The following is a 115,343-nucleotide window of genomic DNA, read 5'->3' as shown; positions in this document are numbered from 1 at the left end:
AACCATAAACCTCAGCATTGCCCCCCACGCTAGCATTGCCATAAACCTTGCCATAAATTTTTGCACGGCTATTAACAACAGCATAATTATAAATCTTAGCATGGCTGTAAACACAGGCAGCCCCCGAAACCTGAGCATGCCCATAAACCCTTGCATAATTATAAACCCACGCATTATGAGAAAGGTGAGCATTGTCATAAATATGTGCTTCTGTATAAACACGGGCGCTCCCTCCCACATGGGCATTGCCATAAACATAACCAGCCACATGGGCAATGCCATAGACACAAGCATTGTCATAAATTTTTGCATTGTCACAAACACGGGCATGCCCATAAACCCATGCATCATCATAAACCCAGCAATTGCCCTCATGAGAGAGGTTGGCTTCCTTTTCAATAAAGCCGCCTAGATCACCAGCCTTAACATCTCCAAAGTCTCTTAAGGCTCTAATTCGAGTTAAGAAATGACCATCTATATATTCACAATCATCAATAAATTCGTATTTTTTTGCAGGCTCTTGTTTATTAACAGATGCGGTTTCATTTGAAATGTTAGAGGAAACGGGGGTGTTTTTTGATATAGAATTTTTCATTTTAAATTCTTTCTAATCGTAATGAAGTTTTCAATTGACGCGCTATAAAGGCGCCGGGCGTTGAAAACACGGCGATTAGTCCGTCGTCACACTTTTCCCATAAGGGTATTGCATGGTGTGACACACCCGACAAAATCATTATACGCTTTAATACGTATAAAAAACAGTCAGTATTTTAAAGACTTGGAAAGATTGTTTCGTAACCTATCCGCTAATCGTTAAGTGTTTTCAGCACTTGAATATTTCTATAACAAAATACGTATTTATTGTCAAATAATATTTTATCTTTTTTGATATTTTTTTGTATCTTTTAAATAGGTTATGTATTGATATTGTCATATGATTATCAATTGCTTCTTTTATATTTATGTGCTTTTAAAGCTATATTATAGGCTTTATGAAACGATTGCGTTATGTTTTGAATCTATACATTTATAATATTTAAAAACGCTCTCATAATGCGTATTTTTATCTTTATAACCTATCATTTTTTTTACTAAATGAATTTTAATTTTTTTGTGAATTTTGTTTATAAGGGGCCCTAATGTAAACAACCTATAAATACAACCTGTAATATATATTTTGTAGGGGTTTTGGGGGTATATGGGGTGCTTATACTTTTTTCAAAAATTAGGGAATTAAAAGCGTAAAGTAATATAAGTATTCACAACAAAGCTTTTGAAAACAATAAAGCTATCATTTTAGATTACGGTATAATCTTTTAAAGGCAATGTAAAAGAAGCGTATTCACTTTAAGATAGGGTTTCTTAAAAGTCTTAAAGCAATCTAAATAAGAGTATCTAAAAGTGCAAGTTTCTTCTTTTTAGAATAACGCATATAAACACTCCTTTTAAGATTGTATGTAAGTAATTTAACAAGAGAGGTATAGATTATGGTTATAAGACTCTATACCCCTTGTGAGTTTAGCAAGCCTATAATGTGAGCATGCTTTATAAGTTTATTCAGTTTCTCTAATTTCTAATTTTGGTAAATTCTTAACAATCTTCATTGTTTCTAAACTTATGGTAATAACTCTTTGAAATAACTCTAATGGATAAGCAGGGTTGCCAATGGTTTCAACAGCATAGTGATTGGCATCATTCACAATGCCGCTCTTTTTATCTGTCTTTACACATTGACGTTCCATAACCCATTCAAGAGCAGGCTTGCCATTAATGATATACTCATAAGCTTCAAGAGGAATGTTTGTTATTGTGATATTGCTATTATAAAAAACAATAGATTTATCTTTTATCTTATTTTTGCTAAAGAATTGCATTTCAGTCACGTAATAAAATTCCTCAGGATTAGAAATATCAGTCTGTTTTGGATTGCCTTTTTTAAAAGTGACTGGATAAGGCTCTACATCTTCATAGTTTACATGCAAATGACCCAATTTACGCCCTGCTGTAACAAATATCCAAAAATCTTCAGCGCTTTTTACACAAGGGATATGAGGCAATTCTTTAGAGAGGTTATCAGCATAACGAGCGCGATAATCTTCTGAATGTAAAAGACCATAAACGTAATAGAATAAATCATCTTTAGTGATAATCTCATTAGGATAAGCCGTTTTAAAATGTGCTAGCCCTTCATTCGTAATGGCATCACGCCTCTGTAAACCAGATGTTGTGTTTTCTTCTGTAGAAATTAAAAATAAATGAGATTGTTTCTCACTTTTATTTTTTGAAACCGGAGTGTCTTCATAAATATACCTTGGAAAACATTGACTAGTATCCATTGCATGAAAATCAGGTACTGTCTTAATCATGATGACAGAAAAATCTTTCGTTGCTCCTATGCCGGTAACTTGTATCACTCTATTTTCAACCGCTTCTCCTATCGGAAATATGCGCGGCATTTGATAAACTCTCTCATTGAAAGTACGATTATAATAAAGCCATTGTTGTGTAAAAGGACGATACAGACTTTGTGTAAGGCATGTATCTTCAAGTTCAAAAACTTTTCCTTTTACTAGTTCTTGCTTAACATTATGACTCCAACTGATTTTACTTCCATCAGAATTTACAAAATTGTTTATAGCATTTTTACGTATCCTGCGATCAACATGTCCATAAGCATCATTAAAACGTTCTACTTCACTATTATAGAAAGTAATCATATTGTGCATGTTTTTTGTGAGAGATACGCGGCTTGAATTATAGGTCCAAGCATCACGACTTGTTACTATACCACAAGAAAACGTTTCAAAGAGCTTTTTATTATGCCCCTTTTTATCACCTAAGGTTAGGAATGTTTCAAAATTGTTAGCACGTTGACCAAGCCAATCACCATGTCTGTCTGGTGTAATTATTTGCCAACTGTTTTCACGTGTAATACCGTTAATACTACCAAAATCCTTAATTGTCTTAAGCTTTTTTTCTCTTGTGCAGTAATCTTCCACAGCATGGAAATATATTTTCCCACGCTGTTGAGATTCTGGATTTTTTACAAGAATAGAGATAGCTATAGGCGCTCGAGATCCCTCACCAAAAATTCCACCACTTTCTTTCTTACGTTGTTCTCCAGAAGTCCGAGCATCCCCCCGCAAATGGAAAATATAAAGGCTATTAAATTCTTCAACGAGGCATTTTCGTAAGCCAGCCATAGCATTTGCATCTACAAAGCTTGCATTTGTGACAAAACCAATAACACCACAATCTTTTATACGGTCGCTTGCCCAACGAATAGCACGAATATAACTATCATACAGATTTCGTAGAAGACTTGCATTTGACCGAGCAGCATAAGTTTCACGAATACGGTCATTCAATATGGGATAGGGAGTGTTCTTTGCATTATCATTTTCACTTTTTTGCCCAGTTGAATAAGGAGGATTGCCAAAGATAATTTTGATATTTAGATTTTTCTGATGTTCTAAATATTCACTGTTTTCTTTAAATAACTCTTGCAACAAATCTTTCCTTTCAAGCATTTGGAATGTATCGGTTAAACCAATATGCTTGAAAGGAATATACTTTCCTTTCACCAAACTATGATAAGTCGATTCAATGTTGATCGCTGCTATGTAATAGGCAAGTAAGACAATCTCATTGGCATGGATATCATGACGGAACTTATATTCCATATCCTCTGGTTTTATGAGCTTTGATTGTAAAAGCCTTGTGATAAAGGTACCCGTTCCAGTAAAAGGATCAAGAATAGAGACACCACGTGACCCCAAGCTTTTTCCAAATTCATTGCGCAACACATCATCAACAGAATGAATGATAAAATCGACAACCTCTATGGGCGTATAAACAATCCCAAGCCTATCCGTTGTTTTCTTAAATGCCTTGGCAAAAAAATCTTCGTAAAGCTTGATAATAAGATTCTGTCTTGCCTGCGGTTCGGTAATGCCAGAGGCACGGAACTTTACGCTGTCATAAAACTCTTGTAATTCTTTGGATTCTTCCTCAATATTTGTTTTATCTAGTTCTCTTAAGATCTTTTCCATCGCTTGAGAGATAGCATTGTTTTGTACAAATTCATTGCCTTCAAACAAAGCTTCAAACACAGGACGCGTCACAAGATGTTGCGCTAACATCTCAATCGCTTCTTCTTGCTTTATCTCACTGTTTAAGTTGTTTTTTAATTCCTTATAAAACGCATCAAAGGCATGATAAGCTTCGCTTGTCTGATCAGAAAGCATAGTTTGAAGGCGTGTGATATGGTTTTGTGCAATCTCAGCAACATTGTTCGCCCAAATGCCCCAATAATCACTCATGGTAGATTTTTTAACAATCAGTGTTTTGAGAGCATTGGGAAACTCAACAAAAAAGGGTAATCTTCCTGTTACGCTATGACTATGTTGCGGTTCATGAGCTTGTGTCCCAATTTGAAGTCCGGATTGTTCCGATTTTTCGTGTAGCGGGATTTCGTCAATAACCGTGGTGACATTTTCTAATTCGGTCTTTTTAGAAACTGTAACAATGTCGATGATAGAGCTCACGTCTTGTCCTAAGACCATCTGGTTAAGGGTTTTGCTAAAATTCTCATCATGAGAATGTAAAGCATGCAAAACTTGCCAAACAACACGGTATCTCTTATTGTTTCGTAAAGCTTTTTTGGCTTCTAAGTGTGAAGGAATGATAATGGGTAAAATAATATAGCCCGTTTTCTTATTTGGAGCACGACGCATCACACGCCCCACCGCCTGGATTACATCCACTTGGCTATTGCGCGGGTGTAAAAACATGATTGCATCAAGAGCAGGAACATCAATCCCTTCTGAAAGACATCGAACATTGCTTAAGATCCGACAAACATTGTTCCCAGCATCTTGTTTCAACCAATCCAGTTCTTCATTGCGTTTTTTGACACTTTGTGTTCCGTCAATATGTCTTACTTCACAGTTCAGAAAGGGAACTGTTTGAAGAAAATCATTGATATGAGATTTGATAATTCTATTGAAGAGCTTTGTGATATATTGAGAGGTGTTGATGTCTTTGCAAAAAGCTAAAGCACTACGCATAGGCTCTGTATCATCATCGACAGCAGCTTCTTTATCTATTTTGGTCAGGGCTCTATAACAGCCAATAATTTTTGCCGCATCATCTAAATCAATTTCACGGTTTTCATTGGCAATAATCTCCTGTATGGCTGGTGTGATATAGGTTTCATCAATCCCCAAAACCACAATCTTGTAAGGGGTTAAAAGTTCATTATCGACAGCTTCTGCGAAGGTATAATGATGGAGTTGTTTGCCATAAAGCGTTTCATCATCCATAGAAGCTAGAACGGCATTGATCTCATCCGCACGCCTTTTAGCAGTGTCACTAAAAATCTTTGGCGTTGCTGTCATATACAGACGTTTTTTGCCTCGAATAATGCTGTTATCGTGAACCTTGATAAATTCAGATTCATTGTCGTCAGTTCCCAATGAAGCACCAGTGGTTCTATGCGCTTCATCACAGATGATCAGATCAAATTCAGGTAAACCATGGTCTTTTTGTGCATCCGAAATCACTTGAATGGAATGATAGGTTGAAAAGACCACCGTCATTGCCTCTGCGAGGTTTTCACAAGCTTCTTTGGCAAGTGCTTTCGCATCTGTTGTAGCAGGGAGCACAAGATCTGATGTTTCCATACCAACAATATCATCTTGGTTTTTACGACGCTTGCCTACTTTTGTATCCGAACACACAGCAAAAGAACGCAAGGGGACTTGTGCATCTGCTGTCCATTCTCGTATCGTTTGCGAGACTAAAGCAAGAGAAGGCACCAGAAACAAAACACGCTTGCCTTTTCCAGCTATGGTTTCTGCTATCTTAAGACTGGTGAAAGTCTTGCCCGTACCACATGCCATAATAAGCTTGCCACGGTCTGCTTCTTTTAAACCTTCACAGACTTTTCTCAAGAGCTTCTTTCTGATGAGGACGAGGCTCTTTTGTCGATTTCAGAACAACTTCTTTTTTCGTTGCAAATATTTGCCAATCTATACGACTGTTTTCCATATGACGAAGGTCAATGCGATAAACGGGTATCGCTTGTCCTTTGATCATAGCATTCACATTGTCACTTAATTCCACTTCCGTGGTATCGACAAGAAGGCGATATTTAAAGATGTCTTTTCCAGAGGCAGCGATAAAGCTATCAATATCTTTTTTACTGATCTGATGGTCTGCTTTATAAAACTTACATTGAATAGCCACATACCCCTCTTGATGACGAAGCTTTGCCACCAGATCAATGCCGATATCATTTTTATTCCAACCTTCACGCTCTTTAGCCCATTCAAAATAGCTTTCAACTTTTTCATATCGTCCATAATGGAGAGGGTCATGCATAAGATAAGCCTTCACAAGGTTTTCAAACAATGTTCCCAATTCACGGGGTGATGTTGCTCGTTGACGATAATATTCTAAGAGAGAGCGTAAAGTGACATGTTTATTATCAGAATGATGAGGGTGAAGTATATTATAACAGGGCTCCGTTTTCGTATGAGAGGGTTAATTCTTATCAAAAGAATCAAAACGAAGCTTATTAAATCCATTTTGAACGAATTGAGAAAAAATGCAGAAAAATGCTAAAAAAGCGGATAATTTTTTTCAAAAGAGTTTTTAAAGGCTGTTTATCCACAGCCCATGAGAGAGATCAGATCAGCAAAATAGTGGAATTTGCTGTTTATTTTATGGAAAAAAGACAAATGTAGCATGTGCTTTAAAATATCAGAATGAGTATTTTGAAGCATTTTGTTACTTTCTAAAATATAATTTTGTTTGTTAAAAGAACTGACAAAAGTGACAAAACTCTTTTTCTGAAGCAATTCAGATCATTTTCTTTGGAGAAAAGTTCCCTAATGCTCTGTAAAAGAGTTTTTTGTGGTTGTTTTGAAAGGTTCTCAAAAGAGATTTCTTTATTGTTTGCTAGCATGATTTTTTACCAAAGGATGAGATTGGTAGGACGATGTATCGTTTATTTAGCATGTCATGTTGAGTAGCTTAGAGAGGTTGAAGAGCGAGTTTATGGTCTTTTATTGATAAGGATATTGAGGCGTTAGGCATTGACTTTCCAAACAATTTTGGTTACAACTTTAATGGTGTAAATATGGGGGGAGAGATCTTCACACAATTACAATCAAGTTATTTTTGGGTGCCATTTGTCTTTGGTTACAGGGGTATGCGCTTTTGCTAAAAGCGTCATAGGGCCGTGGGTTTTGAGTGGTATTGTTAGAGATTTATGAAGCATTTTTAAATAATGCTTTTTGAATGATGCAAAGTGGGGGGCAATCTGTATTGTTTTCTGTATTTTTACGCCGAAGTTCTCTTTTAAGAATTTTTCTAGCCATTTTAGTGTTGTTTGGCATGTTTTCTGGCGTCACTGTTTATGCGCGTTCTTCGGCATTTTTATATCCACAAATACCAACAGATAATTTTGCCCGTGAGCATTTACGTGCTTTAACGCTTGGCAAAGTTTCTCTCTCTTTTGAAGAAAACTAGGGACCATTTTGAGAGGGAAAGATACAGCTTGCAATTCATTATATATTTTCTGGAGCACAGTTAAGCACAAGAAGCCTGGAACATTTTTAATGACATTAACAATGAATCTTTAAGCATATTATTGGGGAATACAAGCATGAGATATGAGCAGAGAGCAAAAAGAGCAACATGGTTTGAAGTTTTAGTCTCCAGTACGATGCTCAAAAAGGTTTTGCTAGGCGGGATTGGTTTACCTTTTCTTTTACAACCAGCAACACTACAGGCGCAAATTGCTGTTGACCCTAACGCAGGTGCCGCTCATCGCCCAGATATTGTGGCAGCACCCAATGGGGTTCCCTCGATTGATATTGTTACCCCCAATGGCAAAGGCTTATCACACAATAAATATTACGATTTCAATATTGGCAATCCAGGTGTCATTTTAAACAATCACGCGCAAGAAGTAGGACAATCGCAGTTGGGTGGCATTATGCCGGGCAATCCGCATTTGCGCTACTCTGGTTCGGCGAAAGTAATTTTAAATGAAGTCACCAGCAGCAAGCGCAGTGCGCTTCATGGTCCAGCGGAGGTTTTTGGGCATCAAGCCGATGTGATTATAGCCAATCCCAATGGGATAAGTTGTGATGGTTGTGGCTTTATCAATACGCCCCATGCGACCTTAACCACGGGTGTACCAGAAATTGATGGGAGTGGTTTTCTGAAAGGGTTTGAGGTTCAAGGTGGGGATATCACCTTTGGACCCCAGGGTGCGAATTTTTTCTCAAGCCAAGGGGCTGTTGATATTGTCGATATTGTCTCACGCACAGTGCATTTTGAAGGAGCTGTTGCGGGGAGGACAATTGGAGTGACAGCAGGGACCGGTCACTTTGATTATGCTTCTCGGCAGATGAAGGAGTTGACCGATATTACCGGCAAGCCGGAATATGCGATAGACGGTTCTGCGTTAGGGGCTCTACAAGCGGACAGAATAAAACTTGTGGCAACGGAAAAAGGTGTTGGGGTTCGCATGCGCCATGATATGGCAGCCAATGCGGGGCAGTTGCATCTTTCTGCTGATGGAAAAATCTCGTTGAAGGATGTTTTTGGTCATGATGGTGTTGTTCTTCAATCAAAAAGCGATACCCTTCATGCAAAGCACATTACGTCGAAAAAGCATGTTGAGATTGCAGCAAAAAAAGGTGTCACGTTAGAGACAGTTGGCGCGGATGGTCATTTGAGCGTAGATGCGCAGGATGGGCTTTTAACGATTAGCGGAAAAGCCACCTCTGGGAGCAATCTGGAGCTTTCTTCGCGCCATGCTCTGCAAGTTTCAGGGCTTGGCGCTGGCGCTGATGTGACCCTTGAATCTGGTGGCGCACTGAATATTGGTGGTACGGTTTTAGCGGGGGGCAATTTAAGGGCGCATGCCGGTGGTGATATACAAGCCTATTTTTTAGCTGGTGGGGTTGATATGGCAGCAACACAAGCTGCTGGTAGCCTTGTTTTGGGCAGCCATGGGGATGTTGATCTCCAAAGTGGAGGCGGGATCATTAATGCCGCAAATATTTATGGAGCAGGGAATGTCACACTTGTTGCATATCATGGGCTTTCTGTTTCTCAAACGATCCTATCGCATCACAATGTTGCCATTCATGTTGAACCTCATGCCGGCATTCATTTTGGGCAAGTTTTAGCCCATGGCAGAGCAGATATTCATGGTGGGGCGGTTGATTTTTCTACCATGATGACAGGTGATGATGCGGTTTTAAAGGTGGGAAGCCTTGATGCAGGCACATTGATGACAGGTTTAGATTTTGTTCACTCTCAGGTGAGCCCTTCGAACCCTACAGGTGATCTTGTTTTTCATGATAAAGGTTCTCTTTCTATTACAGCACAAAGGGGCGTAAAGGTTGGACATATTATCAGTGGTGGCAATATTGACCTTTTTGCTGGCAACGACATTTATTATGATCAGATCATAGGCTATGGCACAGCCACATTGACATCGGTATCAGGAGGGATCAGTGTTGAGAATGTGCTGTCTGCTAAGGGGGATGTGAGATTGACAGCCAACACTCTCGATTTGAGCAATAATCGTTCTCATATTTATACGCCGCAAACGCTATATTTAACTGCGGATCATATTTATGTTTCGGGCAGTACGCTGATTTATGGCGGTTTAGATTTTCAAAGCACCAATGTTCTTGATATTCACCATGCACGGCTACAAGCCGTTACCGATGAAGGCGGGACAGGAGATATTCTCTTTGTTGCTCCAGGCGTTATGGTGGATGAGGCCACATCGGTTTTAGCGGCACGAGATTTTGTCATCAAAACAGGGGAGCTTAAAAATAGCGGTCAATTGGCAGCAGGGCATAATTTAGCCTTTAGCGTGAGGGGTGATGCGAGGAACAGCAAAACGGGTTTAATTTATGTGAAGGGCAATGGTGCTTTACAAGTTGATGGGGCTTTGCGCAATGATTTTGGCGCCATTGTTGCAGAGGGTGATTTATCTTTCACCAATGCAGAAGGTACTGGAAAAAGCCTTTCCCTTGTCAATAAAGCGGGCTTTATTCAAGTTGGTGGAAACTTAAATATCCAAACCAACAGTCTGAAAAACGAAGCCGATAGCACACCCGTTATCACGGAAAAAACGGAAGAAGTCGCCATCGCATTCGAAAAACCAGAGGGTTTTGATTCAATTAAAAATGCGATTTTGTATCATACAACAAGTATAGCAAATGAGTTGGGGATGGAACTATGGGGCGTTTCCTATAAGGAAGCTGAATGTTCAGGAAACACATGTAATCTTCACATTAAAAATTCTTTGGCCAACAAAGAGGCAACTTATGGTAAGATAACTTTAGAAGATGGGATAGTATACAAGGCGTTTACTTGGAAGGAAGAGAATAAAAGTTGGCTTTTTTTTCAAGGGTACCGATGGAATAATTTATCTCACATGATACAGAAAACTGTCACGCAAGAATTTTCGCCTACTCGTCAAGGAATGATACAGTCTCACGGCAATCTCATCATTAACGCTGATACCATTGACAACCATTATAGCTCTATAGAAGCAGGGGGAAATGCCGATATCCACGCCAATGTGCTGACCAATTTGGGGGCAACAGCTTATAAAAATACCTATATGGGTTGTCAGGCTAATACGGATGCTTATTGTTATGCTTATAACGCTGATGGAAGCCGAAATGTTGCTTTAGATATAATAAATAATGATGGTTTTCGCCAAACTGGTTCAAAAGTTCTTGATAGCGTTTCTGGTCTTGTCCAAGCGGGTGGCACGTTGAATTTGGTGGTCGATCAACTCAATAACACGGCAGCGAAAGGTTCCATTACAGGAGATGCGCATTTTGAAGCAAAAACCGTTGAAGGTAATCCACTGGAGGACTTAAGTGGTTTAACTGGGGCTGGTGCTCTCTTTACACCAAAAGTAGATCTCAATAATGCAGGAGAACTTTCTGATGGGCTTCCTTTACCAAAGCCCCAATCGGGTGGGGTTGGGGGCACGCTGCCCAAGCAGAATTTTATTTATGAAACGCGGGCAGAATTCCTTGATGTTGGCAAGTTTTATGGTTCAGCCTATTTTTTGAATAGAATTGGTTACAATCCTGACAGAGAGATTTTTTTCTTAGGGGATGCTTATTTTGAAAAGCAACTGATTGAAAAACAAATGCGTGATCTTGTGGGGCAAGGTTTGGGCAAGGGCTCTTTCATTCCTGGAAGTGATGCCATTGAACAAGTCAAAAACTTGCTGGATGTGGGGGCAGATTATGCAAAAACACACAATTTGACTTTTGGTGAGCCTTTAAGTGAAGAACAACTTGCTTCTCTAGAAGCTCCGATGGTGATTTATGTACGCCAACAGGTCAAGGGCATGGATGTTTATGCGCCGGTGCTTTACATCCCCGAAAAGGAGAGAGCCTCCTTTGTTTCTGCTGGTGCCTTGATCATGGGGGATGATGTCAATATCACCAGCCAAAATACCAGCAATTCCACAATAACCAATTCAGGGCGGATTGCGGCAAACCACCAATTGCATGTGCATGGTGGGGATATCCTCAGTCAAGGAGGGCATTTTGCGGCGGGTGGTGATGCTTTTTTAGTTGCACAGAAGAATATTCGTTTAGATGCAGGGCGCACAACGGTTGACGGCGTGGAGACCGTATTAAACACCGATGCGCTTTCTGCTGGTGGCAATGCGAGCGTGATTGCCAAACAAGATCTCACAGCTTCAGGGGTGAGGATCACCACGAAGGGTGATCTTGCCATGGCCACAGAGCAGGGCAATTTAACAATAGGTTCAGCGCAAACACATTACCACAGCGAACAGGGTGATGCCACCATGCATCATAAATCGGAAGTCAATTCTGGGGGCTCAACGACACTTGCTTCTGGAAAGGATCTCAATGTTCTAGGCTCTGATGTTCAAACAAAGGATAAACTTCTCTTACAAGCTGAGGGCAATGTTTCGATTGATGCCACGCGCAACAGCATGGACAATCATACGCAGGATGGGCAAACCTCCCATGTCACCTTACACAATGGCTCTCATTTAAGTTCTGGAAAAGATACCACGGTCCTATCCGGTCAAGATATCCATATTGCTGCTTCTGATATAGATGCGAAGGGCAATGTTGCTCTTGGCGCACAAAGGGAGATAACAATAGGGGTGAGAAACGATGAAAGAGATTATCATTTTCAGGGCAGCGACTTTAGTATTGACAGGCAAGAGTCTATTTCTCTGGGCTCTTCGATAAAATCAGGGGGTGATACCACGGTTGTTGCGGGGCAGGATGGAAAGGCGCATGACCTTAGCATCACGGGCAGTTCTATTGCTGCTGAGGGCAAGGTGGGGTTGAAAGCCAGCAACGATATTCTCATCAACAATGCAGAGGATAGCTCACACCGTGAGATATCTAGCTACACAGATGGCGGTTTTTTTGGGGGAAGCTCATCCTATCATGAAACTTTTGGAGCTACCCAAGTGGTAGGTTCAAGTATAGCAGGAGAAAAAGGTGTTGCTCTTGAATCTGGAAACAATACGCAGATTGTAGCGTCGATGCTCACAGCAGGCAAGCCAGGGGAAATAACCGATCAGGCAAAAGCGGATATTACCATTCACTCTGGGGGAAAGATTACTATCAAAGGTATTCAAGAACACTACGACCAGCAAGAACAATCCTCAGAAAGTAGTTTTTTGCATGAGGAATCCTCCAATAGCTCTCAATCGCATAGCACAACGGTCTCCTCTATCCTTGGGGCAACGGGCAACATTATCACGCAATCAGACAAAGAGACTACAATCACAGCTTCTCATATGTTTGCAAATGAAGGTATTCATGTGACGGGAGAAAATGTGACGATTGATGGCATGACAGATCATCATAAGAGCCATTCAGAAACCCATGAAACAGGTTTTGGTGTGGGTTCAGGTAAGGGCTTTGTGTCGATATATGGGAGTGAGGGAAAAACAGAAAATGAAGAGAGTTTTGAACATCAAGGCTCTTCTCTGAATGCTGATGGCAATATCAACATCATTGCTAGGACAAAAGATGTGAACGTGGTGGGCTCTGATTTTGCAGGTGAGAATATTAACCTTTCGGCAGCGCATGATGTCAATGTGTCTGTTGGTCATGATCGTCATACTTCAAGCTCAAAAGAAGAGCGCTCAGGTTTTGGCATTCAGTTTGAAAAGAGCAGCAGTGGTGCTTCTGTGGGTGTTGGAATTGCAAGCGCCAAAGACACAGGGGATCAATGGGAAAATACTTCCGTACAATCACATTTTACGGCACGCCAAGATGTGCAGATTACTGCTGACAATGATGTGAATTTACAAGCGACAAATGTTTCGGCAAATCGTGATGTCAACATTGATGCTGGCAATACTATCACGCTTTCGGAAAGCTATGATACCTCTAACGCACAAGAAACCCATGAAAAGTCCTTTGCTGGTGTGACAGCTTCTGGTGATATCGGTGTCCTTGGCACGGTACAAGGACTAAAAGATGCCGCAGATCACATGAATAATAAGGATGGAAATAACACCGTTCTTAATGGCATACTTACAGGGCTCAAAATCAATCACCTCTTTAACAAAGGCAGAAATTTTGTTAATTGGCTGACTGGCAACACAGGGGAAAGGGGTAACATCACAAAAACACTGGGCAGCACATTAGGTGGTATGGGGGGCTCCACCAAGGATGCTCTTGCCAATATGGCTGGTGCATCTGGCAGTGTAACCGTGGGCTTTAAGACTGAAAAAGTGGAGGCATCTGCTCAGACATCTACTGCTGTAACCAATAGCATAGAAGCAGGGCGCGCTGTCAACATGCATGCCCATAATGGGAGTATTCATGGTGTTGGAAGCGATATTATCGCTGGTAGCAATCCTGTCTATGCACGGGGCAATGATGCGCAGAGCGGGAATATCACCTTGGAAGCGGGTAAAGATATCACCTTTGAAAGTGCGCAAAATGTGCAAAGCACACAAAACAGTAGTGAAAGTACTTCAATGAGTGTTGGCTACGGTTATGGCACGGGTAGCGCAGGGGCAACGGGCAATGCCGCTTTTAGTCAAGGGGAAGGTTCCAGTGAGGCGGTTCAACAAAAGAACGCTCATATTATTGGTATCGGCACGGTTCATACCACAAGTGGGGGAAATACCACACTGGCGGGAGCAGTGGCTTCTGGAGAGCGTGTAGAAATGGAAGTAGGGGGTGCTTTCACCATTACCAGCCGCAGTGATACGGGACAGACTTCTAGTAAGCAAAACTCTGTTTCTGTTGGCTTTGGTGCTGGACAAACGGGTGGTGGAGGCTCTATGAACGCCTCTTTCCAAAAGGATCAATCCTCTAGCGATTATCACAGTGTTGTGGAACAATCAGGCATCAAAGCTGGTGATGGCGGTTTTAAGATCAACGTTAAAGACAAAACAACGTTGACCGGAGGCATCATTGCCAGCACCGCGCCGGCAGACAAAAACAGCCTGACCACAGGAAGTATTACCACCAGTGACATCACCAACAGTGCCCATGCGCAAGCCAGCAGCCATGGTTTTAGCCTTTCTGGAAATGACACGATAAAAAACATTGCCAAAAATGTTTTAAATCACGGAAAGGTACACAATGGAGCGGAAGGGGAAACCAAATCTGCCATCAGTGATGGCAGCATCATTTTGACCGGTAGATCTAACCAGAGGGCAATGGTCCAAGATGCTGGACAAATCATCGATGCCCTCAACCGCAACACCGCAGCAGCCCACCAAGCCGTTGCACCGGTGGATGCCACATCGCTTGAGGGAGCAGTGCATAATCGCTTAGATATGATCAATGATTTATCGGATGAAGGATTTGGATACTGGGACAAAGTGCGTGAAGTCGCATATCTCAAAGAGCATCCCGTGGGTGAGGTTGTGCATGATGAAAATGGTAAAGTACTCTATGCAACAAATGAAAATGGAGAATATATCAAAGACAGCGATGGAAAGTATATCACTCTGTATCGCTATTTAACACCTGAGGAAGAGAAGTATTTACAAGCAGGGTCTGATGGCAATAGGCGTATGTTCTACAATGGTATTTTAAATACACCAGATGAGGCAGCCCGTAATGCGGTTCAGTTGGCTGATAATGAACATGAACCGCTTTATTTTACATATTTTCCAAAAGCTGAAGATAAGCTAGTAGAGCTCGGGGTAGCTTTTTATCAGGATTTTCTGGAAGGTAATTTTTGGGGGTTGAGTAATTCGACAAAGAAGTTTCAGGATTTTATGTATCGTTATGGCAACACAGGAGCGATTGTTGATGCGCATAGCCGTGGTAGTCTGACAGTGGGTAATGGAATGCGTGACTTTGCAAAGCATGGCATCCACGGTATAGGGTACAAAACAGATATCCGTTTTTTTGGACCAGCTGATAACGCTGCATCTATGGCAAATACGGTATATTTCGTAAGCGATGGCAAAAAAGATCATATTTATTTACAAAACCATCTACTTGACCCCGTTGGTATAAGCATTGGTCACAATCTGCCTACTTTTTATAAGGTACCCTTGAAGTTCCCCTATGTATTATTTCCACCAGCAATTCCAATAATAGAACAAGGGAGAGCGCTATTGGGCTATGATCCTAGCACCCATAATTGCTATGGAGATGCGAGTGATGCGTGTAAACATGCTTATGGAACACCTCATACTGCAACAATTTATTCATCTGATGCAATTTTAGATTATTTAGGTTTAGGTTATTTAAGGAAGAAAAAATGAATACACTGTTTAAATTATTGAGTGGGATAGTTCTATTAAGTATCACTGGATGTGACATATCAAAAATTGACAGCACTCCTACAGAGTACGTGAATATGTGGGAGAAGGCAGGAGCAGATTCTACTGAGGTAGGAAAAGCCCTATTAGAATGTGGAATGCCGAGTCTTATTGACCTTGAGTCAGAAAATAGAGAGAGAAGCAACAATGCAAGAGCAACAACTTATGCCTGTATGATCCAAGCAGGATTCCACTATAAAGATCAGAGAGGGGGGGGGTGGTGTTATACTTATAAAGAGGAAAACCTCCCCATTTGTCAGCCTGGTGCGGTCATTCCTCAACGAAGTGTTGAGAAGCGTTTAAACAGCCCGTTTTGTAAAAGAAGTCCAGTACAACCTGAATGCAAACCTTAATCCTTGCTGCTGGTGATGGAAACAATCCCCTTTTTGCTTTCGCTTGGAATGGCGGAATTGTTTCCTCAATCACATTATTTAACGCCTGAAGAAGAAAAGCATTTACACGCAGGTTCTGATGGCAACAGGCGTATGTTCTATAATGGTATTTTTACCACACCAGATGAGGCAGCCCGTTATGCAGTACAGTTGGCGGATAATGAGCATGAGCCATTTTATTTTACAGCTTTTCCAAAAGCTGATTCATGGGAAGTAGAGCTCGGGGTAGCTTTTTATCAGGATTTTCTGGAAGGTAATTTTTGGGGGCTGAGTAATTCGACAAAGAAGTTTCAGGATTTTATGTATCGTTATGGCAACACAGGAGCGATTGTTGATGCGCATAGCCGTGGTAGTCTGACAGTGGGTAATGGAATGCGTGACTTTGAAAAGCACGGCATCCACGGTATAGGGTACAAAACAGATATCCGTTTTTTGGGACCAGCTGATAACGCTGCATCTATGGCAAATACGGTATATTTCGTAAGCGATGGCAAAAAAGATCATATTTACTTACAAAACCATCTATTTGACCCCGTTGGTATAAGCATTGGTCACAATCTGCCTACTTTTTATAAGGTACCCTTGGAGTTCCCCTATGTATTATTTCCAGCAGCAATTCCAATGAGAGAGGTAGGGGGAGCGCTATTAGGCTCTTACCCTAGCACCCATAATTGCTATGGTAATGCGGGTGATGCATGTAAATCGCGCTATGGAACACCTCATACTATAGCAATTTATTCACCTTATGCAATTTTAGATTATTTAGGTTATTTATGGAGGAAAAAATGAACACACTGTTTAAACTATTGAGTGCAATGATTTTGTTAAGTATACCTGCTGGATGTGAGGGGTTTTTCGCGCCTCCTCCAGGATACATATACATGTGGGAGAAATTAGGTGCAGATAAGCTTGAGGTAAAAAAAGCATTGTTAGAATGTGGCATGCCAACACCTTATGATGAGGACTCAGAAAATAGAGAGGTGAGTATCAATGCGAAAGCAACAATTTATGCATGTATGATTCAAGCAGGGTTTCGCTATAAAGATAAAGCGGTGTCGAGGGCGGGGGGATGGTGTTATACTTTTAAAGAGGAAAACCTCCCCATCTGTCAGCCAGGGGCTGTCATTCCTCAACGAAGTGTCAAGAAGCGCTTGAATAGCCCTTATTGTAAAAAAAGTCCAGTACAACCTGAATGCAAACCTTAAGTCTTGCTTGTGATGGTCAACAATCCCTCATCTTTGCTTTCGCTTGGAATGGCGGGATTGTTTCCTCAATTGCATTATTTAACACCTGAAGAAGAAAAGCATTTACACGCAGGTTCTGATGGCAACAGGCGTATGTTCTATAATGGTATTTTTAACACACCAGATGAGGCAGCCCGTAATGCGGTTCAGTTGGCTGATAATGCGCATGAACCCCTTTATTTTACCTACCACCCCCAAGCTAAAGATAAGCTAGTAGAGTTCGGGGTAGCAATTTATGAGTATTTTGGGGGATGGAGTAATTCGACCAAGAAATTCCAAGATTTTGCCTCTCGTTATGGTAATGATGGGGCGATTGTTAGTGCGCATAGTCGTGGTAGCTTAACAGTAGGCAATGGACTACGTGACTTTGAAAAGCGCGGCATCCACGGTATAGCAGAAAAAACAGATATTTATCTTTATGGACCAGCGGATCATGCTCAATCGATAGCGAATGCATTATATGTCGTAAGCGATGGCAAAAATGATCATGTTTACTTACAAAGCCATGCATTTGACCCTATTAGTACTTTGTTTGGTTACAATGCACCTACTTTTTATAAAGTACCTTTAAATCTAGATGTTTCACTTTTGGAGAAAGGTATAAAAAATCCTTTATATATGACGCTGTTTGTAGGAAACAGTTTATTGACTACAGCAACCTCTCCATTGATAGAGGGAGGGAGGGCGTTAGGCGGTTATGATCCTAGTCCCCATAATTGTTATGGTGATGCAAGTAAAGCGTGTAAAACTAATTATGGAACATCTCCTACTAAACAAATTCATTCAATTTATTCGACTTTAGATCATTTATGGAAGAAAAAATGAGACAAATTTTAAAATTATTGAGTGGGATAGTTTTATTAAGTGTGACTGGATGTGACATATCAAAAATTGACAGCAGTCCTCCAGAGTACGTGAGTATGTGGGAGAAGGCAGGTGCAGATTCTACTGAGGTAGGAAAAGCCCTCTTAGAATGTGGAATGCCGAGCCTTATTGATGCTGATTCAGAAAATAGAAAGCTTAGTGTTAATGAGGATGCAACAATTTATGCTTGCATGGTTCAAGCAGGATTCCATTATAAAGGGAGAGGAAACTGGTGTTATACATTTAGAGAAGAAAACCTTCCCATTTGTCAGCTTGGTGCTGTCATCCCACAGAGAAGTGTCGAAAAGCGCTTAAACAGCCCGTTTTGTAAAAGGTATAAAAACGCGGATGAATGCCAGCCTTAAGTTTTTCTATTGGTGATGATCAACAATCCCCCTCCTTGCCTTCACTTGGAATGGTGGGATTGTTTCCTCAATTGCATTATTTAACACCTGAGGAAGAGAAGTATTTACACGCAGGTTCTGATGGTAACAGGCGTATGTTTTACAATGGTATTTTTAACACACCAGATGACGCAGCCCGTTATGCGGTTCAGTTAGTTGATAATGAGCATGAGCCATTTTATTTTACAGCTTTTCCAAAAGCTGATTCATGGGAAGTAGAGCTCGGGGTAGCTTTTTATCAGGATTTTCTGGAAGGTAATTTTGGGGGGTGAGTAATTCGACAAAGAAGTTTCAGGATTTTATGTATCGTTATGGCAATACAGGGGCGATTGTTGATGCGCATAGCCGTGGTAGTTTGACAGTGGGTAATGGAATGCGTGACTTTGCAAAGCATGGCATCCACGGTATAGGGTATAAAACAGATATCCGTTTTTTTGGACCAGCTGATAACGCTATATCGGTAGCGAATGCGCTATATTATGTGAGCGATGGCAAAAAAGATCATATTTACTTACAAAACCATCTACTTGACCCCGTTGGTATAAGCATTGGTCACAATCTGCCTACTTTTTATAAGGTACCCTTGAAGTTTCCCTATGTATTATTTCCACCAGCAATTCCAATAATAGAACAAGGGAGAGCACTATTGGGCTATGATGCTAGCACGCATAATTGTTATGGTAATGCAAGTAAAGAATGTATTGGGCGCTATGGAACACCTCATACTGCAACAATTTATTCATCTGATGCAATTTTAGATTATTTAGGTTATTCAAGGAAGAAAAAATGAAACAAATCTTAAAATTATTAAGTGGGATAGTCCTGTTAAGTATCACTGGATGTGATATTGAAAACATCGATAAGTCTCCTCCAGGTGAGGTATATTGGTGGGAGAAGCCAGGAGCAGATTTTACTGAGATAGGAAAAGCTCTGTTGGAATGTGGTATGCCGAGTCCTAATGATCTTGATTCAGAAAATAGAGAGGTAAGCAATAATGGATGGGCAACAATTCATGCTTGTATGATCCAAGCAGGATTCCATTATAAAGGGAGAGGTAACTGGTGTTATACTTTTAAAGAGGAAAACCTCCCCATTTGTCGTCCAGGCGCTGTTATTCCACAACGAAGTGTCAAGAAGCGCTTAAATAGCCCGTTTTGTAAACAGTATAAAAATAGTCGCAAATGCCAGCCTTAAGTCTTGCTGTTTGTGATGATCAACAATCCCTCATCCTTGCCTTCGTTTGGAATGGCGGGATTGTTTCCTCAATCACATTATTTAACGGATGAAGAAAAGTAGCATTTGCAAGCAGGCTCAGATGGCAACAGGCGTATGTTCTATAATGGTATTTTTACCTCACCCGATGAGGCAGCCCGTAATGCGGTTCAGTTGGCTGATAATGAACATGAACCCCTGTATTTTACAGTCTTTCCAAAAGCTAATTCATGGGAAGTAGAGCTCGGGGTAGCTTTTTATCAGAAGTTTCTAGAAGGCAACTTTGGGGGGCTGAGTAATTCGACAAAGAAGTTTCAGGATTTTATGTATCTCTATGGCAATACAGGAGCGATTGTTGATGCGCATAGCCGTGGTAGTCTGACAGTGGGTAATGGAATGCGTGACTTTGAAAAGCATGGCATCCACGGTATAGGATACAAAACAAAAATTGATACCTTTGGACCGGCTTTTAATATTCAAATTATGGCAAATACGTTAGATTATGTAAGTGATGGCCACCAAACCCATATTGGCTTGGAAAATCACGCAGATGACTTTGTAGGTGTAGTGTTTGGCCAAAATCCCACTACTTTTTATAAGAGACCCCCTGGTAGTGGTCCTTGGAAAGAAGCAGGGAAAATAATATGGAGTTATCCTAGCCCTCATGCTTGTTATGGTAACGCTGGGAAAAGATGCCAAAAGGCTTATGGTTCACCTCACCGTATACAAATTGATTCAAATAAATCAGGGAGGAAAAAATGAAACAAATCTTGAAATTATTAAGTGGAATAGTTTTGTTCATTATAGCTGGATGTAATTTTTTTAAGCCTTCTCCGGGGTACATATATATGTGGGAGAAGCCAGGAGCAGACTTTACTGAGGTAGGAAAAGCGTTGTTAGAATGTGGAATGCCAACGCCTTATGATGTCGATCCAGAAAGTAGAGAGCAGAGTATCAATGCACAGGCAACAGTTCATGCGTGCATGATTCAAGCGGGATTCCGCTATAAAAACGAACATGAGGGAGGGTGGTGTTACACTTTTAAAGAGGAAAACCTTCCCATTTGTCAGCCTGGCGCGGTCATTCCTCAACGAAGTGTCAAGAAGCGCTTAAATAGCCCTTTTTGTAAAAAATATAAAAATGCACTTGAATGCCAGCCTTAAGTTTTGCTGTTTGTGATGATCAACAATCCGCCCTCCTTGCCTTTGTTTGGAATGGCGGGATTGTTTTCTCAATCCAACATCTCAATATTGTATGTAAAGCAATATGGCGTAGAATGTACTTAGTAATCCTATAACCAGGTTGCGATACAAGACGGATTTTGTTATCTCTAGGTTGATGAGCTTGAGAAAGCCTTGTTCGTCTTTACGTAACAAGGTTTTCTTTTTATGCCGCGTCGTTATAACGTTGCTGTTTCGCTTGCTCGATGACATTGATAAGATCCGATTGTAACCAACGCGATAAAAAACCAAATTTTAAAGGTTTCGGGAGAGATCCATTGGTCACATGACGGCGGAATGTCGAAACACTCATATGAAGCAATTTTGCACTTTCACGGTCTGTCAAAAGAATATCATTTTCTGTCATACTAAAATCCTTTCTATCAAAAAATGAGAACAAATCATAACTATTTATTAACCATATTTTACATCATATGAAAGGTATTTAGTCTATAAAAAACAGTGTTTTATTATAGTTTTTCTGATGTGATAATTTATGAATCTTATTGAGATGATATGAGAGAACAGAGAGCTAAAGTTATCCACATATCATGGGGTTATGCACCCCATCTGTTAAGATTGACCAGTGACATATGCCGCCCATTTATCCATATAGATACGACGCTGTTCTAGATAGTCAGTACGACGATAGGCACGCTCTACTTGTCCTCCTACCGTATGACTGAGAATAGTTTCAGCGACCTCATAAGGAGCATCGGTTGTTTCAGCAAGCCAATCGCGTAGACTAGAGCGAAAACCATGGGGGCAGGCATCAAGTTTATTTTTTTTCATATATTTTGACATACAATTCTCAGCAAGGGGGCCCGACCGGAAAAAGACAGAATGAAATCACTTTTAGAGATATAATTGGCTTGTTCAATTACTTTTAGCGCTTCTGAAGATAAAGGGGTACGCGAAATTCTTTTGTCGTATCACGCCTTCCTTTCATATTCTCAGCAGGTATAGTCCATATATTCCCATCAACCTGATCCTTATGAATATGACGTAAGGAATGCGTACGAACTCCTGTCAAAATAAGCAAACGCAAAGCCAGTTGTGTGAGATTTGTTGTTTGGCAAAGTGTTTTATAAAAAGCTGGAACATCTTTCCAATCCATTGCTGGTCTATTAGTGATCTTATGACGTTGTTTTCCTAAGAGCGCGCGTGCTTTTTCTGTTGCTTGTAAATCAACATCTAAACCTAAGGCAGCCGCATGTTTGAGACAAAGTTTGAGACGCATCAATGCTGTCCGAGCAGCTCCAGCTTTTGTATGCCAAATAGGGGCAAGGGTATTGCGTATTTCTTTTTGTGTAATTTCTGAAACGGGAAGACAGCCTAACTTGGGGAGAATATGAAGTTTTAAAGGTAAAAACCAATCCCCAGCTTTACCATCTCCTTTTAATTCAGCTTTACGGCTTTCAAAAGCATCTAAAGCAATGTCTTTTAAATAATGGAGATTGCTTATTGCCTCACGCTTTTGTTTTTCACGTTCTTTAATGGGGTCACGTCCCTCACGTAAAACAGAACGCCACCCAGTTGCTAATTCACGGGCTTGTTTTAAAGAGACATCTCTCAAGGCACCCAAGCCCATTTCGCGACGGCGTCCGTGAATGGTATACCGTAAAATCCATTGAGCACCACCATCTTTACGCTTGTGAAGAAGCAAGCCGGCACCATCATTATATTTTCCAGCCCCCAATGTTGCGACAGCCCTTGCATTAAGACGGTTCATAAGAGCCATTTTTACTCCTTTCTTAAGTATTTTTATCCACACACTCATCCCGCTTATTATGTGCAAGTGAATGGTTTTGATTGATTCAAAATAAACAGGTCTGAAATGAGAGAATCTTAGGATATTCGGGTCTCTCATTCAATATGCAAAACAGTGAATTATCTTTATAAATCAAAGTGTTGCAGGGATGCTGAAGAGCAATTTTTGCCAAATGTGGATTAAAAACCACAATGGAATGCCATTCTGTTTTCTCTACTTTTTGATGGGTATTTTTATCTGTGTAGCTCTCAGAAGTTGCCATACGAAAGTTGACTACCTCACCACCAGATGGCATTGTTTTGCTTTCGGGATCAGCACCAAGGCGCCCGATTAACGTCACTTTATTTAGCATATTTGTAGCCCCATTAGATTTGCAATTTATACATGCAAAATCTTAGCATAATTTGCATATTTTTTCAATTATTTCAAAAGGATATTATTGTTTTTTAACATATTAAATTATATTTAATATGCAAAAAAACATAAATAGTTCAGTGTTCATTTAAAACTCTTGATATACATATATAAATGTATTAACATAAGATATGAAAATAAGATTTGAATGGGATGAAACTAAAGCAAAAAGTAATCTTAGAAAGTACCGTGTAAGTTTTGAAATTGCTGCTCGTGTTTTCGCAGATCCGTTCGCCATGGTTAAACAAGACCGTATTGAAAACGGGGAATATCGTTGGCAAACTTTAGGGCTTGTGGATGGCTTTTTACTGCTGCTCGTAGCGCATACTGTCCATGATGATAAAGATGGTATAGAAGTAATCCGTATTATTTCAGCGCGGCGAGCTAGCTCGAAAGAAAGGAAACGTTATGAAGAAGAAAGTTCGTTATGAAATTGATGTAAGTAACTTATCACCTTTGACAGATAAACAGAGAGTTGAAGTTGATAAACTGGCTGCAATGCCGGACAGTGCAATTGATCATAGTGATATTCCAACACTAGATGATGCATTCTGGAAAAACGCCGTTCGCAATCCATTCTATAAACCGACCAAAACTGTCACAACAGTGCGTGTGGATTCAGACGTTCTAGCATGGCTTAAAAGTCAAGGGAAAGGATATCAAACGCGGATTAACGCCATTTTACGTGACGCCATGCTTCGTTCAATGCGTTGACCTCTTTCCTGCTACAAAGAGTATCAAGCAGCTTCTGATAGTTTTTTTATTTCTTTGTTTATTTCCTCTATGAGGGGCTCGTAATTCAGAACGCTTTTCGGAACATTACCACCGTAAACCCATGCTTTTACTTGCGCTTTGGTGCTGAAATCTGCATTCTTAGGTGTTTTGTAATACTGACCACCATCAAACTTTTCACACTCTCTTGTGCCATCAGGATATTCGTAGAGGTTGTAAAAATACTCGGCCGCTCCGTCTCCCCAAGGGACATAACCAACAGCTGTTGCAACAAACTTTTTTTGCATTGGCTGTTTACGGTTTTTTAAGAATAGATCTTTTAATATTCTCATGCTTTTAGTCCATAATTTTACCAACTGGTTTATTTGACTCAAATTTGACCGTACAGAGCTGTTTTAATTCATAACATGTTTATCATAAAATATTTAAATCGCTCTCTACGGTGCCATTTTATCGATTTAAATGCATGTCTAATCGTAAAATGATCAGTACTTTTCACTATTTTGCTGTTTTCCTTCAATGTCCTTTAAAATTTCTTCAAGACCTCTTTGAAGCTTTTCCAAGCGGACTGATGTTAACGGTGTCTCTTGTGCTTTTTCCGTTCTCTCAGGTTTTTCAAGGTTCTTTAGAAGGCGATCTGCACGAAAGCGAATATCGCTTTCAAGCTTTTCGCAATAACGATAAAAATCTGCTGTTGATGGCATAAATGTTGGATTTAATCCCTCTGCTTTGCCTTTCAAAACGTTCTTTGTTGCTGTTTGCAATACCCAGCTGCTCACACCTTCAAGAGCGTAAAGATACGCAAGCGCTGTTGATTTTGCGTCTGATCCAAATTGGCTTTTGAGACCACTTGAAAGGACAAGATACGTCGTTTGGATTTCCTCTTCGCTCGCTTTTTTTCAAGCTTTTTCAACGCATCATTGACTAATGAAGTAACTCTCTCCGCTTCTGCAATCGACGGTTTTTGCCCCGCTTTCCAAAGGAATGGTGGTTCGGTTATCATCCTCGAAGAGAAATTTGTATGCACTATCTGAATTTTTGATATCGGACATGTACTGTGCAACGCGATAATTCCACCCGCGCTGTTGTCCTGTTTGGGAATTGGCTTGTGTTCCATAATTTTCTCCTTGTTTGTAACTTTTTGAATTTCTCACCCAGTTACACCATGTTGCTTGCCAATCGATTTTGGTTGCATTTGTTCCGGCTTTTGAACGCCAATAATCTCGGAATTTTGCAATCTCGACTTTCACGCGCTCCGGAGGCAAGCCCTCTGCAATGGCAAAATCGTAATCGGGTTCAAAATCCGCAGGCAATCGACAACCGCGATTAGCTTTCGCTCGTTTTGCTTTTTCTGGAACGCTTTCTTGCTCGTGAATGGGAGGTTGGTTGTCTAGTGAGGTTGCGATTTGCTCTGATGTGGTTTCAACAGCAGCAACCTCAGTTGGCTCATCAACCTGTTCGTTTGTTTCTAAATTTTCAGAACCAATTTCTTTTTTTGCTAAAACGATAGTTTTAGTTTTTTTATTATATATGTTATTGTTATTGTTAATGGCATAATTAAGCATTGCTTGTGCATTGCTAGCGTCATGTTTAGCATTATGCTTAGCATCCTTAAGCATTGCTTTAGCATCATGCTTAGCATCTTGATCATCACTAATTGTTTTTGCTTTATGATGTTTTGCCCATTTTGCTTGCGCTGCTTTCTGTGCTCTCTCTGAAAATTTATTTAAATTTTCGTTTGAGTTATTGAGTTCTTCCTCAACATCTGAACTCCACAAACGACGATCTTCTAAACAAATGATGTGTCCAGATCTAAATAAATACTCTAATGCCTTTTGAAATCTTTTTACTGAACAACAAGTAAAATGAGATAATATTCGTGAATCATTCAAAAGAGGCTCACGCGTGTGTAACATTCTTATCCGCCACTTCACATAAACATTGACTTCCATAGGCAGTAAATCAGAGAGTTTAAATAGCCACTGGTCTGTATTAAGTCTCGTCCATGGTATTTTACTGGACATATATACCCCCTTCTTTCATTAAATATAAAATTGCCAAAGCATCTGGTTCGTTGTCGTCTTTCGGATTGTGTCCTTTTGTACGCACTGCCTTAATCATTTCTTCTTTTGAGGCATTGCCTTTCCCTGTTGTTGCCTTCTTAATTGTACCAACGGGAATGCCTTCATATGGTATCTGATGATGTTCACACCACGCTGTTAAGGTTGCTAGAAAGCCCCCATAAATATGAGAAGCGTCTGTACCCACATGCCGGCGCACCTTTTCAAAATACACCGCGTCAATTTCATCAACAGATCTCTTTAGTTCAGTAAGCCACCGTTTAAAGCGTAAATAACGCATACCACCGCCTTCAAAACGGCGTGATTGAAAATGCTCTGTATCGCTTGTTATATGACCATCCGCACTGCATATCGCCCAGCTTGTCTTGGTCCCTAGATCAAGACATAAAATGGTTTGTGCGTTAGTGATCATACCCGCCCCTTAAGGCTCTACGTATTGATATGTGTGCTATGACAGAACGTGTTGTGATTGCTTGTCTTGCAAAAATGTTTTTGAAAAAGTATCCTCCCAATGATTCTAAAAAAGTGGGGGGAGTTATGATGCAAGAATGGATAAAGATATTTCTTACAGGTTTTGTATCATTTGTTGTGTCGCTTTCTGTAGCGCTTATTTTAAGAAATAAAGACCGTAAAGAAGCTGCTAAAATCCGCAAAGATGATTTAGAAAAAGCTGCAAAGAAACGAGAAGAAGATAGGGAATGGGCAACCAAGCAATTTGCAGAAAGCCAAAAACAAACAGCAGCTCTTAAAAAACAAGCTGATTCGACAAAAGACCTTGCCGAATCGTCAAAACGGTTATTATCTGATTCAAGAAAAGACTTAGAGATCATAGCGTCTTTAGAGCCACCAGAGCAAAGAAATGGTTTCTTATATAATGAGTTCGTATTGAAGATTACAAATCTAACAACAGGATGTATTGCAATAAGAAACATACAAATATCAGAAAACTGCCCCTTTGAATTTCTGGAAAACGCTTGTTGGTTTAAAGACGATCAGTCTGATCTATCAAAAGATTTCGTCGTCATTAAGAGAACAACTCCCAAACACATTTCTTTAAAACCCAAAGAGATCAAATCGAATGCTACAGAAGCGCTTGCTATAAGTTTATTTTGTATACCTTATAAAGAGTACAATTATTTTTACTTACGATTAAGTTTAAGCAAATCTGAATATAATTTGCACAACATTGTAAATGGTACTCTTAAATACACGTCACTCGACAATCCAGATGAATTAATCACTATTAAGTTCGGGGATATAGCACCACGTTTGGAACAGCGTCATGACGATGACTATTACGATTGCTATTACGAATTTTAATTAATAATCCTCATTTTTGGGATTAATGACGGCAAAATTAAAAGCATTCTCCTGAAAAAATAAAATCGATCAATCTTGGTTCTCCTTTTTTGTTGATTAAGTAAATTATTTTATTATTTAGTTTATCAATTAGCTCCATTTGTGAAGCCAACTTTAATCTTTGTTCATACAGTGTCTTACTTTTTTGCTTAATTAAAGAGGATAGGTTTTCAAGTACTACTTGCTGTTGTTCAATTGACTTATCTCGCTCTGCAAGAGTGGCTTCATGCCATCTCATCCAACTATCAAATTGTGACTTATGCCATTCTTCTCGTTTTTTAAGAATTGTTGTGTGAGTTTCGTGTCGTTTCACAAGATCTTCTACGCTACAGTCACGATATGGTATTTTTTTCCATTCTTCCACCAATCTATCTCCATTCTCAATTTTCGTATTACAACCTATTAATCTACAAATCCGTGTGTAGAGTTTCTTCAATATTCCGTTTCTCATGATCTTTCTTCTTTAAGAGTGTGAAGGGGTCTGTTGTAACATGCTGCGCTGTCTACACGCTTTCACACGAACAGGAGAACAATCAACGAATGCGGATGTTGAAGATAGTTTAGAGTCACATGATTGCGCCCTATAAAAAAACGAGAAAAAGTCTTCTGCCTTAATCGGTGCTCCAATTCTCTTGGCCTCATTCAAAAGAATTGGGATATGTTTTGTCGGAATTCTCCCACCAGTTCCACCTTTTGATACAGGACGGAGCCAGACGTACACGCGTGTTCTATGAACCCCAAGCAACTGAGATGCTCTACGAACCCCACCTAATAAATTTATTATTTCCGAAAATTGTTTCATAAGTCATATTGTAGCTTATTTAGGTACAAAATCAATAGAAAATGTAACGAAAATCACAAAAGATTTTTTTTCTAACAAAGATATAATGGAAATCATGAATAACATTATGAAAATTTGGCTAAGTGAAGCCTTACAAGAATCTGGATTATCTCAATCATCGCTTGCCAGACAACTAAGTGAGAAGGTGCATCGCCCTATCTACCGCTCTGCAGTCAATAAAATGCTGACAGGTGAACGAGGAATAAGTGCACAAGAAGGTATAGCAATTGAGGAAATCACAAAATACCCACTTCCACGAAAAAAAACTATACCGTTAATGGGTTATGTAGGAGCAGGTTCAGAAATTATCCCCTATGAAGATGGTTGGCTTGAAGAAGTGGAAATACCCCCGTATATTACAAAAGATACATACGCAGTAAAAGTTGAAGGCGACTCAATGGAACCTTTCATTGAGGATAAATCTATTTTGTTTTATTCAGAAAACATTTCTCCAAGTTTACTTCTTAATAAAAAAGCAATTGTCTATACGCAAGATGGACGTTGTTTTGTCAAAATAATAAAGCAAGGTAGTAAGTCTGGTTTATTTAATTTAGAGAGTTTAAATAGGTTGTATCCAGAAATAAAAGACATTGCATTAATTTGGGCTGCGCCTATAGACTGGATAAAGCCGCCGAGATTTTAAAATAATTAAATCATATGAGCATAATTTTCTTCTTATCGTATATTTCTGTTAAGGAGAGAATTATGCAAATATTTGCAAAATAATCGATTAGAATATTAAAATTCAATGTAGTTAGCATTACTAAAGCTCTAGCCATTCTAAACATATACCCCTTTTTTAGTAATTACAGTTTTAATTTTCTAAGTGACTTTTTATATTTATGTAAAAAATTTCTAAAATAGGTACATATGTATTAACACATATTCCTAAATACGCTACATTGATATCCATAAACCGCAAACAAACAATCGCCAAGAGGCGTTAGAGGGGGGTAATTATGGAAAAGCCAATTCTTATTAATTCTGATGAAATTTTATTAGTTGTCTACGGTGATGATCAACACATTGGAGAGTCAGGTCCACTTGATGAAAACCAAGTTTTAGAGATTGTTGATGAGGCAGATGATACCGTAAAAATCTTTCGTGTAAATCCTTCTGAGAAAAGTTGCGAAGATATCTCTGAAGAAATTGCAGAAGTGTACATACAAGAAAACGGCTGGTTTCTTGATCAAGATCGTTATGTTCATCCTTTTATACGCGAAAGTGATGCCTACGAAGGACTTTTAAATGATCTTTCAGACGAAAAATATAATGATGAGATGTTCGGTACCTATGAACAGCAACACCGCTTGCGCCTTCATGACGTGCTTTAAAATCTAAGGGCGTTTTAAAGACGCCCCTTTCAATCCCATCAATATGAGGTCTGTAATGGAAAAGCTTCTTGCTACTCAATACAATATTATTCAGCATCAAAAGGTTCAAACTATTAGCGCTCGTGATTTATATACCTTTTTAGAGGTAAAAACCGAGTTTAGAAAGTGGATAACAAACTGTATTAAAGAACTTAGCTTTAGAGAAGATGTCGACTTTGTACGTTCTACTAAAAAATTATCAAACTCCTCGCGTGGAAATCCTTTTAAAGATTATGCTCTCACTTTAGACACTGCAAAACACATTGCCATTTGTGAACCTGGTCTCAAAGGTAAACAAGTGCGTGAATATTTTCTGAAATGCGAAAAAAAAGCAAATTCAAAAATCAATTATTCAAATCCTGAAACATTAGAAGATTTCTTAAGACATCTAAGACAGCAAATGAAGCACAATGACAATGTTGTCACAACGAACGGAGTGAAGCATGCATAATTTTATCACAACATCTGAAAGAAATTTTCAAAACACAACAGTTCAAACGATGTCTAGTCGTGAAATTGCAGAGTTATGCGGTAAGCAACATAAACACGTTATGCGTGATATTAGCAAATGCTTGAAGAGCTGCACTCTAAAAGTACTGAGCCCAAATTTGGGCTGAGTGAATTTGTAGGTTTTTACAAAGATTCAACAGGTCGCACTCTCCCTTGTTACAACCTCCCTAAACGTGAATGCCTCATTTTAGTTTCTGGTTACAGTATGACATTACGTGCTAGGATTATAGACCGTTGGCAAGAATTGGAAAAGCAAGCAGTAATACCACAAATCGATTACTCAAGCCCTCAGGTTATGCTTGGTGTTTTAACTTATCTCAAAAATGAAAATGAACAAAAAGATAGCATTATTGCAAATTTAAAACCAAAGGCAATGGCTCTTGAAAGCTTACAGCGTCATGACGGACTCTTCGGTCTTACAGAAGCTGCTAAAATACTCGAGATGCAACCAAAACAGTTCATTCTCTTCTTACAGCAAAAAGGTTGGGTTTACAGACGAGCAGCAGGTGGAAATTTGCTTCCTTATCAAGACAAAATCCAAAAGCAACTTATGGATTGTCCAACCATCACACTTCAAACCGCAAGTGGAATAGAAAAAGTCATACCTTGCGCAAAGATCACAGCAAAAGGAATTGGTGTGTTGTCTCAAGAGATTAAAAAACAAAGCATGCATTAAGAGGAGGTTATTATGATAAAAAAGAAATACGAACTGACTGATGAGACAATTAAAGTTGATAGAATAACGCTTTACCGTATCCGTGCATTAAAAGACTTTGGAGATGTTAAAAAAGGTGATCTTGGTGGCTGGGTAGAGAGTGAAAGAAATCTTAGCCATGATGACAATTGCTGGGTTGGTGGTGAGGCATGGGTTTATGAAAATGCCAAGGTTCGTGGTAATGCTGGTGTTGAATACAATGCGCAAATCTTCGGTAATGCACAAATTTATGACAATGCACATGTTTATGGTCTTGTTTATGATAATGCTCGTGTTTTTGGAAAAGCCGTTATATGTAAAAATGCACACATTTCTGGAGATATTAGAATTCAAGATAAAGTATATGTTTTCGATAATATAGATATTTCTGGTAATTTTGAAATTCGTGGAGAAACTTCAATCATCTCCAAAAGTGAATATTCAACAATCTATCCAAGCTACATAAGCCGTTTCTAACCACACAAACAACTTTTAAACACAAGCGTGATTCACGCCACGGGGGAATTGCGCTCAAATAGGAGGAAATCAAGATGAGTGAACTAAGTACTACACAAACGGAATTAGTGAAAAAAACGAACGATTGTGAAATCAAACCTACAGCTATGGAGCTTATTTTAGAAAGAGCTTTAGAAAATGATGTCGATATGGATCGTCTCAAGCGTCTTCTTGAATTGCGAGAACAAGAGATAAAACGACAAGAGCGCCAAAACTTTGTCCGTGATCTTTCTGCTATGCAAATGGAATACAAACATATCGAACAAAACGCCATTAATACACATACTAAAAGCCTCTATACAACGCTTGATAAATATATTGATGCTATCAAAGGACCTCTTGCAACACATCACTTTGCCTTGTTCTCTCGTATCAAAGAGCAGAGTTCAAATAGCATAACTGTAGAAATGACTTTAAAGCATATATCAGGCAATGAAATATCAACAGAAGGAACATTTCCTTTTGATACTACAGGGAGCAAAAACAACATACAAGCGGTTGGCTCTACTCTCACCTACGCACGTAGATATCTCTTAGGCATGCTTCTTAATGTCGCAAGAAAAGAAGACGATACAGATGGCAACACGCTTCTTTCAGGTATCTCTCCTGAACAAATGAATGAAATCAAAGAATTAATTAAAAAAACACAATCTGAAGAAAGTAAGCTTATCTCTTTCGTAGGAACAAAAAATCTAACAGATATGTCTTATCAACAAGCCCAAATCGCTTTGTTTTCTTTGAAAAAAAGCAACGTTCACAAATGAATAAAGCACAACAATCCTTACCACCACAAGAGCAACAAACGGCGGTGTGAGATGGAGCAACGAACAGCAGAATGGTTTCAAGCGCGCTTGGGTAAAGTCACTGCTTCAAACGTTTACAACGTACTCAGTAAGATAGCAAAAGGATTACCTACAAGCAAATATGAAGACTACAAAATCAAACTCATTACAGAGCGCCTAATAGAAGGAATAAGCCAATCTTATATAACACCAGCTATGCAATGGGGCATTGAACATGAGGATGATGCCTTGAAAGTATATGCATTTATTTATGATGCCGAGGTCACAAGGTGCGGGTTTATCCAACACCCCACAATAAAAATGGCAGGAGCAAGTCCTGGTGGATTTGTTGGTGATGACGGTTTAGTTGAAGTTAAATGTCCACAATCGACCACGCATTTGCGCTTCTTTATGGATGGCAAAATCAAACCTGAATATATCGCACAAATGCAATTCCAAATGGCATGTACAGGACGCAAATGGTGCCATTTTATTAGCTATAATCCTAACTTTGTAGGCAGATCTACTGGTTAGAGAATGAAAATCAAACGCGTCAACCGTGACGAGGAACAAATTGAAGAGATTAATAAAGCGGTCGAAATCTTTTTAGGGGAAATAGATCAAGAGATGCAAAAGATTTTGACAAAAGCTGCTTAAACCTATGGGGGTGCTTCCCCCCAGCACCCCCGCCCATTTAATTAATATAAAAAAGAGAAAGGTAATGAGATGATATTTGATGATGGCGATAGATATGTAACGACACGTGAGTGTGCACAGCTTTTTAGTGTATCCACAACAACGATTCGCAATTGGGTGCTTCAGGGGTTGTTTCCGGAGCCATATAAGCTAGGAAGAGCAGTGAGGTGGAGAAAGAAAGAGATCTTAGCATTCACTCCAAAGAAAAATAAGGAGTAAATAGGAGTAAATTAGATAAAGTTGTATAAACCGTAAAGGGTGGTCTAAAAGGTGGTCTAAAAACAGCTTTTTAAAGAAAAAATCTATATATTTCAATACATTAAAAATAGAAGATGGTGCCCAGACGCGGATTCGAACCACGGACACGCGGATTTTCAGTCCGCTGCTCTACCAACTGAGCTATCTGGGCACGTTTCACAAAACACGTGAAACGTGTGCGGTTATAACATTAAAATTTTCTCTGTCCAGTCATCAAAAGAAAAATAATTGATTTTTTATAAGTTTATCTCCTTAATTCTAAGTAATTGTAATTATTCTTTCCATAAAATAAACTTGATAGGTATATTACGATACGTTAGTGTATGACCATCAGGATGCTGTCTTATCGTGGTGATGGCGCGAGGAAATCTTTTTAAAGAATCAATTTAGCAGCATGATTAAGGGGGTATTTTGCAAGGTTTCCGCGTATTTTAGCTTACGAAATAAAGAGAAAACATTTTTGATTTTTGTCTAAATGAGACTATTGGCACAGTCTTTGTACTAATTCGTTTTTCTTTAAAGAAATACAAGCCATATACAAAGGGGAGAAATAATAATGTTAAAAAAACCAAGTTATCGTCCAAATAATCCTAATTTTTCTTCAGGCCCTTGTAGTAAGCGACCTGGGTGGACTCCTGAGGTACTTAAAAATGCGTTAGTTGGCCGTTCACATCGCTCTAGAGCAGCAGAGCTAAAACTTGCTGAAGTTGTTGATTTAACTCGTGAGGTTCTTGAAGTGCCTTCTGACTATCGTATAGGGATTGTTCCTGCTTCAGATACTGGTGCTGTTGAGATGTCTCTGTGGTCTTTGTTAGGTGAGCGTGGCGTTGATGTAGCGGCATGGGAAAGTTTTGGGTCGGGATGGATGGCAGATGTTGTTGAGCAATTAAAGCTTTCTGATGTGCGTTGTTTTGAAGCTCCTTACGGTGAACTACCGGACTTAACACAAATTGACTTTGATCGTGATGTTGTTTTTACATGGAATGGAACGACTTCTGGTGTATGTATTCCTAATGCAGATTTTATTCCAGAGAAGCGAGCAGGATTGACAATTTGTGATGCAACATCAGCAGCTTTTGCACAAAATCTTGATTTTTCAAAATTAGATGTTGTTACTTTTTCATGGCAAAAAGTTTTAGGAGGAGAAGCTGCTCATGGTATGCTGATTTTAAGTCCTCGTGCTGTTGAACGACTAGAGAATTATGTTCCGGCTTGGCCTATGCCGCAAATTTTCTGTATGACAAAAGATAAAAAATTGAACGAAAGTATTTTTAAGGGGGTAACCATCAATACACCCTCTCTGCTGTGTGTTGAAGATTTTATTGATGCATTGAAGTGGGCAAAGTCACAGGGTGGTCTGCAGGCATTAAGGGCGCGTGTTGAGAAAAACTTTGCTGTACTTGATGCCTTTGTTCGTAAAACACCGTGGTTAGAATATTTAGCAAAAGATCCCCAAGTACGTTCTAGTACATCTGTTTGTTTAGATATTGTGGATCCAGTGATTACTGCTTTGGATACTGAAAAGCGAATATCTTTTATAAAAGCGGTAGTGAATCGTCTTGATGAGGAAGGGGCTGCTTATGATATTGGTTCGTATCGAGATGCTCCGCCAGGGCTTCGGATTTGGACAGGTATAACAATTGAGGCTTCTGATCTTGAAATTTTAACACAATGGCTTGAATGGGCATTTCAGGTTGAAAAAGCGCGACTTTAAGGTACTGTTGGTGATTTTATAACGTGTTTTTGCCCAAAAAAATTACGAGAGATATAATGATCTCTCGTAATCTTGTATCAGAAAACAATCTTCAATTGATGTTACATCTTGTAAAGAATTACGAGGGGCTATGAGTGATTTTTTTAGATGTTAGCAAGAGCAACAAGGAAAAGCTCTAAATATTTCTACTTTTTGCCGAAAAAATGACTGATTGGGCATGAAGATATGTAGTTTATCTTTTGGTTATTTTTTTGCCTTTATTATCATGATCTGAAAATTTAAGTACTTGAAGATTGGGAAAAAGCTGAAATGAAGAGTCGCACTTGCTCTAAGGTTTCGTTATAAGGGAGTATTTGTTTTTGAATACTGGTTTTATTTGACAAAACACGACGGAGAAAGTTATGACCAATGTAGTAGTTGTTGGTACACAATGGGGTGATGAAGGCAAAGGTAAAATTGTAGATTGGTTGTCTGAGCGAGCAGATATCGTAGTAAGATATCAGGGTGGTCATAATGCAGGTCATACATTGGTTGTTGATGGGGTTAGTTATAAATTATCGCTTCTACCGTCTGGTTTAGTTCGTGGGAAGCTATCAATTATCGGTAATGGTGTTGTTGTTGATCCCCATCATTTTGTAGCAGAATTAAAAAAGCTACGTGATCAGGGAGTGAAAATTACACCAGAAATTTTACGTATTGCTGAAAACGCCCCATTGATTCTTTCTTTGCATCGTGATCTTGATGCAACTCGGGAAAGTGGCTTATCTAGTTTAAAAATTGGTACTACAAAGCGTGGTATTGGTCCAGCTTATGAAGATAAGGTGGGACGCCGTGCTATCCGAGTAATGGATTTGGCGGAAGCTAATACGCTGATGGCTAAGATCGAACGACTTTTAGGACATCATAATGCTTTGCGTCGTGGAATGGGCGTTGCAGAAATTGATTCTCAAGCACTTTATGAGGAGTTGATGCGAGTAGCGGATGAAATTCTACCCTTTATGGATTGTACGTGGCGTCTTTTAGATGAAAGTTATCGAATGGGAAAGCGCATTCTTTTTGAAGGTGCACAAGGTGCTTTATTAGATAATGATTTTGGGACTTATCCTTATGTGACGTCATCTAACACAGTTGCTGGACAGGCATGTACTGGTTCGGGTATGGGGCCTAGCTCAATTCATTATGTTTTAGGTATTGCAAAAGCTTATACAACACGTGTTGGAGAAGGACCATTTCCAACAGAACAGATAAATGATATTGGCGAATTTCTTGGAATGCATGGTCGTGAATTTGGCGTTGTAACAGGCCGAAAACGTCGTTGTGGTTGGTTTGATGCTGTCTTAGTACGTCAGATGGTAACGGTTTGTGGTGTTCAGGGTATAGCACTAACAAAGCTTGATGTTTTGGATGGTTTGGATGAAATTAAAATCTGTATTGGTTATGAGCTTGATGGTAAAAGAATTGATTATTTACCCTCTTCCATGGGAGCTCAGACCCGTGTGAAGCCTATTTATGAGACATTAGAAGGTTGGAAGGAAGCAACAGCACATGCGTTGAGCTGGGAAGATTTACCAGTGCAGGCTGTTAAATATATACGTTATATTGAAGAAATGATCAATACACGGGTGGCTTTATTATCCACTAGCCCTGAGCGTGAAGATACTATCCTTATTACTGATCCTTTTGTAAATTAATCATTATTTTTAGGTTCCCGTAGAGTTTTTCACGTTGTTTCAGTATTTTTTGTATAAATAGAGACTTAAGAGCAGGTGAGGGAAAGGTACAAAAGAGCATTGTTTATTTTCCATATTCACTTTAAACTACAACGATAGTTGTATCAATGTAAATGAAAATCAATTTAGAGGACTGAAATAAAGACGTTTTCGTCCTTGCGGCTGGGATTTTTCTTCTCAGTTTGAGAAAGATTATAAAGGATATGGTAGATTTCGTTGGAATCTTAAAAAAGGCAATGGATGCGCAAAATAATGTTACACCACAAGTGCGCCAGAGAATTTATAAACGAGCTATCGAAACACTGGAACATCAGTTTGTCGCAGCAACAATACCACAAGCGATGGCAGATGAGCAAAGACAGACTTTGCAAAGTGCTATTGCAACTGTTGAAGAAGAATATTTAGCGATTGAAAAGGAGTTGCTTTCTTCAATTATTGGATGGAAATCTACGAGTATAGCTGAAAGTCATCAACACACAAAAAACTCTGTGCTTCCACACGATCATGAGTTTTCAGTTGTGGTAATAGAAGGAGCACGGGGTAGAATTACAAATTCAAAAGATAAAGAAGTATTTGGTGAGTCTGTCTCGGGATTGCCTGATGCTGAACCTGTCAATATGAATGCTCATTTTGCTTCTCAGCACTTTGACAAGAATACGTTAAAATCTTTACCTTTAGATTCTGCTCCGCAAATAGATAATCTGCATATTGTTTCGCATATTTTTTCTCAAGCTGTGCGACGTGCTAATCAGTCTTCGGTGCAAAAGCGTATCATGATAGGTGCTGCTATTGTAGCTAGTCTGGTCACTTTAATCATTGGTATTTATTTCGTTGGTGGGCGTATGTTTGTAACAAATAATGATCAGTTGTCGGAGGTGAATGTTCAAGTTTCTCATGTATTACCAAAAGCATTTTCGGTTAATAGAAAGTTAACGCAACGCTTGTTAGAAGATGGGAGCGAAGTTGATACAGGCTTAGACCAAACAGAAAATTCTTCAAATGAGAAAGAAATCTCAACAGTTGTTACCACAAATTTGCAGTCAACTGAACAAGTAGGTGAGGCTATCTTTTATCAGGCGCGTACAGATTATGATGCAGAAAAAGTTGCAATGGGGAGTGCTCGTTGGATGCTTATAAAGGAATCCCATATGAAGGGAGCTCCAGAAGAGTTGATTATACAAGGTGATATAACAATTCCAGATGAAGGGTTATCATTACGATTGATTCTACGTCGTAATACCGATCTGTCTCTTCCTGCTGCGTATATTATGGATCTTATTTTTAATCTTTCTGATAAATTTTCAGGGAAAGTTATAAGCAATGTTCAAACATTGGTTTTTAAGGCAAGTGAACACTCCATTGGGCAAGCTTTAGCAAGGACTGTTACAGCGAAGATTGGAGATAACTTTTTTCTTGTTGCATTGAGCGGTAATCATCCATTTCTTGACCGAAATCTACAACTGATGCGAGAATTAGATTGGGTGCGTTTGGTGTTGACTGATAAAAACGGACGTATAAATGAATTGACCTTTGCAAAAGGGCCAAAAGGTGAATCTATTTTTAATGAAGTTATAGGACAGTGGCTTGCACAATCAAATAAGTCGACACATCTTGATAAAAAAGAATAGAGCATTGATGGATATGAAGAAAAAGTCGTAACAAGCCCTTAATAAAAGGATCTAGCAGCTTAGCTTCAAGAACAAGAGCCAATATACGTTGGCTCTTGTTCTTTTCAAAAATACATCAACACACTGAATTTACATCCACCTTTGGGAGGTTTACACCTGATTTTGGGATAAAACAGAAGCTTTGATAGAATGCTGTATTTTTTCAAATGCACGCATTTCAATTTGTCTTACACGTTCCCGACTGATGTGAAATTCACTTGAGAGTTCTTCTAGCGTCAGCGGCTCATCACTTAAACGACGTGCTTTAAATATACGCTTTTCACGCTCATTCAAATTATCCATAGCATCTGTTAGCATGGAACGACGATTTTCCAATTCATTTTGTTCGATCAAAACTTGTTCTTGGTTGTCAGAGTGATCCACTAACCAATCCTGCCACTCACCATTTTCACCTTCTTTTGTGCGAAGAGGCGCATTGAGTGAAGTATCACCACAAAGTCGACGATTCATCGATACAACTTCATCTTCTGTGACATTCAATTTTGTTGAGATCTCTTTAATTTGCTCTGAATTGAGATCGCCATTATCAAGGGCTTGAATCCTACTTTTCAATTTACGAAGGTTGAAAAATAAGCGCTTTTGATTGGCAGTTGTTCCAATTTTTACCAAGCTCCAAGATCGCAATACATATTCTTGGATTGAGGCTTTAATCCACCATATAGCATAGGTTGCAAGACGAAAACCACGTTCCGGTTCGAAACGCTTAACAGCTTGCATAAGCCCAACATTGCCTTCCGAAATGACCTCCCCAATGGGCAAGCCGTAGCCTCGATACCCCATTGCGATTTTGGCGACAAGACGCAAATGACTTGTTACCAGTCTATGCGCAGCTTTTAGATCATTATGTTTACGATAACGTTGAGCCAGCATATATTCTTCTTTGGGCTCAAGCATGGGAAAATGACGCACTTCCTCTAGATAACGATTCAATCCTCCGTCACCTGTGGTCACTGATAGCAGATTCATATGGGCCATATAGCACCCTCCTTTTACACGAATTCCCTGATAAGGCAAATTCCATTTCTAGACATTATAAATATCTCTTTAGTTTTATTCTAGCATAATTTTCAATTTTGTTCAAAAAGAGATACTTTATTGTGAAATCCTGAGAAGGCTAAAAGTTTCAATTAATTTTTTTAAAATGATTGATAAGTTCAATCATATCTTGGGGGAGTGGTGAAGAAAAAGACATAACTTTACCTGTAGCGGGATGCTCAAAAGTAAGACTGGTTGCATGGAGTGCTTGTCGGTTAAATTGATCAATTGCATTTTTAATAATCGGATCGAATATATTTGATTTTGTTTTAAAAGCATTTCCATAAACAGTATCACCTACGAGTGGATGTCCTATATGGGCCATATGAACACGAATTTGGTGTGTGCGTCCGGTTTCTAGACGACATTCCAGAAGGCTAGCAAAAGATGTTGTATCTGTACTAATTCCATATTTTTCTAAGAGAGAAAAATGTGTAATAGCGTGACGAGCATGGAAGCTTTTGTTATGGACGACGGCTTGCTTCGTTCGGTTATGGGGAGAGCGTCCAAGAGCTGCATCAATTGTCCAAACATTACGGTTAGGAGATCCCCAAATCAAAGCATGATATCGTCGATCTAATGCGCTGGTACGCCCATGGTCAGAAAATTGGGCACTGAGGCTTTTATGAGCTAGGTCATTTTTAGCGACCACCATGACTCCACTTGTATTTTTATCGAGACGATGCACAATGCCGGGGCGTTTAACACCTCCGATACCAGACAAACTTTCACCACAATGATAGACAAGAGCGTTAACTAATGTTCCACTCCAATTGCCATTGCCGGGATGGACAACGAGACCGGCTGGTTTATTGATGACAATGACATGATCATCTTCAAAGAGAATATCCAATGCAATGGCTTCACCGCTAGGTTCTGCGTCACGAAGGACAGGTATCGTCAACTCTATAATTTGGTTAGGTTTTAATTTTGTTTTAGGCTCCTTTATTAATTGACCATCAATTTTAAGATAGCCTTCACGGATGAGGGTTTGCAGACGTGAACGTGACAGCACATTATGATATTGTTTAGCTAACCACTGATCGAGTCGTTGTCCAAGAGCATCTTCATCCGTTATTTGCTGTGTTATCATAAAATTCCTATAAAGCTTTGAATAAAATCCTTTTACCAGTATGAAATTGCTTTGGTATCGAGAAATTCCTTAATACCCCAGGGACCACCTTCACGAGCACGCCCAGAAAATTTTACGCCTCCAAAGTAACTACCACTGGGTAGTCCATGCCCGTTAACTTCTACCATTCCAGATCGTATTTGTGCAGCGATACGACGACATTTGCTGCGATCTTGCGATTGTATATAGTTTGTAAGACCGTATTCGGTGTCATTGGCCAAAGTTACGGCTTCATCTTCTGTATTAAAGGGAAGAATCGAGAGGACTGGACCAAAGATTTCTTCTCGAAAAATACGCATATGAGATTTCACATCAGCAAAGACTGTTGGGCGTACATAATAACCGCGTTTCATTCCTATTGGTAAACCAGTTCCGCCTGCGACAAGAGTTGCACCTTCATTAATTCCAGATTGGATAAGATCTTGGATTTTGTCGTATTGTTGTTTTGAAACTACGGGACCAATGTGATTTCCTGCTTGGTCCCCTGGCCCCACTTGTGTTTTTTCAGCAATATCTTTGGCTGTTTCGATGGCTTTGTCATAGATGGCTTGTTCCACAAGCATACGTGTTGGTGCATTACAGCTTTGTCCACTATTATAAAAGCAGTGTCGTACACCGCGTTGAATAGCGTCTGTATCGGCATCAGCAAAGATGATGTTAGCTCCTTTACCTCCAAGTTCCAGACAGACTCGTTTTAAAGTGTTGCTAGCATTTTTAGAAATATCTTTCCCTGCTCTGGTTGATCCGGTAAAGCTGATCATTTCTAGGTCTGGATGAGCAGAGAGGTAAGAACCAATGTTAGCACCATCACCGTTGATTAAATTAAAAACACCGGCTGGGAGGGCAGCTTCATCTAAAATTTCAGCAAAAAGCATAGCAGAAAGAGGAGCAATTTCAGAGGGTTTTAACACCATAGTACAGCCAGCCAAGAGAGCAGGAATAACTTTAAGAGTCACTTGATTCATGGGCCAATTCCATGGTGTGATCAACCCTACGACGCCGATAGGGTCATAATGAAGAATCGCTTGCTCATTTCCTTCTATTAAAACATCTTGGAATGAAAATTCTTTGTAAGCTTTGATAAAGTTGCGAATATGAGAACTGCCGGTTGCGGTTTGCGCATTGAGCGCCATATCAATAGGTGCTCCCATTTCCATTGAAATGGTTTTTGCCATATCACCTGAGCGTTTTTCATAGATTTCTAAAATTTTTTCAACGAAGCCCAGACGTTCACTAGGTTGGGTTGTTTTCCAAGTTTGAAAAGCTATTTTAGCCGCGTTAATTGCTTTATCTGCGTCTCTTATGCTGCCAAGGCTAATGATAGCACAAGCCTCTTCTGTTGATGGATTAATGACATGTAGATCGTGAGGAGTGCTTGGATCGTCCCATAGACCATTGATATAAAATTTACGCTTATTAAACATGATTCACTCCCTATTTTTCTCTATTTTTGTTTTATTAAAAATTTTTTCCATTTGAACCTTTTTAAATAAGAATAACAAGGATAATCTTATAAAAGGTAAAAAATTGATTTGTTTCATGACAATGAGGTTGGAGAGTTCAAAGAACGCTTCTTATATTAACTGTTTTTATGTAATGGAAAGGAAAGAGAACAATTGGCGATTTTTCTGTAATTTTTTATTACAGAATTTTCTTCGAAACAAATGGCTTACAGCTTATAGAAACTATGAATTTAGCAATTTGCCCAATATTTGTGGAGAAAGTCTCATTAAGAGAAATTATAGCATTATTTTTTATTAAAAGTGACAGCCAGCAAAAGGTTATTAACCTTCGTACTCTATAGTCTCTATGCATTCTTTTTGAAGAGGTAATTGTTCTTATTGTTATCAGTTTGTTGGGTGTCATGCATAATTCGAAAAAAAAATCTATTTCTACGCCTTCTTTTCCTGATGAGAGTGTACAAGATGCATCAGAAAGAAATTCATATACTAAGATTGCAGAGATATTTCCTTATCCGGAAGTATGGAAAAAGGCATTCACGCTCGGACAAAACGTGCGTTTTACACGAACACCAGAAGTTGAGATTTTGCGTCGTCGTATAGAAACAGATCCAGTTTTTGCCAAACAGTTTAAAGTTTTGATCAAGAAAGAGCAAAACAATCTTACGAATATTATACACTGTAACAAAAAAACAACAAATTCTCCATCAACCAAAAGGGTGATTAATCCTCAATCGCTAGAGAATAAAGCATCAATTTGTCATTCAACGGTTTTGGAGCATTTGTCACGGCAAGCTGTTAGTACGCCGCTTAAGGAGGATACACAGGAGCATAAATTACAAGTAGAAAATGTGGTGCAAAAAACAAAGCCTATTTTGCATCTTTCCGATGACGCATTTTTTGAGTGTGAATCCTTTATATTAGAACAGATGGACACTACACCTTCAGGAGAGGAGGTAACCCCGATTGAGTTCATGGGGAATGAAATTACATCCGATACTACTTCTGGATTCGATGAGTCAATTACAGCTCTTTATCGTGTTCTTGAATGCCGCTTTCCACAGTTTTTCGATTCAATATTATCCGAATCTCCAGAAAAAAGTACCCGAGGAATTGAGAAAATTTCTGCTTTAATGAATGTAAAGAGTGATTCTGTTAGAAAGCATCAAATGCGTCACTCTGAGATCGTTGTTGAAGATTCTACTGATACGTTAAGCGATGTAGGGGCTAGTGATGTCGAAATTCCTAAAACAACTAAAAATACCAAGAATATTACCGGTGGTAAAACAGAAGATGTCGCAAAGAGTTCAGAAGATTTTCTTGCAATAAAACAAAAAGGCAAAGCATTGCGGTCTGCTAACACGTCATTAGGCAATTATAATTCTGTTTTTATGTCAAACGTTCAATCTCTTGATGATGGCACTTATGAATGTCCTCCGATCAATTTATTGCAGGAACCTGTTTTTCATGAAGGTACGATAATTTCACAGGAAACATTAGAGCGTGGTGCTGGGCTTTTGGAAAGTGTTTTGGAAGATTTTGGCATTAAGGGTGAAATTATCCATGTTCATCCAGGACCAGTGGTGACAATGTACGAATTTGAGCCTGCAGCTGGAGTAAAATCATCGCGGGTCATTAATCTTTCCGATGATATTGCTCGTTCTATGTCTGCCATTTCTACACGTGTTGCTGTGATTCCTGGACGCAATGTTATTGGGATTGAGTTGCCAAATGCGGTTCGTGAAACAGTTTATTTACGGGAATTAATTCAAACAAGTTCTTTTCGTGAAAGCCAATTTAAACTAGCTCTTGCTTTAGGGAAGGGAATTAATGGTGAGCCTGTCATTGCAGAATTAGCGAAAATGCCTCATTTGTTGGTTGCGGGAACAACAGGGTCGGGGAAATCCGTTGCAATTAATACAATGATTTTGTCGATTCTTTATCGAATGACACCAAAGCAGTGTCGTTTGATCATGGTTGACCCTAAGATGTTAGAACTCTCTGTTTATGATGGCATTCCACATCTTTTAACGCCTGTTGTGACGGATCCCAAAAAAGCTGTAACAGCTTTAAAATGGGCGGTCCGTGAAATGGAAGAGCGTTACCGCAAAATGGCTAAATTAGGTGTACGTAATATTGATGGTTTTAACGCACGCGTCGCACTTGCGGCACAAAAAGGTGAAACAATCATGTGTACTGTGCAATCGGGTTTTGATAAGGAAAGTGGGGAAATGCTTTATCATGAAGAAGCAATGGATCTAACGCAGCTTCCTTATATTGTTGTGATTGTTGATGAGATGGCCGATCTCATGATGGTGGCAGGTAAAGAAATTGAAAATGCCATTCAGCGTTTAGCGCAGATGGCGCGTGCGGCAGGTATTCATCTTATTATGGCAACGCAGCGTCCTTCTGTGGATGTCATTACAGGTACGATTAAAGCGAATTTTCCTACCCGTATTTCTTTTCAAGTAACATCGAAAATTGATAGTCGTACGATTTTGGGAGAACAAGGAGCTGAGACGCTTTTGGGCCAAGGCGATATGCTCCATATGGCTGGGGGGGGGCGCATTGTACGCGTTCACGGGCCTTTCGTTTCTGACGAAGAAGTTGAATCCATTGTGGCACATCTAAAAATGCAAGGAAAGCCTGATTATTTAGCAACGGTAACGGATAGCGAAGATGATAACAAAGATGTTGAGCTTGCTGATTCAGTTGCTGAAGTTTCTACGGCAGAAAATCTTGGTGAGGATGGTGAAGAACTTTATATGCAAGCTGTAAAAATTGTTATGCGTGATAGAAAATGTTCGACATCTTATATTCAGCGCCGGCTTGCAATCGGTTATAATAAGGCAGCTTCTCTTGTTGAGCGCATGGAAGAAAAAGGTATTGTTGGAGCCGCTAATCATGTTGGAAAACGCGAAATTCTCATCAATGAGGTACAATAATCAGCAAGGCAATTTTAAAGATGCGTGACTTTTAAAATACCTAACGATTGTTATTTTAATGGTTAATACTTGCTTTATTTTATGAGAGCGGATGTTACCTCATGCTTGTTTTTTTACTGTGAAATATTAAAAATATTTAATGGGGAGGAAGAAAATAGAAGCGATATTTATTAAGCCTGCTAGTGTGTATTATAGGATGGTACAAAGAAGGATTGGAGAAGTCTTTACCATTTTTAGATTATCTGGAATGTAAAGAAATTAAACTAGCCTTCAGGTGAAGAAAGATAGCTTTTTTTGCTGATTATAAAATATGCTTTGGTTACATGCTACGGTGGCATATTGGGGGGGGATTTCTTCTGTAGCGGACATGATGAAAGAAAGCCCTTTTTTGATTAAGTAGAGCATCACGAGATAGTGAAAGATGTTCAATTGTGCAAGTTTTGTTGCGTTAGATGATTTAAAGCGCTACACTAAACTTTCTGTAGTTATCTCTTAAAGGTGTTTTTTTTGGAAGCTTTGCATGAAGAAAATATTTTTTTATTGCTGACTTGGATAGTGCAACAATATCTATTGCAGTTGTTGATGAACGTGCAATGTTGTTGGAGATTTCATCTCATTTTTGTTTTGTGGATGAAGCAATCAGATTTTTGCTACAGACGATTGGTAATGGGATGCCAATAAAAACTGTTTTATCTATAGTTAAGTGTTCGTAATTCGCTTAGAAGTAAAACCGGCAAGTTTTTTGTTTTATGCGTGCCACTAAATGCAGATGAGTTGAAGATTATGCAGAAACCTTTTCATTTTATGCTAGAACTTTTGCTACGACATTTTACTTGGAAAATGGATAACAACGGTCAGTTTTTTTATGTTTCAAAAGAGTTAGCTGAAATTGTTGGACTTATATCGTCTTCATATTTTAGAGTCTTACTTTCATGAATTCGCCAATCAATTTTATGATGAGCGGTATCAATTACTTAGTGGTTTTATTGAAGAAGCTGCGCTTTAGAGCAACAGATGGTTCAATGGCTTGTTGGTGATTGTCCACAATACCTTGGTGTTGAATTATCTGCTTTGCTAATTTTTTTATGCCAAACAGTGGCTTAAGGGTTTTCGTGGTTTGAAGATGCAAGAAAAAGTTCAAGAGAAAGTAGATAAAGAATCGGATACCAAAATGCAGAGTCTTTCGGAGATAGAGCGTTCAGCTTTTCGTGAGATCGCAGAACGATTGCGTGGAGAGTTGCATTCATCTGTAAGATGCGAGCACTTGGTTAAGGAAACGGCGGTTTTGTTGCCAAGTGCACAGACATTGACGGCAAATACTATAGAACAAACTCTCATAAAAGAGCCAGCAGTGGTTTTATCATTGTTGGATACAGCGATTAAAAGCGTTTTTTGGTTAGATAGACAGGGCTTTATTCAATCGGTCAGCAGTGCTGCTTTGGCATTAACTGGCTATGAAATAAATGAATTGCTGGCACAACCATTATCATCATTATTTACTTTGCAGAGCCAATTTTTAGTTGAAAAATATTTTAAATTGATCCGTGCAAAAGGAAAAAGTCGGATTTTCAATCGCGAAACAGCTGAGTTGGTGACGAAAAATCATAAAAATATAACAGTTTCTATGACGATTATACCTTTGGCACGGCAAGACAATTATGCTGTTATATTGCATGATATGACAGGAACAACTCCACCAATAGATAAAAAAGCAGAAGAGAATAAAATAGTTGGAGTTGTTCATGAAATGCGGACGCCTTTGAATGCTCTCATTGGTTTTGCAGAAATTATGAGAGATGGCCGTTTTGGTATGATAGACAATGAACGTTATCGTGGATATTTACGCGATATTGTCTCATCTGGAAAACATATATTATCGTTGGTTAATCAATTGCTAGAATGCTCGAAAGCAAATTATTCTGGCTCGAATGACCAGATCAATACGCCTCTTATAGCTGAAGCATTTGATGTGATATCTTGTTTGCGTGCTAGTATGGCTTTTCTTGAAACACAGGCTAATCATAATGGCATTATCATGCGTATTGTTGCTCCAGCTCATGTGCCATTTATTGGGGTGTCACAGCAGATATTGCGGCAAATTGTATGGAATCTTCTTTCCAATGCCATTCGTTTTACGCCATCGGGTGGGCAAATTATTGTTCATGTTTCTTATGGAAAAAAAGAGCGCGTAAAGATTGCAGTAAGTGATAACGGTATAGGGATGAGTGATGAAGAGATTGTACAGGCATTGCAACCTTATGGTCAGGTAGAGCGTAAAGATGGCAGATCTGGTGATAGTGCTTTTATGGGAACTGGTTTGGGGTTACCGCTGTGTAAGGCAATGGTGGAAGAAAGTGGTGGTCAATTTTTATTATTTTCAAAACCCAATCATGGAACAACTGTGGAAATGTTTTTTCCTGTGTTCCATGAGGCAAACCATCCATAAATTCATTTTTTCTTAGCTAAAAGATCTCTGATTTCTGACAAAAGTTGTTCTTCTAGAGACATCTTTTTAGAGCTTTCATCTTCTTCTTGTTTTCGGCGTACTCTATTCATAGCTTTAACAAAGAAGAACAGAACCCAAGCAATAATGAGAAAATTGATAAGTAAAGTTATAAAGTTACCATAGCTAATGGTTGCTCCAGCTGCCTTAGCAGCACTTAGTGTAGCTTGTTTTTCACCGGCAAGCTGAATAAACATGTTAGAAAAGTCAATCCCGCCAGTAATAAGCCCAATGATTGGCATAAAAATGTCGTTAACAATTGAATTAACCAAGCCACCAAAAGCTCCCCCTATGATCACACCGATAGCGAGATCAATCATATTTCCCTTTAGGGCAAATTCTTTGAATTCTTTAAGCATTGCATTTTCCCCTTTATATAAAAGATACACGATAATTTTAATTACCGCTTTTGATGAAAAAGGAAAGGGCGGTTTTTATTTTCTTATTTTTCTTATAAAGTATTATATACAAATACTAATATTCTTTTCCACGAATATTATGACATGTTAAAAAGCTTAACGAAGGGCTCTGCTTGACTTAAATAAGTAGTATCTCGTAGACTTCAACGTGACAGAAGGCTTTTTTGATAAAAGCTGTATCTGTTCTTTTTTTAATAAAAGCAGGAAACAATGATTAATTTATACAATCATTACAAAATATTTATGCCAACATATTGAAGAAAGCTATTTTACGGGACATTTACTTTTCTCGCTTGCAGATGGTTTCAATTTTTAATGTTTGAACCATTGCGAAAAGGTAAAGAAAGTTTTTTCAAGATTAAAAGGCTCTTGTTTTGCATAGTGTGCGTAAACATACATAGCGATTATATTATGAACTTTCTTGTAGTAGGAGGGAGGTTCTAATTTAGATTATGGTTCATTTTTATTTACGATCTTTTGTGTTAAAAGAATTGGTATGAGGTGCATTGGATCAATTTTATATTTGGAGAAGGGTTGATGAGTTTCTTTCGTTGTATTGGTCGTTCTGCTTTATTTATGTTGGATCCAGAACATGCGCACCGTTTAGCAATTATTGGGCTAAAGAGTGGGTTGAACAGTTGCCGAAAGGTCGTTGATAAACGTTTGTGTGTGACTGTTGCGGGTCTTAAGTTTGAAAACTTTGTTGGTCTTGCTGCTGGTTTTGATAAGAATGCAGAGGTTGTCGATGCTGTTTTTCGTTTAGGATTTGGTTTTACTGAAGTTGGTACAGTTACGCCAAAGCCTCAGGCTGGAAATCCTAAACCACGACTTTTTCGCTTAAGAAAGGATGAAGCAATTATTAATAGAATGGGTTTTAATAATGATGGGCATCAAGTTGTTTACGGCAGGCTTCGTGCGCGTAAACAACTTGGCATTGTTGGAATCAATATTGGTGCCAATAAGGATACTGTTTATAAGATTGAGGATTATACTGCTGGTATTGCTCATTTTTATGATATTGCTGATTATTTTACTGTTAATATTTCTTCGCCTAATACACCTAGTCTACGAGCTTTACAAGCGCGTGACAGTTTGCATCTTTTGATGAATGAAATTTCGCAAGTACGCAGTGAGCAAAAGAAAAAGCATGGATTGTCTGTTCCCATTTTTTTAAAAATTGCGCCCGATTTATCAGAGAAGGAATTAGACGATATTGCTGAAGAAATGAAACTTTCTGATTTTGATGGTCTCGTCGTTTCTAATACTACTCTTTCACGCCAAGGACTTACGGATAACCTACTAAGTGGTGAGGAGGGGGGGCTTTCTGGGCGTCCACTCTTCGAACTTTCTACTATTGTACTTGCAAAAATGCGTCAAAAATTAGGTAAGGAAATTGCAATCATCGGCGTTGGTGGTGTAAAGGACGCACAAACGGCTTTGGAAAAAGTGAAAGCTGGTGCAGATTTGATCCAATTATATAGTGGAATGGTGTATGAGGGGCCAGATCTTGCCATAACTATTCTGGAAGGCATTTTGCAATTTATGCAGCAAGATGGTATTGATGCCATAAAAGCCTATCGTGATCACCGTGTTGAGTATTGGGCAAAACGTGAGCTCCCTTTATGACAGAACTATTTTTTCTTGATAAAAAGTACAGGATTTTTTTAAAGGGGCTTGCAAACTCTTCTGATCTTCCTTATGTCACACAAACAGAGAATTAAATGTTTACGAAATAGTAAACATTTATGGTGCATTTATTTTTTATGCGGTTGTAGCTCAGTTGGTTAGAGCGCTGGTTTGTGGCACCAGAGGTCGTAGGTTCAAATCCCACCAACCGTACCATTTATTTTCCCTAACTTTTCTAATTCGCATTTTTGGCCGCTTTGCGGACCCTGAAAGTCCCTAGAAATGCGGCCAGTTTTGCGCATGAGCGAAAACAAGAGCAGAGGTTGCCTCGCGCAAATTTTCTCCATTTTTTGCCCAAAATAGCCAATTCGTCTCAAAGAGCAGAGACTTCGTCTTAGAAGGTCTCTGCTCATTTTCTCCTTTATTCTCAATCAGTTATCAATTTTGCAGTTTTTGGGTTAGCAAGCGCATTTTTTTGGCAGCAACTGTGATATGAACCCGCGACCTCTGCTTAAAGCTCATGCAATTATAAAATAAACTTGAAGAAGAGACGGAAATAAATAAGATGAAAGGCAATGAATCGAAAGACCTAAATATTCATAGGCATTTTATATTAAGCGTGAAGGGGATGCACGCAAATGAGTGTTATAGCGAGTGAGAATAAAATAGAGGGCTTAAGTCAAAGCCTACAAGAACAAGGTATAGCCAAGCTAAAAGCGGCATTTCCACAATGTTTTGTCGAGGGCAAGCTGGATATAGATCAGCTGCTGAATCTGTGATGAAGCAATTGCTATCTTTTGGCATGCCACTGGCTGTTGGGTTTATCTCTCATGGCAGTACAGCCAAAAAATGCGCTACTGTCATGTTATTTGGGACCAGTTGTGCATACGCTTTATGGACAGGCACTGCAATGTCAGGTTGCTTCAGCTAAAGATGATTTTGCGTCTGAGAATGAAAACCGTACATGGAGATTTAGCAGCGAAGATGTATGGGCTCGCTGCACATAATCTTGCTGATGAAATGTATTATAGATTTTTAAACAATAAGGGAGGAGAATATGATCAAAAATGATAGGAAATACAATTATTTAGTCGTTAGTGCTACAGGAATGGTTGGCTCCCTTGTGTAGGTCATTATGGCTGGACGATGTGATTATCGCAGCGCATTTTCGTTCTCATCAATCCAAAATTGAGTTATTTCAGACAAGGGCTAAATGTGTATTTTTGGATTATTACTGTGATAAGCTACAGGCACAATTTTTAAAAGTGACACCCCTATGGACGGGCTTGAAATATTGCATATTGTGGGGGCATTCGCCTGCACATGCATTTTTGTGTAGATTGATTGAGCGGCTGGCCTTATTACCGAAGCCCCTGCGTGTTGTTCATGTTTTTGGCTCTAATACAGAGGATAAAATAATCTCTGGATGTGCGCATCATAATAAGATTGATGCCACATCTGTAAAATTAGGTTGGGAAAGGCGACCAAATGGCTGGCGGTGGTCAACGAGAAAAGTGTTTATGATCATGTGATTTGTGAGAGTCGTATTGAGAAAAAGTTTGCACAAAATCTCGATAATGATCCTGATATAAGATTATTTTTTTAGTTGCCAAGGAGTTTAAAATTGCAACGCTAATCGGTTCTTACACACCAGATTGGGCGGTATTAGAGCGTGAGGGCGAACAAAAGCTTTATTTTGCGCATTTTGCGGCGCTTGAAATGGGTTCAAGTGTGGTGCACAGCCGGTGACAAATTGGCGTGAATATAAGCGTACTTTGCTCGAAGCAGCGCATGAGTTTCCAAGTGCGGCGGTGGTTGTTGCAGAATGATTGGTGCATGAAATACTTAATCTGGGCGCGAGGAGGAGAGCAAAGCTTTTTATATCAAAATAATAAATTGACAAAAGGTAGCTACAAAGTAGCTATAATGTGTACTTCATATTAAATTTAATTGTTTTCATTTAATACAGGAGGTAAAATTATGAAAACTAAAGATATGTATAAATCACTGAAAAAAATTCAAATTAAGCGGGTCGATGTTACTGTGCTCAAAGCCCAAGTAAGTGAGCAGAAAATGGCTGCTCGACGCTCCCTTCTGAATTGAGGTTTAAAATATATAAAGCTGGCAGCTTTATAGCTTTTGGATATATTAATGACAATAGATTATGAAGTTAAAAAATTGCTCTATGGCTGTGCGGCAATGAGCGGGGTTCGGCTGATTACAGGTTCCTTCCATGCTTTTTTTTTCTTGTCTATGGGCGTTAGTATAACACAGTTAGCTTTATTGCAAATTGTGTTTAGCGTAGCTATTTGTATTTTTGAAATTCCTTGTGGGATTTTAGGAGATAAAATCGGCGTTAAACAAAATGTTATCTTATCATGTTTCTTTTTTTCGCTCTTCTTCTTTTTATGTATCTACGCGCCTAATCTTTCTGTATTAATTCCGGCAGAAATTATTTATGCTTTAGGCTTTGCTTTATGTTCTGGCGCTGATAGCACATGGATTAAAGGCTTAATCGACGGCGGTGGTTACAAGGGTAGTTTGATCTACCACCAAGTAAACGCCTATAAACGGGAACTAACGGCATTCATGAATATGGTTGCTGGTGCGCTAGGTGTTCTTATTGTTTTGTGTATGGATAATTATCAGTCAGCATATTATTTTTGTTCTTTCGGGTTTCTCGTGCTTGTATTCTTGTTTAGTCGGGTGACGGGGATAGCTATTGCATCTGTTTCGGGTAGTAAGCCAATAGACTCAGGTTCTTTGTTGCATGCAACAGAAGCTTTTGCTTATTTAGTTACCTCAAAGATCGGGTTATATTATATATTGATATGTGGTTTTATTGTTGCTGCATTGCAGCCAATATTTCATTTTTGGCAACCTTTTATTTTGGGACAAACAGGAGTATTAGACAATGCAACAGGAAAGACTAAAATTCTTATTCTTGGCCTGTGCTTTGTGTCTTATAGTCTCGTAAAATACTTATTTAATCGCTTTGTAATTAAATATCTTATGCAAAAATATGCTCCTATGGTAATAACTTTGTGCTCACTAGTCCTGAGTGCTGTTGTTATGCTTGCTCTGCTTCTCGTTGCAAACAGTTGGGCCCCCATTATTTTATTCACCGTATTTCACAGTTTTTTTTCTGTCCCTGTGACGCAGTTTGAAGCAGAATTTTTTAAACATATTCAACAAAAGAATGCAAATACGGTTTTATCCATTGTTAGTTTTCTTGCACGTATTTTTGGTATTTTAGCGCTTGTGCTGATTGGTTGGTTGGCGAATAATGTTTGTATAGAAGCAGCTTTTTGTTTCGCCTTGCTTTGTATATGTTTAATTATTCCGCTTAATTTGGCTTGGCTTTATACTGATAAAAAGTTAATAAAAAACGAAGAGGTCTGAGAGTGAAGATACAGTTGAATAGGGCCTTGCCTGTGACTTACATAAAGACACAAGAAAAAATAGTGTGTGGGTCATCTTTATGGATTTAGTTGAAATTAATAGCTGTCCATCGTTTTTAGTAGAGATGCTTATCGATTTGAATGCACTAAATGATTGTACTGCTATTAGTCAGAAATATCGTGAACGAGCATATTAAGAAGCTTGTGATATTGATGTTTTGCTAAATAGTGGGCGCGTATTAGATTTTGCAAAAAAACGCAAGCTTTTTTAGAGTGCGCGGAGGAAATCCTCGATAAAGAAAGCGTATGTCAATCTTACTATTGCTGGTATTAAATATTTAAAACTAGCTGGCCAAGACTATAGTGTGCAAGAATGTTTTGCAAGTAGCTAACTTTTGGCGAATTTAGAGCGTACAGCTTTGGTGAGTGAGAAGAGTGTATATGATCATATGGTTTATTAAGAATAATATTGAGAAAGAATTTGCGCAAAATTAATGATAATGCCTCCGAAGTAAAATTATTTTTTAAATTGCCAAGGAGCTTTAAAATTGTGAGATCATAGGCTCTTACACGCTGGATTTGGGGGTGTTTTAGAGTAAGATGGTGCGCAGAAGCTTTATTTTGTACTGTAAACAAAAGGAACGAATAGCGAGTTTGATTTGCGCCTTAAAGAGATGCTGAAGATTAAAATGCGGCAAGGCGCATTTTACCGCCCTTGAGACTGGTGTGGTGTTTAACGAGGTACCGGTGATGAGTGGGGGCGCGATTCTAAGCGGGGGATAGTGGTAGAGAGAGTGGGGGGGCTGTGGTAGGAGTGGGCGGCACGAATGACGCTGTCTTTAGTTGCGTACTGCCAAGATAATTTTGTGCTTTGCGAAATTCGCCAAGGCTTTTGGACGTACCGCGTTTACTGCGTAATAAAATCTTATGAATATCATGCAGAAGGCGCGCAGAAATGGGTGATTGCGTGTCTAGCATTCCCAATGCCGTAATTAAGTACAGCCACATAATGAGATAGCTCTTCAATATCATCAGTCCCACTGATACTTTTTCTTTATTTTCAAAAAATAATAGGTCAGATGATAACGATTATGTCCTTTCTATCTGAGAAAAGAGTAGCACCGCTTGCGTATATGCACGAGTAAAAGTTATTCAACATTGGTCTGAGGTAAAACCGCCAATTATTTCTAATACACCTAAGGATTTCATAGCTTGCTCTAACGGTTTATATAAAGCTGCCATTTTAAAGGGTGGATTGGGTAGCAAATTTATTGGGATATAGGCTTTATGAATCTCTCGAATTAAGCTTTCTACTATGCAGGTCTTAAGGGTGATTGCATATATGGTCGCATCTGTTGCTGCGTTGTGTAGGCAGAGATCCTAAATTATGAAAGGAGGACTTTTCTTTTAATTACAAAGGAAGAATACGGCGCGTAAGTGCAGCAAAATGTATTTTGAGGAGCAGTAAAGGGGTGAGGCATTTGATATCCAGCGGGTGACGGATTAACTGGAGTATAAGTGGGCATTGCTAGGGCAGAGTTTTTAGTTAAGAATTGCGCTCCGTACGCTATAAGCTCTCTGCATCCTTCATATAGGCGTTGAGATCATCGCCCAATGCAACGTAAAGGGGCTATTTTTCCTTTAACGCTTGTTTGGCTGCTTTTCCATTAGTGCCGCTGGCTCTATCAGCTATTACGGTTATAATTTCCTCGTCCAAAGAACAGATCAATCGATTGCGTAATAGGGGATATGTGCCTTTTTTGACCGTGTCTTTTTTTAAAAGCAGCTGTTACCTCGTTGCAGGGTTGGGTGTTATATGATCAGCCTGCCAAAGAAATGGAAGCGTTATCGCGATAGCCACCAATAGTAGTCCAGCGATAAAGGCGGCAGCAAATTGCAATGATATAAAAGAACCAAGGACGCCGACCAAAAAGCTTCCGACCGGCATTCCAGCATAGCCGATCACCCGAAAAGCAGAATTAGCTCGCCCGAGAAGTTGCTTTGGTGTGAGGCGCTGCCTGAAGGCGGTAACACCAATAAACCATAAGCTTGCTCCAACGCCAGCGGTAAAGGTGACGCCCCATACGACGACAGCACTTTTTGAAAAGGCTGGAATCAGCAGCAAGACAACCGTTCCTAAACCGTCAATGAGAACAGCTAGGCGCACCGGTGCATAGCGTATACGTGGCGCAAATAGGGCACCTGCCATTGTACCAAGCGCGTAGGCTGCAAACATCACGCCATATTGGCTGCTATGTAGGCCCAGATACCGACCGTCGGTAACGAAGAAGATGAACGAGGTTAGGAATGCTCCAAATACCACCGATAGAAAGAATGTGAGTAATGTAAGGGAGATAAGATGCCGATTTGAAAAAATGAAACGAAAGCCGGCAATGATATAACGGAAAGTGATGTTTTCTTTATCAGGTGTTGGCGATGTCGGAACAGCACGGCGAGCGGTAAAAATCAATGTGATAAAAAGCACGATTAACAGGCCAAGAAATAGCAGTGTGCTATGCGCTAAAATGCTGCTTGTTATGATAGGGGCAAGAAAAGAGGAGACCCCGAAATCTAAAAACAAGACAATTGAGTAGAAGGTCATCAATCGCTCTCCCTCCATGATAAGTGGTGGAATCGTCATTATATAAGCTTCGGCAGAAACGACGATGAATCCAGCAATGGTTGCATAGAAGAAAATTTGTTCGGCTGGAGCAATCTGTATCATGAGCAGTACGAACAGTACAATATGCAGTAGCATGAAGATGAGGAGAGCCGAGGTGGCAAGTTTTATTTTGTCGCAGCGATCAAGTAAAGTGCCTGCAAGGATGCCGAAAATTGGCCACGCTAATGAGAAGAGACCTTGCGCCCAACTTACTCCGACTACGCCATATCCAGATTGTCTTGCTAATAGCGGGATGGCAGTGCGCAAAGCACCGCTGAGTAAGGCGAGCAGACTAACGGTTAGGCAAAAATAGCGTATGTTCTTATTGGCAAAAAGCGTGAACATTCTTTTCTCCTTAAGATGCCACACAGGTTTCCGCTGGTCCATCAAGTACGGCGGTTGTATTAAGTATGTTTGCGACATAGCCGTCCAAGATATTCCTATCTGCCTGAGGTAGAAGAAAATACATAAGGTTGGAATACCATTGCCAACCACGCTGAGTCAGCTGGAGATCGTTATCACTTTCTGCGATGAGACCTGCAACTATGAGCTGTTGTAGGTTGTTGTAAACGAAAGAGGGGAGTGCGGTCCAGTCAATTCTTTCTTTTTTGGCATAGCCGTTATAAGGTAGCCGCATACACAAAGCCTTGGAGGCTTGTTGCTCCGCTGATACCCAATTGTAGTATACTTTGGATTTGCCTTTAAGTTGTATGTCGGTAATGTATCCGCTTCGACTGGGATTGGCTCGTGTGACGAGTGAGCCGAGAATCGACAGTGCTGCCGCTCCGAATCCAACCACATAATCGTCATGATAACCATGCAAATATTTGTGATAGCGGAAATAATTAGCTGAACTTGTTTTAGCGAGCGTTAGAGGAGTGTTATTGGCAATTTTGATATAGGAATGCCCATTACACGGCGCATAGCCGCAGCTGCGCATAACGATGTCGCTAAATAGGCGAAGCATCTGTCGATGTTGTAGGCTGGATGGCTTTAGCCCTTTTTGTGCGTAAGACTTATGCAGTTGTGACGTGATAGCCAGATTGTTGATTGCATAGAGATTGATGGTTTCAGGATGAAGCTCGCTGGCTTGCTTCAAATCGTATAATAGTTCTTCGGCTTGCTGGCTGTGCATGCCATATAGTAGGTCGAAACCGACATGTCCAATTATCTCTTGTGACCAAGCCACGGTATTGTTGATTTGTTCACGTGTTGAGGTGAGGTTAAACAATGATCGGAAACGCTCAATGAAACTCTGTATACCGAAGCTGATCCGGTTAACGCTGATCTCACGGGCAGCATAAAGTTTATCACGTGTGACGCTCTTCGGTTCGCTTTCCAGTGTAAACTCGGTTAAGGAAGAGAGCTCAAATTCGGCATGCAATACTTTTCCGATGTGTCGGATATTATCTGCGGACAAAAGCGACGGTGTACCGCCATAGATGCTGCGGATGGGCCCTCTAAGCGAGCGAATGAAATTTCCTTTGGTTCTGATCTTTGTGGTAAGCGCTGACATATAAGATTCGATTTGCTTAACGTGCTTGTAGGCCCCTTTCTGAAAGGGACAGAAGGAACAGATGGTTTGGCAAAAGGGAATATGCAAATAAAGAGAAATGGTACGCGCTTGTGGAATCTGCTTACTTTGTACTAGTTTATTAAAGTCTAGGTAATCGTAAAATTCATTTGAAATAGTGCGAAATAACGGATATGTGAAGTTGTAAATCGGCTTGAGTTGATCGAACTTCACAAAAGGATAATCCACGAGTTGTATAGCTTACCTCGCCCAATTTCTTAACTTGCACTATACTATTGACGGGCGACTGGTGATCCAATCACCCGAGTGTATTACCAAAGATTTTCACGGAACATAATGAATCCTCTTTTTGTAGAAGTTATATGTATTAATAACTTATTATATGAACAGGCTAGCTTGTTTAAGAGGCAATGTAAAAATAAAAATATAAAAGAACTTTCTCTTGCAGCCTTATGGTCTGATATTGTAATTGGTATCCTGTTTTACGTGGTCGGGCTATGAATGCCTAGGGCGAGAAAAAGCAGGGTATTTTAATAGACGTGCGGGGCATCATTGCTATGTTGCTGGGACTTGGAATTTGCGTCTGGTTATGAAATATCATTAGCGCAAAAAGATGGTTTTAAAGGTAGAGATATATTTTTTAATATCCCTGTAAAACTTCGAGAAGAGATAGAATTATCTATTAGAAAACATATAAATGTCCAGTGTGATAATATTATCGAATTACATGACATCATCGCTCTTGCCCGCCATTTTGACATATTGCCTAAAATCTCATTGAGATTGCGCCATGTACTGGCAAACGGGGATAGATCGCGTTTTAGTACGACTGCGGCGGAGTTACGTGCCGCATTATCTTTGCTAGAATGCAATAGAATTAGGCTTAATGGGGTGCCTTTGCATGTGGGCTCTAATTCGACTGAGTTAATAGTATCCACCTTAACTAAGGTTGGAAAGGATATTTATGCATTGAAGGATAAAAAAAGTTTTATCAGTCAGGCGAGGGATATCCGACTTCCACAGCGTTCTGCGATGCTGTGACGGTCAATGATGAATCCCCTCGTAAAATTTATGAGGCATTATCACAATTGGGTTGTGATTTACATAAGCTTACGGTAATTATTGAGCCTAGGGGTATTATATATGAAGATTATGGTTATTTATTTTCAAATATTAGCTCTATAAAAGAGCAGAATGGTACGAACTTAATTACAATCTGGGCTCTGGGGATGTGTACTCAATCTGCACAGTGTCACTAGATCATAAGTCAAAGTATGTGAAAGCAACTGATACAAAAAAGATTTTACGATGGTGGAAGATCGACGATGAAGGACGTTAGTTCAAAGGAAATTGATATTATTGTGTTCTCATATCCTGATTTTTTGGCTTTTTAGATATAAATAACACACCTCCTAGTGTGTTGGAGACTATCAACTGTTGGATCACGCATGGCGCAATTAGCAAAAAATCCTATCTATTGGATTTGGTATGCTCTACTATATTTTCAGCTCTGAATATTGTGTGCGAAGTGCAATGTCAAGCGGTGGGAATTGATATAAGTGCAGAGTCTATAGGTATCCGCTCAGAACAAGCTATTATGCAGGGGATGGTTAAGTTTCATGTCGGAAATGCTGAGCGTATGTTTTATCCTGAAAATACATTTACGCATATTACGGCGGGGTGAGTGTTTGTAAGCATTAGCTGTAAAGGCATAGCTACTCACCATCCTAGGTTGTTTACTTCTATGTGGATAACAATAGAGGTTACAAAACTTGCTTCATATTAAAAGAAAAGTTTCTTTTCTTTTAATTAAGCATTGTTACAGCCAAAAGGAAATTAAATATCTCGCCTTTATTATTCTTGCCAATATTTGCTTATGTGTGATTATTTGAATCGGAATTAGGTTACGTCCACTATGGTATTTCTCGCTGTTTTATATAAGGAGAAGGTTCGCACCGATGTATCGCGTGCAATATCAATTTTTTCACTATGGTTGATAGAATAGCTTGTTGAGTGTAAGGTTCTTTTACCTTGAAGGAAGTTTTGGCATTCTTTAAAAATTAAGTTAATAAAGTTTTTCGTGACATTCATGCATGGGGTGATACCATAAAAGCGGACCTTTGTTGTTTTAAAGTTGGTGTATTATGGCTGTAAAAAATGGTAAACAAATGCGAAACAAGGGTTCTAAGCCTGTTTCTAGTTTCCTCAAAAATTTACGTGGTGTAAATAATTGGGAACAAGTTTCGCAGTGGCTTGCTTTCCGTAATGTAGAAGATATTGAATGTATCACACCTGATCAAGCGGGTGTACCGCGGGGCAAAATGATGCTTTCTAAAAAATTCACATCGGAGACATCATTGGCATTGCCTTCAGCCGTTTTTATGGCAACAATTTCAGGAGATTATCCTGAAGATGGCAATGGTTTTGAATATCCTAAAACAGATGGTGACTTACGCCTTGAGCCTGATCTTTCTACGTTAAGCATTGTTCCATGGGAAGATGCTCCTACTGCACAAGTGATTTGTGATCTTATATATCAAAATGGGCAGGTTGTGGATTATACACCACGAAATGTTTTGCGAAAAGTAGTTGATTTTTACACGCAAAGAGGGCTAAAGCCTGTCGTTTCACCAGAAATAGAGTTTTATTTAGTAGAAAAGAATCCCGATCCTGATTATCCTTTAGTTCCGCCGGTTGGTCGATCTGGACGTTCAATTGGTGGAGGGCAAGGGTACTCGATTGCTGGTGTGAATGAATTTGATGAGTTCATTGATGATATTTATCAATTTTCAGAAGCGCAGGGATTGGAAATTGATACGCTCATTCATGAGGAAGGAGCCGGTCAGTTTGAAATCAATTTACGTCATGGTGACCCGATTGAATTAGCTGATCAAGTTTTCATGTTTAAGAGAACAATTCGTGAAGCGGCACTTAAACATAATATGTATGCAACTTTTATGGCTAAACCGATCCAAGGGCAGCCTGGGTCTGCTATGCATATTCACCAATCGGTTATTGATAAGAAATCGGGTGCTAATATTTTTACAGAGGAGGATGGCGGAGAAAGTATCTGTTTTCGCCATTTTATTGGTGGATTACAAAGACATATGGCTGGGGTGCTTGTAATGCTTGCACCTTATGTGAATTCTTATCGACGTCTCATGCCTGATATTTCTGCGCCTGTTAATTTGCGGTGGGGGTATGATAACCGTACTACAGCTTTTCGTGTACCACGTTCTGCTCCACAAGGACGGCGCGTTGAGAATAGAATTCCTTCGTCAGATGCTAACCCTTATTTAGCACTTGCAGCTTCTCTGGCTTGTGGTCTCATTGGCTTACAGCAAAAGCTTGAACCCGATGAGCCAACAACAAGTAATGTGAATGCTGATAATGTTGAATTACCACGTGGACTTATTGAGGCTGTTAACCTATTTGAACAAGATACAGCGATACGTGCTATTCTAGGGGATGTATTTGTAAGTACTTATGCTGCAATCAAACGACAAGAGTTTGAAACTTTTATGGAAGTGATTAGCCCGTGGGAGCGCGAATATCTCTTGCTTAATGTTTGAGGTTTATCACTATGATTGAATGTAATCCAATTTCTCCAGGAGTTTCTTGGTATGAGGATACTTTAGAAGAACGCCCCTCTTATCCATTTTTTTGCGGACAGATACAGTGTGATGTCGTTATTATTGGAGGTGGATTTACAGGGCTTTCGGCTGCTTATCATTTAGCAAAAGCTGGAGTGAGTGTTGTTTTGTTTGAGGCTTCGCGGTTTGGTGATGGTGCTTCAGGGCGCAATGGTGGGCAATTGGGAACGGGGCAACGACAATGGGTGGAAACATTAGAGAAAAAGTATGGTTTTGAGCGAAGTAAAGCGCTGTTTGATTTAGCTGAAGAAGCCAAAAGAGATATTTTATCTTGGTGCGCTATGCCTGATTGTCAGTGTGATTTTATGGCAGGACAGCTTTCTGTGTTTCATAAAAAACGTGAGGTTATATCTTATCAACAGCATGTTGAGACAATGCAGCGTTATGGCTATCATGGTATTACTTTTATGGATAGGAATGAAACGGCCAGACGGTTAGGCTCGTCTTTTTATTATGGTGGTATTCATGATGCGGACACCGGCCATATAAATCCTTTAAAGCTGGTTATTTGGTTGGCAAAGAAAGCAAGAAGTGTTGGTGCTAAGCTTTATGAGAAGACACAAGTAACGGGGATAGAGCGTAATAATACCCATTGGAGAGTGATAACAGAACGGGGGAATGTAACAGCTGAGAAAGTTTTATTGGCAACCAATGCCTATAAGCTTGGACTTCAGCATTTTGTTGAGAAAAATATTGTTTCTATCCGCTCTTATATTGGAGCAACGGAACCGTTATCAAAAGATAGTCCGATTCTTCGAGGTGGCGAATCGGTAGATGATTCTCGTTTTATGGTTCGCTATTTTCGCAAAAGCATTGATAATCGCTTATTATTTGGCGGAGTAGAAAGTTATGATAATCAGCATCCTGCAAATTTAGATGAACGTATACTACGGCAGATTGCTGAAATTTATCCTCATCTACACTCTATAAATTTGACTCATAACTGGGGGGCGACAGTTGCTATTACGGTTGAACGTATGCCTTATGTTCGTCAACTTTTCGCAGGAGTAACTTATTGTGGTGGTTATTCGGGTCATGGAGTTATGCTTGCTCCTTTTATGGGAAAATTATATGCTGAATGGCTGACTGGGAAGCGTGAGCGTTTTGCGTGTTTTCAAGACTTAAAGATTTCATCTTTCCCAGGTGGCAGAGTTCTACGTTATCCGCTTGTATTTTTGGCAATGCATTGGTTTTCCTTAATGGATCATTTTTAACTAGAAATCATTTGCAGTAAAGAAAATTAATGGCTTATTTAGTATCTATCTGCTTTAATAATTGAAGCTTCTATAAATTGTTTAAGCTTTTGTAGTTGAAGAGGAAGAGAGACAGGTTCATGGTGAGTAAAATTATTCCAGTCTCTCCCTTTGATTGTATTATTTTTGGTGGCAATGGTGATTTGGCATCACGCAAACTTTTACCTGCTCTTTATCATTGTCAGTGTGTTGGGCAATTTAACGAGCCAATGCGTATCATCGGGGTTGCGCGCTCTTCGTTGAGGAGTGAAGAGTATCAAAATTTTGTTCGTGCTTCTTTGGAGAAACATATTTCTCCAAAAGATCTCAAGCAAATTCAACTTAATCGTTTTCTTGCACGTTTAGCCTATGTTTCTGCTGATATTACCTCAAACCGAGGTTGGGAGGATTTAGCTCTACTGCTGTCAAAAAATCCAGCTGATATTCGAGCTTTTTATTTAGCAGTTGGTTCATCACTTTTTGACGATATTGCGATGAGATTAGGGCAAAATGGTTTGGTGACTCAACAAACACGGATTATCATTGAAAAACCGATTGGCCGCGATGTAAAAACAGCCGTTGAACTTAATGATACATTTTCAAAGGTATTTGATGAAGATCAAATCTTTCGCATTGATCATTATCTTGGCAAGGAAACGGTTCAAAATTTGATGGCATTGCGCTTTGTTAATACGCTTTATGAGCCGTTGTGGAATTCTAACTACATTGATCACGTTCAGATAACAGTTGCTGAGTCTTTAGGAGTGGAGGGGCGTGCACAATATTATGAGAGTGCGGGTGCGTTACGCGATATGGTACAGAATCATATGCTACAATTGCTCTGTCTGGTTGCTATGGAAATTCCATTTACTAATAGAGCAAATGCCGTGCGTAATGAAAAACTGAAAGTTTTGCATTCTTTAACACCTCTTGGTATTCATAATGTAGAGCAACATACTGTGCGAGGGCAGTATCTTGCTGGTATATTGAATGGTGTTTCTGTAGGATCTTATCTTGATGATCTGGGGAAAAAAGTCAGTAAGAATGAAACATTTGTGGCGCTTAAGGTTAAAATTAATAATTGGCGTTGGGCGGATACACCTTTTTATTTACGAACTGGTAAGCGTATGGCTACGCGTATGTCTGAAATTGTTGTCGTTTTCAAACCCATCCCTCATAATATTTTTAATACGGCTTCAGATGAAGTTTTTTCTAATAGGCTCGTTGTCCGTCTCCAACCTGATGAGGGGGTAAAACAATGGTTGATGATTAAGGATCCGGGTCCTGGTGGTATGCGATTTCGTCATATTCCATTGGACATGAGTTTTGCGTCTGCGTTTTCTGAACGTAATCCTGATGCTTATGAACGTTTATTGATGGATGTTATTCGCGGAGATCAAACACTGTTTATGCGTCGTGATGAAGTTGAGGCCGCTTGGCGTTGGATTGATCCTATTCTTGAGGGATGGAAAGCAATAAAGCAGCCTGTTTATGGATATAGCGCTGGTTCATGGGGACCGTCTGCTTCAACACTTTTGATGGAACGTGATGGGCGTATATGGAACAATTTAGTTTAGAGCAATAAGTATGCATGGAATGAATATTGACCGTTTAAATTTTGAAACACCTACCACTCTCGCTTTGGCATTGGCTGATCGTGTTGCAGCAGAGCTTAGTGTGGCAGTTCTTGAGCGTAAGCGCGCAATTTTAGCAGTTTCTGGTGGTAAAACACCAGAATTGTTTTTTCATTATTTATCAAAAGCAGATATTGATTGGCAAAATATTATTATTACTTTAGTCGACGAACGCTTTGTGTCTGCTCATCTTGAGCGTTCAAATGAACATATGGTACGGCGTCATTTATTACAAAATTTTGCGACTAAAGCAAATTTTGTAGGACTTTATCAGAAGGCAATTACTGCTGAGCTTGCGGCTTTTTCAGCAGCTAGCCGTATCAATACTTTGCCTAAACCCTTTGATGTTATTGTTTTAGGCATGGGTGTTGATGGACATACTGCTTCCTTTTTTCCTGATGCTGATCGTTTGAAAGAAGCTCTTGATCTTCGGACGCGGGCACTTGTTTTACCACTTCATGCAAAAAGTGCTCTTGAGCCAAGGCTCACGCTGACGCTGCCAGTTATAATACAATCTCGTTGCATTATTCTTCATTTTGAAGGTTTTAAGAAACGAGATTTTTTTGAAGTGGTTTGTCAAGATGGGACTGAAATGGAAATGCCTGTTCGCGCGGTTTTACGTAATGCCCATCATCTTGTTCAGGTTTATTGGTCGCCGGAAGAAAATGAAATAAGTGAAGTGAAAATATGATACAGATGCAGGTGACACGCGATCTCATCTTTTATGATGGAATGGGGAACGAACATGGCACTTTCCAAGACAGTTGCTAAGATTACACGAAGAATTTATGAACGTTCTCTACCAACGCGAGAAATTTATTTAGATCGCATTGTTACAGCACAGGCAAAGCATCCCAAGCGAAGTTTTTTGGGATGTGCCAATCAGGCCCATGGTTTTGCGGCTTGTTGCCCAATAGATAAAGAACGTTTAAAGTTTAATACCGCTGGAAATATTGGTATTATTACTGCATATAATGATATGCTTTCAGCACATCAACCTTTTGAGACTTTTCCTCGCTTAATTAAAGAGGCAGCCCGTATGGCTGGTGGTGTAGCACAAGTGGCAGGTGGTGTTCCTGCGATGTGCGATGGCGTAACACAAGGGAATGCAGGGATGGAGCTCTCACTTTTTTCGCGTGAAGTGATTGCAATGGCGACGGCTATAGGCTTATCACACGATATGTTTGATGCTGCATTGTATCTTGGAGTTTGTGATAAAATCATACCTGGTTTAGTCATTGGGGCGTTAACATTTGGTCACTTACCAGGAATTTTTGTTCCTGCTGGTCCTATGACAAGTGGTCAAGGTAATGATGAAAAAGTGAAGATACGCCAACTTTACGCAGAAAATAAGATAGATCGCCAAACATTGCTGGAATCAGAAGCGCGTTCTTATCATGAGCCAGGAACATGTACATTTTATGGGACTGCTAACTCAAATCAGGTGATACTGGAGATGATGGGACTACACATGCCGGGAAGCTCTTTCGTCAATGCGAACACACCGTTACGTGATGCTTTAACAAAGGAAGCGACTAAGCGTGTACTTGAAATGACCGCTCTTTGCGATGATTATAAACCACTTGGTACAATAGTTGATGAGCGTTCTTTCGTGAATGCTATTGTAGGATTAAATGCAACAGGAGGATCTACCAATCATGCGATTCATTTGATTGCTATGGCTGCTGCTTGCGGTATTCGATTGACATGGCATGATATTGCGGAAATTTCGTCAGTTGTTCCTCTTTTGGCACGGATTTATCCCAACGGTTTGGCTGATATAAATCATTTTCATGCAGCTGGTGGTATGGGATTTGTTATTCGCGAGCTCATTGAGGCGGGTTTAGTACATGAGGATGTCTGTACAGTTTTCGGTAAAGGTCTCAATGCTTATGCAATTGAAGTAAAGCTTTACGCTGATGGTAGTGTGGTGCGTGAACCTGCTCTCAATGAAAGCGCTAATCATAGGGTATTGGCAGGATGGAGAAAGCCGTTTCAGCCTGATGGTGGTATTCGTGTTTTATCGGGAGACTTGGGTACAGCTATTATGAAGGTTTCATCTGTTAAATCTGAGCATTGGCGGATTGAAGCTCCAGTCCTTGTTTTTAATGATCAAGAGGAATTGCAAAAGGCTTTTAAATCTGGGGCGTTGAATGATAAAGATTTTATTGCTGTCATTCGTTATCAAGGGCCGAAAGCGAATGGTATGCCAGAACTTCATAAATTAACAACAATTTTAGGCGTTTTACAAGATAGGGGACAAAAAGTGGCGTTGGTAACGGATGGCCGTATGTCAGGTGCATCAGGAAAAATTCCTGCCGCAATCCACGTAACACCAGAAGCTTTGGAGAAGGGGCCCATTGCACGTTTGCAAGATGGTGACATCGTTTGTCTTGATGCTCATGTGGGTAAATTAGCCATTTTAGAAGATGGAGTAAAATTTAACGCGCGAACAATCATGCCTCCTGACCTTTCAAAGAATGAACATGGTGTAGGACGTGAGCTTTTTCGTGTTTTTCGTCAATCGGTTAATCGTGCAGATCAAGGAGCATCTGTTCTGATGATATAAGTAAATGCGAAAAAACTAAAGTGATATGCATACAATGAACATGCTAAAAACTGCTTAGAATTTTGGCACGGGTAGATTGTGGGCTTGAATGGTTGCTTTGAGCGTATTAACCATGAGCATGGCAATTGTCATAGGGCCAACTCCTCCTGGAACAGGAGTGATTGCAGCGGCTTTTCCTTTTATTTCTTCAAAATCAACATCACCGACAAGACGTGTTTTTTCCACACCATTTTCTGGTGCTGCAATGCGGTTAATGCCAACATCAATAACAATGGCACCATTTTTAACCCAGTCTTTTTTAATCATTTGTGGGTGACCGACAGCTGCTACTAAAATATCAGCGCTACGACATACGTCGTCAAGGTCACGTGTACGACTGTGGGCAATCGTCACAGTAGCATTTGCGGCTGTTAAGAGAGTAGCCATAGGTTTTCCGACGATATTAGAGCGTCCAACAACAACGGCATCAAGACCAGATAAATCTCGTCCGCATTGTTGTTCAATCATCATCATGGCACCAGCTGGTGTACAGGGAATGATAGCGTCTTCAAATGCATTGGTTGCGAGTTTTCCTACATTGATATAATGAAAGCCATCAACATCTTTTTGGAAAGCAATGGCTTGTGTTACGCGGTTTGTATTAATATGGGGGGGCAAAGGAAGTTGCACCAAAATACCATGGATTTTAGGATCAGAGTTTAAGGTTGCAATGAGTTGAAGAATTTCTTGTTCTTCTGTTTCTTTGGAAACCATATATTTTACTGAAAAAAAACCACATTCTTCAGCTTTTCTGCTCTTTGATGTGACATATATTTGACTTGCGGGGTCTTCTCCAACAATGATAACGGCGATACCAGGCTGTATATTGTAGTTATTGCGGAGTTTTGTCGTTTCAGCCTTAACTTTCGTAATAATCTCTTCAGCGAGTTTTTTTCCGTCGATAATATTATTCATAAGGGAGATCCTTTCGGTAAGGCTGTCTATTTTTTTTGTAAAGCATTTTTTGACAATACAATAGAGTTTTATTAGCAATATTCATATGAGAACAATAAGAATGGTTCGATAGTTTTGTGTATTTTATAATTTTTGCAAACCTTTAAAATAATTGCTTTGTAAAGAAGCAGCAACATTGCTGTTTCAATAAACTTTGGATAAGAACAAGAAATGAAGTTCTCAAATGAGATTTGGCGGATTTGAGGGTTATAAGAAACTTTTTAACAGTTATTTAGGTTTTCTTTTAATCTGTTATAGAGGTAAAATTTTAGAGGAATGTTGTGCACGCCAGAATAATAAAATTTTTGAGACGAATTTTCATTACAATTATTGTTCTGTTTGGATTTGGTATTCTCATTTTACCTTATCTTGTGTCTACAGATACAATACGTATTCGTTTAGCACAGGATTTGAGTGCGTGGACGGGCTATAATGTGCAATTGCGTGATCCACCGCGGTTAAATCTTTTTCCTTACCCCAAAGCATATCTTTCCGGTGTTACTTTAACATCAAAAATGAATAATGCTGTACCGTTAATGGAAGCTGAATCAATAGAAGTTGATCTTTCTTTGATGGATCTTCTTTGGGGTCATATTTCTTTTTTAGAGACGCGAATTGTGCACCCGCAATTTGTTATGGAAAAGCCCGTTAAAACAGTAGCAGATTTTTTTGATAGATTTTCACGGTCACAAGGAGCATTAGGATTAGCAATACGCAATGCTCGTGAAATAATTAAACATAATCCTGATCAGTCAGATATAGAGCATCTTTTAAAGCAACCTTTTGGGCGGATTGTGATCGAAAATGGCATACTTGTATATCATGATAGTATTTCCGGTATGCCAGAAAAAATAACGGGATTAAATGCGACTTTAGATTGGCCCGAATCGACCCAGGAAGTGCAGTTTCGTGCAGATGCTCGTTGGCGTGGAGAGTTGACAAAATTATCAATTGATGCCGATCAAGCGTTGCTGCTTTTAGCAGGAGGGAAAAGCCAAATGAAGGCCAGTCTCAATTCTGTGCGTGGTGGTATAACCTTTATAGGGCAGGCACGATTATCTGAATATTATGTTTTTGACGGAAAGGTATCGATGCGTTCTCCGGGTTGGAATCAGACATTGGCTTGGATTGGAGGTAACCAGTTTTGGGGATATAGATTAAAAACTCCTATTGTATGGGAGTCTCGTTTTTTAGCGCAGCCAATGCATATCCAAATGAATAATGTTACATTTACGATGGGTACAGCAAATGCGCGTGGAGCGTTAGAACTTGATTTTCAGGATGCTGTACCAATTGTAATTGGATCTTTAGCATTTGATAACCTAGATTTTAACCTCTTAGGATTAGTGTTTTCTTCAGTTAAGGAAAAGAAGCCATTCTTAACTATGGCAATTTTTGATCGTATTGGGGTGGATGTACGGCTTTCAGCGCCACAAGCAAAAGTAGGTAATGTTGCGCTCACAAATTTAGCAGCTGCGATACAAATAAAAAATGGGCATGGCATTTTTGATCTTGGACATGCAAATATTTTTGGTGGATCACTCCAAAGCAATATCGAAGTTGCAACAGCTGGTCAGAAAGTACGTATTGAGGGACGTGTTTCAGGTACCTCCGTTGATATGCAGGCTGCTTCAGAGATTCTGGGAATTGTCCCATTTGCACAAAGCAAAGCGAATTTTACCATGACGGTACAAACGCTTGCTCGGTCTTGGTCAGAAATCTTTACGAAAATGCAGGGAGAATTGGCACTGAGTATGTCTTCTGGTCGACTATTAGGATATGATTTGAATGATTTACAGACAAAACTTTCAAAAAGTGAACAATTTTTTTTAACGGATCACGATGCCCTTTCAACAGCTTTTGATCTATGGGATATTCAAACAAGCTTTTCAGATGGTACGATAAGGATAACAGAATCATTAATGCGTACGGAGGATTGGAGGCTATCCGTTTGGGGAATAATTGCGTCTGCTATAATGAAAGATCAGAAAAACGAGTTTACATTACAGGCACAATTACGAAAAAGCCATAGCTCAGAAACTTTATGTAGCGATGTCCAATGTCTCGCTAATAGCCTTGAGAGACCTTTTACCTTTTCTCTTAGCTCTACAGAACAAGGTCGCGGCGATTTTTTAGTTAAAAAAGATATTAATGCAGATTGATGACCGTTTTTCATTTAGCACTGGCAGGAATTGTAGAAAATTACTAGAAAATATTGTATTATTATAAAATTTTAGAGATAAGCCAACCGGTGCTTATTGAATCTCAGAAGAAATACCATAGCCATCTTTGGCAATTGTACGTTTCCCGTCCGCTCCAACAGAGCCAATTCCTACAGTAATCAGAATAAAAGCTAAGAGGGCAGAAATAGTAATAATTGTGGCTTTTTTAGCAGACATATTTTTCCTAAAATCATGCAATCAATGATTGACTGCAATGGTAAATAGTGTGTGTTTATAAAATTGTGTGAAAGAAGAATCACTTAGTGATCCATTTGTTCCACTATTATCTCATAAAGCTAAAAAAACTCTATAATTCTTTCTCTTATTATAGTTCTATAGATATATTTTTTTCTTTTTGCTATATATTTTTCTCCATTTTTTCGATAATTATAGTTAGTTTTGATACGACTTTTTATGCGCATAAATTATAAACTTAAAAGATTATTTATCCGGCAACCTCTTGCTTTGAATAAAGAAATAAAGATAGAAGGAGCACAAGCTTCTTATCTTATACGTGTTTTGCGGATGCAAGTAGGAGCCGAAATTTTACTTTTTAATGGACAGGATGGTGAGTGGCTTGCTAAACTCATCACCATTAAGAAAAAATTTGTTGTAGTTCAGCTTATCCAGCAAGAAAGATTGCAAACGACGCATTCGAATCTCATTTACTGCTTTGCTCCGCTCAAAAATGCGCGTTTGGATTATATGGTGCAGAAAGCTGTTGAAATGGGGGTATCGGTTTTGCAGCCTGTTATAACGCATCACACACAGGTTACGCGTATCAATATGGCACGTATGGAGGCTAATGTTATTGAGGCTTCTGAACAGTGTGGCATTTTATCTTTGCCTGAATGTGTCTCTGCTGTCTCAATAGCAGAACTTTTAGCACGTTGGGATAAGACACAACCTTTGTTCTTTTGTGATGAAGCGCACAAATCGCATAATCCATTACATCTTTTAAAGAATTATGAAATTACAACATCTGGTGTCCTTATTGGACCAGAAGGTGGATTTAGTGAAGAAGAGCGGAACTTTTTAAAAAAGCACCCTTTTGTAATTCCGATATCTTTGGGACCGCGTATTTTACGCGCCGATACTGCAGCTGTTGCTGCTTTTGCTCTTCTTAATGTTACCGTGGGGGATTGGTCAATTAATTGAGAAGTTTGTAAAATTATTCTAAACAATTCATTAAAAATGATAGAACTGATGATAGGATACAATAAGTTATGGCGCTTGATATAACTGATGAAAGTGAAATTTATAACTTAGATTCCTTGGTTAGTTATTTCCAAGGGGGGTGTAAGGCAAAAAATGATTGGCGTATTGGTACAGAACATGAAAAGTTTCCCTTCTATAGAGATGGTTTTCGTCCTGTCCCATATGAAGGGAAAAGGGGAATTCGTGCACTTCTAGAGGGAATGCAAGAAGCTTTAGGATGGAAGCCTATTCTAGATGAAGGGAATATTATTGGCCTTGTTGGATCAGTTGATCAAGGTGCTATTTCTTTGGAACCTGGAGGACAATTTGAATTGTCTGGTGCACCACTGAAAACGATTTGTCATACTTATTCTGAGGTTATGGAACATTTAGCACTTCTCAAGAAGATTTCAGGGCCATTGGGGATTGGTTTTCTCGGTATGGGTGCTAGTCCAAAGTGGACTTTGGCGGAAACTCCCCGCATGCCTAAGTCACGTTATCAGATTATGGCCGATTATATGCCAAAAGTTGGTCACAGTGGTCTTGATATGATGTATCGCACATCGACTGTTCAGGTTAATCTCGATTTTTCATCTGAAACTGATATGCGGCGAAAAATGCAAGTATCAATGAAGTTACAGTCCATTGCGACAGCATTATTTGCCAGTTCACCTTTTACGGAAGGCAGTCCGAATGGCTTTTTATCTTGGCGCTCTGAAATTTGGTGTGACACTGATAATCAAAGGTCTGGAGTCCTTCCCTTTGTATTTTCTGAGCATTTTGGTTTTGCTGATTACGTTGAATGGGCACTTGATGTACCAATGTATTTCGTTGTGCGCGACGGTCGTTATTATGATTGTACAAATATAACTTTTCGTCAGTTTATGAATGGAGCATTAAGAGATAAGATTGCAAATTCAATGCCTAATATGGGAGATTGGATTAATCATCTATCCACTTTGTTTCCCGAAGTGCGCTTAAAACGATTTTTGGAAATGAGAGGTGCTGATTGCGGTTCTTGGAAGCGTATATGCGCGTTGTCGGCTTTTTGGGTTGGGCTTCTTTATGATAGTGAAGCCCTTAATGAAGCAGAAGCTTTGACAAAAGATTGGTGTTTTGAAGAAGTTTTAGATATGCGCAAACGTGTTCCTAAAGAAGGATTAAGGACCCCTTTTCGTCAAACCATAATTTTAGAAATAGCTCGTCAAGCTGTTACTATTTCACGCAAAGGCTTAAAAAATCGCTGGAAATATGATGCTGATGGTTTTGATGAGACAAATTTTCTGGATTCCCTAGAAGAGGTGATCACAATGGGTCAAACAGACGCTGATAAATTTTTGTCCCTTTATCATTCTATTTGGGATGGAACTGTGGAACCTCTATTTTTAGAATGCGCCTATTAAATTTTGGGAAAAAAGAAAAACGCTTTGTACCTCTAGAGAAGTGTATATTTGTGTTGCTCATTCACGGACTTTTTTTTAAAGAGACATTGCACCCCCCCCAGTGTCATTCATAAAGGGTATAATGAATTTTATTGGGCATTGTCATTTTTACTTATACAAGTAACAGATCAGAACTATAGTAATACTGTATCAATCTAAAATTGTATTTTTTTGCATTAAAACGACTCATTAAAGAGCCATATTTAGCTCTTTCTAAAACATTTTTTATCCACATACCCATCCCACTTGTGATGCGCAAACAAATGATTTTTTAATGCACTTTAAGACAATTCTAGAGTGAGAAAATCTTACTGTATTCAGGATCCCCATTCAAGTGGCAACATGATGAATTACCCTTATAAATCAAAATACTGCGCTAAAAGAGCATTTTTTTGAAAATACGTTTTCAATATTAACGCTTATTCTGTTACTCACTATTTATATCTACCTTATATAACTGTTTCTTTTTTGTATCAATACATGTTATCTACTATGGATATACAAGGTGCTCTTTGAAAGAAAAAGACAAGAGTTGGATTTTTGTGCTGATAAGGCAATAAGCACTTCTTTTGTTGGCTAAAGGTGTATATTATACTGCCTCCATCTTTTAAAATAGCAATATCTTACTGGTGATATTGTCTCCCTTTTAGCGTTATGAATATGATATACCTGTACAGCGGAGCGCACACAGCGGCTGTATTTTAAAAACGAGTTACAGAATTGTGTGTTATCATTCTCTCTGTAACCATGATTTGCTCTTCTCGACAATGCCAGCTAGAAAATTTTATGCATACGCAAACATTTGGATCATAAAAATCTGTTTCAAGCTTTTCTAAGAAGAAAATTCGTTTTAATTATCCTAATCAGCATCGGATTTTATTGCGTTAGCTTTAAAAGCCTTAAGTTTCCTTTTTAAGTTGTTAAGTGTTGACTTTTCTTTATCTTCTTGCCACAAACCTGCAAAGCGTCCACAAAAAACAAGCATTATATGATAATGCTTTAAGAGATCAAATTCTAGAAGATCAGTTCGCAACTCTATTAAATATCTCCAAAACTGCCCCTCATCATATTCCATAGTATGACAGACTTTATCGCTCCCTTGAACGCTTCTATATATTCTTTTGCTATTTCTACCTTTTCGCGGTACTCTAATTCTTTATAGATTTCATTTAGATAGGTTTGATAAAATTTATTGTACTGGTTGAGATTGTTCGTATTATTATTTTCAAATAATACTAAGATAGAAAATAAAAATATTACAGTATGCATCATTGAAAATTTAACTTCTTGTTTTAATAAAAAAACAAATTTTGAATACAACTCTTGCTACAATTGATAATGCTTAATTAATCAGCGTAGATTATATAGTATGTGGTATTTATGTTGATGATTTATTACAAATTATATTCAATGATACATACAGTACGTATCGTATTGTATTTCAATATGAGATTATGAATCTAAAAATCTTCGTGTTTATGTTTATAAGGAATATTTTATGACTGCGGAGAATTCACAACAAATGTTTCAAAAAACAGAAAAGAGGCTTCCACTAGACGCTAGGAAAGAAAATGTAAAGGCTATTTCCAGCAAACCGATACGTATTTAAAAACAGATAGCGATGAAAGCTGCTGAAACTGTCGCCAATAAAATTGGCAAGGATGGTTTGATTTTTTATCTTCTTTAAACAGTTATTCGTAGATAAAAAATCCTTTTCTAACCGATAAATTAAAAATAATGATTTTGTAAAAAATTTGTAAGTTTTATATTTTATTTCCAGTTATTACGCATCATCTTATTCAATATTAAGTATAACAAGAGTGAGCATAAACAATGACATTCAATTTTTTCATCAATTTATTTCTATTTGTTATTTTTTTGTTATGGCTTGCTCAAAGTAAGAGGATGAAATGGAGCCTTTCATTGCGCGTTATGCTAGGACTTATCCTTGGCTTGATTTTTGGAAGTGTTTTACAAGTTATTTATGGAGAAGGTGAAGCCACTTTGTTGAAATCTGTTGAATGGTTTAACATTGTTGGAGATGGCTATATTTTATTACTACAAATGATTGTTATGCCATTGGTTTTTGTCTCTATAGTCTCAGCGGTTGCTCATTTGCATTCTATTTATGCTGTTGGAAAAATGAGTATAATGACAATTTCAATATTGCTCTTTACAACTGCTCTTTCAGCGTTGGTTGGTGTTTTTGTGGTTAATGTTTTTGAATTAACGGCGAATGGTTTGGTACATGAAGGGCAAAATGTTTCTACTATTCTCGGGGATCGTATTTCTCAACTTGGAGATATGAGTGTCCCAAAAATGATTTTATCCTTGATTCCTAAAAATCCATTTGCTGAGTTAACTGGAGCCAAGCGTACATCAATTATCAGTATTGTTATTTTTGCATCTTTTTTAGGAGCTGCAGTTCTTCTTTTAAAGAAAGATGATCCAGAAAAAGGGGAAAAAGCACTTTTATTTATTCAAGTCGCACAATCTTGGATTATGCGATTAGTCCGTATTGTGATTGCTTTGACTCCTTATGGTATTTATGCACTTATGACGAAGGTAGGAGCAACCTCGCATGTTACAGATATTTTAAATTTATTGGTTTTTATCATCGCTTCCTATGTTGGTATTATCCTTATGTTTGTAATTCACGGTGTGTTGCTCGGTATATCAGGAATTAATCCCTTCCGTTTTTTTAAAAAGGTTTTGCCGGTTTTAACATTTGCTTTTAGCAGTCGTTCAAGTGCTGCAAGTATTCCCCTGAACATTGAGGCTCAAACACAATGGATTGGTGTACCACAATCAATTGCGAGTTTTGCGGCCTCTTTTGGAGCAACAATTGGACAAAATGGTTGTGCTGGTCTTTATCCAGCAATGCTTGCGACCATGATAGCACCATCGGTGGGGATTAATCCCTTAGATCCTACTTGGATTGCTACCCTTGTTGGTGTTGTAACGTTAAGTTCTATTGGTGTTGCTGGTGTTGGTGGTGGCGCGATTTTCGCTGCATTGATAGTGTTGCCAATTATGGGGCTTCCTGTTTCTTTAGTTGCTGTACTCATGTCTATCGAGCCCTTGATTGATATGGGGCGTACAGCTCTAAATGTAAGTGATTCAATGTTGGCTGGAACTATAACCAGTCAGATGTTACGGACAACGGATAAAAGCATCTTTGAAAAATAATTTGCATGTTGAGTTTATGTTTTTTTTTGTTGTTTTACTAAAACATCTGCAAGAGATATTTTCGCAGAGCCCGGTTGTAGAGGTTTTTGCTGGTTTGGGTGAGGAGCCCAACCAGAGAGCCAGATGAAAGAAAAACATGCGCGAATGCGGCCATCAGGATCGCTAAATCGTTGTGCATAGATTTCAGCCGCGCGAAGAAAAAAGCGCTTAGATACAGGGCGTCGTGAACGATTGATGAGCGCATTTTGCATTCCCATAGCTTTAAGGTCATGCATAAGATCAAACATTGTATTGTAGCGTATTGTGATATCTTCAATATCTGCTACAGGTAAAGCAAAACCAACACGCTGTAAAAGAGTACCTACATCACGAATGTCAGCAAAAGGATAGATTCTAGGGCTTGCTCCGCCATAGATTTCAATTTCAGCTTGTAGGAGGCATTCGCGTAATTCTACTAGCGTACCAGCCCCAGCCATAACAGCCAAAAATAAGCCATCTGGTTTAAGGATATTTTTTATTTGACTCAGAACACCAGGGGTATCATTGGTCAATTGTAATGAAAGAAGTGAAACGATAAGATCACAATAATTTTGAGGGAAATCAAGAAGTTCTCGATGTCGTAAATGAAATTTTTTATCATGGCTTCGGTAAAGTATGTCGGTTTCGACGCGTTCTATGGAATGGACTTTTCCAGATTTCATTAAAACTTGCGCGGCAAGATCTGTATGACTGTGTAAATCTAGAGCTAATGTAAAGAGACGATCAACAGTACTGAGACGTTTATAAAGATCTTCGGCCATATGAGACAGTAAGAAATCATATCCCTCTTTTGCTTTTTGAAAAGCACGTTTGCGGTATTGTTCAATGCGGTCATGATCAAAAATTAAAGGATGTGACATATCGTTAAGGTCTTTCGATCTGTAATATAGTTATATTTTGAGAAGGTTCATTTTTGCGCGTTTATGGTGTGAAAGAAAAGCAAATTTACAAAGAGTAAGAATTTTTAAAGGAATTACAATTAGAAAATACAAAAGAATTTTTTTGTGCAGGGAAGCTATAAAAGCCGAATTTAATGATGTTATGCTTTCAAGGAATGGCTTTAAATAGCGGGAATATATTGAGTAAGTTCATTGAGGGCTTGCTAACAATTTTATATCCGCCCATTTGCCCTGGATGTAAGCAAAGAGTTTCTGCTTATGGTACGATTTGCCCTGAATGTTGGAAAAGTTTGCAATTTATCACAAAACCTTATTGTCCTGTTATGGGGACGCCTTTTGTTTGTGATATGGGGGATGGTTTTCTCAGTGGTGAAGCTCTTCAAAACTCTCTTCCTTTTTCGCGTGTTCGCTCGGTTATTGTTCATAAAGGGGTGGCGCAAGTTCTGGTAACGCGATTGAAATATGGTGATCATATAGAACTGGCATCTTTTATGGCTAATTGGATGCTTTTTGCTGGCCGTGAAATTATTGATGATTGTGATGTTATTATTTCCGTTCCTTTGCATTTTCGTCGTTTTTTTAAAAGACGTTATAATCAATCTGCTGAGCTTGCTCGTTATATTGCAGTAGCGCAGAAAAAGATTTTTAAACCCAGCTGGCTTGTGCGTTGTAGGCATACTCGTCCGCAGGTTAGTTTATCTGCTAAGGAACGAAAATTGAATGTGTTGAATGCTTTTGAGGTGCCACGTAAAGTTAAAAAATATCTAAAAGGACGTTCTATTTTGTTGGTTGATGATGTTTTCACAACAGGTGCGACAGTTACAGCCGCAGCTGCAACATTAAAACGTGCAGGTGCGCGGCAGGTTGATGTGCTAACTTTTTCGCGTGTACTAAAAGAAGCTTCTATATTTCCTGATTCCTGAAGGGTTCTTAAAGTTAATACTATTTTGAAAACATTGGAGAATAATACTATGAAAGAGATAAAACTTTATACACGTCCTAACTGCCCTTACTGTACGAAAGCACGTGATTTGCTTGATAAAAAAGGGGTGAAATACATAGATATTGACGCAACAACTTCTCGTCGTCAAGAAATGGTGCAACGAGCGAATGGACGCAATACATTTCCGCAAATTTTTATAGGTGATTATCATGTCGGTGGTTGCGATGATCTTTACGCTTTAGAAAATGAAGGGAAGCTTGATTCTTTGTTGCAAGATGTACAGCAATGGTAGATTACGCCTAAGACTTTTTTGCAAGAAGCAGATAGTTAACGTCCATATCTCTTGAGCGATTCCAGCTGTCGTTTAATGGATTATAAGTAATACCGATCTCATCAATGACAGTCACAGCATTTTCTGATAAGAGATTTTTAAGTTCCTGAGGTTTTAGGAACTTTTTATAATTGTGGGTTCCTTTTGGAAGCCAACGTAAAATATATTCAGCACCTACAATAGCCAATCCCCATGCTTTCCATGTGCGGTTGAGTGTTGAGACAAACATCAACCCTTGTGGTTTGAGCATTTTTGCTGTGGCTGCTATAAAGAGGTTAACATCAGCCACATGTTCAACAACTTCCATATTGAGGATGATATCGAATTGCTCTCCTTCATTGGCTAAGGATTCTGCAGTAGTAGTGCGGTAATCAATTGAAAGGTTATTTTGGGCTGCGTGGATTTTTGCAACTTCGATATTCGTTTGTGCCGCATCAGCTCCTACAACTATAGCGCCAAGGCGTGCTATAGGCTCGCATAACAAACCACCTCCACAACCAATATCGAGAATTTTCAAATTTTCGAAGGGCATAAGTGAAAGAGGATCACGATGAAATTCTAAACAGATCTTTTCTCTAATGTAAGAAAGACGTGCCGGATTGAATTGATGAAGTGGTCGAAATTTCCCTTGTGGATTCCACCATTCAGCAGCAATACGCGAAAAGTGATCAATTTCACTCTGATCAATAGTGGTACGCGTTTCATTCATCATACACATCTAACATAAAAAAACAATAAAGTCAATGTGTTAATATGAATTTATAGTGTTTGAATCCTTTTCGGAATTCACACTTTAATGTGTAATTTAATTGACCTATTTTTTATAAAAGATTACCACGCATGAACAGAGTATAAAAAGCAAATGACGCTATAAATATGATGACACATATAAGCAATTAAATTAAATGCAAATTAAATATCATCATAACATTTTATAATACAGCTCTATTACAACACAAACTGCATTGTTAAAAGCTCAATTATTTAAAATTGTCGATAACATAAAAAGAATTAAAGAACGCGTGAGGGGGAATTCATGAAAAATTACACTTTAGTTGATGTTGCACAATTGGTTGATAAGTAAATCATGATGCAAACAAAAGATGTAACAAAAATTTTAAAAGACTTGGCTGGGAACCATATTATGATGACGTGTATGACGCATCTACTTATTATTATTTTTCCGATCGCATTGTGTGCATCAGTTATGAAGTGACAGATGGATGGGAGTGCAGAAAATTTTTACTGGGAGCAAGAGTTATCACTGCTCCCTATCTCCTTGCTTGGGAGGGTGCTAAAGGTAAAAGGTTTTGATCTGAAGGGATACTGTTTTCTGAAGGTGGTTTTGGGATTAAAGCCTCGGAGTTTTTTGAAATCCATATCAAGGAATCTTTAGACAAGGTAATCGCATGGGCACAAACACAAAATATTGAACAAAAATTATGCCAAGAATTCACAAATGGCATTGTCAAAAACTCTGTTGTTGCAAAGGCTGTACTCGGTGATATAGAAGCTTTAAAGCGTTATAAATCTAATCCCCAATTATATGTGCCAGAATTTGCTGATTATAAAACGACAACATGGATTGAGCGTCTTCTTCTTTTTGTACAATCCTACAAAAATGGAGAACTGGATGATATTCTGGCTCATAAAAATTCTTTATAACGACGAAATCACCAAAGATTGTCCACAATTTGATGTTGGATTTTCGATTAATACTGACATTCTTACTGCTGCCTGTAAGGTGATTGATCCTATCAATTCTCAAAATTTGTCAGATCTACAACTTCATTTTGATAAGAGGGGATTAACAATATATGGAGAAGGGGTATGTGTGGATCGCCTAAAATTAGAATTTTATTATATTTTGGAATGGATGGTAGAAAAAATTGATCTTTATAAATTGTTTTAGTTCTAGGTATGGTGCACCACATTGGAAAAAAGCGAAATTAAAGCGTATAAGGTGATCAAGGTGAATGACGCGTATTATGATTTATTTCATTACTACTCTTTTTTTCTTGAGTGATACTAGACGTTACAGTTTTATAATCAAAGTTTTGTTATGGAGGATCATGTAGGTTTTAATGATAGTATTCAAAAGATTCATCTTGAATACGCACTGATTTTAGCTAAAGAAGTGGGAAAAGCCAAACAATTAAGCTATACTTTGATTGAGCAGGTGGCAGAAATGCGTGACAATAAACTAAGCTTTTCCAGCTAGGAGCAGCCTTACTTTTGGAAGAAAAAATTGCAAGGTTTATTCGGAAAAAGGACAACAAATAGCTCCTTAAGAGATACAAAAAAATTATAGAAGGTAGGGTCCTAACCAAAGCCGTTATTATCAGTTTAGTGTACTTACCAGTGGTGTATCTTACTATTTAGCCGGCAGCGATATGAAGTATGAAGCTGCTAACCTTAAGGCATATGATGGTATGCAATTTGTGCAGGTGGTTTTCACATCGTCGCTTTAATGCAAGACTTTAGCAGCTCTGATTTAAAGCTTGAGGAAAAAAGAGTAAGGAAATTTTACGATATTCGGGTCTCTAATTCAAGAAAAACGATAAACTGTCTTTCTTGCAACTCCTCAATAGTGTTTCTAAATACCAAAGTCTAGATGCCTGATAACAACCCCTTGATCTGTATTGTTGTGTGCCTAAACACTCTGGATGTTCATTTCTTAGACTTCATTTAAATATTCTTGGAGATTTTGAAAAGTCTGGAGTGATATTATGAGAAGGGGTATCTATTTTTTCATTTGGCGGCAAAATGCACACGCTGTATTATTTGCAATTTTGATTGCACGGTATCTTAATAAGAATGTTGGAAAAATGTGGATTTGAGAGTATGGGTGCAAGTGGTCTCGTCTGTGTTTTCCAGTTATAGTTTTTTATAGCTTGAAAAAAGCCCTTTTGAAGCAACAGTAAAGCTGATAAGTGCGTAAAATAGGCTGGCAACGACGTTCCAGCCGGCAAATGAGAGAAAAAGAAAGCGCATGGGCGCTTCAGAACAAGAAGGAGGATGGATGTTGTTCAAACGGTTGAACAGTTGATTAACGTCTGTTATTCTTCTCATTGCGCTTAAACCACAACTGGAAGGAGCTGGCCAAAAACCATATTCAATACCCGCATGATACACCGCTAAAACAAAGCTGATGGTCATTAAGATAAAAACACATAAAAATAAAAGCTGCACCCAAAAAGACATGCGGAAAAACCATGCCCCAAAACCTGCTAAAATCAAAAATGGTATAGCACCATAATATGGAAAACGTTCAATGAGACATAAATCACAAGGAAGATATCCTCCTATGTGTTCAAAACTAAGCGCTAGGCCTATCGTGCCTAACATGCAAAAAGCGAGAAAAAAAGCCCATAAACTTTGCTCTTTTCTGCTTGGTTCAAGATGAAAGTGCTTGTGCAAAATATGCTGAGAAGAAAAAATGTGTGCCATTGAGCATGTTCCTTAAAATAAAAGGTGCTTGTTCACAAAAGCTATGAAAATTCCATAGATTAATAAGAGAATAACACAACCAATCAGGATAATCCATTTGAAGTGACGAGTAAGAAAATTTATTACTTGTTGTCCAAAACGTTGAATGAGCCACGCGAGAAGATAAAAACGAGCTCCCCGAGCAAAAATACAGGTGAGAATGAAAAGTTCAAGATGCACACCTATGACTCCGGCTAAGATCGTGACAATCTTGATAGGGGGAAGGTGTAAAAAACCTGAAGTTATCAGTAAAATTATAAGAAATTGTAGTGTTGCATTGTTCTGTAACGTTTGAAAGTTTTCAACTTGACCGTAAAATTCTAAAATCGGTTTAGCTATAGTTTCATAGGCAAAATGTCCAATGAACCAACCCACAATTCCCCCCAAAACAGAACATATAGTAGCAATAAAAGCGTACTGATAAGCTTGACGAGGACGGATAAGTGCCATCGGAATATACAAAACATCTGTCGGAATCGGAAAAACAGAACTTTCAATAAAGGCAATGAAGCCAAGCCAGTGGGGAGCTGTACGTCGATTCGACAAAGAAATTGTCCAAAGTTTTAATTTCTTTAATAGCATAAGAGCTTTCATAAGTCTAAGAAGTAAAGACTTTACAAATTGTATTCTATAAATCGGGTGAAGCAAATGCTCCTTAAGTTCGCGCTTTAACTGTTGTTTGTAAAAAAATATCTAATCCTCATGCTATTACATAGTTGAAAAAGATTAAAACGGTTCAGTATTGTAGAGAAAGTCCTATTTTTATTGAGGTAGGTATATTGTGTAATCTGTTTGGAAAATTTTTGAAACGGAAATACAGTTTCATTTTTACGGTTTTCAAAAGTATAAGAAACGTATCAGCCAAACCAATATGTTTGAATGGTATATAGTTTCTTCTCATCAGACTATGACGGGGCAATGTAATAAGCTAACAAAACAATCTCATTAGCATGGATATCATAACGGAACTTATATTCCATATCTTCTGGTCTTATTAATCCAGATTTTAAAAGCCTTGTGATAAAGGTCCCTGTTCTGGTAAAAGGATTGAGAATAGAGATACCACGTGTTCCCAAGTTCTGCGAAAATTCATTTCGTAAAACATCATTGAGGGAATTAAGATAAAATCGATAATTCCAATCGGGAAATAAACAATTCCAAGCTTATCGATTGTCCTTTTGAAAGCCTTGGCAAAAAACTTTCATGAAGTTTAATAATAAGATTCTGTTTTGCGTGTGGTTCGGTAATGCCCACTGTACAAAACTTGACATTTTTGTAAAATTTTTCAAAATCTCTCGTTTCTTCTTGTTTTATATAGTTGTTTAAGTTGTTTTTTTAATTCCTTATGAAAACTATCAAAGGTATGGCGTGCTTTGCTTATCTCATCACAAAGCATGTCTTTAAGACGCGTAATATGGTTCTGTGCAATCTCAGCAACATTACCATCAAAATTTTCCCAATAACCAATAATCTGTGATTTCAAAACTTTCCAGAAAAATTATCTTGATAAAATCAACAAATTCAGAAGAGTGGAATAATTCTCCTTGTTCTTTATACGCCGATTTGAATTTGCTTTCCGCTGTTCCAATGACACGTCTAGCACTTTCTGATTTTGTTTGTGTCGAGACTGTATCAACAGTTGTGGTGAGTTCCTGTAATTCATTAGCACGTTTAATCTCCACAATCTCAATAGCATTATGGCTGCTATCTTGTCCTACAGACATTTGATTAATCGTTCTAGCAAATCTCTCATCATGGGAATGTAAAGCATGCGAAACCTGCAAGAAAACGCGGTATCTCTTATTGTTTCGTAAAGCTTTTTTAGCTTCTAGGTGTGAATGACAACCGGTAAAATGATATAACCTGTCTTTTTTCTCTTGGCACGACGTATCACACGTCCCACTGCTTGTATCACATCCAGTTGGCTATTGCGCGGATGTAAAAACAGTATCGCATCAAGAACAGGGACATCAATTCCTTCCGAAAAACACCATACATTGCTTAAGATCCGACAAACATTTTTACTGGCATCTTCTTTAAACCAATCCAGTTCCTCATTGCGTTTTTTACACTTTGTGTTCCGTCAATATATCTTACTTTACAGTTAAGAAAGGGAACAGTTTTAAGGAAATCATTGATATGAGGTTTTATAACCCGATTGAATGCCTTTGTAATATATTGAGAGGTATCGATATCTTTGCAAAAAGCTAAAGCACTATGTATGGGCTCTGTATCATCATCGGCAGCCGCTTCCTTATCTATTTTGGTGAGTGCTCTATAAAACTAATAGTTTTTTCAGCATCGTCTAAATCAATTTCACAGTCTTCATTTGCAATAATATTCTGTATTGCTGGAGTGATATAATTTTCATTAACTCTCAAGACAACAATCTTGTAAGGTGTTAAAAGTTCATTATCGACAGCTTCTGCGAAGGTATAATGATGGAGTTGTTTACCATAAAGCGTTTCATCATCCATAGAAGTCAGAACGGTATTAATCTCATCGGCACATTTTTTGCAGTGTCACTAAAAATACGAGGCCTTGCTGTCATGTATAGATGTTGTTCCCCACCATAATGCTGTTATCATGAACCTTGATAAACTCAGAGATTCATCGTTGTCTGTTCCCAACACAGCTCCAGTTGTTCTATGGGCCGCATAAACCTTACATTGAGTGGTACATAATCATCTCGATTACGCAGCTTAGCAATCAGATCAATACCTATATCATTTTTATTCCAATCTTCATGCTCTTACGTCTATTCGTAATAAGTCTAACTTTTTCATATTCTTGCTTTTGAAGAGGGACTTGCAGAAAATAAGCAATGACAACTTTTCAAAAGAATTTCGCCTATCGTGCCCTATTCTGTATGATTATGGTAAGATTCTAACGAGAGTGTAATGTTAAGTGGTTTGCTATTAGATTTATGAGATTGCAGCATCTATCATGTCGCTCTCTATTTATTTCTCATGATCCAGTCAGGTCTATTTTATCTAAAGTCAAGAAAAATTAACACAAACATAACTCAACTTGCACAAATGATAGATATTCTGTATGTGAAAAAGTACTTTGTTGATACGGTAGTAAGGCCTTATTCGCACTGTCGTTTGAGATAAGAAATGTAAAGGTAAGAGTGTTATTGATGGCACGGATAGTCATGAAATTTGGCGGAACATCTGTAGCAAACATTGAATGTATTCATAATGTTGCACGGCATGTAAAAAGAGAGGTGGATGCAGGCAATGAGGTTGCGGTTGTCGTATCCGCGATGGCTGGAAAAACCAATGAGCTTGTTCAGTGGACGTGTGACACTTCACCAATACATAAAGATGCTTACGAATATGATGTAGTTGTTGCTTCTGGTGAGCAAGTAACAGCAGGTTTGTTGGCTCTTACACTCCAAGCAATGGGGATGAATGCGCGTTCATGGCTTGGTTGGCAAATTCCTATTCATACAGATAGCGCGCATAGTCGTGCACGTATTACAGATATTGATGGTTCTTTTTTAATACAGCGTTTTCAGGAAGGTCAGGTAGCGGTTATTGCTGGTTTTCAGGGGTTAGCTCCGGATAATCGGATTTCTACCTTAGGGCGTGGAGGATCAGATACGAGTGCTGTTGCTATAGCGGCAGCTGTACAAGCTGATCGTTGCGATATTTATACAGATGTGGATGGCGTTTATACAACAGATCCGCGTATAGAGCCTAAGGCACGCCGTTTACCAAAAGTTGCTTTTGAAGAAATGCTGGAAATGGCTTCTCTTGGAGCAAAGGTTTTACAGGTTCGTTCTGTTGAATTGGCAATGGTTCATAAAGTCCGTACCTTCGTGCGCTCGAGTTTTGAGGATCCTGATGCATTAAGCATGGGTGATCCAATGAATTCTTTTGGAACACTTATTTGCGATGAGGATGAAATCGTGGAACAACAGAATGTTACTGGTATTGCTTTTGCTAAGGATGAAGCGCAAATTTCACTCCGTCGACTTGCAGATCGTCCAGGGATCTCAGCAGCAATTTTTGGACCCTTGGCCGAAGAGCGAATTAATGTCGATATGATTGTGCAAAATATTTCTGAAGATGGCTCAAAGACTGATATGACTTTTACTGTACCATCAGCAGATGTGGATAAAGCAGTTGCGCTTCTTGAGAAAAATCGCAAAGAGATTGGGTTTGATGTTATCCAATTTGAAAGCGATCTTGCCAAGGTATCTGTTATTGGTATTGGAATGCGCAGCCATGCAGGTGTTGCAGCTACAGCATTTAAGGCTTTGTCTGAAAAGGGTATTAATATTCAAGCAATCACGACTTCAGAGATTAAAATTTCTATTTTAATTGATAGCGCTTATACTGAACTTGCGGTTAGAACATTACATGCTGTTTATGGGCTTGAGAAGGGTTAAACATTTTTTAGCTCTAAAAAGATTTCCAAATAATATAGAGCATTCTATGTGTAGGAGAGTAGAGAACTTTTTACTAAGCGTTTAGTGGGAGAGGGGAAATACACCACTCTTTCAAATACATGTTATGTAGGAATTTCTATGAATACGATAAATTTCATTGGATTATTCGCACAACTGTGCAAAACAGAGCTGATGAGATATATTCCATTAGTGATTTGTTTTTCTCAAATGATTGTTGAGAACTTTATATGTATCCTGTAGATTTAATTTTATTCTTTTCATAAGAGTGAATAAAAATCTGTAGGAAGGGTTTACGCAGTAATTGCTCATAAAAGAAACACTTTCAATTTAAAAAATACGCTAAAATCTTCTTTTCCCTTGGCGTACTGGTTTTATGGCTTTTGATTTATCTCCTATTGTTAGCTTTGGATATGGATTTATTGACATCGAATGCAGTAAAAAGTTTCTTATAGTTTTCAATGAACCAAATGATATGTACTTTGTTGTCGAAACTACAGTTTGCAAAATGGTAATAAGTTGAGATGTTTGAAATTACCATCTACGATTTTAGTATAAACATTTGCAATGGACAATTTGTTCTGTATTGTTTATTTGTTGACTATCTTAATACACATCATCCATTTGCATTGATCCGTCAAGATTTCAATGTTTTAATCGAATGAAGGCGTATTATTGCGCACAAATTACGCATTATTTTTGATTAAATCTCTCTTATAAAGTTTATCAATAGGATTGAAATAGGTTCAGACGAAAAGATACCGTACGTCAGAACAGTTTCTTTATCTGTTCTTGTAACTATGTGAAAACTAAAGTAGCGCAACAAATGAATCCGCGCGCTTTTAAAAATGAGTATAAAAGCGCATTGTCATTTTGTTTATTGGGAGCTATAAGGCATTTTTTTATTGCGCTTAATGTAGACAACTCCATATCCAAGGCCGAAGAGAGCAGATAAACCAGATCCACAAAGCACTCCAATTTTTGCGGAATCAAGTAGAATAATATCTTTAAAAGCAAGCATTGAGACAAAGATAGACATTGTAAAGCCAATTCCTGCTAAAAATCCAATGAGCAAAATTCCTGACCATGTCATATGAGGAGGTAGGCGGCATAATCCTGATTTTACTGCCAAATAACTGGCAGTGATAATACCCAAAGGTTTACCGGCAAAGAGACCAATAACCACACCGGATACAATCAAGAATGATTCATGAGAAGAAAGGTCAAAATTAGTAAAACTAACACCAGCATTTGCAAAGGCAAAAATTGGCATAACGCCGTACGCAACCCATGGATGCAATGCTTTCTGAACACGCGTTACTGGAGCAATCATATCGCGCTGTCCTTTGCGCATTTTTTTCAACGCAGTCGAGATATGATGCAGGTCCGTTTTCGTATTCTTTTCCTGAAGAACTTGCATTGCGTTACTTAACATGGTGAGCGGTGCTACAAGGGTACGAGTAGGAAAAACTGGAGTCATCATGCCTAAAATTACGCCAGCAAGTGATGGATGAACCCCTGTTACCATTAAGCCCCACCAGATGATTGCACCGGGTAGAACGTAAAGCCATGCCGATGCGAGGCCAATCCATTGAAAAAATAACACTAAGGCAATACCTGCAGCTGCAATAACTAAACCACTAGGATCAATGTTCGTCGAGTAGAAGAAAGCAATAATAAGAACAGCGATAATGTCATCAATAATCGCTAGGGATAAGAGAATGATATGAAGATTAGAAGGAATCTTTTTTCCAAGAAGAGCTAGAATACCTAACGCAAAGGCAATATCTGTAGCTGTTGGTACAGCCCAACCATGTGTATGTCCCCCGTTAAAGTTGAAACTGAGATAAATAATTGCAGGGAGACAAACTCCACCTATTGCTGCAACAATTGGTAAAACTGCTTGTTTAAAATCCGCGAGAGCTCCTTCATGAATTTCACGCCGGATTTCCATTCCCGCGACGAGAAAGAAAACAGTCATGAGAGCATCATTAACCCAGAAATGTAAATCCCATGAGAGGGTGAAATGACCAAAGTTAAAGCCAAAAGGTGTATGCCAAAAGGATTCATAGAGAGAAGCATATTCAGAATTGGCAAAAACGAGTGCAGCAGCAGCAGCTAATAAAAGCACAATGCCGCTGAGAGCTTCAATATGGAGAAAACGCTCGATAGCGGAAAGCGCTTGATTTGTGACACGAGAAGCGCGATTAGGTAGGCGATTTGAAGATAAATCAGACATGAACAATTCCAAGTATCGACAATTTTACGAACATACACTTTCTACGTAAACTACTCTATGGTGCTCTCTTGTATCATACAAAAGAAACAAAGAGGAATAAAGCTCTTAATTTATAGATAAGATTATCATCTTTAAAGCTGAACATGTTTTTTAGGGGGAAGCTTCATTCTTTACAGTTAAATGCACTTTGCTCAAAGCTGTGGACAAATCATTTTGTAGGGCGGATTCGAGATCAGCTGTTGTGAGGCCTTTATTATCTTTCGCTTTAATTTTAATGGTCAACGTTTGGGGATTCTTAGCAAAGTCACCAAAAGATTTTGAAATATTTTCAGCTTCATCATGATCTTTTAGAAATATTTTTGGACTTTGTGTCATCATCAGATAGAAATCGTCATAGAGCTCTTGTTTAAGATCATGTTTTTTGTCATTAAGACTTTGTGTAAGATAAGAAAAAAGCTTATCAATGAAACCTGCATCGGTATAACGGATGTCAATTTTATTAATGCCAAGGTTTTGAGAGGCAGTGATCATTACATTTTTCTGACCAGAAAAGAGTTTTTCATCAACATCAATAACTTTAGCTGATATTTCTCCAGAACCAACATTTTTTATGTTGAAAGTCATTGCATTCAGAAAGATTGTACGCTTTCTCTCATCATAAGAAACATCAAGCTTTCCTGAAATATCAAAGCGTTCAAAGTTCATTTTTTTGAGGAAGTCTAAGTCTTTTTCTTCCATTTTTTTAGGTAAAATTGAAAGGTTATCAAGAGAAAGGAAAAGTTTTTTCGGTATAGGTTGTTTCCACAAACTTGGTTTAAATTGGAATGATCCGAGCGTTGCTTTAAACTGCGGTATATCAATGGTGACATTATCAACTTTGGCATCAGCCGAGGTAATGGCAAGAAGTGTGTTTAGAATAATATCATTTCGTACTGTTTTTTCAGCGACCTGATTATTTTCTTTCTTTGCGTTAAGATAAGCCTTGAACAATTTTTCAGGTGTTTGTTCGAGTGGTTTCATCTTTAGACCAGATGTTTTAAATCGTCCGAGAGAGAAAGAGCTGTTTTTTTCTGTTTCTTCAAAAATGTCGACTATTATATTATTTAGGGAAATGGGGCCAGTAATAGCTTCTCCTTGATTGAGAGCCGTTTTCTTTCCGAAAATGATAGAATAAGCGTAATTGATATCCACATCATGGGCTTTCATTGTATCACTTTTGGCGGTAAGACGCATTTGCTTGGCACCATTTGCGGCGGTCGTTGTAAGGTCCATATTTTTTATGCTAACAGAACGGATATGACCATTTTTAAAACCAAAAAGCTCAAAATTCTTTACTTCAACTCTTTCGGTTAGTTTATTTTTATTTTTTATAGAAAGGCGTATATCTGGAGCAGTAATTGATGCAAGTTCAATACGCATAATTGACTGTAAAAGGTGCGATGTGATCGTAGTGTCCTTTTCTTTTAAGGATACGCCTTTAAGAGAGATTTGGGGAATTTTTACATGAATATTATTATGCTGTAAGTCAATATTATAAAGAGTAAAAGCCCCAGGAATAAAGGAAATCGGAGGACGGGCAGAAACGGCACCAATTTTAAGTGATGTGCCTGCAGGGACTGGTAGTGTAACATTTGTTAAATTGACTTTTCCTATAATGCTGACTTCGGATGTCTCTGCTTTTATTGAACGGCGAGCTATTTCTCGTTTCACAAAACTGTCGAGATAAGGTTTTGCCATATAAAAGCCACCGACAACTATAATTGCCAGAATAGCAATAAATCCAATAAGATAAGTTAGCCAGTATTTTAGATTCCCTCGATACCCACTATTAAGATTGCCCATCATTTTTTCTTTCGCTTTTATCACTCTTTATGAGAAGTAGAGGTAAATTTCTTTCAGCAACGTAAAGGTTAAAATATGCGTGTTCAGTTTCAACAGTTACCTACTTCTAATCCCTTTACATGTAGAGTCATTCTAATATTTTTTACAATACGCTTTTATAAACTGTCACCAATTTTCTTTGGTTTCAGTATTTTATAAAAATTACGCACAGAATAAAGGGAAGTATATGCTGATCATAATTTTTATCGCTTTAAAACATTTTTAAAGTATACCCATGTCTGCTTTTATCTTGCTGCTGTTTATAGGAACAGTTAAAATACAAAAGGATATGTTTTTTATTGTAATCTAACGGGGAGAGACGGGAGTCATGACAGAAAATCAAATAATAGCTTTTTCAATCATTGGTCTTATGATGATTGTTTTTATTTGGGATCGATTCCGTTATGATCTTGTCGCTATTTGTACATTATTGATTGCTTGTAGTGTGGGACTTGTCAGTCCGAAGGAGGCGTTTAGCGGTTTTAGTAATGATATTGTTATTATTGTAGGGAGTGTGTTTGTTGTCAGTACGGCTGTATCGCGTTCTGGTATAATGGAATTTATTATCCAACGGATATGGCCAGATGTGAAATCAGTACGTCTTCAATTGGCTTTTTTAGTTATTTCTGTAGTGGTTTTGTCGATGTTTGTTAAAAACATTGGTGCTTTAGCTATCATGCTTCCGATTGCCTTTCAATTTGCTCGTCGTTCTCAGGTTTCACCCTCTGTCTTTTTGATGCCTATGGCATTTGGTTCTTTGTTGGGCGGTCTTATGACACAGATAGGGACTTCACCCAACGTTGTCATTTCAGCTATGCAGGAACGTTTAACGGGGATTCCCTTTACTATGTTTGATTTTACGCCGGTCGGTTTAGCTGTTGCTACTGCTGGTGTATTATATTTGATCTTTTTTTCTTGGCGTTTACCTGTGCGTGTACGTTCAGGTGTATCGTTTGATGATGCTATTGATATTCGTAACTATGTTTCGGAAGTGCATATCCCAACGAATTCACCGATTGTGGGAAAAACTATTGTTGACCTCGTCAAGCCATCAGGTGGTGATGTCATGGTGATTCAAATCATAAGAAACACAGTATTTATTTCACCATTACCAGATTTTGTTTTATCTGAAAACGATATTGTTTTGCTAGAAGGTTCGCATACAGGATTAGAAAGTGTGATGAATTTTGCACGTTTAGAATTTTCTACGGGTCGAACTATTTCTACGGGTGATAAGGATAGTGATATAGATATTATTGAGGCAGTCATCACACATAATTCGCCTCTTATTGGTATCAGTGCGAAAGAGTTTTTGCTATTTGATCACTATGATGTGAATTTGCTTGCGTTAAGTCGCCAGCATGAAAGGGTGCGGGGAAGGCTTGGTGATATTGTTTTCCATCTTGGAGATGTGATTGTTTTGCAGGGACAGGATATGGTTATTCCAAATTTATTACGGGAGTTGAAATGTTTACCCTTAGCAAAGCGTAATATTGTGTTTGGTAATTTACGACATGGTTTTGTATCTTTAGCTATTCTCTTTATAGCGATTATTTTTACAGCTTTTCATATCGTACCAGTTGCCTTTTCTTTTTTTTCTGCTGCTGCTGCTATGGTTATCTTTCGAGTTTTGCCAGCGCGTGATTTGTATCAAGCATTAGATGGCCAAATATTAGTATTATTAGCAACTCTTATTCCCGTGAGTGAAGCGCTAGAGAAGACAGGATGTACAGATCTCATTGGTCAATGGCTTAGCCAATTGGCGGTATTTTTCCCACCGTCTGGTGCATTAGCTCTTATGTTGATTACAGCCATGTTGGTAACACCATTTTTGAATAATGCAGCAACAGTTATGATGGTAGCTCCCATTGCGTCAAGTTTTGCTCATTCTCTTCATTATAAGCCTGAAGCTTTTCTGATGGCTGTTGCAATTGGCGCAGGATGTGAGTTTCTTACACCTATTGGGCATCAAAGTAATATGCTCGTGATGGCGCCAGGGGGATATCGTTTTAGTGATTACCCACGCTTTGGGGCTCCATTGGCAGTCTTGATAGTTATTGTTGCTGTGCCAATGCTCATGTGGATTTGGCCATTGCAATAGAACATTTTCAAAAACTGTAAATATCAATCACGAAAGGTCGTCAATCAGATGAAGCTAAATTGAAGAGATACACTTCCTGTAAAAGATTTTTAAAGGGAGGTCTGTCATGTAACGAGGAGTGAGGCACGAATAGCTCTTGAGATTATAGGCCCAGCATGTATGGTGCACATGCAGGCTATAATGGCTTTTTTACAAAATTTAAAGTAAACACTATAATATGAACCAAAAGGCAATTATATCGTTTTTGATTGATACAGTTGCAAAAGTTCAAGCAATTCAGATACACATCTATTTGAAATGAATAAGCTAGTAATTTTAAGGTTTTTAGTCGATTATGGCTACCATCTTTGTCCATTTATGCGTAAAAGCACAGAAAGTAAATTTTTACCAAGGTATGAATCATGTCGTATGATAGTTTTATTGCTGAAGTTAATGCTGAATTTCGTCAGGAAAAGGCTCTTGCGTTTTGGAGACGTTATGGTGTTTTGGTTGTTGTTGCAGCCATTATTTTTGTCCTGATGATCATTATTTATCAAATTTACCATCATGAGCAAATAAAGAAAGCTGGTCATATTGGTGATACATTTGTAAAAAGCCTTGATTTTGCAGATACACGTCATTTTGATGAAGCGATGAAGCAATTAGAAAATGTTAAAGTCTCTAACTTTGGGGGATATCCTTTTCTAGCTCGTTTGCGTGAGGCTTCTTTACTCATGGAACAAGGCGATTTTGTCAAATCAGTGGAGGCCTTTGATTCTGTTGCAACTGATGAAAAAGCACCACAAATTTTGCGGAAAGTTGCAAAAATTCGAGCAGCTTATATTTTGGTTGATACAGGAACCTTAGATGATGTCAAAAAGCGTGTTAAAGATATGGAAAATGATATTGATCCTATGCGGATGTCTGCTAGAGAGGTTTTGGGTTTAGCAGCATATAAAGCTGATAAGATGGATGAGGCAGTTGATTATTTTCGCAAGATTTCTAAAGAAGGTGCGCTCGGATTAAAAATAACTGATCGGGCTCGGATTATGCTTGAGCTTATGCAAGCTGAAGGCAAGGCAAATAAGGAATAAATTTATGAGCCTTACCATTGCTATAGTTGGTCGCCCCAATGTTGGGAAGTCAACACTCTTTAATCGTTTGGTTGGGCAAAAATTGGCTTTGGTTGATGATAAGCCAGGTGTAACTCGTGATCGGCGTATTCATAAGGCAAAACTTCAAGATCTACGTTTTGATGTAATTGATACAGCTGGGTTGGAAGAAGCGGGTGATCATACACTTGAAGGTCGTATGCGCTCTCATACAAAGGCTGCCATTGATGAAGCAGATCTCATTTTATTTATGTTTGATGTGAAGAGCGGAATAACGCCGAGTGATTTAAATTTTGCTTCATTGGTTCGCAAGTCAGGGAAACCGATTGTGCTTGTTGCTAATAAATCTGAGTCAAAAGCAGCTATGGGGGGAGAATATGAAGCGTGGTCATTAGGTTTGGGGGAACCTTGCCCAATATCTGCTGAACATGGTTTGGGTCTCTCAGATCTTCGTGATGTAATTATCGATGCTATTGGTAGAGAAAAAGCTTTAAAGAGTAGGATCAAAGAAGAACATATTGCTATACAGCCAGAATCTGTTTGTGATGATGTGGATGACTTTGAGGAGGAGGGCTCTGTTTACGATGAAAGTAAACCCATTCGAATCGCGGTTGCTGGTCGTCCAAATACAGGAAAATCAACCCTCATCAATAGGATGTTGGGACAAGATCGTTTATTGACAGGACCTGAAGCGGGGCTTACGCGTGATTCCATTTCTGTAGATTGGAAATGGAATGGTCGTCACGTTAAACTTTTTGATACTGCAGGACTGCGTCGCAAATCAAAGATTCAAGAAAAATTAGAAAAACTTTCCGTTGCCGATACTTTACGTGCAATTCGTTTCGCAGAGGTGGTCGTGATCGTTTTTGATGCAACTGCGCCTTTTGAAAAGCAGGATTTACAAATTGCTGATCTTGTGATTCGTGAAGGACGGGTTCCACTTATTGCTTTTAATAAATGGGATCTTATTGAAAATAGTCAGGTAACATTAATTGATTTGCATGAAAAATGTACTCGTCTTCTTCCTCAGGTTCGTGGTTTGAGAGCTGTCCCTTTATCGGGGCAATATGGTCAAGGCATTGATAAACTGATGGAAAATGTCATGATAATGCACCGTGTATGGAATCGCCGTATTTCCACGGCTAAATTAAACAGATGGCTTGAAACGGTTGTTACGCATCACCCACCACCTGCAGTTTCGGGACGTCGCCTTAAGGTTAAATATATAACACAGATTAAAACACGTCCTCCTGGATTTGTGATTTCTTGTTCACGACCAAAGGTAATGCCTCAATCATATATACGTTATCTTTCCAATGGATTACGTGATACATTTGATATGCTTGGTGTACCAATTCGCATATCATTACGAGCATCTGATAATCCTTTTGCAGCACGCTCCAGAAAGAAATGAATCTTCTTAATGCAAGAGAAATTATAATAATTAGCGCCAAGCAAAGAGATGCTGGCTTGCGTAAAGGAAAATTTAGTATCTATAAATTGTAGGGCAGAAATGCTAATTTGCGGCGATCCATTTAAATAAAAAGTGAAAGTATTTTTTGCATTTATTAATATTTCAACTGCAGGGATAAGGATTTAAAAAGTTAATTACAGTTGTACAAGGCTGTGTAACATTTGTGTTTAAAGCCCTATTTATGTAGCCTTGTTGCATAACGTATATTAAATCATAGATCTATGTTGTGCATTAAAAGATGTAGCAGTCATCATCGATGATAGTTTTATTTAATGATGGATGACAATGTACAACATTTGGTTTGTTATAAGAAGATATTTTTTCGGAATGTTTCTAGAATTGTGGCTAAAAGTGAGGTGGAAACACATTATTTGCAGGTGAAGCTGGATTATTTTAAGGTGTATTAGTAATTGGGTGTATAAGATTGAAAAACATGTTATTTGTGCGATAAATTGTGATAGATTTCTTTTAGCGTCTTGACGAATAAGTTCAGGAACAATATGATGCTCACGGTTTTATGAGATACGTTTTTGCTTTGCTTTTTGACTAAGGAGCCAATTATGGCGGAGGGCGGTAAACCCGTTGTGCCACGGGAGGGAGCTGAAGAAAAAGAGCAAGGAGGCTTCTTTCATTCAGAGGATTTAGAATGTCGGAGTAAGAATTTAGGTAGAGCTTTAATGCGTAAGAAAGCATTAAAGAAGCGGGAGTATGGGAATGAGGGGGAAAAGCAACAAGGGAGGATGGCGCATACAATTAAGCTTTCCAGTGAGTTTCTGGCGAGTATTATTGTCAGCGTTGTTTTGGGGGTGGGATTTGATAAGTTAGCAGGTTCATCACCATGGGGGTTGGTGTTTTTTCTTTTTCTTGGATTTGCTGCTGGTGTATTAAGTGTTCTTCGGTCTGTGGGGTATATTACCTCCAGTCAATTAAGGCAAAAGGGCGTATTACGCCAAGATAAAGGGACCGATAAGCGGTCTGATAAATGAGGTTGAAGTGACATCGCACGCTCCAGATCCTATCCATCAGTTTGAAGTTTCACGACTGATTAAGATTTCCATAGGAGATATGGATTTATCGTTTACAAATGTATCATTTTTTATAGTAGCTACAGTTGTTGTAACTTCAGTTTTTCTCTTCATTTCGTCATCAAGTCGTGGATTAGTCCCAACACGAATGCAGTCTCTTTCAGAAATGGCGTATGAATTTGTAGCGTCGACTTTGCGGGAATCATCTGGTGTGCAGGGAATGCAATTTTTCCCTTTAGTTTTTTCCCTATTTACTTTTATTTTGGTTGCCAATTTTATTGGTCTTTTCCCTTATTTTTATACAATTACCTCTCAGATTATGATCACGTTTTCTTTGGCTATGGTAGTGATTTTGACGGTCATTGGTTATGGTTTTTATAAGCATGGAGTCAGTTTTTTGAGATTGTTTGTTCCTAGTGGCGTGCCTGTTGTAGTTTTGCCTTTGGTTACGATGATTGAGGTTATTTCTTTTCTTTCTCGTCCTATCAGTCTTTCACTTCGTCTTTTTGCTAATATGCTCGCTGGTCATATTACTCTCAAAGTATTTTCTGGTTTTATTGTCTCAATGATTGGGGTAGGGATTGTAGGTGTTGGTGGTTCGGTTTTACCGCTTATCATGACTGTAGCGATTACTGCTCTTGAATTTTTGGTTGCATTTCTTCAGGCTTATGTCTTTACGGTTCTAACTTGTATGTATCTTAATGATGCAGTTCATCCAGGACATTAATAAAATTGGCGGTTTTCCGTCGAATGGTATAATTTTACTTAAAAGGAGAATAATATGGAATTAGTGCTTGCAGCAAAATATATTGGAGCTGGTCTTGCTTGCTTTGGTATGGCGGGGACAGCTTTGGGCCTTGGAAATATTTTTGGTAGCTATCTTTCTGGTGCATTACGCAATCCATCAGCAGCAGATAGTCAGTTTGGTCGTCTCGTCTTTGGTTTTGCTGTGACGGAAGCTTTGGGTATTTTTTCATTGCTCATTGCTTTATTGCTTCTTTTTGGGGTTTGATCATCGTCAAAGGGGTGCTTGTTTTCTGTATGAGAGGCAGGTATCCCTTTTTTCTCTTAACGGAAAGAACGTTAGTTAGTTGTCATCAGTTGTTGGGGGGCTTTAATAAGTTTTTTGAAAGATGAAAGAAAATGTTTGTTTCCAGCGCTTATGCACAGATCACTGAAAGGCCTATAGGACATATCAAGAGTGTGGCAGAACATGCGGATCGTGTGTTTCCACCTTTTGATTTTGTGTATTTTGGTTCGCACTTTTTTTGGTTGGCAATTTCTTTTGGTCTTTTTTATCTCTTTATCTCTCGCGTAATTGTACCGCGTATTGGCGGTGTTATTGAAACACGTCGAGATCGAATCGCATCTGATTTGGATCAAGCAATGCGTATGAAGCAGGAAGCGGATACCGTAGTTGAAACTTACGAGCGGAAATTGGCAGAGGCTCGTTCGCGGGCACATGATATAGCACAAGTAGCGAGTGAAGAGTTAAAAGAAAAGGTTGAGCTTGAACGAAAGGAAATTGAAGAAAGTTTGGGGAAAAAGTTAGCAGATGCTGAAAAACAGATAACAAAAATTCGGGATAAGGCTATGCAAAATGTTGGTTCTATTGCCGAAGAAGTGGCTCTTGAAATCGTAAAAAAATTGACTGATGTTAATATTAGCAAAGAGGCTGTTCGTTCAGTTATTAAAATTGTCGATTACTGAAGGATACGAGGATGACTGATACTTTTTGGGCTTTTGTTGGGTTAATTCTTTTTCTGGCTCTTTTGGTTTATTTCAAAATTCCACAAATGGTTGTTCGCCATCTTGATGCCCGAGCAAAGCGTATCAAAGATGAGCTTGATGAAGCTCTGCGTCTTCGTGAAGAGGCACAGGAGGTTCTGGCTGAATATCAGCGGAAACATGCGGAAGCAGAGAAAGATGCCCAAGAGATTATTGCAGCAGCTAAGCATGAAGTTACAGCTATTATCGCTCAGGCTCGTGCAAAAGCAGAAGAATATGTGAAGAATCGCAATAAGTTAGCAGAGCAAAAAATTGCTCAAGCAGAAGCTGATGCAATACGTATGGTTTCTTCATCTGCTATCGATTTGGCAGTTTCCGCTGCACGTACGCTTATCGCAAAAGAATTAGATTCTAATAAAGCGAATGAACTTATTAAGGAATCTCTTGGTGAAGAATCTCTTACCAAAATGAAAACATATCTTAATTAATGGCAGCTTGCAGTATTGAATTTTAGCAGCATAGTTCCTTTTCAAGATTGAGTGTTTTATCTTTTTACACTTTCTCTTGTACTACTAATTTCTACACTTAGTTTTAAAAAAAACGCCTCGCCTTGTCCTCAAGCTCATTTTTTTGCCTACCTATGAAAGATATAACGCAAAATCTATAGGATGCTATTATCTTTTTGCTTGTGAAAATACAAGCCAGTACCATTGTTTTATTTATAAGCTCAAAAGGTTATGGCTGTGGCATTTAGATGCTACATAAGAGATGTATTTACTTTTTTTTCAAATGGTTTTTATTCATGTATTGACCCCACTTGTGAAGTGCAAGAAAATGATTTGTTATTCTAATGAGAGAGTTGAAAGTTCTTACTGTATTTGATGATTACGCAACTTTTTTACCAATTATTATAAAGTAATATTTACATCATAAGTTCTACAATTGCTCTTAAAACTGTCTCAAGCTTCGTACTGAAATTTTTCCAATGTTTTTTTAATGTTCAATGACAAAAAGTAGGAGAATTTTATCTTCATTATTCTTTTAGTTTAGAGAGTGTTTAATTTTTAAATTACAAGTTTCGAGAAGTCTGCTACTACTTCTGTAATGGTATGGATACGTTTGAGAAGAGCGAGACGGTTAGTGCGAATATCAGGATTTTTATCGTTCACCAATACTTTTTCGAAAAATATATCGATAAATTTTCCGAGTTGAGCTAGCGTATTGAGTGCACCTGATAAATTTATTGCACTGATGTGATTATGAACTTTTTTTTCTACCTCAATGATTTCTTGATAAAGCTGTTTTTCTTCTTTTTCAATAAAGAGTTCAGGAGTAATTTCGTTTGCTATTATGGTGCCTTTTGGGAATGCATTTTCAAGAATATTTACAGTGCGTTTTACAGCGGCTAAAAAGCTGCTTCCCTCACTTGTATTTATAAAAGCAATGAGTGCTTCAACACGACGCGTGACTAACAAAAAGTCATCAGCATCTTTGTTTAAGACTGCTTCAATAGCATCATAACGAGCACCTTCTTCTTTTAGATAGATTTTTAAACGTTCATGAAAAAAGGACAACAGGTCTGTTAAAATATATTGTACTTTTTCTGAAAGTATATTCTGCGGCTGTTCAGTTTCTATTGGAGATATTTCCTGTTTTATTTTTTGTTGTAAAAAAAGATTTGTTGCCAGATTAAACAGTGGCATAAGATTGATTTTCCAGTCACGCGAAAGAACAAGCTTAATAATTCCTAATGCTGCTCGTCTTAACGCATAGGGATCTTTTGAACCGGTTGGTTTTTCATTAATGAGCCAAAAACCAATGAGCGTATCAATTTTATCAGCTAGCGCAATGGTTATAGCAAGAGGTTCATGTGGAACACGATCTGTGGGCCCTAGGGGTTTATAGTGGTCTTCAATTGCTTCAGCTACGCGAGGACTTTCTCCTTGGAGAAGAGCGTATTTTCGTCCTATTAGACCTTGCAGTTCAGAAAATTCTCCGACAACTTCTGTCTGTAAATCAGCTTTTGCAAGTACTGCTGCACGTTTAGCTAAGAGAGGGTCCGTTTGCACTAAAGGAGCAATTTTTTGTGCTAAGGTAGCAATTCGTTCTACTCTTGCACCTTGTGTACCTAATTTTGCATGGAAAGTTACATTTAAATGATCAAGTCGTGCCATCCTTTGATCGAGAGGTTTCTTTAAATCAAGATCAAATTTTTTTGCAGAAGATTCCAACTGCTTGATATCAGGCAAATTATGCTGGTCTGTTTGCCAAAAATAGAGTGCGTCGGAAAGACGAGCACAGACAACTTTACTATTTCCTTTAGAAATTTCTTTTCCTTCATCACTTGCAAGGATATTAGAAACGAGAATAAAATGATGAGAGAGCTTGATCTTTTCGCCTTGATTACGGGTTACAAAACATTTTTGGTGAGCTCGAATGGTCAAGCGAATGATTTCTGGAGGAATATCAAGGAAAGATTTGTCAAAATTACCTATAAGGACAACAGGCCATTCAACAAGGCCAGCAATTTCTTCTAAAAGGGCATTATCTTGAACCAGTTCTAAACCGTTTGCGAAGCAAAGATTTTGAGCATCCGCCAAAATAATATTCTTTCGCCTTTCGGCATCGAGAATAACTTTATGGGCTTCAAGTTGAGCAATATAATCATCAAAGCGGCGAATTTGGAGTGGTTTTCCGTCACTTAAGAAGCGATGACCATAGGTTAGATTATTGCTTTTGAGAGAATCAATTGTAAATGGAATAACATAGGTTTCACCAATTTCTGGTCCGAAGACGCAAAGAATGTTTTGTAAAGATCGAACCCACTTTAGTACTCCACTTTTTGCTGAATCTTCACCCCAACGCATAGACTTTGGCCATGGAAAATTGCGAATAATATTTGGTAAAATATCGGCAATAATTTCTTCTGCTTTCCGACCTTTCTTGATGATTTTAGCGATATAAAAATCACCTTTTTTATTATCATGTGCAATCTGTGCTTCAGAAATATTACTCAGTCCTGTCGCGCGCAGGAAGCCATCAATTACGTGCTGCGGTGATTTTGTATTGGGTCCTTTGCGTTCTTCATAGATATCTTTTGAGCGCATAGAAATTCCACGTACGTCTAATGTTAGTCGACGAGGTGTCCAATATTCACAGGCAACTTTATAGGTTAATCCCGCCTTCACAAGTTGATCTGTAACAGATTTTTTGAGGTCAGCAGCAGCTTTGCGTTGCATGCGAGCAGGGATTTCTTCGCTAAAAAGTTCCAGAAGAAGATCAGACATTAGGCTTCTCCTTTAGGGGATATTTGACCAGCTTTTGTTAGCAAGAAAGCTTCTCCACAACGGCGCGCGAGATCACGAACGCGAAGAATATAACTTTGCCGTTCAGTCACAGAAATAACGCCACGTGCCTGCAAAAGGTTAAAGATATGGCTAGCTTTAATACATTGGTCATAAGCTGGAAAAACGCACAGATGTAAGCCATTTTCTTGATTTGGTTGTCCAGCCTCAAGAAGTGCGATGCATTCGCGTTCTGCATCGATAAAATGCTGGTGCAGCAATTTGGTATCCGCAAACTCAAAATTGTAGTATGAATATTCCTGCTCTGCTTGTAAAAAAATATCTCCATAACTTATTTTGTTTTCGCCATCTAAACCATTAAAGTTAAGATCATAGACATTATCAACACTCTGTATATACATTGCTAGACGTTCAAGCCCGTAGGTAAGTTCTCCTGAAACGGGAGCGCACTCAATGCCGCAAACCTGTTGAAAATAAGTAAATTGGGAAATTTCCATTCCATCACACCAGCATTCCCATCCAAGTCCCCAAGCCCCGAGCGTTGGACTTTCCCAATCATCTTCAACAAAGCGAATATCATGAAGTTTTGTATCAAGACCAATGGCTTGTAGTGACTTTATATAAAGTTCTTGTAAATTGGGGGGGGAAGGCTTGAGGAGAACTTGGAATTGATAATAGTGCTGTAAACGATTTGGATTTTTACCATATCGACCATCTGTTGGGCGTCGAGAAGGTTGGACGTATGCCACTTTCCAAGGGCGTGGTCCCAATGAGCGCAGTGTTGTGGCCGGATGAAAAGTGCCGGCACCGACTTCCATATCATAAGGTTGCAAAATTGCGCATCCATAATGAGCCCAATAATTTTGCAAAGTTAAGATAAGTCCCTGAAAAGAACGTTTTGGATTGAGATGTTCAGGTAGTTTCACGCTTTATACTCTTTAACATTTAACCAATAGACAGCAACTAAAGGGACTTCAGCTTTTATACCTGTCTATTGTTTCATAGGATTATGGTCAAGCCTCGTTATTTATTGCAAACCAATTTTCAATTTCTTTTGGATTTCCTTAGAGTTTTTTGCTTCCCCATCAATTGCATGATTCCACTGAAATATTGCTTCACGTTTGCGTCCAACTTGCCAATAGGCATCACCTAAATGATCATTTAATGTTGGATCTTCAGGATGTAATTTGACAGCATTTTCTAGTATTTGAACAGCTTGGTTATATTGTTTAAGTTTGTAATAGGCCCATCCTAGAGAATCGAGGATGTAACTATTTTGCGGTTGTAATGTAGAGGCCTTTTTCAACATATGGAGTGATTCTTCAAGTTTTTCACCACGTTCAACAAGTGAATAGCCTAAATAGTTAAGGATTTGCGGTTGATCAGGAAAAAATTCAAGTGCTTTTCGCAGGTCAATTTCGGCTTTTGTCCATTGTTGCAAATGTTCGAAAGCGATACCGCGTTGGTAAAAAAGTTTCCAATCCTCTCGTTGAAAATTTTTTATCTGTGCAATCGTCTGATCCAGCATTTGGGTAGCTTCGACAAATTTATTATCTTGTATATAAAAAGCGGCTAACGTTATCAGAACGGCGCGATCGTTGGGGAATTTTTTCTTTAATGACGAGAGTAATTTGATGGCTTCACTATAATTATTATTATTTGCAAGAAGAAATGCAAGTTGAAGTTGTCCATCTCTATAATAAGGGGATTGGTATGGTAAAGCACGGTAAAGTTTAATGGCTTGATTAGGATTCCCCAATTTAGTAGAAATATTTGCCAATTGAAACAATGTTGCATCATTTTGAGGGTACAGGGCGAAAGACAACTGTTTGAAAATACGTGCAATTTGTCCTGAGTTTTTGTAGTTGAGGGCTGTTCCAAAGTTGTACAATACCTCGCCCGCTCCCTGTTGAGGTGTTTTTACTAACTTTTCTAAGGAAGCGTTTTTTTCAACTTTTTCTCGTATGTTTTTGAGTGCTTCTCGGCCTGACAACATTTGTTCTCCATGCTTGAGAGTCTGAAGAGCTTGATTGCGCATCTTATGGCGCAATTGGAATGAAGCGTAAGCTATGATAATACGTTCATAGGTATTAGGGGCGATAAGAGTCCCCTGTTTGTTATTGAGTGCTTGAATGAAATATTTTTTTGCGTCTTGTGTACGTCCTGCTAGATCGCTCATGAGTGCGAGATGATAACGTATAAAAAGGTCGTACCAAGCAGGCCCTTTGATTTTTTCAAGATCAGCGATTGCTTGAGATTTTTGTCCAGATCCGAATGTAACCCATGCACCAATGAGTTCAATTATTGGATTATTGGATTCTGGAGGTACTTTTAATTGTAAAAGAAGTTTGGCATTTTCGTAATCTCTCCTTATGAGACTTTCTACCGATAATGTCAAGGAAACAAAGGGAGTTATAATATCTTGTTCTTTTAGTTTTTTTGCTTGCTGAACAGCTTCTTTGAATGTTCCTACAGAAAGCATGGCTTCAAGGAGCTCTTTTTGTGTTTCAATGTTATCAGGTTTATGAGCGAGTGCTTGTTTAAAATAATTTATAGCAAGATCTGTTTTATTTTCATGATTTGCGACTCTCCCAGCTAAATAGGCGCCTGTAAATGAAGTTGTATTTATAGTGGCGTTTATTTTGCTGTAGGTAGCTGAAGGCATTAACATGATACCCGCAATAAAGAGAGTAAAAAAGCGGGATACTGTTGCATTGTGCATAGAGCTAGTCCTTTTCAAGATAATCAATAGATTTTGTGGTTTATAGATCATATCTAATTACTTTGTTGAAAAATATCTGATTCTTGCAAATAATCAGTTTACGCGCGCAATACAAAAATCAACAGTCTCAACGAGAGCATTGTGAGCGAGATTTTTGTTCATTGAAGCAAGAGCATTGGTTGCACGTGTTCCATAGATGCGTGCTTGCTCTATTGTATCTGAGAGGCTATCATATTTTTCTATTAAATATTGCGCATGTGCGAAAGCTTCATCATTGTTATTGCCGTTTTCAAGAGCTTGTTCCCAAAATGCTTTTTCTACCGTATTACTGCGTGCATATGCGAGGATAACAGGCATTGTGATTTTGCCTTCTCTAAAATCGTCTCCTATATTTTTTCCTAAATGTTTAGCAGCGCCACCATAGTCAAGTGCATCATCAATCAATTGGAAAGCTAGTCCTAACAATGTTCCATATTCACGCAATGCAGAACGCTCTTTATCTTTATAACCTGCAATAATTGGTCCAACTTCAGCAGCCGCTGAAAAAAGTGCTGCTGTTTTTGCGTTGATGATTTTAAGATAGTCCGAAGCACTGGTTTGTATATTTTTGGCTGCAGAAAGTTGCATAACTTCCCCCTCAGCAATAATTGCAGCAGCGTTTGCTAGGACAGAGAGCGCTTCTATAGAACCAACATCGACCATCATTTTAAAAGCTTGTCCCAACAGGAAATCACCAACAAGTACGCTTGCTTGATTCCCCCAAATCATTCGTGCAGTAGATTTTCCGCGTCGTAAATTACTTTCATCAATCACGTCATCGTGTAACAAGGTTGCTGTATGCATAAATTCAACAGCGGTTGCAAGTTTTATATGCCCGTCGTTTTGATAACCAAACATATGAGCGGAAGCTAATGTGATCATTGGGCGTAATCGCTTTCCACCTGATGAAATAAGATGGTTGGAAATTTCAGGGATCATTTCAACCTCTGATTTTGCCATAGAGAGGATAAATTGATTTACGCGCTCCATATCATACTGGGTAAGATTGATAAGGGATTGGAGAGACATTTGATTATTTCTTGTTTGATTTAGTTTTGTGGCTACACTCAATGTGTTTGCTCCTAGAGTATTGCAATGGACATATATGAATTCTATTTTGTCTACTAGCATAAAGGGGCTTTTGTTTTGACTCAAGCTTTTGATGGTTGTTTTGAAGCAGAAGTCTTGGATGATGTTGGTAAGGAATATTGTACAAGCTTGTGTAATATTGTTGTTATGGAGTTGTGAGAAAAATTTAAAACAATTTTGTTTAACAGCAAGTGATAGGAAAAAGTGCAGTTTATAAAGATAAACATTAGGTTTTCAAATGGACGAAATAACGAATCAAAATGATGAAACAATTGACAGTTTTCATCGTGGAAAGTTTTATTTGGTTCAGCCACGTAAATATGGTCATCGCTCTGGCATGGACGCTATGTTATTAGCCAGTTTAGTTCCCAAAAATTTAAAAGGAAAGGTTGTTGATTTAGGTGCTGGTGCTGGAGCAGCGGGTTTGGCGGTTGCTTCGCGTTGTTTGAAAGTTCATGTTACGTTGGTTGAACGTTCAGCCTTTATGGCATCTTACGCACAAAAAACGCTTATGCTAAAACAAAATGAAAAACTTGTTGAGCGCATTTTTTTGTTAGAAGCAGATGTTACTTTAAAAGGCAAGAGTCGCTTGAAAGCAGGATTGGTGGATAATTCTTTTGATTTTGCGATTATGAATCCGCCTTTTAATAGTCCTGCAGATCGCAAAACACCTGATAAGCAAAAGTCCGAGGCACATGTTATGCCTGAAGCGATGTTTGATAATTGGTTGCGGAGTGCAGCAGCAATTGTTAAGCCAGGTGGATATTTAGGGCTAATTGCACGTCCACAATCGTTGAATGATATCTTGCATGCTTTAGAAGGACGTTTTGGCAGTATATGTATAATTCCCGTTCACGCGCGTGCGACAACAGCAGCAATTCGCCTTTTATTTTATGCAAAACGAGGAAGCAGAGCTGCTTTATCTATATTACCGGCATTAGTTATACATGAAGGTGAAGGTCACGCTTTTTCATCACGGATTGATGCAATCAATAATGGGCGTATAAGCTTGTGGGAACTTTTTAAATAATATCTTGTATTTTTCAGTTTATTATTTAAATTCAATCTAAGCTCTTAGCTTTTTTAGGAGATTTTTTTATGAATGAAATCGGGTGTGAGTTTGGATTTTGGAGCTGTATATGCACTTTTGTGTGCGGTTATGCTCTCCCGTTTTTATTCCCCTGCCTTTTCCCCTAACTTATAAGGAAAGTCTATTTTGATGGATGTTATCAAAAATCTTATTCCAAACCGTTTTTATTCCAGTAAACCTGAAATTCCTGTTGTGCGTCTTCATGGAGCAATTCTGGATTCAACTTCATTGATTGCACGTACCCTTTCGTTGGGCAGATGTGCAAATCTTTTAGACAAGGCTTTCGCCTATAAAAAAGCACCGGCTATTGCACTTATTATTAATTCTCCAGGTGGTTCGCCTGTACAATCGCGTCTTATCTTCAAACGTATTCGTGATTTGGCAGAGGAAAAAAAGAAACAGGTTCTCGTATTTATTGAAGATATAGCAGCGTCAGGCGGTTATATGATTGCTTGTGCTGGAGATGAAATTTTTGCTGACCCTTCTTCGATTGTTGGTTCTATCGGTGTTGTTTCAGCTTCCTTTGGTTTTCCCGAGCTTTTGAAGAAAATTGGCGTCGAACGGCGTGTTTATACAGCAGGAAAGAACAAGGTTGCATTGGATCCATTTCAGCCAGAAAAGAAGGCAGATATTGAGCATTTAAAATCTCTACAACTTGAAGTTCACCAAACTTTTATCGATTTAGTTAAAGAACGGCGTGGAGCGAAGTTATCAAATGATCCAGATATTTTTACAGGAATGTTTTGGGGCGGAAAGAAGGGCGTTGAGCTAGGCTTAATTGATGGATTAGGTGATGTACGCTCTACTATTAAAGAGCGGTTTGGACGTGATACGAAACTTCGATTAATTACTCCTCCAAAAAGCCTTCTAGGACCCAAAACTCCTTCAGGCATTACTGCTAATGCAGTTTATGCGGCAGCTGATAGTGCGTTGATGGCAGCACAAGAGCGAGCGCTTTGGCAGCGTTATGGTTTGTAATTAGGAAGTATAATTCGATAGATACTCAATAATATTAATAATTTTGCATAAAAACGTTTGTTAGGAGGAAAAGACTTGAAATGGTGCGAATGATTGCATTTGGTTTGTTGTGTATTATAGCTCTTCCTCTTTATTGTTTATTGAGGAAACGATTGCAGAAAATATTACAGGGTATTGATTGTACAGAGGTTAAGCCAAATATGGGTGAAAGGGGCACATTGGTAAAAGATCCTTACACAGGTGAATATGACGTCAAATGATATCGGATGTACAGGCTCCCTTCAAAGAGCATTCTTATGTATTTACACCTATTAAATTGAATTTGGCTTTGCATATTGTAGGTCAGTGCTCTAATGGTTATCATTTAATAGAAAGTTTGGTTTATTTTAGTCTTAGCGGTGATTGTTTAGGTTATGCATCTTGTGTAAGGGATCACTTCATTTTAACGGGTCCCTTTGCGGATAGGCTTGTTTCTAATTCAGATAATTTGGTTATTTGTGCACGTGATTTTATGCGCAAAAAATTTCCTAAAAGCGCTAAACCTGCTTTTTTTCAGCTTATTAAAACGTTACCTGTTGCTTCAGGCGTTGGTGGTGGTTCTGGAGATGCGTCCGCTGTTCTGAGTATATTGCGTCAACAGTGGAATCTTGATTGTTCTTGTGAAGAATTAGCAGAAATGAGTTTAGAGCTTGGTGCCGATGTACCAATGTGTCTCTTTGCATTGGAATATCAGCAGCCACTTTTTGTGAAAGGAATTGGGCAGGATATTACACGACTAAAAGAAGCTTGTTCTCTTGCAATGGTATTGGTTAATCATGGTCAGCAAATTGCAACGAAAGCTGTTTTCAAGGCTTTGGAAAATCGCAATCATTCTCCTCTGAAAATTGATCCCGTAGCCTTAAAGACTGTTGATTCATTGGTTGAAACTTTACAAGAAACGCGTAATGATCTTTTTGCTCCTGCCTTAAAGATTGCACCTCAATTAACGCAAGTATTATCTACATTAGATGAATGTGGCTCTCTTTTCTCTCGTATGTCTGGGACGGGGGCGACTTGCTTTGGTATTTTTAAAGATCAACAAGCAGCTCAAAAGGCAGCTCTTTTTATCAAATCGATGCATCCAAATTGGTTTGTGAAACCTATCATGACTTTAGGAAAGACTTGAGAGATAAAGTATAAAGGTCAAATATTTGCTTGGTAACGATTCTGTTATGTATAATAGAAGGATTAAGCAAGGGAATGGGCGTTTTTTGTTTTCCAGATCAAGTTAGCACATGCTAGGATAATACGCTAAAAGAGGAATCGAATGCAGTGCAGAATATTCCGTATTTAGTTCTTTTATTTTTATACTTGTGCAATAATTAACTAAAATGTTTGGTGAGCTATTTTTACTCTGTAAGGCTTGCAGAAAAGAGGCAAGCTATGAAAATTGATGCAGGTTTTATGGTATTAGTGATTTATGAAAGATGTTTAGTTTACCGTTTCAGCCAAATTTTGCATGTGAATTGGATTTGCAGAAACAGGGTTTTTTTCATATAGCGGGTGTTGATGAAGTCGGACGTGGACCTCTTGCAGGGCCTGTCGTGACAGCAGCAGTCATTTTGGATAAAGACCATATTCCTGATGGGCTGAATGATTCAAAAAGGCTTTCTATTCTACAACGTGAGAAGCTGTATAATAAAATTTTGCAAAGTGCATTAGCGATTTCTGTTGCTAGTCTTTGCGCCCGTACGATTGATCAGTCTAATATTAGAAAAGCAACTTTAGAAGCGATGCGTCGCTGTATTACAGGATTAGCAATTCCAGCTCACTATGCACTCATTGATGGACGTGATGTTCCTTCTGAGCTACCATGTTCGGCAACTGCTTTGATTAAAGGCGATCAGCGTTCGGTTTCAATTGCAGCAGCATCTATTATTGCCAAAGTGACGCGTGATCGGATGATGGAGTGTGCAGGACAGGTTTATAAAAGTTATGGTTTAGAAAAGCATGTAGGTTATGCAACGCTAATGCATCGTGCAGCTCTTGATAAATATGGGCCAGTTGGGGGATTACATCGTTATAGTTTTGCGCCACTTAAAGAGCGCTACAGGGATGATATTTCATGACGATTCTGCCTTTCAATAGTGCTTCGATAAAAGAGGCAGTTGCACTTCTTAAGCAGGGGAAGTTAGTGGCTTTACCGACAGAAACTGTCTATGGATTGGCAGGTGATGCAACCAATGGGAGGGCAGTATCTTCTATTTTTTTCACAAAGAGGCGTCCACAATTTAATCCTCTTATTGTGCATGTAAGCAGTATCAGCATGGCGGAACGCTACGTTGAAATTGATTTTCTTTCACGTCGATTGATGGAAGTATTTTGGCCAGGGCCCTTGACGTTAGTTCTGTCTTTAAAGGCACAACATAATATCCATCCTTTAACCACTTCTGGTTTGAATACATTGGCTGTTCGTTTTCCAGATAGCCATTTTGCAGAAGTTGTACAATGTTTTGGTCAACCTCTCGCTGCTCCTAGTGCGAATCAATCGGGATGTCTTAGTCCTACTTCGGCTGAAGCCGTTTTTGCATCTTTAGGAGGGGCTGTTCCTCTGATACTTGATGGAGGACCTTCTAAAATAGGGCTTGAATCAACGATTATTAAGGTTTGTAATGAAGATATTTATCTTTTGCGTCCTGGAGGGCTTTCGTCTGAAGAGATTGAAAAAGTTGTAGGAAAATCACTGAAACGGATAGATCAACGGGCTGCGATTGAGGCACCAGGTATGTTAAGATCGCATTATGCACCCAGTGCTGCGGTGCGTTTAAATGTGCAAAAGGTAGAAAGTGGTGAAGCGCTTTTAGCATTTGGGCCTAAACGCATTGCGCATATTGAAAACGCCGTTTCTGTGTTAAATCTTAGCGAAACAGGGCAGTTGGAAGAAGCTGCTTCTCATTTATTTCAATACATGAAGGAATTGGATGCACTCAAGGTGAGATGTATTGCAGTGGAACCTATTCCGTTATACGGATTAGGTGAGGCTATTAATGATCGTTTGATACGTGCTGCAGCTCCAAAGGAGGAATGAAGATGGAGCAGGAGTTAATTGAGAGCTTTAAAAAAATTGTCGGTGCGGCACATGCTATAACGGATCAGGCATCGATTGCACCGTATTTGATTGAAGAACGCGGGCTTTTTCATGGAAAAACACCATTGCTTTTACGTCCATCTTCCACAGCGGAGGTCTCATCAATTATGCGGTTAGCTAGTCAAACATGCACGCCGATTGTACCTCAGGGAGGGAATACAGGTCTCGTAGGCGGTCAACAGCCAGATGAAAATGGATGTGGCGTTCTTTTATCCATGGAACGATTAAATAAGATTAGATGTCTTAATCTTGAGGGTAATTTTGCTGTGGTGGAAGCTGGTGTTATTTTACAAAATTTACAGAAAAAAGTGAATGAATCAGGTCGTTTTTTTCCTCTTTCTCTAGCTTCAGAAGGTTCCTGCCAGATAGGGGGAAACCTTTCATCTAACGCTGGAGGAACAGCTGTTTTAGCGTATGGCAATATGCGTGAGCTTTGTCTTGGTTTAGAAGTTGTTTTGCCTGATGGACGTATTTTGGATGATTTGCGTTTTGTAAAGAAGGACAATAGCGGCTATGATTTGAAAAACCTTTTTATTGGCGCGGAAGGCACTTTAGGTATTATAACAGCAGCAGTTTTAAAGCTTTTTCCGAAGCCTAAAGGAAAAGCAGTTTCTTTGGTCGGTTTATGTAGTCCAGCGAAGGCTCTTGAGTTTTTATCTTTTGCTCAATGTCATGGAGGGGCGATGTTGACTGGTTTTGAGCTTATGGGAAAACTCAGCTTGCAAATGGCTTTAGACTACAAAATGTGTGAGAGGTCACCTCTTGAGCATAAGCATGAATGGTATGTATTGATTAATATTTCATCATTGCAGAGCGATGAAGAGGCATTATCAGTGCTAAGTGTTATTTTAGAAGAATCTTTAAAGAATGCTGTGATAGAAGAGGCTGTTGTTGCACAATCATTAAAGCAGCAAGATTTTTTTTGGCAATTGCGTGAAAGTATATCATCTGCACAGAAGTTAGCGGGAGGGTCTATTAAGCACGATATTGCGGTGCCTCTTGCTTCTATTCCTGATTTTATTGCTGAGGCAGCACGTATTGTTGAAGATATTGCTCCAGGAGCACGGGTGGTTTGTTTTGGGCACATGGGTGATGGAAACCTTCATTACAATATTACGCAGCCTATTGGGGTTGATACTGCAGCATTTTTACAATTATGGTCACAAATGAATCATCGGATTCATAGTTTAGTGATGCATTATCAAGGTGCATTTTCTGCTGAGCATGGAATTGGCCAACTTAAGCGTGAGGAACTTCGTGCTTTCAAATCACCTGTTGCGTTGGATATGATGCAAGGGATTAAGAAAATGCTCGACCCTTTAGGAATTATGAATCCTAGAAAAATATTATAATTCGAGAGAAGTGAATTTTGTCACGTGTTTTTGTTTAGATTTCAATAACCAAAAAAGAAATCAGTTGTTTTTTATTCAATCTTTTAATAATCCAATGGGGAAAAGCTGTTAAAGGGTGTATATTATTAAAATAAATTGGGACACTATATATGGCTAATCAATGCTTTAATCAGGCAAAAGCGGTGCTTGAATTTCGGTTAGATCCGTGCCATTTGCCACAAACAACGGCGTATTTTTCATCAAAAACGGGCAATCAAATAGTTTGTTCGTTAAATGAGCGCGGTGTTTTTTTAAAAATGGATACTCCCTCGAGTTTATCACGTTTAGTGCCATCTTATCATTTTAAAGGAATTGCGGCACGCACTGTAAAAACGCGTTCAGGAGAAAAAGCTGTCGCATTAGAGTTGTTTCATGCAGATGAGGAAACTTGCATCCCGCTTTTAGTTTCTAGAGATTTGAATAATGTTCTTCTGGATTGGCGATTATGGGCGGATACTTATGGTCTTCCTATGCTTATGATCAATGAAGATAATAGTGTTATGGTTGTCAAAGATCGTTCTGATTTACGTCGATTTTTGGGTACGACAATGCATTCTAAACAAAAGTACTTTTCACTTCGTTGTAGCAATCCATTGGGTTTACGTTTGGTGATCTCAAATCGAGTTGCGCTACAGTAGTATTGTTGCACATTTATTTTTATATTGTGCTGTGAGATGCATTTATTTTTTACTATATTGTTGTATGTGACATTTTATTAGCTGTATGAGAGCTTTGTTTGATAACATACGTTTAAAGCAGACATCTGCGTTAGATGTTTTTTCTATTGTGGTTACCATGAAAATGCCTTTTTTCCAAAGCAGCTAAGCCATCAGCTTTATGGCAATAGGAACACCTTATTGGTAAATGTAGGCTTTGGTTTTTCGGCATCATTAAAGCATTGGTAAGTTACAATAGAGAAAATTTCATGGTCTCTTCTCTATGCAAAGGCAATGACAGTGCATGGTACTTGTTTTCAAGCGCTTGGATAAGCGACAAGATAATCACGTGATTACAATCACAATTGCATATTCAGGAAATTTTCTCTATCTTCTCTGTTTTGTGATTTTTATGAATATTTTTGTTTATAGTGTTTTGTTTTTCAAAAGAAAATCCAGTATTTTTCCAAAATCATGAGTAATACAGGACAGTAAGCAGATGTGTGCATCATGCTACTATGTGAAATTATAAAATTATGAAAAAGACTACTCAAAAGATTTAGCTTTCTCGTGCAATGGCTCGCCATCCGATATCGCGGCGAACAAATCCTTCTGGCCAATCAATACAATCAACAGCTTCATAGGCGCGCTTTTGCGCTTGGGTAATAGTTTCTCCTATTGCTGTTATATTTAAAACGCGTCCACCATTAGCAATGAGTTCTCCATTGCGTAATGCTGTGCCGGCTTGAAAAACTTTCACATCAGAAAAAGTGTTCACTTTATCAACATTACGAATAACAGTGCCTTTTTGGGGAGAGTCTGGATAACCGGTAGCAGCCATAACAACGGTTAAGGCAGTTTTTTCAGACCACTGAAGGGATTTATTTTCAAGATTTCCTTGAGCTGCAGCAAGAAGAAGCGGAAGAATATCATCTTTTAAGCGCATCATTAAAACCTGACATTCAGGATCGCCGAATCGTACGTTAAATTCAATTAATTCAGGTCCTTTTTGCGTTATCATCAACCCAACGAAGAGAACACCTTTAAAGGGAGCTCCCATTTCGTTCATACTATGTAGAGTTGGTTCAACAATTTCTTTGAGGGTACGACTAACCATTTCCTCGGTCATGATGGGAGCTGGTGAATAAGCTCCCATGCCACCGGTATTGGCTCCAGTATCTCCATCACCTACACGTTTATGATCTTGAGCAGATCCAAAGGGAAGAGCAGTTTTACCATCACAAAGACAGAAGAAGCTTGCTTCTTCACCTTCAAGAAAAGATTCTACAACAATTTTTTTTCCTGTATTGCCAAATGTACTTTTAAAGCAAGCATCAACCGCATTAAATGCTTCTTCTACAGTTGTTGCAACAACAACACCTTTACCGGCAGCTAAGCCATCGGCTTTAATGACAATAGGAACACCTTGTTGATGAATATAGGCTTTGGCTTTTGCAGCATCATTAAAGCATTGGTAAGTCCCTGTAGGAATATTATTTTTACGACATAAATCCTTTGTAAAAGCTTTTGAACCTTCTAATTGAGCAGCTTTTTGAGTAGGTCCAAATACACAGATATTGGCGCTATTAAGGGAGTCTGTTATACCTGCCACCAATGGAGCTTCTGGTCCAACAATCACGAGATCAATAGAATGTGCTTTACAAAAATCAATAACGAGAGGATGATCATCAATATTCAAATCAATATTTTCACCAAGTTCCATTGTTGCAGGATTCCCAGGAGCACAATATAATTTTGTTAGCAGTGGTGATGCTGCTATTTTCCATGCTAAAGCGTGTTCTCGTCCACCTGAGCCGATAAGAAGAATGTTCATTGCTTGCTCCTATTGCAGAAGATGATTAAAAGAGTTTTCTTGTCATAAGAATGAAATGCCTCTATCGCAAGACTAAAGGTAAAATTATGTGATGAAAAAAAGCAAAGATATTGCACATATTCAATCCTGTGAAAGCCAGGGACGGGTGATGGATGCCTCCTCCAAACAATGGGTCTACCATTTTCTTCCCCCTTCATTGTGGTTTTACGCTCAATTGGCACGTTGGGATCGGCCTATCGGATGGCAGTTGTTGATGTGGCCGTGTTTTTGGTCAACAACAATGGCTTTTCTCTCTTACGAAATGCATCGATATCCTTTTTTAACAATGTTACTTCATTGGTTTTGGTATCTCTTTCTTTTTTTTCTAGGTTCTATAGCTATGAGGGGTGCAGGGTGTACTTGGAATGATCTCATTGATCATAAAATTGATTCTCAGGTGGAGAGAACACGTTCTCGTCCATTACCAACAGGGCATGTGAGTCGATTTCAGGCAAAAATTTTTATATTTTTACAATGTTTGGTCGGTTTAGCTGTCTTGTCACAATTTAATAAGTTCAGTTTTTTTCTAGGTATCTCGTCATTGATAGCGGTTGCAGTCTATCCTTTTATGAAACGTGTTACATATTGGCCGCAGTTTTTTTTAGGTGTTGCATTTAATTGGGGCGCATTAATGGGGTGGGCAGTTGTGTTTGGAAGTTTAAGTTGGGCACCAATTTTACTTTATGCGGGCTCTATCTTTTGGACGATAGGATATGATACAATTTACGCGCATCAAGATAAGGAAGATGATGCTACGATTGGTGTAGGTTCTACAGCGCTTCTTTTTGATGAAGGCACCAAGCGTGCTTTGGTATTTTTATATAGCAGTTTCATTGTACTCGTTAGCTTGGCATTTTATTTGGCGCAAGTCCCTATTCTTAGTTTCTTGGGGATTTTTATGGCAAGCATCCACATGTTTATTCAAATTAAAGAGATTGATATAGATAACAGTTCACAATGCTTGAGGCTTTTTAAATCAAATTCGTTGGTTGGTTTTATAATTTTTGCTGGTTTGGTATGCGGCGGTATATGGATGATGTTTTATCCTTCCATTTAGTGACAATAAGTTAAAAGTAAAATCATATACTGTGTGATGCTTGAAGAGAAGGAAATTAAAAGTTAAGGATGCTTTCATAGATTTTAAATTTTTTTTGCAGTTTTTAGAGTCTTTTTGCATCTATAGCTAAGCTTTTCTATTCCAGACTTAGAGCTTTTTCTCATAACAAAATTGCAATTTTGTCGAATTCCTCGTTTTTATAGGATAAATTAAAAACAAACTTTAATAAGGATACTTGAATCAACCACTCTTATCTTCATTCAAATCACGTATTTCTACCTAATTTCATTTAGGTTTGAAACGTACAAGATCATGTTATTTTTTTGGTTCTATTTTAACATATTATTGATCACACTTTCCCGATTTTTTTACAGAATACACATTTTTGCTTGGATGAGTTTGTAACTGTGACCTTTTTTAAAAGGGTATAGTGGAAAAAAGATTGTTATCAGTTAAATTTCATAGTGAAGATGTAATTCTCAGTTGAATTGAAATCAATGATCTATTCTGCATTTTGTAAAGAGTTGTTTAATTGTTATGAAAACAAAATCTTCATAACAATTAAAGTTTGAAAAATTAGGGATAAAGTTTTTGCTTTTGCCAATCATCATATTCAACAGAATCGCGTGTAAAAAGCAAGCGGTCATGTAAACGAAACGGTCGATCACGCCAGAATTCGATAGAAAGGGGTTTAACGCGAAATCCGGACCAATAAGGTGGACGCGGGATGTTTCCTATTGCATAACGCGTAGTATATTGGGCAATTGCTTTTTCGAGGACAAAACGGTTTTCTAATGGTTGAGATTGTTTGGATGCCCATGCACCAATTCGGCTACCACGTGGCCGTGATTGGAAATACGCATCTGCTTCTTGAGTGCTAACTTTTTCAACAACTCCTCGAATTCTGACCTGACGACGAAGCGATTTCCAATGAAAACCCAAGGATGCTTTCATTGATTTTAAAATTTCTTGTCCTTTTTGGCTTTCATAGTTGGTGTAGAAGACGAAGCCTTGGGAACTGTAATCTTTGAGAAGAACCATACGAACATTAGGCAAACCCGTTTCATCAACTGTTGCTAATGCCATAGCATTAGGATCATTGATTTCGCTCACTGTTGCTTCTTCAAGCCACTTTGCAAAAAGTGCAAAAGGTTTTTGCA

At 38.7% G+C, this 115,343-nt stretch carries 100 protein-coding genes, 2 tRNA genes and 5 pseudogenes (2 of these 107 running past the window's edge); 69 read left to right on the top strand and 38 right to left on the bottom strand.

The genetic code is table 11. The annotated features are described in order from the left end of the window. The 3 genes from LBE40_RS05985 to LBE40_RS08485 all read right to left on the bottom strand — a co-directional run. Nucleotides 1–595: the 5' portion of a hypothetical protein gene (locus LBE40_RS05985; RefSeq protein ID WP_004858760.1), read on the bottom strand. Its footprint begins 161 nt before the window's first position; 595 of the gene's 756 nt are visible here — the first part of the coding sequence; the start codon lies at nucleotides 593–595; its stop codon lies beyond the left edge, outside the window. 958 nt (nucleotides 596–1,553) lie between these two features. Further along, complete coding sequence (locus LBE40_RS05980) at nucleotides 1,554–5,954, bottom strand: type ISP restriction/modification enzyme (RefSeq protein ID WP_420868167.1); 4,401 nt, start codon at nucleotides 5,952–5,954, stop codon at nucleotides 1,554–1,556. Continuing rightward, nucleotides 5,938–6,414: a restriction endonuclease gene (locus LBE40_RS08485; RefSeq protein WP_420868166.1), complete on the bottom strand. Its 477-nt coding sequence runs from the start codon at nucleotides 6,412–6,414 to the stop codon at nucleotides 5,938–5,940. The genes LBE40_RS05980 and LBE40_RS08485 overlap by 17 nt, the downstream gene beginning before the upstream one ends. Nucleotides 6,415–7,305: 891 nt before the next feature. Between LBE40_RS08485 and LBE40_RS05975 the strand changes: the two genes are divergently transcribed. From LBE40_RS05975 to LBE40_RS05920, 12 genes are all read left to right on the top strand, one after another. Next, a complete protein-coding gene (locus tag LBE40_RS05975) occupies nucleotides 7,306–7,536 on the top strand; it encodes a hypothetical protein (RefSeq protein WP_208433272.1) in 231 nt (76 codons plus the stop codon). 136 nt (nucleotides 7,537–7,672) lie between these two features. Next, nucleotides 7,673–15,799, top strand: a complete 8,127-nt coding sequence (locus tag LBE40_RS05970) for a hemagglutinin repeat-containing protein (protein WP_252615172.1) — start codon at nucleotides 7,673–7,675, stop codon at nucleotides 15,797–15,799. Continuing rightward, nucleotides 15,796–16,209, top strand: coding sequence for a hypothetical protein (locus tag LBE40_RS05965; RefSeq protein WP_252615171.1), 414 nt, complete (start codon nucleotides 15,796–15,798; stop codon nucleotides 16,207–16,209). The genes LBE40_RS05970 and LBE40_RS05965 overlap by 4 nt, the downstream gene beginning before the upstream one ends. A gap of 15 nt (nucleotides 16,210–16,224) precedes the next feature. Beyond that, nucleotides 16,225–17,037, top strand: a complete 813-nt coding sequence (locus LBE40_RS05960; RefSeq protein ID WP_252615170.1) for a hypothetical protein — start codon at nucleotides 16,225–16,227, stop codon at nucleotides 17,035–17,037. Then, on the top strand, nucleotides 17,034–17,453 hold the full coding sequence (locus LBE40_RS05955) for a hypothetical protein (protein ID WP_004860520.1): 420 nt from the start codon (nucleotides 17,034–17,036) through the stop codon (nucleotides 17,451–17,453). Before LBE40_RS05960 ends, LBE40_RS05955 begins: the two co-directional genes overlap by 4 nt. A gap of 12 nt (nucleotides 17,454–17,465) precedes the next feature. Continuing rightward, nucleotides 17,466–18,317: a hypothetical protein gene (locus LBE40_RS05950; RefSeq protein WP_004860523.1), complete on the top strand. Its 852-nt coding sequence runs from the start codon at nucleotides 17,466–17,468 to the stop codon at nucleotides 18,315–18,317. Beyond that, a complete protein-coding gene (locus LBE40_RS05945) occupies nucleotides 18,314–18,721 on the top strand; it encodes a hypothetical protein (RefSeq protein ID WP_004860524.1) in 408 nt (135 codons plus the stop codon). Before LBE40_RS05950 ends, LBE40_RS05945 begins: the two co-directional genes overlap by 4 nt. Continuing rightward, on the top strand, nucleotides 18,709–19,032 hold the full coding sequence (locus LBE40_RS05940; RefSeq protein WP_004860527.1) for a hypothetical protein: 324 nt from the start codon (nucleotides 18,709–18,711) through the stop codon (nucleotides 19,030–19,032). Before LBE40_RS05945 ends, LBE40_RS05940 begins: the two co-directional genes overlap by 13 nt. Then, nucleotides 19,029–19,550 carry a hypothetical protein gene (locus LBE40_RS05935; RefSeq protein WP_196792901.1) on the top strand — a complete coding sequence of 174 codons (522 nt, stop codon included), beginning with the start codon at nucleotides 19,029–19,031 and terminating at the stop codon, nucleotides 19,548–19,550. The genes LBE40_RS05940 and LBE40_RS05935 overlap by 4 nt, the downstream gene beginning before the upstream one ends. Continuing rightward, a complete protein-coding gene (locus LBE40_RS05930) occupies nucleotides 19,547–19,954 on the top strand; it encodes a hypothetical protein (protein WP_004860532.1) in 408 nt (135 codons plus the stop codon). The genes LBE40_RS05935 and LBE40_RS05930 overlap by 4 nt, the downstream gene beginning before the upstream one ends. A gap of 105 nt (nucleotides 19,955–20,059) precedes the next feature. Further along, nucleotides 20,060–20,734, top strand: coding sequence for a hypothetical protein (locus tag LBE40_RS05925; protein ID WP_245256413.1), 675 nt, complete (start codon nucleotides 20,060–20,062; stop codon nucleotides 20,732–20,734). Continuing rightward, nucleotides 20,731–21,135, top strand: coding sequence for a hypothetical protein (locus LBE40_RS05920; RefSeq protein ID WP_004860535.1), 405 nt, complete (start codon nucleotides 20,731–20,733; stop codon nucleotides 21,133–21,135). The genes LBE40_RS05925 and LBE40_RS05920 overlap by 4 nt, the downstream gene beginning before the upstream one ends. A gap of 223 nt (nucleotides 21,136–21,358) precedes the next feature. Here the strand turns inward: LBE40_RS05920 and LBE40_RS05915 are convergent, their stop codons facing one another. The 3 genes and pseudogenes from LBE40_RS05915 to ssb all read right to left on the bottom strand — a co-directional run. Beyond that, complete coding sequence (locus LBE40_RS05915; protein WP_004860538.1) at nucleotides 21,359–21,559, bottom strand: helix-turn-helix transcriptional regulator; 201 nt, start codon at nucleotides 21,557–21,559, stop codon at nucleotides 21,359–21,361. 206 nt (nucleotides 21,560–21,765) lie between these two features. Then, nucleotides 21,766–22,933: pseudogene (locus LBE40_RS05910) on the bottom strand (tyrosine-type recombinase/integrase). A 178-nt stretch (nucleotides 22,934–23,111) separates the two neighbouring features. After that, nucleotides 23,112–23,315 (bottom strand): annotated as a pseudogene (ssb, locus tag LBE40_RS05905) (single-stranded DNA-binding protein); the annotation flags it as partial. Between the two features lie 193 nt (nucleotides 23,316–23,508). Between ssb and LBE40_RS05900 the strand changes: the two are divergent. Together LBE40_RS05900 and LBE40_RS05895 are read left to right on the top strand one after the other, a co-directional pair. Next, nucleotides 23,509–23,808 (top strand): BrnT family toxin, encoded by a 300-nt coding sequence (locus LBE40_RS05900; protein ID WP_004860550.1) that lies wholly within the window; start codon nucleotides 23,509–23,511, stop codon nucleotides 23,806–23,808. Then, on the top strand, nucleotides 23,786–24,091 hold the full coding sequence (locus tag LBE40_RS05895) for a BrnA antitoxin family protein (RefSeq protein WP_004860553.1): 306 nt from the start codon (nucleotides 23,786–23,788) through the stop codon (nucleotides 24,089–24,091). Before LBE40_RS05900 ends, LBE40_RS05895 begins: the two co-directional genes overlap by 23 nt. 23 nt (nucleotides 24,092–24,114) lie before the next feature. Here the strand turns inward: LBE40_RS05895 and LBE40_RS05890 are convergent, their stop codons facing one another. The 4 genes from LBE40_RS05890 to LBE40_RS05875 all read right to left on the bottom strand — a co-directional run bounded on the left by LBE40_RS05890 (nucleotide 24,115) and on the right by LBE40_RS05875 (nucleotide 26,602). Then, complete coding sequence (locus LBE40_RS05890) at nucleotides 24,115–24,441, bottom strand: hypothetical protein (protein WP_004860554.1); 327 nt, start codon at nucleotides 24,439–24,441, stop codon at nucleotides 24,115–24,117. Between the two features lie 153 nt (nucleotides 24,442–24,594). Beyond that, nucleotides 24,595–24,873 carry a hypothetical protein gene (locus tag LBE40_RS05885; RefSeq protein WP_004860556.1) on the bottom strand — a complete coding sequence of 93 codons (279 nt, stop codon included), beginning with the start codon at nucleotides 24,871–24,873 and terminating at the stop codon, nucleotides 24,595–24,597. 153 nt (nucleotides 24,874–25,026) lie between these two features. Then, on the bottom strand, nucleotides 25,027–26,133 hold the full coding sequence (locus LBE40_RS05880; RefSeq protein ID WP_004860558.1) for a DUF1376 domain-containing protein: 1,107 nt from the start codon (nucleotides 26,131–26,133) through the stop codon (nucleotides 25,027–25,029). Further along, nucleotides 26,123–26,602 carry a crossover junction endodeoxyribonuclease RuvC gene (locus LBE40_RS05875; RefSeq protein ID WP_004860560.1) on the bottom strand — a complete coding sequence of 160 codons (480 nt, stop codon included), beginning with the start codon at nucleotides 26,600–26,602 and terminating at the stop codon, nucleotides 26,123–26,125. Before LBE40_RS05875 ends, LBE40_RS05880 begins: the two co-directional genes overlap by 11 nt. A 38-nt stretch (nucleotides 26,603–26,640) precedes the next feature. On the opposite strand from LBE40_RS05875, the gene LBE40_RS05870 reads away from it, so the two are divergent. After that, entirely contained in the window at nucleotides 26,641–27,510 is an 870-nt protein-coding gene (locus LBE40_RS05870; RefSeq protein WP_245256414.1) for a hypothetical protein, read from the top strand. A 37-nt stretch (nucleotides 27,511–27,547) separates the two neighbouring features. On the opposite strand, the gene LBE40_RS05865 is transcribed toward LBE40_RS05870, so the two are convergent. Then, nucleotides 27,548–27,913, bottom strand: coding sequence for a hypothetical protein (locus tag LBE40_RS05865; protein ID WP_004860564.1), 366 nt, complete (start codon nucleotides 27,911–27,913; stop codon nucleotides 27,548–27,550). 523 nt (nucleotides 27,914–28,436) lie between these two features. Between LBE40_RS05865 and LBE40_RS05860 the strand changes: the two genes are divergently transcribed. From LBE40_RS05860 to LBE40_RS05825, 8 genes and pseudogenes are all read left to right on the top strand, one after another. Beyond that, on the top strand, nucleotides 28,437–29,033 hold the full coding sequence (locus tag LBE40_RS05860; protein ID WP_004860569.1) for a S24 family peptidase: 597 nt from the start codon (nucleotides 28,437–28,439) through the stop codon (nucleotides 29,031–29,033). A gap of 316 nt (nucleotides 29,034–29,349) precedes the next feature. Continuing rightward, nucleotides 29,350–29,724 (top strand): hypothetical protein, encoded by a 375-nt coding sequence (locus LBE40_RS05855; protein WP_004860570.1) that lies wholly within the window; start codon nucleotides 29,350–29,352, stop codon nucleotides 29,722–29,724. A gap of 55 nt (nucleotides 29,725–29,779) precedes the next feature. Next, complete coding sequence (locus tag LBE40_RS05850) at nucleotides 29,780–30,214, top strand: antA/AntB antirepressor family protein (RefSeq protein ID WP_004860574.1); 435 nt, start codon at nucleotides 29,780–29,782, stop codon at nucleotides 30,212–30,214. Then, nucleotides 30,207–30,949 (top strand): annotated as a pseudogene (locus LBE40_RS05845) (Rha family transcriptional regulator). Before LBE40_RS05850 ends, LBE40_RS05845 begins: the two are co-directional and overlap by 8 nt. 12 nt (nucleotides 30,950–30,961) lie before the next feature. Then, nucleotides 30,962–31,444: a hypothetical protein gene (locus tag LBE40_RS05840; RefSeq protein ID WP_004860581.1), complete on the top strand. Its 483-nt coding sequence runs from the start codon at nucleotides 30,962–30,964 to the stop codon at nucleotides 31,442–31,444. Nucleotides 31,445–31,518: 74 nt separating this feature from the next. After that, nucleotides 31,519–32,297 (top strand): annotated as a pseudogene (locus tag LBE40_RS05835) (ERF family protein). Between the two features lies 1 nt (nucleotide 32,298). Beyond that, a pseudogene (locus tag LBE40_RS05830) lies at nucleotides 32,299–32,922 on the top strand (lambda exonuclease family protein). Between the two features lie 69 nt (nucleotides 32,923–32,991). Further along, nucleotides 32,992–33,180 (top strand): helix-turn-helix transcriptional regulator, encoded by a 189-nt coding sequence (locus LBE40_RS05825; protein ID WP_004859858.1) that lies wholly within the window; start codon nucleotides 32,992–32,994, stop codon nucleotides 33,178–33,180. A 114-nt stretch (nucleotides 33,181–33,294) separates the two neighbouring features. On the opposite strand, the gene LBE40_RS05820 is transcribed toward LBE40_RS05825, so the two are convergent. Then, nucleotides 33,295–33,370: transfer RNA gene (locus LBE40_RS05820), tRNA-Phe, on the bottom strand. A gap of 405 nt (nucleotides 33,371–33,775) precedes the next feature. On the opposite strand from LBE40_RS05820, the gene LBE40_RS05815 reads away from it, so the two are divergent. The 3 genes from LBE40_RS05815 to LBE40_RS05805 all read left to right on the top strand — a co-directional run bounded on the left by LBE40_RS05815 (nucleotide 33,776) and on the right by LBE40_RS05805 (nucleotide 38,291). Further along, nucleotides 33,776–34,933 carry a phosphoserine transaminase gene (locus tag LBE40_RS05815; protein WP_004860590.1) on the top strand — a complete coding sequence of 386 codons (1,158 nt, stop codon included), beginning with the start codon at nucleotides 33,776–33,778 and terminating at the stop codon, nucleotides 34,931–34,933. A gap of 401 nt (nucleotides 34,934–35,334) precedes the next feature. Then, nucleotides 35,335–36,624: an adenylosuccinate synthase gene (locus tag LBE40_RS05810; protein ID WP_004860592.1), complete on the top strand. Its 1,290-nt coding sequence runs from the start codon at nucleotides 35,335–35,337 to the stop codon at nucleotides 36,622–36,624. A gap of 242 nt (nucleotides 36,625–36,866) precedes the next feature. Continuing rightward, nucleotides 36,867–38,291, top strand: a complete 1,425-nt coding sequence (locus LBE40_RS05805; RefSeq protein ID WP_004860595.1) for a hypothetical protein — start codon at nucleotides 36,867–36,869, stop codon at nucleotides 38,289–38,291. Nucleotides 38,292–38,441: 150 nt separating this feature from the next. Here LBE40_RS05805 and rpoH read toward each other — a convergent pair whose 3' ends face one another. The 3 genes from rpoH to LBE40_RS05790 form a co-directional block, all read right to left on the bottom strand. After that, nucleotides 38,442–39,326 carry an RNA polymerase sigma factor RpoH gene (gene rpoH / locus LBE40_RS05800; RefSeq protein ID WP_004860598.1) on the bottom strand — a complete coding sequence of 295 codons (885 nt, stop codon included), beginning with the start codon at nucleotides 39,324–39,326 and terminating at the stop codon, nucleotides 38,442–38,444. 148 nt (nucleotides 39,327–39,474) lie between these two features. Next, nucleotides 39,475–40,479, bottom strand: a complete 1,005-nt coding sequence (locus LBE40_RS05795; protein ID WP_004860600.1) for an RluA family pseudouridine synthase — start codon at nucleotides 40,477–40,479, stop codon at nucleotides 39,475–39,477. A gap of 32 nt (nucleotides 40,480–40,511) precedes the next feature. Then, on the bottom strand, nucleotides 40,512–41,942 hold the full coding sequence (locus LBE40_RS05790) for an aldehyde dehydrogenase family protein (protein ID WP_004860605.1): 1,431 nt from the start codon (nucleotides 41,940–41,942) through the stop codon (nucleotides 40,512–40,514). Nucleotides 41,943–42,382: 440 nt separating this feature from the next. On the opposite strand from LBE40_RS05790, the gene LBE40_RS05785 reads away from it, so the two are divergent. Next, complete coding sequence (locus LBE40_RS05785; protein WP_004860608.1) at nucleotides 42,383–44,923, top strand: DNA translocase FtsK; 2,541 nt, start codon at nucleotides 42,383–42,385, stop codon at nucleotides 44,921–44,923. A gap of 1,123 nt (nucleotides 44,924–46,046) precedes the next feature. Further along, nucleotides 46,047–47,369 carry a sensor histidine kinase gene (locus tag LBE40_RS05780; RefSeq protein WP_004860614.1) on the top strand — a complete coding sequence of 441 codons (1,323 nt, stop codon included), beginning with the start codon at nucleotides 46,047–46,049 and terminating at the stop codon, nucleotides 47,367–47,369. A gap of 2 nt (nucleotides 47,370–47,371) precedes the next feature. Here the strand turns inward: LBE40_RS05780 and mscL are convergent, their stop codons facing one another. Beyond that, on the bottom strand, nucleotides 47,372–47,785 hold the full coding sequence (gene mscL / locus LBE40_RS05775) for a large conductance mechanosensitive channel protein MscL (protein WP_004860617.1): 414 nt from the start codon (nucleotides 47,783–47,785) through the stop codon (nucleotides 47,372–47,374). A gap of 597 nt (nucleotides 47,786–48,382) precedes the next feature. Here mscL and LBE40_RS05770 point away from each other — a divergent pair. The 8 genes from LBE40_RS05770 to LBE40_RS05740 all read left to right on the top strand — a co-directional run bounded on the left by LBE40_RS05770 (nucleotide 48,383) and on the right by LBE40_RS05740 (nucleotide 52,873). Continuing rightward, a complete protein-coding gene (locus LBE40_RS05770; protein WP_004860621.1) occupies nucleotides 48,383–49,471 on the top strand; it encodes a quinone-dependent dihydroorotate dehydrogenase in 1,089 nt (362 codons plus the stop codon). A 139-nt stretch (nucleotides 49,472–49,610) separates the two neighbouring features. Next, a tRNA-His gene (locus LBE40_RS05765) sits at nucleotides 49,611–49,687 on the top strand. A 422-nt stretch (nucleotides 49,688–50,109) separates the two neighbouring features. Beyond that, nucleotides 50,110–50,250 (top strand): hypothetical protein, encoded by a 141-nt coding sequence (locus tag LBE40_RS05760; RefSeq protein WP_004860628.1) that lies wholly within the window; start codon nucleotides 50,110–50,112, stop codon nucleotides 50,248–50,250. A 51-nt stretch (nucleotides 50,251–50,301) separates the two neighbouring features. Next, nucleotides 50,302–50,478: a hypothetical protein gene (locus tag LBE40_RS05755; RefSeq protein WP_155814740.1), complete on the top strand. Its 177-nt coding sequence runs from the start codon at nucleotides 50,302–50,304 to the stop codon at nucleotides 50,476–50,478. A 491-nt stretch (nucleotides 50,479–50,969) separates the two neighbouring features. Then, nucleotides 50,970–51,077: a restriction endonuclease gene (locus LBE40_RS05750; protein ID WP_338070529.1), complete on the top strand. Its 108-nt coding sequence runs from the start codon at nucleotides 50,970–50,972 to the stop codon at nucleotides 51,075–51,077. Next, nucleotides 51,065–51,220 carry a restriction endonuclease gene (locus LBE40_RS05745; protein WP_338070538.1) on the top strand — a complete coding sequence of 52 codons (156 nt, stop codon included), beginning with the start codon at nucleotides 51,065–51,067 and terminating at the stop codon, nucleotides 51,218–51,220. The genes LBE40_RS05750 and LBE40_RS05745 overlap by 13 nt, the downstream gene beginning before the upstream one ends. A 231-nt stretch (nucleotides 51,221–51,451) precedes the next feature. Next, the gene (locus LBE40_RS08390) at nucleotides 51,452–51,574 is read left to right on the top strand and encodes a hypothetical protein (protein WP_004860632.1); all 123 of its coding nucleotides are present in this window, start codon (nucleotides 51,452–51,454) and stop codon (nucleotides 51,572–51,574) included. Nucleotides 51,575–51,622: 48 nt separating this feature from the next. Continuing rightward, complete coding sequence (locus tag LBE40_RS05740; protein ID WP_004860635.1) at nucleotides 51,623–52,873, top strand: hypothetical protein; 1,251 nt, start codon at nucleotides 51,623–51,625, stop codon at nucleotides 52,871–52,873. 767 nt (nucleotides 52,874–53,640) lie between these two features. Here the strand turns inward: LBE40_RS05740 and LBE40_RS05735 are convergent. The 3 genes from LBE40_RS05735 to LBE40_RS05725 all read right to left on the bottom strand — a co-directional run bounded on the left by LBE40_RS05735 (nucleotide 53,641) and on the right by LBE40_RS05725 (nucleotide 57,296). Continuing rightward, entirely contained in the window at nucleotides 53,641–53,880 is a 240-nt protein-coding gene (locus LBE40_RS05735; protein WP_004860638.1) for a hypothetical protein, read from the bottom strand. A 781-nt stretch (nucleotides 53,881–54,661) separates the two neighbouring features. Next, nucleotides 54,662–55,879, bottom strand: a complete 1,218-nt coding sequence (locus LBE40_RS05730) for an MFS transporter (RefSeq protein WP_004860639.1) — start codon at nucleotides 55,877–55,879, stop codon at nucleotides 54,662–54,664. A gap of 10 nt (nucleotides 55,880–55,889) precedes the next feature. Continuing rightward, nucleotides 55,890–57,296, bottom strand: coding sequence for a coproporphyrinogen-III oxidase family protein (locus tag LBE40_RS05725; RefSeq protein ID WP_245256416.1), 1,407 nt, complete (start codon nucleotides 57,294–57,296; stop codon nucleotides 55,890–55,892). 342 nt (nucleotides 57,297–57,638) lie between these two features. Here LBE40_RS05725 and LBE40_RS05720 point away from each other — a divergent pair, with 342 nt between their 5' ends. The 7 genes from LBE40_RS05720 (at nucleotide 57,639) to edd (ending at nucleotide 66,156) form a co-directional block, all read left to right on the top strand. Beyond that, complete coding sequence (locus LBE40_RS05720; protein ID WP_004860647.1) at nucleotides 57,639–58,109, top strand: type III PLP-dependent enzyme domain-containing protein; 471 nt, start codon at nucleotides 57,639–57,641, stop codon at nucleotides 58,107–58,109. A 478-nt stretch (nucleotides 58,110–58,587) separates the two neighbouring features. After that, nucleotides 58,588–58,752 (top strand): class I SAM-dependent methyltransferase, encoded by a 165-nt coding sequence (locus LBE40_RS05715; protein WP_208432584.1) that lies wholly within the window; start codon nucleotides 58,588–58,590, stop codon nucleotides 58,750–58,752. Nucleotides 58,753–59,212: 460 nt separating this feature from the next. After that, entirely contained in the window at nucleotides 59,213–60,640 is a 1,428-nt protein-coding gene (locus LBE40_RS05710; RefSeq protein ID WP_004860658.1) for a glutamine synthetase family protein, read from the top strand. Nucleotides 60,641–60,651: 11 nt separating this feature from the next. Continuing rightward, on the top strand, nucleotides 60,652–61,935 hold the full coding sequence (locus tag LBE40_RS05705; RefSeq protein WP_004860661.1) for an NAD(P)/FAD-dependent oxidoreductase: 1,284 nt from the start codon (nucleotides 60,652–60,654) through the stop codon (nucleotides 61,933–61,935). Nucleotides 61,936–62,054: 119 nt separating this feature from the next. Further along, nucleotides 62,055–63,530: a glucose-6-phosphate dehydrogenase gene (zwf, locus tag LBE40_RS05700; protein WP_004860664.1), complete on the top strand. Its 1,476-nt coding sequence runs from the start codon at nucleotides 62,055–62,057 to the stop codon at nucleotides 63,528–63,530. Between the two features lie 10 nt (nucleotides 63,531–63,540). Further along, on the top strand, nucleotides 63,541–64,278 hold the full coding sequence (gene pgl / locus LBE40_RS05695; RefSeq protein WP_004860665.1) for a 6-phosphogluconolactonase: 738 nt from the start codon (nucleotides 63,541–63,543) through the stop codon (nucleotides 64,276–64,278). Between the two features lie 54 nt (nucleotides 64,279–64,332). Beyond that, nucleotides 64,333–66,156, top strand: a complete 1,824-nt coding sequence (edd, locus tag LBE40_RS05690) for a phosphogluconate dehydratase (RefSeq protein WP_004860667.1) — start codon at nucleotides 64,333–64,335, stop codon at nucleotides 66,154–66,156. Nucleotides 66,157–66,210: 54 nt separating this feature from the next. Here the strand turns inward: edd and folD are convergent, their stop codons facing one another. Then, nucleotides 66,211–67,110, bottom strand: coding sequence for a bifunctional methylenetetrahydrofolate dehydrogenase/methenyltetrahydrofolate cyclohydrolase FolD (gene folD / locus LBE40_RS05685; protein ID WP_004860669.1), 900 nt, complete (start codon nucleotides 67,108–67,110; stop codon nucleotides 66,211–66,213). Nucleotides 67,111–67,430: 320 nt separating this feature from the next. Between folD and LBE40_RS05680 the strand changes: the two genes are divergently transcribed. Further along, nucleotides 67,431–69,311 carry an AsmA family protein gene (locus tag LBE40_RS05680; protein ID WP_004860671.1) on the top strand — a complete coding sequence of 627 codons (1,881 nt, stop codon included), beginning with the start codon at nucleotides 67,431–67,433 and terminating at the stop codon, nucleotides 69,309–69,311. Nucleotides 69,312–69,404: 93 nt separating this feature from the next. Here LBE40_RS05680 and LBE40_RS05675 read toward each other — a convergent pair whose 3' ends face one another. After that, nucleotides 69,405–69,548, bottom strand: a complete 144-nt coding sequence (locus LBE40_RS05675; RefSeq protein WP_004860673.1) for a hypothetical protein — start codon at nucleotides 69,546–69,548, stop codon at nucleotides 69,405–69,407. A gap of 237 nt (nucleotides 69,549–69,785) precedes the next feature. Here LBE40_RS05675 and LBE40_RS05670 point away from each other — a divergent pair, with 237 nt between their 5' ends. Both LBE40_RS05670 and LBE40_RS05665 read left to right on the top strand, forming a co-directional pair. After that, nucleotides 69,786–70,529: a 16S rRNA (uracil(1498)-N(3))-methyltransferase gene (locus LBE40_RS05670; protein ID WP_004860675.1), complete on the top strand. Its 744-nt coding sequence runs from the start codon at nucleotides 69,786–69,788 to the stop codon at nucleotides 70,527–70,529. 68 nt (nucleotides 70,530–70,597) lie between these two features. Next, nucleotides 70,598–71,971 (top strand): glutamate--cysteine ligase, encoded by a 1,374-nt coding sequence (locus LBE40_RS05665; RefSeq protein WP_004860676.1) that lies wholly within the window; start codon nucleotides 70,598–70,600, stop codon nucleotides 71,969–71,971. Between the two features lie 898 nt (nucleotides 71,972–72,869). Here the strand turns inward: LBE40_RS05665 and LBE40_RS05660 are convergent. After that, a complete protein-coding gene (locus LBE40_RS05660; protein ID WP_004860680.1) occupies nucleotides 72,870–73,085 on the bottom strand; it encodes a hypothetical protein in 216 nt (71 codons plus the stop codon). A gap of 758 nt (nucleotides 73,086–73,843) precedes the next feature. On the opposite strand from LBE40_RS05660, the gene LBE40_RS05655 reads away from it, so the two are divergent. After that, nucleotides 73,844–75,199: an L-cystine transporter gene (locus LBE40_RS05655; protein ID WP_004860688.1), complete on the top strand. Its 1,356-nt coding sequence runs from the start codon at nucleotides 73,844–73,846 to the stop codon at nucleotides 75,197–75,199. Between the two features lie 14 nt (nucleotides 75,200–75,213). Here LBE40_RS05655 and LBE40_RS05650 read toward each other — a convergent pair whose 3' ends face one another. Further along, nucleotides 75,214–76,098 (bottom strand): methyltransferase domain-containing protein, encoded by an 885-nt coding sequence (locus LBE40_RS05650; protein WP_004860691.1) that lies wholly within the window; start codon nucleotides 76,096–76,098, stop codon nucleotides 75,214–75,216. 176 nt (nucleotides 76,099–76,274) lie between these two features. Between LBE40_RS05650 and LBE40_RS05645 the strand changes: the two genes are divergently transcribed. Further along, nucleotides 76,275–77,060: a ComF family protein gene (locus LBE40_RS05645; RefSeq protein ID WP_040297105.1), complete on the top strand. Its 786-nt coding sequence runs from the start codon at nucleotides 76,275–76,277 to the stop codon at nucleotides 77,058–77,060. Between the two features lie 48 nt (nucleotides 77,061–77,108). Further along, nucleotides 77,109–77,372: a glutaredoxin 3 gene (gene grxC, locus LBE40_RS05640; protein WP_004860699.1), complete on the top strand. Its 264-nt coding sequence runs from the start codon at nucleotides 77,109–77,111 to the stop codon at nucleotides 77,370–77,372. A gap of 7 nt (nucleotides 77,373–77,379) precedes the next feature. On the opposite strand, the gene ubiG is transcribed toward grxC, so the two are convergent. After that, complete coding sequence (gene ubiG / locus LBE40_RS05635; RefSeq protein ID WP_040297076.1) at nucleotides 77,380–78,123, bottom strand: bifunctional 2-polyprenyl-6-hydroxyphenol methylase/3-demethylubiquinol 3-O-methyltransferase UbiG; 744 nt, start codon at nucleotides 78,121–78,123, stop codon at nucleotides 77,380–77,382. Nucleotides 78,124–79,044: 921 nt separating this feature from the next. Between ubiG and LBE40_RS05630 the strand changes: the two genes are divergently transcribed. Further along, on the top strand, nucleotides 79,045–79,323 hold the full coding sequence (locus LBE40_RS05630; protein WP_004860703.1) for a hypothetical protein: 279 nt from the start codon (nucleotides 79,045–79,047) through the stop codon (nucleotides 79,321–79,323). Between the two features lie 150 nt (nucleotides 79,324–79,473). Then, nucleotides 79,474–79,632 (top strand): hypothetical protein, encoded by a 159-nt coding sequence (locus LBE40_RS05625; RefSeq protein ID WP_004860705.1) that lies wholly within the window; start codon nucleotides 79,474–79,476, stop codon nucleotides 79,630–79,632. Between the two features lie 656 nt (nucleotides 79,633–80,288). Here the strand turns inward: LBE40_RS05625 and LBE40_RS05620 are convergent. The 6 genes from LBE40_RS05620 to LBE40_RS05600 all read right to left on the bottom strand — a co-directional run bounded on the left by LBE40_RS05620 (nucleotide 80,289) and on the right by LBE40_RS05600 (nucleotide 83,377). Then, nucleotides 80,289–80,861 (bottom strand): disulfide bond formation protein B, encoded by a 573-nt coding sequence (locus LBE40_RS05620; RefSeq protein ID WP_004860712.1) that lies wholly within the window; start codon nucleotides 80,859–80,861, stop codon nucleotides 80,289–80,291. A gap of 12 nt (nucleotides 80,862–80,873) precedes the next feature. After that, complete coding sequence (locus tag LBE40_RS05615; protein WP_040297106.1) at nucleotides 80,874–81,482, bottom strand: YqaA family protein; 609 nt, start codon at nucleotides 81,480–81,482, stop codon at nucleotides 80,874–80,876. Between the two features lie 703 nt (nucleotides 81,483–82,185). Then, complete coding sequence (locus tag LBE40_RS08480) at nucleotides 82,186–82,383, bottom strand: hypothetical protein (protein WP_004860715.1); 198 nt, start codon at nucleotides 82,381–82,383, stop codon at nucleotides 82,186–82,188. After that, entirely contained in the window at nucleotides 82,346–82,684 is a 339-nt protein-coding gene (locus LBE40_RS05610) for a hypothetical protein (protein ID WP_004860718.1), read from the bottom strand. Before LBE40_RS05610 ends, LBE40_RS08480 begins: the two co-directional genes overlap by 38 nt. 44 nt (nucleotides 82,685–82,728) lie before the next feature. Continuing rightward, nucleotides 82,729–82,950 (bottom strand): helicase-related protein, encoded by a 222-nt coding sequence (locus LBE40_RS05605; RefSeq protein ID WP_245256419.1) that lies wholly within the window; start codon nucleotides 82,948–82,950, stop codon nucleotides 82,729–82,731. A 208-nt stretch (nucleotides 82,951–83,158) separates the two neighbouring features. After that, nucleotides 83,159–83,377 carry a hypothetical protein gene (locus tag LBE40_RS05600; RefSeq protein WP_004860721.1) on the bottom strand — a complete coding sequence of 73 codons (219 nt, stop codon included), beginning with the start codon at nucleotides 83,375–83,377 and terminating at the stop codon, nucleotides 83,159–83,161. Nucleotides 83,378–84,042: 665 nt separating this feature from the next. Here LBE40_RS05600 and LBE40_RS05595 point away from each other — a divergent pair. Continuing rightward, on the top strand, nucleotides 84,043–85,299 hold the full coding sequence (locus LBE40_RS05595; RefSeq protein ID WP_004860722.1) for an aspartate kinase: 1,257 nt from the start codon (nucleotides 84,043–84,045) through the stop codon (nucleotides 85,297–85,299). A gap of 895 nt (nucleotides 85,300–86,194) precedes the next feature. On the opposite strand, the gene nhaA is transcribed toward LBE40_RS05595, so the two are convergent. Both nhaA and LBE40_RS05585 read right to left on the bottom strand, forming a co-directional pair. Further along, nucleotides 86,195–87,556: a Na+/H+ antiporter NhaA gene (nhaA, locus tag LBE40_RS05590; protein ID WP_004860725.1), complete on the bottom strand. Its 1,362-nt coding sequence runs from the start codon at nucleotides 87,554–87,556 to the stop codon at nucleotides 86,195–86,197. 150 nt (nucleotides 87,557–87,706) lie between these two features. Beyond that, entirely contained in the window at nucleotides 87,707–89,398 is a 1,692-nt protein-coding gene (locus LBE40_RS05585) for a hypothetical protein (protein ID WP_040297077.1), read from the bottom strand. A 367-nt stretch (nucleotides 89,399–89,765) separates the two neighbouring features. On the opposite strand from LBE40_RS05585, the gene LBE40_RS05580 reads away from it, so the two are divergent. From LBE40_RS05580 to LBE40_RS05545, 8 genes are all read left to right on the top strand, one after another. After that, on the top strand, nucleotides 89,766–91,538 hold the full coding sequence (locus LBE40_RS05580) for an SLC13 family permease (protein WP_004860731.1): 1,773 nt from the start codon (nucleotides 89,766–89,768) through the stop codon (nucleotides 91,536–91,538). Nucleotides 91,539–91,939: 401 nt separating this feature from the next. Further along, nucleotides 91,940–92,611 carry a DUF2659 family protein gene (locus tag LBE40_RS05575; protein WP_004860732.1) on the top strand — a complete coding sequence of 224 codons (672 nt, stop codon included), beginning with the start codon at nucleotides 91,940–91,942 and terminating at the stop codon, nucleotides 92,609–92,611. Between the two features lie 4 nt (nucleotides 92,612–92,615). Beyond that, nucleotides 92,616–94,043, top strand: a complete 1,428-nt coding sequence (der, locus tag LBE40_RS05570) for a ribosome biogenesis GTPase Der (RefSeq protein ID WP_004860735.1) — start codon at nucleotides 92,616–92,618, stop codon at nucleotides 94,041–94,043. 620 nt (nucleotides 94,044–94,663) lie between these two features. After that, the gene (locus LBE40_RS05565) at nucleotides 94,664–95,089 is read left to right on the top strand and encodes an AtpZ/AtpI family protein (RefSeq protein ID WP_004860738.1); all 426 of its coding nucleotides are present in this window, start codon (nucleotides 94,664–94,666) and stop codon (nucleotides 95,087–95,089) included. Nucleotides 95,090–95,096: 7 nt separating this feature from the next. After that, nucleotides 95,097–95,855 carry a F0F1 ATP synthase subunit A gene (locus LBE40_RS05560; RefSeq protein ID WP_004860741.1) on the top strand — a complete coding sequence of 253 codons (759 nt, stop codon included), beginning with the start codon at nucleotides 95,097–95,099 and terminating at the stop codon, nucleotides 95,853–95,855. A 54-nt stretch (nucleotides 95,856–95,909) separates the two neighbouring features. Next, a complete protein-coding gene (locus tag LBE40_RS05555) occupies nucleotides 95,910–96,140 on the top strand; it encodes a F0F1 ATP synthase subunit C (protein WP_004860748.1) in 231 nt (76 codons plus the stop codon). A gap of 131 nt (nucleotides 96,141–96,271) precedes the next feature. After that, nucleotides 96,272–96,838: a F0F1 ATP synthase subunit B gene (locus LBE40_RS05550; protein WP_004860749.1), complete on the top strand. Its 567-nt coding sequence runs from the start codon at nucleotides 96,272–96,274 to the stop codon at nucleotides 96,836–96,838. Nucleotides 96,839–96,849: 11 nt separating this feature from the next. Beyond that, complete coding sequence (locus LBE40_RS05545; protein ID WP_004860752.1) at nucleotides 96,850–97,344, top strand: F0F1 ATP synthase subunit B; 495 nt, start codon at nucleotides 96,850–96,852, stop codon at nucleotides 97,342–97,344. Nucleotides 97,345–97,920: 576 nt separating this feature from the next. On the opposite strand, the gene glyS is transcribed toward LBE40_RS05545, so the two are convergent. The 4 genes from glyS to LBE40_RS05525 form a co-directional block, all read right to left on the bottom strand. Further along, nucleotides 97,921–100,143, bottom strand: coding sequence for a glycine--tRNA ligase subunit beta (glyS, locus tag LBE40_RS05540; protein ID WP_004860756.1), 2,223 nt, complete (start codon nucleotides 100,141–100,143; stop codon nucleotides 97,921–97,923). Next, nucleotides 100,143–101,087, bottom strand: a complete 945-nt coding sequence (locus LBE40_RS05535) for a glycine--tRNA ligase subunit alpha (protein ID WP_004860758.1) — start codon at nucleotides 101,085–101,087, stop codon at nucleotides 100,143–100,145. Before LBE40_RS05535 ends, glyS begins: the two co-directional genes overlap by 1 nt. A 101-nt stretch (nucleotides 101,088–101,188) precedes the next feature. Next, nucleotides 101,189–102,883, bottom strand: a complete 1,695-nt coding sequence (locus LBE40_RS05530) for a tetratricopeptide repeat protein (RefSeq protein ID WP_004860760.1) — start codon at nucleotides 102,881–102,883, stop codon at nucleotides 101,189–101,191. Nucleotides 102,884–102,976: 93 nt separating this feature from the next. Beyond that, entirely contained in the window at nucleotides 102,977–104,053 is a 1,077-nt protein-coding gene (locus LBE40_RS05525; protein WP_004860763.1) for a polyprenyl synthetase family protein, read from the bottom strand. Between the two features lie 196 nt (nucleotides 104,054–104,249). Here LBE40_RS05525 and LBE40_RS05520 point away from each other — a divergent pair, with 196 nt between their 5' ends. From LBE40_RS05520 to LBE40_RS05485, 8 genes are all read left to right on the top strand, one after another. Next, the gene (locus LBE40_RS05520; RefSeq protein WP_004860766.1) at nucleotides 104,250–105,041 is read left to right on the top strand and encodes a tRNA1(Val) (adenine(37)-N6)-methyltransferase; all 792 of its coding nucleotides are present in this window, start codon (nucleotides 104,250–104,252) and stop codon (nucleotides 105,039–105,041) included. A gap of 189 nt (nucleotides 105,042–105,230) precedes the next feature. After that, nucleotides 105,231–106,079 carry a S49 family peptidase gene (locus LBE40_RS05515; protein ID WP_004860771.1) on the top strand — a complete coding sequence of 283 codons (849 nt, stop codon included), beginning with the start codon at nucleotides 105,231–105,233 and terminating at the stop codon, nucleotides 106,077–106,079. 80 nt (nucleotides 106,080–106,159) lie between these two features. Beyond that, nucleotides 106,160–106,339, top strand: a complete 180-nt coding sequence (locus LBE40_RS05510; RefSeq protein ID WP_004860774.1) for a hypothetical protein — start codon at nucleotides 106,160–106,162, stop codon at nucleotides 106,337–106,339. Then, entirely contained in the window at nucleotides 106,336–107,244 is a 909-nt protein-coding gene (locus tag LBE40_RS05505; protein WP_004860777.1) for a 4-(cytidine 5'-diphospho)-2-C-methyl-D-erythritol kinase, read from the top strand. The genes LBE40_RS05510 and LBE40_RS05505 overlap by 4 nt, the downstream gene beginning before the upstream one ends. 301 nt (nucleotides 107,245–107,545) lie before the next feature. Then, nucleotides 107,546–108,187, top strand: a complete 642-nt coding sequence (locus LBE40_RS05500; RefSeq protein WP_004860780.1) for a ribonuclease HII — start codon at nucleotides 107,546–107,548, stop codon at nucleotides 108,185–108,187. Beyond that, nucleotides 108,184–109,146, top strand: coding sequence for an L-threonylcarbamoyladenylate synthase (locus LBE40_RS05495; protein WP_004860783.1), 963 nt, complete (start codon nucleotides 108,184–108,186; stop codon nucleotides 109,144–109,146). The genes LBE40_RS05500 and LBE40_RS05495 overlap by 4 nt, the downstream gene beginning before the upstream one ends. 2 nt (nucleotides 109,147–109,148) lie before the next feature. Then, nucleotides 109,149–110,558, top strand: a complete 1,410-nt coding sequence (locus tag LBE40_RS05490) for an FAD-binding oxidoreductase (protein WP_004860787.1) — start codon at nucleotides 109,149–109,151, stop codon at nucleotides 110,556–110,558. 149 nt (nucleotides 110,559–110,707) lie between these two features. Beyond that, the gene (locus LBE40_RS05485) at nucleotides 110,708–111,235 is read left to right on the top strand and encodes a DUF6101 family protein (protein WP_004860789.1); all 528 of its coding nucleotides are present in this window, start codon (nucleotides 110,708–110,710) and stop codon (nucleotides 111,233–111,235) included. A 577-nt stretch (nucleotides 111,236–111,812) separates the two neighbouring features. Here the strand turns inward: LBE40_RS05485 and purD are convergent. Beyond that, complete coding sequence (gene purD, locus LBE40_RS05480) at nucleotides 111,813–113,087, bottom strand: phosphoribosylamine--glycine ligase (RefSeq protein ID WP_004860793.1); 1,275 nt, start codon at nucleotides 113,085–113,087, stop codon at nucleotides 111,813–111,815. A 91-nt stretch (nucleotides 113,088–113,178) separates the two neighbouring features. Here purD and ubiA point away from each other — a divergent pair, with 91 nt between their 5' ends. After that, on the top strand, nucleotides 113,179–114,183 hold the full coding sequence (gene ubiA, locus LBE40_RS05475; protein WP_004860794.1) for a 4-hydroxybenzoate octaprenyltransferase: 1,005 nt from the start codon (nucleotides 113,179–113,181) through the stop codon (nucleotides 114,181–114,183). Between the two features lie 576 nt (nucleotides 114,184–114,759). Here the strand turns inward: ubiA and pdxH are convergent. Continuing rightward, nucleotides 114,760–115,343, bottom strand: partial view of a pyridoxamine 5'-phosphate oxidase gene (pdxH, locus tag LBE40_RS05470; protein WP_004860796.1) — the 3' portion only. 40 nt of this gene lie beyond the right edge of the window; only the last 584 of its 624 coding nucleotides appear in the window; its start codon lies beyond the right edge, outside the window — the gene reads right to left on this strand; its stop codon occupies nucleotides 114,760–114,762.

Source organism: Bartonella taylorii (assembly GCF_023920105.1).
GTDB lineage: Bacteria > Pseudomonadota > Alphaproteobacteria > Rhizobiales > Rhizobiaceae > Bartonella > Bartonella taylorii.
This window is presented reverse-complemented; position numbering and strand designations above follow the sequence as displayed.

Excerpts from the sequence above, each read along its gene's own strand:
- LBE40_RS05975 (WP_208433272.1), top strand. The coding sequence starts at position 7,306 with ATGATGCAAAGTGGGGGGCAATCTGTATTGTTTTCTGTATTTTTACGC.
- LBE40_RS05970 (WP_252615172.1), top strand. The coding sequence starts at position 7,673 with ATGAGATATGAGCAGAGAGCAAAAAGAGCAACATGGTTTGAAGTTTTA.
- LBE40_RS05965 (WP_252615171.1), top strand. The coding sequence starts at position 15,796 with ATGAATACACTGTTTAAATTATTGAGTGGGATAGTTCTATTAAGTATC.
- LBE40_RS05960 (WP_252615170.1), top strand. The coding sequence starts at position 16,225 with ATGGAAACAATCCCCTTTTTGCTTTCGCTTGGAATGGCGGAATTGTTT.
- LBE40_RS05955 (WP_004860520.1), top strand. The coding sequence starts at position 17,034 with ATGAACACACTGTTTAAACTATTGAGTGCAATGATTTTGTTAAGTATA.
- LBE40_RS05950 (WP_004860523.1), top strand. The coding sequence starts at position 17,466 with ATGGTCAACAATCCCTCATCTTTGCTTTCGCTTGGAATGGCGGGATTG.
- LBE40_RS05945 (WP_004860524.1), top strand. The coding sequence starts at position 18,314 with ATGAGACAAATTTTAAAATTATTGAGTGGGATAGTTTTATTAAGTGTG.
- LBE40_RS05940 (WP_004860527.1), top strand. The coding sequence starts at position 18,709 with ATGCCAGCCTTAAGTTTTTCTATTGGTGATGATCAACAATCCCCCTCC.
- LBE40_RS05930 (WP_004860532.1), top strand. The coding sequence starts at position 19,547 with ATGAAACAAATCTTAAAATTATTAAGTGGGATAGTCCTGTTAAGTATC.
- LBE40_RS05920 (WP_004860535.1), top strand. The coding sequence starts at position 20,731 with ATGAAACAAATCTTGAAATTATTAAGTGGAATAGTTTTGTTCATTATA.
- LBE40_RS05915 (WP_004860538.1), bottom strand. The coding sequence starts at position 21,559 with ATGACAGAAAATGATATTCTTTTGACAGACCGTGAAAGTGCAAAATTG.
- LBE40_RS05900 (WP_004860550.1), top strand. The coding sequence starts at position 23,509 with ATGAAAATAAGATTTGAATGGGATGAAACTAAAGCAAAAAGTAATCTT.
- LBE40_RS05895 (WP_004860553.1), top strand. The coding sequence starts at position 23,786 with ATGAAGAAGAAAGTTCGTTATGAAATTGATGTAAGTAACTTATCACCT.
- LBE40_RS05890 (WP_004860554.1), bottom strand. The coding sequence starts at position 24,441 with ATGAGAATATTAAAAGATCTATTCTTAAAAAACCGTAAACAGCCAATG.
- LBE40_RS05880 (WP_004860558.1), bottom strand. The coding sequence starts at position 26,133 with ATGTCCAGTAAAATACCATGGACGAGACTTAATACAGACCAGTGGCTA.
- LBE40_RS05875 (WP_004860560.1), bottom strand. The coding sequence starts at position 26,602 with ATGATCACTAACGCACAAACCATTTTATGTCTTGATCTAGGGACCAAG.
- LBE40_RS05870 (WP_245256414.1), top strand. The coding sequence starts at position 26,641 with ATGACAGAACGTGTTGTGATTGCTTGTCTTGCAAAAATGTTTTTGAAA.
- LBE40_RS05860 (WP_004860569.1), top strand. The coding sequence starts at position 28,437 with ATGGAAATCATGAATAACATTATGAAAATTTGGCTAAGTGAAGCCTTA.
- LBE40_RS05855 (WP_004860570.1), top strand. The coding sequence starts at position 29,350 with ATGGAAAAGCCAATTCTTATTAATTCTGATGAAATTTTATTAGTTGTC.
- LBE40_RS05850 (WP_004860574.1), top strand. The coding sequence starts at position 29,780 with ATGGAAAAGCTTCTTGCTACTCAATACAATATTATTCAGCATCAAAAG.
- LBE40_RS05840 (WP_004860581.1), top strand. The coding sequence starts at position 30,962 with ATGATAAAAAAGAAATACGAACTGACTGATGAGACAATTAAAGTTGAT.
- LBE40_RS05825 (WP_004859858.1), top strand. The coding sequence starts at position 32,992 with ATGATATTTGATGATGGCGATAGATATGTAACGACACGTGAGTGTGCA.
- LBE40_RS05815 (WP_004860590.1), top strand. The coding sequence starts at position 33,776 with ATGTTAAAAAAACCAAGTTATCGTCCAAATAATCCTAATTTTTCTTCA.
- LBE40_RS05810 (WP_004860592.1), top strand. The coding sequence starts at position 35,335 with ATGACCAATGTAGTAGTTGTTGGTACACAATGGGGTGATGAAGGCAAA.
- LBE40_RS05805 (WP_004860595.1), top strand. The coding sequence starts at position 36,867 with ATGGTAGATTTCGTTGGAATCTTAAAAAAGGCAATGGATGCGCAAAAT.
- rpoH (WP_004860598.1), bottom strand. The coding sequence starts at position 39,326 with ATGGCCCATATGAATCTGCTATCAGTGACCACAGGTGACGGAGGATTG.
- LBE40_RS05795 (WP_004860600.1), bottom strand. The coding sequence starts at position 40,479 with ATGATAACACAGCAAATAACGGATGAAGATGCTCTTGGACAACGACTC.
- LBE40_RS05790 (WP_004860605.1), bottom strand. The coding sequence starts at position 41,942 with ATGTTTAATAAGCGTAAATTTTATATCAATGGTCTATGGGACGATCCA.
- LBE40_RS05785 (WP_004860608.1), top strand. The coding sequence starts at position 42,383 with ATGCATAATTCGAAAAAAAAATCTATTTCTACGCCTTCTTTTCCTGAT.
- LBE40_RS05780 (WP_004860614.1), top strand. The coding sequence starts at position 46,047 with ATGCAAGAAAAAGTTCAAGAGAAAGTAGATAAAGAATCGGATACCAAA.
- mscL (WP_004860617.1), bottom strand. The coding sequence starts at position 47,785 with ATGCTTAAAGAATTCAAAGAATTTGCCCTAAAGGGAAATATGATTGAT.
- LBE40_RS05770 (WP_004860621.1), top strand. The coding sequence starts at position 48,383 with ATGAGTTTCTTTCGTTGTATTGGTCGTTCTGCTTTATTTATGTTGGAT.
- LBE40_RS05760 (WP_004860628.1), top strand. The coding sequence starts at position 50,110 with ATGAGTGTTATAGCGAGTGAGAATAAAATAGAGGGCTTAAGTCAAAGC.
- LBE40_RS05755 (WP_155814740.1), top strand. The coding sequence starts at position 50,302 with ATGGCAGTACAGCCAAAAAATGCGCTACTGTCATGTTATTTGGGACCA.
- LBE40_RS08390 (WP_004860632.1), top strand. The coding sequence starts at position 51,452 with ATGAAAACTAAAGATATGTATAAATCACTGAAAAAAATTCAAATTAAG.
- LBE40_RS05740 (WP_004860635.1), top strand. The coding sequence starts at position 51,623 with ATGACAATAGATTATGAAGTTAAAAAATTGCTCTATGGCTGTGCGGCA.
- LBE40_RS05735 (WP_004860638.1), bottom strand. The coding sequence starts at position 53,880 with ATGTGGCTGTACTTAATTACGGCATTGGGAATGCTAGACACGCAATCA.
- LBE40_RS05730 (WP_004860639.1), bottom strand. The coding sequence starts at position 55,879 with ATGTTCACGCTTTTTGCCAATAAGAACATACGCTATTTTTGCCTAACC.
- LBE40_RS05710 (WP_004860658.1), top strand. The coding sequence starts at position 59,213 with ATGGCTGTAAAAAATGGTAAACAAATGCGAAACAAGGGTTCTAAGCCT.
- LBE40_RS05705 (WP_004860661.1), top strand. The coding sequence starts at position 60,652 with ATGATTGAATGTAATCCAATTTCTCCAGGAGTTTCTTGGTATGAGGAT.
- zwf (WP_004860664.1), top strand. The coding sequence starts at position 62,055 with ATGGTGAGTAAAATTATTCCAGTCTCTCCCTTTGATTGTATTATTTTT.
- pgl (WP_004860665.1), top strand. The coding sequence starts at position 63,541 with ATGCATGGAATGAATATTGACCGTTTAAATTTTGAAACACCTACCACT.
- edd (WP_004860667.1), top strand. The coding sequence starts at position 64,333 with ATGGCACTTTCCAAGACAGTTGCTAAGATTACACGAAGAATTTATGAA.
- folD (WP_004860669.1), bottom strand. The coding sequence starts at position 67,110 with ATGAATAATATTATCGACGGAAAAAAACTCGCTGAAGAGATTATTACG.
- LBE40_RS05675 (WP_004860673.1), bottom strand. The coding sequence starts at position 69,548 with ATGTCTGCTAAAAAAGCCACAATTATTACTATTTCTGCCCTCTTAGCT.
- LBE40_RS05670 (WP_004860675.1), top strand. The coding sequence starts at position 69,786 with ATGCGCATAAATTATAAACTTAAAAGATTATTTATCCGGCAACCTCTT.
- LBE40_RS05665 (WP_004860676.1), top strand. The coding sequence starts at position 70,598 with ATGGCGCTTGATATAACTGATGAAAGTGAAATTTATAACTTAGATTCC.
- LBE40_RS05660 (WP_004860680.1), bottom strand. The coding sequence starts at position 73,085 with ATGGAATATGATGAGGGGCAGTTTTGGAGATATTTAATAGAGTTGCGA.
- LBE40_RS05655 (WP_004860688.1), top strand. The coding sequence starts at position 73,844 with ATGACATTCAATTTTTTCATCAATTTATTTCTATTTGTTATTTTTTTG.
- LBE40_RS05650 (WP_004860691.1), bottom strand. The coding sequence starts at position 76,098 with ATGTCACATCCTTTAATTTTTGATCATGACCGCATTGAACAATACCGC.
- LBE40_RS05645 (WP_040297105.1), top strand. The coding sequence starts at position 76,275 with ATGTTATGCTTTCAAGGAATGGCTTTAAATAGCGGGAATATATTGAGT.
- grxC (WP_004860699.1), top strand. The coding sequence starts at position 77,109 with ATGAAAGAGATAAAACTTTATACACGTCCTAACTGCCCTTACTGTACG.
- ubiG (WP_040297076.1), bottom strand. The coding sequence starts at position 78,123 with ATGATGAATGAAACGCGTACCACTATTGATCAGAGTGAAATTGATCAC.
- LBE40_RS05630 (WP_004860703.1), top strand. The coding sequence starts at position 79,045 with ATGATATTCTGGCTCATAAAAATTCTTTATAACGACGAAATCACCAAA.
- LBE40_RS05625 (WP_004860705.1), top strand. The coding sequence starts at position 79,474 with ATGGAGGATCATGTAGGTTTTAATGATAGTATTCAAAAGATTCATCTT.
- LBE40_RS05620 (WP_004860712.1), bottom strand. The coding sequence starts at position 80,861 with ATGGCACACATTTTTTCTTCTCAGCATATTTTGCACAAGCACTTTCAT.
- LBE40_RS05615 (WP_040297106.1), bottom strand. The coding sequence starts at position 81,482 with ATGCTATTAAAGAAATTAAAACTTTGGACAATTTCTTTGTCGAATCGA.
- LBE40_RS05600 (WP_004860721.1), bottom strand. The coding sequence starts at position 83,377 with ATGGATGATGAAACGCTTTATGGTAAACAACTCCATCATTATACCTTC.
- LBE40_RS05595 (WP_004860722.1), top strand. The coding sequence starts at position 84,043 with ATGGCACGGATAGTCATGAAATTTGGCGGAACATCTGTAGCAAACATT.
- nhaA (WP_004860725.1), bottom strand. The coding sequence starts at position 87,556 with ATGTCTGATTTATCTTCAAATCGCCTACCTAATCGCGCTTCTCGTGTC.
- LBE40_RS05585 (WP_040297077.1), bottom strand. The coding sequence starts at position 89,398 with ATGGGCAATCTTAATAGTGGGTATCGAGGGAATCTAAAATACTGGCTA.
- LBE40_RS05580 (WP_004860731.1), top strand. The coding sequence starts at position 89,766 with ATGACAGAAAATCAAATAATAGCTTTTTCAATCATTGGTCTTATGATG.
- LBE40_RS05575 (WP_004860732.1), top strand. The coding sequence starts at position 91,940 with ATGTCGTATGATAGTTTTATTGCTGAAGTTAATGCTGAATTTCGTCAG.
- der (WP_004860735.1), top strand. The coding sequence starts at position 92,616 with ATGAGCCTTACCATTGCTATAGTTGGTCGCCCCAATGTTGGGAAGTCA.
- LBE40_RS05565 (WP_004860738.1), top strand. The coding sequence starts at position 94,664 with ATGGCGGAGGGCGGTAAACCCGTTGTGCCACGGGAGGGAGCTGAAGAA.
- LBE40_RS05555 (WP_004860748.1), top strand. The coding sequence starts at position 95,910 with ATGGAATTAGTGCTTGCAGCAAAATATATTGGAGCTGGTCTTGCTTGC.
- LBE40_RS05550 (WP_004860749.1), top strand. The coding sequence starts at position 96,272 with ATGTTTGTTTCCAGCGCTTATGCACAGATCACTGAAAGGCCTATAGGA.
- LBE40_RS05545 (WP_004860752.1), top strand. The coding sequence starts at position 96,850 with ATGACTGATACTTTTTGGGCTTTTGTTGGGTTAATTCTTTTTCTGGCT.
- glyS (WP_004860756.1), bottom strand. The coding sequence starts at position 100,143 with ATGTCTGATCTTCTTCTGGAACTTTTTAGCGAAGAAATCCCTGCTCGC.
- LBE40_RS05530 (WP_004860760.1), bottom strand. The coding sequence starts at position 102,883 with ATGCACAATGCAACAGTATCCCGCTTTTTTACTCTCTTTATTGCGGGT.
- LBE40_RS05525 (WP_004860763.1), bottom strand. The coding sequence starts at position 104,053 with ATGCTAGTAGACAAAATAGAATTCATATATGTCCATTGCAATACTCTA.
- LBE40_RS05520 (WP_004860766.1), top strand. The coding sequence starts at position 104,250 with ATGGACGAAATAACGAATCAAAATGATGAAACAATTGACAGTTTTCAT.
- LBE40_RS05515 (WP_004860771.1), top strand. The coding sequence starts at position 105,231 with ATGGATGTTATCAAAAATCTTATTCCAAACCGTTTTTATTCCAGTAAA.
- LBE40_RS05510 (WP_004860774.1), top strand. The coding sequence starts at position 106,160 with ATGGTGCGAATGATTGCATTTGGTTTGTTGTGTATTATAGCTCTTCCT.
- LBE40_RS05505 (WP_004860777.1), top strand. The coding sequence starts at position 106,336 with ATGATATCGGATGTACAGGCTCCCTTCAAAGAGCATTCTTATGTATTT.
- LBE40_RS05500 (WP_004860780.1), top strand. The coding sequence starts at position 107,546 with ATGTTTAGTTTACCGTTTCAGCCAAATTTTGCATGTGAATTGGATTTG.
- LBE40_RS05495 (WP_004860783.1), top strand. The coding sequence starts at position 108,184 with ATGACGATTCTGCCTTTCAATAGTGCTTCGATAAAAGAGGCAGTTGCA.
- LBE40_RS05490 (WP_004860787.1), top strand. The coding sequence starts at position 109,149 with ATGGAGCAGGAGTTAATTGAGAGCTTTAAAAAAATTGTCGGTGCGGCA.
- LBE40_RS05485 (WP_004860789.1), top strand. The coding sequence starts at position 110,708 with ATGGCTAATCAATGCTTTAATCAGGCAAAAGCGGTGCTTGAATTTCGG.
- purD (WP_004860793.1), bottom strand. The coding sequence starts at position 113,087 with ATGAACATTCTTCTTATCGGCTCAGGTGGACGAGAACACGCTTTAGCA.
- ubiA (WP_004860794.1), top strand. The coding sequence starts at position 113,179 with ATGAAAAAAAGCAAAGATATTGCACATATTCAATCCTGTGAAAGCCAG.